Annotated in this window: 100 protein-coding genes, 1 other RNA gene and 1 pseudogene (2 of these 102 only partly in view); 48 read left to right on the top strand and 54 right to left on the bottom strand. The window is 64.7% G+C overall.

Annotated elements, in window-relative coordinates; all coding sequences use genetic code 11:
- From NMG10_RS03150 to NMG10_RS03105, 10 genes are all read left to right on the top strand, one after another.
- On the top strand, positions 1 to 115 hold the 3' portion of the coding sequence (locus NMG10_RS03150) for a chemotaxis response regulator CheY (protein WP_023630863.1). Its footprint begins 260 nt before the window's first position; 115 of the gene's 375 nt are visible here — the last part of the coding sequence; the start codon falls outside the window, past its left edge; it ends in the stop codon at positions 113 to 115.
- 19 nt (positions 116 to 134) lie between these two features.
- On the top strand, positions 135 to 923 hold the full coding sequence (locus NMG10_RS03145; protein WP_203651664.1) for a protein phosphatase CheZ: 789 nt from the start codon (positions 135 to 137) through the stop codon (positions 921 to 923).
- Positions 924 to 935: 12 nt separating this feature from the next.
- Complete coding sequence (locus tag NMG10_RS03140; protein WP_203651666.1) at positions 936 to 3,161, top strand: chemotaxis protein CheA; 2,226 nt, start codon at positions 936 to 938, stop codon at positions 3,159 to 3,161.
- Positions 3,162 to 3,206: 45 nt separating this feature from the next.
- Complete coding sequence (locus NMG10_RS03135; RefSeq protein ID WP_203651668.1) at positions 3,207 to 4,331, top strand: chemotaxis response regulator protein-glutamate methylesterase; 1,125 nt, start codon at positions 3,207 to 3,209, stop codon at positions 4,329 to 4,331.
- Positions 4,331 to 5,071, top strand: coding sequence for a flagellar motor protein (locus tag NMG10_RS03130; protein ID WP_186735477.1), 741 nt, complete (start codon positions 4,331 to 4,333; stop codon positions 5,069 to 5,071). Before NMG10_RS03135 ends, NMG10_RS03130 begins: the two co-directional genes overlap by 1 nt.
- 3 nt (positions 5,072 to 5,074) lie before the next feature.
- Positions 5,075 to 5,932, top strand: a complete 858-nt coding sequence (motD, locus tag NMG10_RS03125; protein ID WP_203651670.1) for a flagellar motor protein MotD — start codon at positions 5,075 to 5,077, stop codon at positions 5,930 to 5,932.
- A 78-nt stretch (positions 5,933 to 6,010) separates the two neighbouring features.
- A complete protein-coding gene (locus NMG10_RS03120) occupies positions 6,011 to 6,799 on the top strand; it encodes a ParA family protein (protein ID WP_203651672.1) in 789 nt (262 codons plus the stop codon).
- Positions 6,799 to 7,719: a CheW domain-containing protein gene (locus NMG10_RS03115; RefSeq protein WP_232856540.1), complete on the top strand. Its 921-nt coding sequence runs from the start codon at positions 6,799 to 6,801 to the stop codon at positions 7,717 to 7,719. Before NMG10_RS03120 ends, NMG10_RS03115 begins: the two co-directional genes overlap by 1 nt.
- Before the next feature lie 67 nt (positions 7,720 to 7,786).
- Entirely contained in the window at positions 7,787 to 8,266 is a 480-nt protein-coding gene (locus tag NMG10_RS03110; RefSeq protein ID WP_003254393.1) for a chemotaxis protein CheW, read from the top strand.
- A gap of 1 nt (position 8,267) precedes the next feature.
- Positions 8,268 to 8,663 carry a DUF2802 domain-containing protein gene (locus NMG10_RS03105; protein WP_023630608.1) on the top strand — a complete coding sequence of 132 codons (396 nt, stop codon included), beginning with the start codon at positions 8,268 to 8,270 and terminating at the stop codon, positions 8,661 to 8,663.
- Positions 8,664 to 8,695: 32 nt separating this feature from the next.
- Here the strand turns inward: NMG10_RS03105 and NMG10_RS03100 are convergent, their stop codons facing one another.
- A complete protein-coding gene (locus NMG10_RS03100) occupies positions 8,696 to 11,401 on the bottom strand; it encodes a DUF6543 domain-containing protein (protein ID WP_254463826.1) in 2,706 nt (901 codons plus the stop codon).
- 115 nt (positions 11,402 to 11,516) lie between these two features.
- The gene (locus NMG10_RS26010; protein WP_368044560.1) at positions 11,517 to 12,452 is read right to left on the bottom strand and encodes a glycosyltransferase; all 936 of its coding nucleotides are present in this window, start codon (positions 12,450 to 12,452) and stop codon (positions 11,517 to 11,519) included.
- 516 nt (positions 12,453 to 12,968) lie between these two features.
- Between NMG10_RS26010 and NMG10_RS26005 the strand changes: the two genes are divergently transcribed.
- A complete protein-coding gene (locus NMG10_RS26005; RefSeq protein ID WP_368044559.1) occupies positions 12,969 to 13,241 on the top strand; it encodes a PE domain-containing protein in 273 nt (90 codons plus the stop codon).
- 135 nt (positions 13,242 to 13,376) lie between these two features.
- On the opposite strand, the pseudogene NMG10_RS26000 reads toward NMG10_RS26005, so the two are convergent.
- The 3 genes and pseudogenes from NMG10_RS26000 to NMG10_RS03085 all read right to left on the bottom strand — a co-directional run.
- A pseudogene (locus NMG10_RS26000) lies at positions 13,377 to 14,225 on the bottom strand (DUF6543 domain-containing protein); the annotation flags it as partial.
- Positions 14,226 to 14,348: 123 nt separating this feature from the next.
- A complete protein-coding gene (locus NMG10_RS03090; RefSeq protein WP_203651676.1) occupies positions 14,349 to 14,693 on the bottom strand; it encodes an EscU/YscU/HrcU family type III secretion system export apparatus switch protein in 345 nt (114 codons plus the stop codon).
- A complete protein-coding gene (locus tag NMG10_RS03085; protein WP_234560325.1) occupies positions 14,690 to 16,252 on the bottom strand; it encodes a flagellar hook-length control protein FliK in 1,563 nt (520 codons plus the stop codon). The genes NMG10_RS03090 and NMG10_RS03085 overlap by 4 nt, the downstream gene beginning before the upstream one ends.
- A 204-nt stretch (positions 16,253 to 16,456) precedes the next feature.
- On the opposite strand from NMG10_RS03085, the gene ccmA reads away from it, so the two are divergent.
- The 12 genes from ccmA (at position 16,457) to NMG10_RS03025 (ending at position 25,705) form a co-directional block, all read left to right on the top strand.
- A complete protein-coding gene (gene ccmA, locus NMG10_RS03080) occupies positions 16,457 to 17,089 on the top strand; it encodes a cytochrome c biogenesis heme-transporting ATPase CcmA (protein ID WP_254463825.1) in 633 nt (210 codons plus the stop codon).
- Positions 17,086 to 17,754 (top strand): heme exporter protein CcmB, encoded by a 669-nt coding sequence (gene ccmB / locus NMG10_RS03075; RefSeq protein WP_028691018.1) that lies wholly within the window; start codon positions 17,086 to 17,088, stop codon positions 17,752 to 17,754. The genes ccmA and ccmB overlap by 4 nt, the downstream gene beginning before the upstream one ends.
- A 46-nt stretch (positions 17,755 to 17,800) precedes the next feature.
- On the top strand, positions 17,801 to 18,568 hold the full coding sequence (locus tag NMG10_RS03070; RefSeq protein WP_232856545.1) for a heme ABC transporter permease: 768 nt from the start codon (positions 17,801 to 17,803) through the stop codon (positions 18,566 to 18,568).
- A complete protein-coding gene (ccmD, locus tag NMG10_RS03065; RefSeq protein WP_011534872.1) occupies positions 18,565 to 18,741 on the top strand; it encodes a heme exporter protein CcmD in 177 nt (58 codons plus the stop codon). Before NMG10_RS03070 ends, ccmD begins: the two co-directional genes overlap by 4 nt.
- Positions 18,738 to 19,193, top strand: coding sequence for a cytochrome c maturation protein CcmE (gene ccmE, locus NMG10_RS03060; RefSeq protein ID WP_028691020.1), 456 nt, complete (start codon positions 18,738 to 18,740; stop codon positions 19,191 to 19,193). The genes ccmD and ccmE overlap by 4 nt, the downstream gene beginning before the upstream one ends.
- Positions 19,190 to 21,178: a heme lyase CcmF/NrfE family subunit gene (locus NMG10_RS03055; protein WP_254463824.1), complete on the top strand. Its 1,989-nt coding sequence runs from the start codon at positions 19,190 to 19,192 to the stop codon at positions 21,176 to 21,178. The genes ccmE and NMG10_RS03055 overlap by 4 nt, the downstream gene beginning before the upstream one ends.
- On the top strand, positions 21,175 to 21,711 hold the full coding sequence (locus NMG10_RS03050) for a DsbE family thiol:disulfide interchange protein (RefSeq protein WP_232856546.1): 537 nt from the start codon (positions 21,175 to 21,177) through the stop codon (positions 21,709 to 21,711). The genes NMG10_RS03055 and NMG10_RS03050 overlap by 4 nt, the downstream gene beginning before the upstream one ends.
- Entirely contained in the window at positions 21,708 to 22,184 is a 477-nt protein-coding gene (locus NMG10_RS03045; RefSeq protein WP_232856547.1) for a cytochrome c-type biogenesis protein, read from the top strand. The genes NMG10_RS03050 and NMG10_RS03045 overlap by 4 nt, the downstream gene beginning before the upstream one ends.
- Positions 22,177 to 23,364 (top strand): c-type cytochrome biogenesis protein CcmI, encoded by a 1,188-nt coding sequence (gene ccmI / locus NMG10_RS03040; RefSeq protein ID WP_254463823.1) that lies wholly within the window; start codon positions 22,177 to 22,179, stop codon positions 23,362 to 23,364. Before NMG10_RS03045 ends, ccmI begins: the two co-directional genes overlap by 8 nt.
- Before the next feature lie 12 nt (positions 23,365 to 23,376).
- Positions 23,377 to 23,799: a hypothetical protein gene (locus NMG10_RS03035; protein WP_203651691.1), complete on the top strand. Its 423-nt coding sequence runs from the start codon at positions 23,377 to 23,379 to the stop codon at positions 23,797 to 23,799.
- Positions 23,800 to 23,946: 147 nt separating this feature from the next.
- Positions 23,947 to 24,885 carry an NAD(P)-dependent oxidoreductase gene (locus NMG10_RS03030; protein ID WP_254463822.1) on the top strand — a complete coding sequence of 313 codons (939 nt, stop codon included), beginning with the start codon at positions 23,947 to 23,949 and terminating at the stop codon, positions 24,883 to 24,885.
- A gap of 31 nt (positions 24,886 to 24,916) precedes the next feature.
- Positions 24,917 to 25,705, top strand: coding sequence for a PhzF family phenazine biosynthesis protein (locus tag NMG10_RS03025; RefSeq protein ID WP_232856550.1), 789 nt, complete (start codon positions 24,917 to 24,919; stop codon positions 25,703 to 25,705).
- A 62-nt stretch (positions 25,706 to 25,767) separates the two neighbouring features.
- On the opposite strand, the gene NMG10_RS03020 is transcribed toward NMG10_RS03025, so the two are convergent.
- The 4 genes from NMG10_RS03020 to NMG10_RS03005 all read right to left on the bottom strand — a co-directional run bounded on the left by NMG10_RS03020 (position 25,768) and on the right by NMG10_RS03005 (position 34,644).
- Entirely contained in the window at positions 25,768 to 27,819 is a 2,052-nt protein-coding gene (locus NMG10_RS03020; RefSeq protein ID WP_254463821.1) for a hypothetical protein, read from the bottom strand.
- Between the two features lie 298 nt (positions 27,820 to 28,117).
- Positions 28,118 to 30,148, bottom strand: coding sequence for a hypothetical protein (locus NMG10_RS03015; protein ID WP_254463820.1), 2,031 nt, complete (start codon positions 30,146 to 30,148; stop codon positions 28,118 to 28,120).
- 209 nt (positions 30,149 to 30,357) lie between these two features.
- On the bottom strand, positions 30,358 to 32,580 hold the full coding sequence (locus NMG10_RS03010) for an autotransporter outer membrane beta-barrel domain-containing protein (protein WP_254463819.1): 2,223 nt from the start codon (positions 32,578 to 32,580) through the stop codon (positions 30,358 to 30,360).
- A gap of 258 nt (positions 32,581 to 32,838) precedes the next feature.
- Positions 32,839 to 34,644 carry a hypothetical protein gene (locus NMG10_RS03005; RefSeq protein ID WP_232856554.1) on the bottom strand — a complete coding sequence of 602 codons (1,806 nt, stop codon included), beginning with the start codon at positions 34,642 to 34,644 and terminating at the stop codon, positions 32,839 to 32,841.
- Positions 34,645 to 34,899: 255 nt separating this feature from the next.
- Here NMG10_RS03005 and NMG10_RS03000 point away from each other — a divergent pair, with 255 nt between their 5' ends.
- The 5 genes from NMG10_RS03000 (at position 34,900) to NMG10_RS02980 (ending at position 38,353) form a co-directional block, all read left to right on the top strand.
- Positions 34,900 to 35,313 (top strand): GFA family protein, encoded by a 414-nt coding sequence (locus NMG10_RS03000; RefSeq protein WP_232856555.1) that lies wholly within the window; start codon positions 34,900 to 34,902, stop codon positions 35,311 to 35,313.
- Positions 35,314 to 35,386: 73 nt separating this feature from the next.
- Positions 35,387 to 35,725 carry an FKBP-type peptidyl-prolyl cis-trans isomerase gene (locus tag NMG10_RS02995; protein WP_203651705.1) on the top strand — a complete coding sequence of 113 codons (339 nt, stop codon included), beginning with the start codon at positions 35,387 to 35,389 and terminating at the stop codon, positions 35,723 to 35,725.
- Between the two features lie 180 nt (positions 35,726 to 35,905).
- A complete protein-coding gene (locus NMG10_RS02990; protein WP_203651706.1) occupies positions 35,906 to 36,151 on the top strand; it encodes a hypothetical protein in 246 nt (81 codons plus the stop codon).
- 300 nt (positions 36,152 to 36,451) lie between these two features.
- Positions 36,452 to 37,114, top strand: coding sequence for a histidine phosphatase family protein (locus NMG10_RS02985; protein WP_254463818.1), 663 nt, complete (start codon positions 36,452 to 36,454; stop codon positions 37,112 to 37,114).
- 45 nt (positions 37,115 to 37,159) lie between these two features.
- Positions 37,160 to 38,353 carry a D-amino acid dehydrogenase gene (locus NMG10_RS02980; protein ID WP_254463817.1) on the top strand — a complete coding sequence of 398 codons (1,194 nt, stop codon included), beginning with the start codon at positions 37,160 to 37,162 and terminating at the stop codon, positions 38,351 to 38,353.
- Between the two features lie 109 nt (positions 38,354 to 38,462).
- On the opposite strand, the gene NMG10_RS02975 is transcribed toward NMG10_RS02980, so the two are convergent.
- The 3 genes from NMG10_RS02975 to NMG10_RS02965 form a co-directional block, all read right to left on the bottom strand.
- Positions 38,463 to 39,191: an aspartate/glutamate racemase family protein gene (locus tag NMG10_RS02975; RefSeq protein WP_254463816.1), complete on the bottom strand. Its 729-nt coding sequence runs from the start codon at positions 39,189 to 39,191 to the stop codon at positions 38,463 to 38,465.
- Positions 39,192 to 39,208: 17 nt separating this feature from the next.
- Positions 39,209 to 40,744: an NCS1 family nucleobase:cation symporter-1 gene (locus tag NMG10_RS02970; protein ID WP_254463815.1), complete on the bottom strand. Its 1,536-nt coding sequence runs from the start codon at positions 40,742 to 40,744 to the stop codon at positions 39,209 to 39,211.
- Positions 40,745 to 41,241: 497 nt separating this feature from the next.
- Positions 41,242 to 41,679 carry an Lrp/AsnC family transcriptional regulator gene (locus NMG10_RS02965; protein ID WP_050706624.1) on the bottom strand — a complete coding sequence of 146 codons (438 nt, stop codon included), beginning with the start codon at positions 41,677 to 41,679 and terminating at the stop codon, positions 41,242 to 41,244.
- Positions 41,680 to 41,812: 133 nt separating this feature from the next.
- Between NMG10_RS02965 and NMG10_RS02960 the strand changes: the two genes are divergently transcribed.
- Positions 41,813 to 42,718, top strand: a complete 906-nt coding sequence (locus tag NMG10_RS02960) for a DMT family transporter (RefSeq protein WP_254463814.1) — start codon at positions 41,813 to 41,815, stop codon at positions 42,716 to 42,718.
- A 194-nt stretch (positions 42,719 to 42,912) separates the two neighbouring features.
- On the opposite strand, the gene NMG10_RS02955 is transcribed toward NMG10_RS02960, so the two are convergent.
- From NMG10_RS02955 to NMG10_RS02920, 8 genes are all read right to left on the bottom strand, one after another.
- The gene (locus tag NMG10_RS02955; protein WP_051555768.1) at positions 42,913 to 43,773 is read right to left on the bottom strand and encodes a glutathione S-transferase C-terminal domain-containing protein; all 861 of its coding nucleotides are present in this window, start codon (positions 43,771 to 43,773) and stop codon (positions 42,913 to 42,915) included.
- A 1-nt stretch (position 43,774) separates the two neighbouring features.
- Positions 43,775 to 44,422 carry an FMN-dependent NADH-azoreductase gene (locus tag NMG10_RS02950; protein ID WP_023629104.1) on the bottom strand — a complete coding sequence of 216 codons (648 nt, stop codon included), beginning with the start codon at positions 44,420 to 44,422 and terminating at the stop codon, positions 43,775 to 43,777.
- A gap of 206 nt (positions 44,423 to 44,628) precedes the next feature.
- Positions 44,629 to 45,066 carry a PaaI family thioesterase gene (locus tag NMG10_RS02945; RefSeq protein ID WP_254463813.1) on the bottom strand — a complete coding sequence of 146 codons (438 nt, stop codon included), beginning with the start codon at positions 45,064 to 45,066 and terminating at the stop codon, positions 44,629 to 44,631.
- Between the two features lie 11 nt (positions 45,067 to 45,077).
- Positions 45,078 to 46,154, bottom strand: a complete 1,077-nt coding sequence (locus tag NMG10_RS02940; protein WP_050706620.1) for an acyl-CoA dehydrogenase family protein — start codon at positions 46,152 to 46,154, stop codon at positions 45,078 to 45,080.
- A gap of 10 nt (positions 46,155 to 46,164) precedes the next feature.
- Positions 46,165 to 47,289, bottom strand: a complete 1,125-nt coding sequence (locus tag NMG10_RS02935; RefSeq protein ID WP_254463812.1) for an NAD(P)/FAD-dependent oxidoreductase — start codon at positions 47,287 to 47,289, stop codon at positions 46,165 to 46,167.
- Positions 47,286 to 49,229: an asparagine synthase (glutamine-hydrolyzing) gene (gene asnB / locus NMG10_RS02930; protein ID WP_232856562.1), complete on the bottom strand. Its 1,944-nt coding sequence runs from the start codon at positions 49,227 to 49,229 to the stop codon at positions 47,286 to 47,288. Before asnB ends, NMG10_RS02935 begins: the two co-directional genes overlap by 4 nt.
- A gap of 80 nt (positions 49,230 to 49,309) precedes the next feature.
- Positions 49,310 to 50,092 (bottom strand): enoyl-CoA hydratase-related protein, encoded by a 783-nt coding sequence (locus NMG10_RS02925; protein ID WP_110739294.1) that lies wholly within the window; start codon positions 50,090 to 50,092, stop codon positions 49,310 to 49,312.
- A gap of 5 nt (positions 50,093 to 50,097) precedes the next feature.
- The gene (locus tag NMG10_RS02920) at positions 50,098 to 51,285 is read right to left on the bottom strand and encodes a hydroxymethylglutaryl-CoA synthase (RefSeq protein ID WP_232856563.1); all 1,188 of its coding nucleotides are present in this window, start codon (positions 51,283 to 51,285) and stop codon (positions 50,098 to 50,100) included.
- Here NMG10_RS02920 and NMG10_RS02915 point away from each other — a divergent pair.
- The gene (locus tag NMG10_RS02915; RefSeq protein ID WP_232856572.1) at positions 51,208 to 51,414 is read left to right on the top strand and encodes a hypothetical protein; all 207 of its coding nucleotides are present in this window, start codon (positions 51,208 to 51,210) and stop codon (positions 51,412 to 51,414) included. The genes NMG10_RS02920 and NMG10_RS02915 overlap by 78 nt on opposite strands.
- A gap of 453 nt (positions 51,415 to 51,867) precedes the next feature.
- Positions 51,868 to 52,764 carry a LysR family transcriptional regulator gene (locus tag NMG10_RS02910; RefSeq protein WP_203651719.1) on the top strand — a complete coding sequence of 299 codons (897 nt, stop codon included), beginning with the start codon at positions 51,868 to 51,870 and terminating at the stop codon, positions 52,762 to 52,764.
- A 675-nt stretch (positions 52,765 to 53,439) separates the two neighbouring features.
- Here the strand turns inward: NMG10_RS02910 and NMG10_RS02905 are convergent.
- The 4 genes from NMG10_RS02905 to NMG10_RS02890 form a co-directional block, all read right to left on the bottom strand.
- A complete protein-coding gene (locus NMG10_RS02905; protein WP_254463811.1) occupies positions 53,440 to 54,807 on the bottom strand; it encodes a TolC family outer membrane protein in 1,368 nt (455 codons plus the stop codon).
- A gap of 78 nt (positions 54,808 to 54,885) precedes the next feature.
- The gene (locus NMG10_RS02900) at positions 54,886 to 57,963 is read right to left on the bottom strand and encodes a MexW/MexI family multidrug efflux RND transporter permease subunit (protein ID WP_203651721.1); all 3,078 of its coding nucleotides are present in this window, start codon (positions 57,961 to 57,963) and stop codon (positions 54,886 to 54,888) included.
- Between the two features lie 36 nt (positions 57,964 to 57,999).
- Positions 58,000 to 59,103, bottom strand: a complete 1,104-nt coding sequence (locus NMG10_RS02895) for an efflux RND transporter periplasmic adaptor subunit (protein ID WP_232856566.1) — start codon at positions 59,101 to 59,103, stop codon at positions 58,000 to 58,002.
- Entirely contained in the window at positions 59,100 to 59,753 is a 654-nt protein-coding gene (locus tag NMG10_RS02890; RefSeq protein ID WP_203651723.1) for a DsbA family protein, read from the bottom strand. The genes NMG10_RS02895 and NMG10_RS02890 overlap by 4 nt, the downstream gene beginning before the upstream one ends.
- A 161-nt stretch (positions 59,754 to 59,914) precedes the next feature.
- On the opposite strand from NMG10_RS02890, the gene NMG10_RS02885 reads away from it, so the two are divergent.
- A complete protein-coding gene (locus tag NMG10_RS02885) occupies positions 59,915 to 60,844 on the top strand; it encodes a class I SAM-dependent methyltransferase (RefSeq protein WP_254463810.1) in 930 nt (309 codons plus the stop codon).
- A 111-nt stretch (positions 60,845 to 60,955) separates the two neighbouring features.
- Here NMG10_RS02885 and NMG10_RS02880 read toward each other — a convergent pair whose 3' ends face one another.
- The 8 genes from NMG10_RS02880 to gcl all read right to left on the bottom strand — a co-directional run bounded on the left by NMG10_RS02880 (position 60,956) and on the right by gcl (position 70,691).
- Positions 60,956 to 61,954, bottom strand: coding sequence for a sulfate ABC transporter substrate-binding protein (locus NMG10_RS02880; protein WP_028692830.1), 999 nt, complete (start codon positions 61,952 to 61,954; stop codon positions 60,956 to 60,958).
- A 220-nt stretch (positions 61,955 to 62,174) separates the two neighbouring features.
- On the bottom strand, positions 62,175 to 62,996 hold the full coding sequence (locus tag NMG10_RS02875; RefSeq protein WP_203651729.1) for an ion transporter: 822 nt from the start codon (positions 62,994 to 62,996) through the stop codon (positions 62,175 to 62,177).
- Positions 62,997 to 63,041: 45 nt separating this feature from the next.
- The gene (locus NMG10_RS02870) at positions 63,042 to 63,917 is read right to left on the bottom strand and encodes an urea transporter (RefSeq protein WP_254463809.1); all 876 of its coding nucleotides are present in this window, start codon (positions 63,915 to 63,917) and stop codon (positions 63,042 to 63,044) included.
- Positions 63,918 to 64,100: 183 nt separating this feature from the next.
- Complete coding sequence (gene pyk, locus NMG10_RS02865; RefSeq protein WP_232856782.1) at positions 64,101 to 65,516, bottom strand: pyruvate kinase; 1,416 nt, start codon at positions 65,514 to 65,516, stop codon at positions 64,101 to 64,103.
- Positions 65,513 to 66,787, bottom strand: coding sequence for a glycerate kinase (locus tag NMG10_RS02860; RefSeq protein ID WP_254463808.1), 1,275 nt, complete (start codon positions 66,785 to 66,787; stop codon positions 65,513 to 65,515). The genes pyk and NMG10_RS02860 overlap by 4 nt, the downstream gene beginning before the upstream one ends.
- Positions 66,788 to 67,005: 218 nt before the next feature.
- On the bottom strand, positions 67,006 to 67,899 hold the full coding sequence (locus NMG10_RS02855; protein WP_232856780.1) for a 2-hydroxy-3-oxopropionate reductase: 894 nt from the start codon (positions 67,897 to 67,899) through the stop codon (positions 67,006 to 67,008).
- 179 nt (positions 67,900 to 68,078) lie between these two features.
- Positions 68,079 to 68,861: a hydroxypyruvate isomerase gene (hyi, locus tag NMG10_RS02850; protein ID WP_186715579.1), complete on the bottom strand. Its 783-nt coding sequence runs from the start codon at positions 68,859 to 68,861 to the stop codon at positions 68,079 to 68,081.
- A gap of 54 nt (positions 68,862 to 68,915) precedes the next feature.
- A complete protein-coding gene (gcl, locus tag NMG10_RS02845; RefSeq protein ID WP_254463807.1) occupies positions 68,916 to 70,691 on the bottom strand; it encodes a glyoxylate carboligase in 1,776 nt (591 codons plus the stop codon).
- A 257-nt stretch (positions 70,692 to 70,948) separates the two neighbouring features.
- On the opposite strand from gcl, the gene NMG10_RS02840 reads away from it, so the two are divergent.
- Positions 70,949 to 71,389 (top strand): heme-binding protein, encoded by a 441-nt coding sequence (locus NMG10_RS02840; RefSeq protein WP_028692837.1) that lies wholly within the window; start codon positions 70,949 to 70,951, stop codon positions 71,387 to 71,389.
- Between the two features lie 126 nt (positions 71,390 to 71,515).
- On the opposite strand, the gene NMG10_RS02835 is transcribed toward NMG10_RS02840, so the two are convergent.
- Positions 71,516 to 72,127, bottom strand: coding sequence for a TetR/AcrR family transcriptional regulator (locus NMG10_RS02835; RefSeq protein ID WP_102684647.1), 612 nt, complete (start codon positions 72,125 to 72,127; stop codon positions 71,516 to 71,518).
- Positions 72,128 to 72,257: 130 nt separating this feature from the next.
- Between NMG10_RS02835 and NMG10_RS02830 the strand changes: the two genes are divergently transcribed.
- Positions 72,258 to 73,172, top strand: a complete 915-nt coding sequence (locus tag NMG10_RS02830; protein WP_254463806.1) for a DUF808 domain-containing protein — start codon at positions 72,258 to 72,260, stop codon at positions 73,170 to 73,172.
- Positions 73,173 to 73,317: 145 nt separating this feature from the next.
- Here NMG10_RS02830 and NMG10_RS02825 read toward each other — a convergent pair whose 3' ends face one another.
- From NMG10_RS02825 to puuE, 7 genes are all read right to left on the bottom strand, one after another.
- Positions 73,318 to 74,100 (bottom strand): outer membrane protein OmpK, encoded by a 783-nt coding sequence (locus tag NMG10_RS02825; protein WP_254463805.1) that lies wholly within the window; start codon positions 74,098 to 74,100, stop codon positions 73,318 to 73,320.
- A gap of 350 nt (positions 74,101 to 74,450) precedes the next feature.
- Entirely contained in the window at positions 74,451 to 75,236 is a 786-nt protein-coding gene (locus tag NMG10_RS02820; protein WP_186715585.1) for an outer membrane protein OmpK, read from the bottom strand.
- A gap of 118 nt (positions 75,237 to 75,354) precedes the next feature.
- Positions 75,355 to 76,710 (bottom strand): nucleobase:cation symporter-2 family protein, encoded by a 1,356-nt coding sequence (locus tag NMG10_RS02815; protein WP_028692843.1) that lies wholly within the window; start codon positions 76,708 to 76,710, stop codon positions 75,355 to 75,357.
- Positions 76,711 to 76,889: 179 nt separating this feature from the next.
- Positions 76,890 to 78,209 carry a urate hydroxylase PuuD gene (locus tag NMG10_RS02810; protein ID WP_186715589.1) on the bottom strand — a complete coding sequence of 440 codons (1,320 nt, stop codon included), beginning with the start codon at positions 78,207 to 78,209 and terminating at the stop codon, positions 76,890 to 76,892.
- Positions 78,210 to 78,254: 45 nt separating this feature from the next.
- Positions 78,255 to 78,758, bottom strand: a complete 504-nt coding sequence (locus NMG10_RS02805) for an ureidoglycolate lyase (RefSeq protein WP_050706598.1) — start codon at positions 78,756 to 78,758, stop codon at positions 78,255 to 78,257.
- Positions 78,759 to 78,805: 47 nt separating this feature from the next.
- Positions 78,806 to 79,321 carry a 2-oxo-4-hydroxy-4-carboxy-5-ureidoimidazoline decarboxylase gene (uraD, locus tag NMG10_RS02800; RefSeq protein ID WP_028692845.1) on the bottom strand — a complete coding sequence of 172 codons (516 nt, stop codon included), beginning with the start codon at positions 79,319 to 79,321 and terminating at the stop codon, positions 78,806 to 78,808.
- Positions 79,321 to 80,247, bottom strand: coding sequence for an allantoinase PuuE (gene puuE / locus NMG10_RS02795; protein WP_232856778.1), 927 nt, complete (start codon positions 80,245 to 80,247; stop codon positions 79,321 to 79,323). Before puuE ends, uraD begins: the two co-directional genes overlap by 1 nt.
- Positions 80,248 to 80,624: 377 nt before the next feature.
- Here puuE and uraH point away from each other — a divergent pair, with 377 nt between their 5' ends.
- Complete coding sequence (uraH, locus tag NMG10_RS02790; protein ID WP_028692847.1) at positions 80,625 to 80,978, top strand: hydroxyisourate hydrolase; 354 nt, start codon at positions 80,625 to 80,627, stop codon at positions 80,976 to 80,978.
- 278 nt (positions 80,979 to 81,256) lie between these two features.
- Here uraH and NMG10_RS02785 read toward each other — a convergent pair whose 3' ends face one another.
- Complete coding sequence (locus NMG10_RS02785; RefSeq protein ID WP_203651739.1) at positions 81,257 to 82,606, bottom strand: NCS2 family permease; 1,350 nt, start codon at positions 82,604 to 82,606, stop codon at positions 81,257 to 81,259.
- A gap of 359 nt (positions 82,607 to 82,965) precedes the next feature.
- Here NMG10_RS02785 and NMG10_RS02780 point away from each other — a divergent pair, with 359 nt between their 5' ends.
- Positions 82,966 to 83,721, top strand: coding sequence for a GntR family transcriptional regulator (locus NMG10_RS02780; protein ID WP_203651740.1), 756 nt, complete (start codon positions 82,966 to 82,968; stop codon positions 83,719 to 83,721).
- 227 nt (positions 83,722 to 83,948) lie between these two features.
- Positions 83,949 to 84,647 carry an aquaporin Z gene (aqpZ, locus tag NMG10_RS02775; protein ID WP_203651742.1) on the top strand — a complete coding sequence of 233 codons (699 nt, stop codon included), beginning with the start codon at positions 83,949 to 83,951 and terminating at the stop codon, positions 84,645 to 84,647.
- Between the two features lie 47 nt (positions 84,648 to 84,694).
- Here the strand turns inward: aqpZ and guaD are convergent, their stop codons facing one another.
- The 4 genes from guaD to xdhA all read right to left on the bottom strand — a co-directional run bounded on the left by guaD (position 84,695) and on the right by xdhA (position 90,854).
- Positions 84,695 to 85,999, bottom strand: a complete 1,305-nt coding sequence (gene guaD, locus NMG10_RS02770) for a guanine deaminase (RefSeq protein ID WP_203651744.1) — start codon at positions 85,997 to 85,999, stop codon at positions 84,695 to 84,697.
- Between the two features lie 10 nt (positions 86,000 to 86,009).
- Complete coding sequence (gene xdhC / locus NMG10_RS02765) at positions 86,010 to 86,855, bottom strand: xanthine dehydrogenase accessory protein XdhC (protein ID WP_254463804.1); 846 nt, start codon at positions 86,853 to 86,855, stop codon at positions 86,010 to 86,012.
- Between the two features lie 152 nt (positions 86,856 to 87,007).
- Positions 87,008 to 89,407 carry a xanthine dehydrogenase molybdopterin binding subunit gene (gene xdhB, locus NMG10_RS02760; protein WP_254463803.1) on the bottom strand — a complete coding sequence of 800 codons (2,400 nt, stop codon included), beginning with the start codon at positions 89,405 to 89,407 and terminating at the stop codon, positions 87,008 to 87,010.
- A complete protein-coding gene (gene xdhA / locus NMG10_RS02755; protein ID WP_254463802.1) occupies positions 89,400 to 90,854 on the bottom strand; it encodes a xanthine dehydrogenase small subunit in 1,455 nt (484 codons plus the stop codon). Before xdhA ends, xdhB begins: the two co-directional genes overlap by 8 nt.
- 272 nt (positions 90,855 to 91,126) lie before the next feature.
- Between xdhA and NMG10_RS02750 the strand changes: the two genes are divergently transcribed.
- The 7 genes from NMG10_RS02750 (at position 91,127) to NMG10_RS02720 (ending at position 101,620) form a co-directional block, all read left to right on the top strand.
- The gene (locus tag NMG10_RS02750) at positions 91,127 to 91,786 is read left to right on the top strand and encodes a GntR family transcriptional regulator (protein ID WP_254463801.1); all 660 of its coding nucleotides are present in this window, start codon (positions 91,127 to 91,129) and stop codon (positions 91,784 to 91,786) included.
- A gap of 3 nt (positions 91,787 to 91,789) precedes the next feature.
- Complete coding sequence (gene smc / locus NMG10_RS02745; protein ID WP_254463800.1) at positions 91,790 to 95,278, top strand: chromosome segregation protein SMC; 3,489 nt, start codon at positions 91,790 to 91,792, stop codon at positions 95,276 to 95,278.
- Between the two features lie 205 nt (positions 95,279 to 95,483).
- Positions 95,484 to 96,374 carry a cell division protein ZipA gene (gene zipA, locus NMG10_RS02740; RefSeq protein WP_203651753.1) on the top strand — a complete coding sequence of 297 codons (891 nt, stop codon included), beginning with the start codon at positions 95,484 to 95,486 and terminating at the stop codon, positions 96,372 to 96,374.
- Between the two features lie 100 nt (positions 96,375 to 96,474).
- Positions 96,475 to 98,817, top strand: coding sequence for an NAD-dependent DNA ligase LigA (gene ligA / locus NMG10_RS02735; protein WP_254463799.1), 2,343 nt, complete (start codon positions 96,475 to 96,477; stop codon positions 98,815 to 98,817).
- Between the two features lie 188 nt (positions 98,818 to 99,005).
- Positions 99,006 to 99,102: signal recognition particle sRNA small type (ffs, locus tag NMG10_RS02730), an RNA gene on the top strand.
- A gap of 163 nt (positions 99,103 to 99,265) precedes the next feature.
- Complete coding sequence (locus NMG10_RS02725) at positions 99,266 to 99,661, top strand: hypothetical protein (RefSeq protein ID WP_254463798.1); 396 nt, start codon at positions 99,266 to 99,268, stop codon at positions 99,659 to 99,661.
- A gap of 9 nt (positions 99,662 to 99,670) precedes the next feature.
- Positions 99,671 to 101,620 carry a hypothetical protein gene (locus NMG10_RS02720; protein WP_232856786.1) on the top strand — a complete coding sequence of 650 codons (1,950 nt, stop codon included), beginning with the start codon at positions 99,671 to 99,673 and terminating at the stop codon, positions 101,618 to 101,620.
- Between the two features lie 30 nt (positions 101,621 to 101,650).
- On the opposite strand, the gene NMG10_RS02715 is transcribed toward NMG10_RS02720, so the two are convergent.
- Positions 101,651 to 102,055, bottom strand: coding sequence for a helix-turn-helix domain-containing protein (locus tag NMG10_RS02715; RefSeq protein WP_254463797.1), 405 nt, complete (start codon positions 102,053 to 102,055; stop codon positions 101,651 to 101,653).
- Positions 102,056 to 102,139: 84 nt separating this feature from the next.
- On the opposite strand from NMG10_RS02715, the gene NMG10_RS02710 reads away from it, so the two are divergent.
- Positions 102,140 to 102,646, top strand: coding sequence for a DUF2938 domain-containing protein (locus NMG10_RS02710; RefSeq protein ID WP_232856784.1), 507 nt, complete (start codon positions 102,140 to 102,142; stop codon positions 102,644 to 102,646).
- A gap of 358 nt (positions 102,647 to 103,004) precedes the next feature.
- On the opposite strand, the gene NMG10_RS02705 is transcribed toward NMG10_RS02710, so the two are convergent.
- Entirely contained in the window at positions 103,005 to 103,763 is a 759-nt protein-coding gene (locus NMG10_RS02705; protein WP_203651759.1) for an ABC transporter substrate-binding protein, read from the bottom strand.
- A 131-nt stretch (positions 103,764 to 103,894) separates the two neighbouring features.
- On the opposite strand from NMG10_RS02705, the gene dnaX reads away from it, so the two are divergent.
- From dnaX to recR, 3 genes are all read left to right on the top strand, one after another.
- A complete protein-coding gene (dnaX, locus tag NMG10_RS02700) occupies positions 103,895 to 105,949 on the top strand; it encodes a DNA polymerase III subunit gamma/tau (RefSeq protein WP_254463796.1) in 2,055 nt (684 codons plus the stop codon).
- Positions 105,950 to 106,012: 63 nt separating this feature from the next.
- On the top strand, positions 106,013 to 106,348 hold the full coding sequence (locus tag NMG10_RS02695; protein WP_023632783.1) for a YbaB/EbfC family nucleoid-associated protein: 336 nt from the start codon (positions 106,013 to 106,015) through the stop codon (positions 106,346 to 106,348).
- A gap of 87 nt (positions 106,349 to 106,435) precedes the next feature.
- Entirely contained in the window at positions 106,436 to 107,038 is a 603-nt protein-coding gene (gene recR, locus NMG10_RS02690; RefSeq protein WP_028692866.1) for a recombination mediator RecR, read from the top strand.
- Between the two features lie 91 nt (positions 107,039 to 107,129).
- On the opposite strand, the gene NMG10_RS02685 is transcribed toward recR, so the two are convergent.
- The 7 genes from NMG10_RS02685 to NMG10_RS02655 all read right to left on the bottom strand — a co-directional run.
- Positions 107,130 to 107,678, bottom strand: coding sequence for an adenine phosphoribosyltransferase (locus NMG10_RS02685; RefSeq protein WP_232856763.1), 549 nt, complete (start codon positions 107,676 to 107,678; stop codon positions 107,130 to 107,132).
- Between the two features lie 52 nt (positions 107,679 to 107,730).
- Positions 107,731 to 108,465, bottom strand: a complete 735-nt coding sequence (fnrA, locus tag NMG10_RS02680; protein WP_110739928.1) for a Crp/Fnr family transcriptional regulator FnrA — start codon at positions 108,463 to 108,465, stop codon at positions 107,731 to 107,733.
- Between the two features lie 187 nt (positions 108,466 to 108,652).
- On the bottom strand, positions 108,653 to 110,035 hold the full coding sequence (gene hemN / locus NMG10_RS02675; RefSeq protein WP_050706579.1) for an oxygen-independent coproporphyrinogen III oxidase: 1,383 nt from the start codon (positions 110,033 to 110,035) through the stop codon (positions 108,653 to 108,655).
- Positions 110,036 to 110,163: 128 nt separating this feature from the next.
- The gene (locus tag NMG10_RS02670; protein ID WP_203651764.1) at positions 110,164 to 110,847 is read right to left on the bottom strand and encodes a sulfite exporter TauE/SafE family protein; all 684 of its coding nucleotides are present in this window, start codon (positions 110,845 to 110,847) and stop codon (positions 110,164 to 110,166) included.
- A complete protein-coding gene (gene ccoS / locus NMG10_RS02665) occupies positions 110,840 to 111,052 on the bottom strand; it encodes a cbb3-type cytochrome oxidase assembly protein CcoS (RefSeq protein ID WP_050706577.1) in 213 nt (70 codons plus the stop codon). Before ccoS ends, NMG10_RS02670 begins: the two co-directional genes overlap by 8 nt.
- Positions 111,034 to 113,505, bottom strand: a complete 2,472-nt coding sequence (locus NMG10_RS02660) for a heavy metal translocating P-type ATPase (RefSeq protein ID WP_254463795.1) — start codon at positions 113,503 to 113,505, stop codon at positions 111,034 to 111,036. Before NMG10_RS02660 ends, ccoS begins: the two co-directional genes overlap by 19 nt.
- Before the next feature lie 148 nt (positions 113,506 to 113,653).
- Positions 113,654 to 113,659: the final stretch of a FixH family protein gene (locus NMG10_RS02655; RefSeq protein ID WP_028692872.1), read on the bottom strand. The gene runs 525 nt beyond the window's last position; the window shows 6 of its 531 coding nt (coding positions 526-531); the start codon falls outside the window, past its right edge — the gene reads right to left on this strand; the stop codon is at positions 113,654 to 113,656.

Genomic DNA, 113,659 nt, shown 5'->3' with positions numbered 1-113,659 from the left:
CGAGCAGATCATCGAAGCTGCCCAGGCCGGCGTAAACGGCTATGTGGTCAAGCCTTTCACCGCCCTGGCGCTGAAAGAAAAGATCGAGAAGATCTTCGAACGCGTCAACGGCTGAGTCACGTCTGGGGGGCGCAATGGAGTCAACCAACAACTCTTTGGGTGAGTTTGAATCAACCCTGAAGAAGCATGCCCAGGAGCTGGTCGAGAGCCTCGAGCGCGGCCGGTTCGGTGATGCGGTGCAGCTGATCCACCAACTGAACCAGACCCGCGACCGCGGGCTGTACCAGGAGGTCGGCAAGCTCACCCGTGAACTGCACAGTGCAATCGTCAACTTCCAGATCGACCCGTCCATGCCGCAGGCCGAGGAAGTGTCGCAGATTACCGACGCCGCCGAACGCCTCTCCTACGTGGTTCGCCTCACCGAAGGTGCGGCCAACCGCACCATGGACCTGGCGGAGGCGTGCACCCCGGTGCTCAACGACCTCGCCGCCGAGGCCCAGAGCCTGTCCGCCGACTGGCAGCGCTTCATGCGCCGCGAGGTGGCAGCGCCGGAATTCCGTGAGCTGGTCAAGCGTGTGGACAGTTTCCTGGCGCACAGCGCCGAAGGTAACCAGAAGGTCGCCGGCCATCTCAACGATATCGTCCTGGCCCAGGATTATCAGGATCTCACCGGCCAGGTGATCAAACGGGTGACCGCGCTGGTCACCGAAGTCGAAAGCAATCTGCTCAAGCTCGTGCTGATGGCAAGCCAGGTCGACCGCTTTGCCGGGATCGAACATGACCACCAGCAGCTGCGCGCTGAAAAAGATCAAGAAAAACATCCGACTCGGGGTGAAGGTCCGCAGATTCATGCCGATAAGCGTGAAGACGTCGTGTCCAGCCAGGACGATGTCGACGATCTGTTGTCCAGCCTGGGTTTTTAAGGAGCACGTTTAATGAGCTTCGGCGCCGATGAAGAAATCCTTCAGGATTTCCTGGTAGAAGCCGGCGAAATCCTCGAGCAACTGTCCGAGCAATTGGTCGAGCTGGAAAGCCGGCCCGATGATGCGGACCTGCTCAACGCGATTTTCCGCGGTTTCCACACTGTAAAAGGGGGCGCCGGCTTCCTTCAGCTCAATGAGTTGGTGGAGTGCTGCCACATTGCCGAGAACGTGTTCGACATCCTGCGCAAAGGTGAGCGCCGGGTTGACGCGGAACTGATGGACGTGGTGCTCGAGGCCCTCGACACGGTCAACAGCATGTTCGGCCAGGTGCGCGAACGTACCGATGTCACGCCGGCCACGCCGGAGCTGCTGGCGGCGCTGTCGCGCCTGGCCGAGCCCGGTGGCGCCGAAGCGCCGGCCCCGGTGGTCGAAGCCGCGCCCGTGGTTGAAGCTGCGGCTGCCGAGCCCGACATCACCGATACCGAGTTCGAGCAGCTGCTCGACTCGCTCGATGCGGTCAAGGCCGAAGCTCAGGCTCATGAGCAACTGCAGGGTGAAGAAATCAGCGGCGGCGGTGACGAGATCACCGACGCCGAGTTCGAGTCGCTGCTCGACCAGCTGCACGGCAAGGGCCAGTTCTCGGCCGATGCCGCCGTCAGCGCGCCTGCGGCAGCCGCCCCGGCCAGCGATGAGATCACCGACGACGAGTTCGAATCGCTGCTCGACCAGTTGCACGGCAAAGGCACCTTCGCCGTCGACGCACTGCCAGGCGCCGCCGCGCCAGCGGCCAGCGCCGCATCCGCTGCGGGCGACGAGAGCATCAGCGAACACGAATTCGAGGCGCTGCTCGACCAGTTGCACGGCAAGGGCAAGTTCTCCGGTGACGCAGTCACCGCCGAAGCGCCTGCCGCTGCCGTTGCCGCACCTGTCGCGGCCAAGGCCGAGGTCAAACCAGTTGCCAAGCCGGCACCGGCCGCCGCGCCCGCCGCAGCTCCGGCTGCCGCCGCCAAGCCTGCCGCACCGGCCCGCGCTCCGGCGCCTGCCGCCGAGAAGCACGGCGCCAGCGAGGCGGAAACCACCGTGCGGGTCGATACCGCGCGCCTGGACGAGATCATGAACATGGTCGGCGAACTGGTGCTGGTGCGTAACCGACTGGTGCGCCTGGGGCTCAACAGCGGCGACGAGGCCATGTCCAAGGCCGTGTCCAACCTCGACGTGGTCACCGCCGACCTGCAGACCGCGGTCATGAAGACCCGCATGCAGCCGATCAAGAAAGTCTTCGGCCGCTTCCCGCGCCTGGTCCGCGACCTGGCCCGCCAGCTCAAGAAAGAGATCAACCTCGAGCTGGTCGGTGAAGAGACCGACCTCGACAAGAACCTGGTCGAGGCCCTGGCCGACCCGTTGGTGCACTTGGTGCGCAACGCCGTCGACCATGGCGTCGAGATGCCCGATGAGCGCGAGGCCTCTGGCAAGTCGCGCATGGGCCGGGTGGTGCTGTCCGCCGAGCAGGAGGGCGACCACATCCTGCTGTCGATCTCCGACGACGGCAAGGGCATGGACCCGAGCATCCTGCGCGCCAAGGCCGTGGAGAAGGGCCTGATGGACAAGGACGCGGCCGATCGCCTGAGCGAGTCGGACTGCTACAACCTGATCTTCGCCCCGGGCTTCTCGACCAAGACCGAGATCTCCGATGTATCCGGCCGTGGCGTCGGCATGGACGTGGTGAAGACCAAGATTTCCCAGCTCAACGGCTCGATCAACATCTTTTCGGCCAAGGGCCAGGGCTCGAAGATCGTCATCAAGGTGCCGCTGACCCTGGCGATCATGCCGACCCTGATGGTGATGCTGGGCAACCAGGCGTTCGCCTTCCCGCTGGTCAACGTCAACGAGATCTTCCACCTCGACCTGTCGCGCACCAACGTGGTCGACGGCCAGGAAGTGGTGATCGTGCGCGACAAGGCGCTGCCGCTGTTCTACCTCAAGCGCTGGCTGGTCCAGGACCACGAGCACGAGGAGCAGCACGAAGGCCATGTGGTGATCCTGTCGGTCGGCACCCAGCGCATCGGCTTCGTCGTCGACCAGCTGGTCGGCCAGGAAGAGGTGGTGATCAAGCCTCTGGGCAAGATGCTGCAGGGCACCCCGGGCATGTCCGGCGCGACCATCACCGGTGACGGCCGGATCGCGCTGATCCTCGACGTCCCGAGCATGCTCAAGCGTTACGCCGCCCGGCGTATTTGATTTCGGTGGCGCGCCCTGGCGGGTGCGCCGCCTAATGGAGTGTTTATGGCAGTCAAGGTCCTGGTGGTGGATGATTCCGGTTTCTTCCGCCGCCGTGTCTCGGAAATTCTCTCGGCGGACCCGACGATCCAGGTCGTGGGTACCGCGACCAACGGCAAGGAAGCGATCGACCAGGCGCTGGCGCTCAAGCCCGATGTCATTACCATGGACTATGAAATGCCCATGATGGACGGCATCACCGCGGTGCGGCACATCATGCAGCGCTGCCCGACGCCGGTGTTGATGTTCTCCTCGCTGACCCACGAAGGCGCCCGCGTCACCCTCGACGCCCTGGACGCCGGCGCGGTCGACTACCTGCCGAAGAACTTCGAGGACATCTCGCGCAACCCGGAAAAGGTCAAGCAGATGCTCTGCGAGAAGGTCCACACCATCTCGCGCAGCAATCGCCGTTTCAGCGCCTATTCCAGCCCGGCGCCGACTGCCGCGCCAGCTCCAGCCAGCAGTCATGCGCCGGCCAGCAGCTTCGCCAGCACCGCACCTGCGCGCACGACCGCCCCGGTGCGTACCGCGGCACCGGCCACCGCGCATTCGCCGGCGCCCAAGCGCAAGCCGTACAAGCTGGTCGCCATCGGCACCTCCACCGGTGGTCCGGTGGCGCTGCAGCGGGTGCTGACCCAGCTGCCCGCCGGATTCCCGGCGCCGATCGTGCTGATCCAGCACATGCCGGCGGCGTTCACCAAGGCCTTCGCCGAGCGCCTGGACAAGCTGTGCAAGATCAGCGTCAAGGAAGCCGAGGACGGTGACGTGCTGCGTCCGGGCCTGGCACTGCTGGCCCCGGGTGGCAAGCAGATGATGGTCGACGGTCGTGGCACGGTGAAGATCCTGCCGGGTGACGAGCGCCTGAACTACAAACCTTGCGTCGACATCACCTTCGGCTCCGCCGCCAAGTCCTATGGCGACAAGGTGCTCTCGGTGGTGCTCACCGGCATGGGCGCCGACGGTCGCGAAGGCGCGCGCCTGCTCAAGCAGGGCGGCAGCACCGTGTGGGCACAGGATGAAGCCAGCTGCGTGATCTATGGCATGCCCATGGCCATCGTCAAGGCCAATCTGGCCGATGCCGTGTACAGCCTGGACGAGATCGGCAAGCACCTGGTCGAGGCCTGCGTCTGATGGATGTGTTGAGCCTTATCGGCCTGATCCTCGCCTTTGTCGCCATTGTCGGCGGCAACTTCCTCGAGGGTGGCCACGTCGGTGCGCTGATCAACGGCCCGGCGGCATTGATCGTGCTGGGCGGTACCCTGGCAGCGGCGTTGCTGCAGTCGCCGCTGTCGTCGTTCAAGCGCGCGCTGCAGATCGTGCGCTGGATCTTCTTCCCGCCGCGGGTGGACCTGCCCGGTGGTATCGACCGGGTGGTGAACTGGAGCCTGACCGCACGCAAGGAAGGCCTGCTGGGGCTGGAGGGCGTGGCCGACGCCGAGCCCGATCCCTATGCACGCAAAGGCCTGCAGCTGTTGGTCGACGGCGCCGAGCCCGAGGCTATCCGCAGCATCCTTGAAGTCGACTTCCTGACCCAGGAGGCCCGCGACATACAGGCCGCCAAGGTGTTCGAGAGCATGGGCGGCTACGCGCCGACCATCGGCATCATCGGTGCGGTGATGGGCCTGATCCACGTGATGGGCAACCTGGCCGACCCGTCGCAGCTGGGCAACGGCATTGCCGTGGCCTTCGTCGCCACCATCTACGGCGTGGCCAGCGCCAACCTGATCCTGCTGCCGGTCGCCAACAAGCTCAAGGCCATCACCCTGCGCCAGTCGCGTTACCGCGAGATGCTGCTCGAGGGCCTGCTGTCGATCGCCGAAGGCGAGAACCCGCGCTCGATCGAGCTGAAGCTGCAAGGCTTCATGGAGTAAGCCATGGCCCGTCGTCGCAAGATCGAAGAGCACGAGAACCACGAACGCTGGCTGGTCTCGTATGCCGACTTCATCACCCTGCTGTTCGCCTTCTTCGTGGTCATGTACTCGATCTCGTCGATCAACGAGGGCAAGTACAAGCAGATTTCCCAGGCACTGATCGGGGTATTCAACGACCCCGAGCGCAGCATGAAGCCGATCCCCATCGGTGACGAGCGGCCGTTGAGCGTCAAGCCCGCCGAGCCGCTGATCAAGGACAGCGAGCAGACCGATGCGGGCCTGGCCCAGACCAGCGCCGACCCGCTCAAGACCATCACCGACGATGTCCGCGACGCCTTTGGCGACCTGATCAAGTCCAACCAGATGACCGTGCGCGGCAACGAACTGTGGGTGGAGATCGAGCTCAACTCCTCGCTGCTGTTCGCCAGCGCTGACGCCATGCCCAGCGATGTTGCCTTCGAGATCATCGAGAAGGTGGCGAAGATCCTCAGGCCGTTCGCCAACCCGGTGCACGTCGAGGGCTTCACCGACAACCTGCCGATCCGCACCGCCCAGTACCCGACCAACTGGGAGCTGTCGTCGGCGCGGGCGGCGAGCATTGTCCGGCTGCTGGCCATGGAAGGGGTCAGCCCGGGGCGCATGGCCTCGGTGGGGTATGGCGAGTACCAGCCGGTGGCTGGCAACGACACCGCCGAAGGCCGTGCGCGCAACCGCCGGGTGGTGCTGGTGATCTCGCGCAACCTGGAGGTGCGCCGCAGCCTGACTGGCAGCGGCAGCGCCAATGCCACCCCGGATGCGGCGATGCGTCGGGCTGGCACACAAAGTGCACCAGCCTCGCCAGCGCCGTCGACCGGGGGCTGATTTCGTCAAATCCCCGTCACTGAATTTCACACCGTTCCCGGCAGGGCAGGCGGCCATACCGGGAGGAAGCAACGCACGATGAGAGTCTGGGCAGTAGCCAATCAAAAAGGTGGTGTCGGCAAGACCACCACCACCATCGCCCTGGCCGGCCTGCTGGCCGAGGCGGGCAAGCGCGTGGTCGTGGTCGACCTCGACCCGCACGGCTCGATGACCAGCTACTTCGGGCACAACCCCGATGCGCTCGAGCACAGTTGCTACGACCTGTTCCTGCACAAGGGCACGGTGCCCGAGGGCCTGCCGGGCCAATTGCTGCTGCCGACCAGCGACGAACGTATTTCGCTTCTGCCGTCAAGCACCGCACTGGCGGTGCTGGAGCGCCAGTCGCCGGGGCAGAGTGGCCTGGGCCTGGTGATCGCCAAGAGTCTGGCGCAGCTGTGGCAGGATTTCGACTTCGCCCTGATCGACAGCCCGCCGTTGCTGGGCGTGCTGATGGTCAACGCCCTGGCCGCCAGCCAGCAGTTGGTGATCCCGGTGCAGACCGAGTTCCTTGCGGTCAAGGGCCTGGAACGCATGGTCAGCACCCTGGGCATGATCAACCGTTCGCGCAAGCAGGCGCTGCCCTACCAGATCGTGCCGACCCTGTTCGACCGCCGCACCCAGGCGTCGCTGGGCACCTTGAAGGTGCTGCGTGACACCTATGGCGACCAGGTCTGGCAGGGCTACATTCCGGTGGACACGCGCCTGCGTGACGCCAGCCGCAATGGCGTCACGCCTTCGCAGTTCGACGGCAAGAGCCGTGGCGTGGTGGCCTACCGGGCGCTGCTCAAGCATATGCTCACCTACCGTTCCGCATTGCAGGTGGCGTGATGAACCAGGCACGGCACATCACCACCAAGCCACAGATGGCCTTGCAGTCCTATCTCGATGGGCTGTTGCAGGAGGCCACCGAGTCGTTCGAGCTGCCGGCGGAGCTGGAGGCACCTGTCGAGGAGCCTGTCGAGCAGGCCCCCGGCGATGACTTCGAAGCCGCGGTCCGCGAGGAACAGGCTCGTGACGCCCAGCGTCAGGTGGCCCCGGCCCTGCCTGCGGCGCGGCCCTTTGCCGAGCCGCAGGCGAAGGTCCTGCCGACCGTGCTGCCGCCTGCCGCGCCGGTGGTGGAACCGGTGGTCGCCGTGGTCGAGACCGAGGTGGTGGCTGAAGCCAGCATCCCGGTCCTGAGTGAAACCCAGGCCATCGAGCCCGTGGCGCCGCTGGTGGAGCTCAATGTGACGGTGGCACCCGCCGCGCCTACACCGCCGGCCAGCGTCGATGGCCGTCCGGATTGGGCCGCCGAACCGTTCGAGTGCCTGCTGTTCGATGTCGCCGGGCTGACCCTGGCGGTACCGCTGGTGTGCTTGGGCTCGATCTACACCCTGGCCGGCCAGGAGCTGACACCATTGTTCGGCCAGCCGGACTGGTTCCTCGGCATCCTCAGCTGCCAGGCGGGCAACCTCAAGGTGCTCGACACGGCGCGCTGGGTGATGCCGGATCGCTACCGCGACGACTTCCGCCAGGGTCTGCAGTACGTGATTTCGGTCCAGGGCTACGAGTGGGGGTTGGCCGTGCACCAGGTCAGCCGCTCGCTGCGCCTGGACCCGAACGAGATCAAGTGGCGCAGCCAGCGTGGTCAACGCCCGTGGCTGGCCGGCACGGTGATCGAACACATGTGCGCGCTGCTCGATGTCGCCGAACTGGCCGAGCTGATCGCCAGTGGCGCGGTCAAGCAGATGAACACCAAACACAACTGAATCAACGCCGCTACTGCCGCGGCAACACAGAGCACACCGCCGATGGCGGATTTTGAGGGCTAGGGGAATGAAAAAGTCGTCTGCACAAGGTTCCGAAGATCCGATCCTGCAGTGGGTAACCTTCCGTCTGGACAACGAGTCCTACGGCATCAACGTCATGCAGGTGCAGGAAGTCCTGCGCTACACCGAGATCGCTCCGGTTCCGGGCGCACCCAGCTACGTGCTGGGCATCATCAACCTGCGCGGCAACGTGGTGACGGTGATCGACACCCGCCAGCGCTTCGGCCTGATGCCGACCGAAGTCACCGACAACACCCGCATCGTCATCATCGAGGCGGACAAGCAGGTGGTCGGTATCCTGGTCGATAGCGTCGCCGAAGTGGTCTACCTGCGTCAGTCGGAGATCGAGACCGCACCGAACGTCGGCAACGAAGAGTCGGCCAAGTTCATCCAGGGCGTCTGCAACAAGAACGGCGAACTGTTGATCCTGGTCGAGCTGGACAAGATGATGACCGAGGAAGAGTGGTCCGAGCTGGAGAACATCTGAGTTGATCTTCGAGGTTGCTGTCATCTTCCTGGCGCTGCTCTGGGCGCTGAGCCTGTGGTTCTTCCTCAACTACAGCAAACGCCAGCGCGAGCTGGCCGCCCAGCAGGCCCAGGGCGATGCGCTGCGTGACCAGCGCATCAAGGACCTGGCCAAGCGCCTGGACGACTACCAGAACGGCACCGTGCGCATGGGCGAGGCGATCCATGAACTGCGCGCGGTGGTCGCGCCGTTGCCCGAGAAGCTCCAGCAACTGGAGCAGCGCGACCCCAACAGCGTCACCTTCGCCCAGGCCGCCAAGCTGGTGGGGATGGGCGCGAGCGTCGAGGAGCTGACCCAGACCTGCGGGTTGACCCAGGCCGAGGCGCAGTTGATGAGCAAGCTGCACCGCGGCGAGTGATGATCCGGGCGACGCAAGTCGCCCGGCTTGTATCAGGGTTTCGCCCACGAATTGTTGTTGCCTACCGTCACAAGGTCTCTCAGCGCCTGGTCGCCACGCTGCGCCTCGGAAATGCCGGCGTGGGCTGGACTTGTGAGGAAGGTGAAGTCTTTCTGAGGGACTGACTCCAGCTTGGTGATTTGTCGCAAGATACGCAGCCTGGACAGATCCTCGTAGTCCTCATCGTCAATCACATCGTTGAGGACGCCAGGACCGGTCATCTCGTTCAGTTTCTTGGCGTAGGTCTCATGATCGGGGGCGCCATACAACGGTCTGCTGTCATAAAAGTTCGGGTTGTCCTCGAAGCGTTTGAGTATCTCATCGGAGATAGCGTCCAGCGTATCGTTCCCTGCATGACTGCCAATCAAGCTGTTCGAGTAGGCGCAATGCATGCCCAGGCGTGCATTGTCCATCGGGGCGCCCAGCACAAGACCATTTTGCGTCGCTTTCAAGGGCGTCGAAGCGATCATTGCATCGGTGTCAGGATGATCGCCAAGGGTGCGCAGGGTGTCGTCGATGTCTATATAAACGCCGCCTTCGCTGTTGAGTAGTTGGTAGCGAAGCACGTCGCAGGCCGAAGCATAATTTCCACCTTTGATGGCCTTCTCGTATTGCCCAAAGTAAGGACTGTCCTGGAAGTCATCGTAGAAGGCTTGCTCTTCCAGCGGCAGTATCTGCAGATTCTCAGCATGCTTGAGCAGCGCGGCATGGTTGATGCTGTATACATTCGAATCGGCAGTGGACAGGTATATCCGGTAGGAGGTTCTGGAATGCAGCAACCCCCTGGCGTTGGCTTCCACGGTCTTCAGCAGATTGTCGGGGATGATTTTGTCACCGACCCAGATATTCAGGATCTGCTTGGGAAGTTCGAACATTTCGCTGGTGGGCGTTGGGATTTTGATGGGCAGTTGCAGGTCGACGCCCAGTGCGCGCATTGTCCTCATGCGCATGGCGTCAGTGACTGGGCGGTTTGTGACATCGATGACTTCCAGGCCGTTGCTCTGCTCGGAAACCTGATAATAGGTTGGCGATTCATTCTTGCTATTCGGCCTGCGGACGAATGCATCGTGTTCACTGTCGTAGCGTACTTCGAACCTCGCTTCTTCCAGGGTTGCCTCCATATGCTTTACGCCATTGCCATCAATGAATCGGGTGATCCAGTTGCCTAGATGGCTATCTTGTGGAAGTGCTATTGGCTCTGGAGGTGGGGCGAAGAATTGCGCGGCCCCCTCTTCGGGTAGCCTGGGCGGATCCATGGGGCTAAGAGGGTAACCCAACTGATCGTTCACTCGCGTTGGCATGACGAATCGTGGGCTTTTGCCAGGGAACAGGATTTTCACGCGAGTCGCTTCTCGCAAGACCAGCGGGACGGCATTGAGCAGGCCGAACTCGATGTTGCTTACGCCGTCGGCCTTGTCCTCCAGCGTCTTGCCGTTGATTGCCTGGTCGATCCCCAGGCCAAATTGCGCGATGCCACCGACGGCCAGCAGTGGTATGAGTTCGGGCACCACCAGCGCCAGGGGCGCCAGCAGATTGATCGAGGTCACCAGGTAGTCACGCCAGCGGGCCTTGGTCACTTGCGTCCTGCTGGTGATGAGAAAGTCGGCGTCGGCATAGCTGCGTTTGCGCTGGCGCAGCGTGAGGGCTTCGAACAAGTCGCCTTCTATCAATGGGCTGTACTTGTGGGGCTTGTAGTTGACGTAGTCCCTGGGAGGCCATGGACCATCGACGGTGAAGCCTGGCCGGTTGGGCGATCGCGTGTGGAAGCGCGGGAAGGTGCCAAGGCCATCCAGCGCGGTATCCAGGCCGCTGAAGTCCAGGCCGTCGGGGGTGTCTGCCACTTTGAAATACTGACGCAGGCGCTGGCGTTTTTCGCTGGTGCGGCACTGTTCAGCGAACCAGTCCTTCAGGGCATTCATGCCGTCGAACTCATGGAAGGGTGATGAATTTCCCGGCAGGTACAGCAGTACTGGCTGATGTGCTGGGTCAGCAATCTGGATGATGTCGGTGGCGGCGTAGCCATAGACATTCAGAGGCCTGATTTCCAGGCCGGAAGCTCTCGGCATGAGTCCCGCCGCTTGCCAGGCCAACTGACGGCCAGCGTCACTCAAGGAACCTTCCTGGACCTGTTTGTTGCAGGCTGCGATAAAGCTTATTTGCAGAGACTGTGGATGGGTTTTGCTGGTCTTTTGCCAATACTCGTCCAGCATCGAGACGAAGCGGGTGTGAACGTCCAGATCCCAGATGAACCGCTGCATGGCCTCGACATCCACTGGCAGGTGCGTGGTGCTGTCGTAGCGGGCCGGGGTGGACCTGCGGAAGACACCGTCGAAGACCGAGAAACGTGCGCTGTTGTCGAGCGGTCCGAGCGCTGGTAGATGTTCGACAATGGTCAGCGGGCCGTCTGGCAAGGTACCTGCCCAGTTACCCGGGAATAGCTGGCCAACCAGGTCCTTGTTGTTTTCACCTTGCCAGTTCGAGAGCACCGCCTGGGTGAGTGAAAGGCGCTGGGCAATCATGACCTGATTGCCACGGTAGTGCAGGGTGACGACGTCGGTCTGGTCGGGGTCGAGTTGATGTTGCTCTTGCCCAGCCCATTCACGGATTGCCTTGGCGGCAAACAGGCTAGGCCTGGGAATATGCTGCAGGTGGCGGCGGATGAACTGTTTGCCCGCGTTATTTACGAAAGTGGAAGCCATTGGAATCGATCCGTGTGGATAAATGAGGCTCCACGGTAGCGACGGCGAGGCCCCAAGCTTGCGTATATGTTTACCACCTGATGACAAGGGCGGCCGTCAGGCCGCCCTTGTTACATCAGGGCTTGGCCCACGAGTGGTAGTTTCCGACTTCGGCTACCTGGTTGAGCGGAATGTCGCCGGTCGCGGCTTCCCGCAAGGCCTGTTCGATCGGGGTCACCAGGTACATCGGATTGTGTTGCGGCAAGGCGTGCAGGTTGATGATCCGCCGTAGTGCCCGCAGCCTTGGCAGGCGCTGGTCGATGACATCATTCAGCAGGCCGGGCCCGGTCATGTGGCTCAGGCGCAAGGCATAGGCATCGAATTCGGGGCCCTTCACTACTGGCCTGTTGCCGTAGAAGTCACGGTTGGCCAGGTAGCGTTCGTGCATGGTGTCCGAGATCGCCTGCAGCGTCGGGTTGCCAGCATGGCTGGCGATCATGTTGGTGTTGTACTGGCAGTGCATCCCCAGGGCGTCGTTGTTCATCGGGCCACCTAAAATGAGGCTGTCCGGTGTGGTGGCCAGGGTCACCGAGTCGATCGCGGCGCGGTTGGGATTGTCCGGATAAACCGGGTCGGCAAGCAAGGTATCGTCGACGTCCAGGTACAATCCGCCTTCCTCGGCGAGCAGGGGATAACGCAGGATGTCGGATGCCGAAGAGAAATTTGCACCTGCGCCGCCAACGGCATCTTGATACTGCTCGAAGTATTTGGTTTCGCGCAACCTTGCGAAGAACGGCTGCTCCTCCAGGGTCAGCACATCGAGATGCGGTGCGTGTGCGGCCAGTAGCCTCAGGTTCGCGCCGAAGGCCTGGGCATTGGCGTTGGACAGGAACAGTCGGTAGGCATACTGGCTGTTCGTCAGGCGTTGCTGATTGCGGACCAGCGTGGTCAACAGTTTGGGTGCGATCACCTTGTCGCCTACCCAGAGGCTCGAGATCTTCCGTGGGATCGGCTGGCGCAGGTGTGCCTCGAAGGGCGGGATTTCCAAAGGCAGTTGCACATCCACGCCCATGGCTCGCAGGCTGCTTATGCGCATCGGGTCGGTGACTGTGCGTGCGTTCAGGGGCATCTCGACAAGCCCATGGCCTTCTGGCGATACCTGGTAGTAGCTTGGCCTTATCTCGTTGGCCTCGGACTCAAGGATGAAAGCATCATGTTCACTGTCGTAGAGGACCAGTGTGTTGTAGCCATTCAACAGGGATTGAAGCTGCGCTTGCGAGTCCGCAGAGACCGGCACGTGCGCCAGCCATTGGGCAATGGCGGTGTCGCCGCCGGGCAAGGGGGGGACTGTCGAGCCGAACAGACCGGCCAGCTGGCGTTCGGGCAGTGCCGGGGGCGTGATCGGGCTCAATGGGTAGCCCAGTTGGTCGTTCACCCGACTGGGGAAGATAAAACACCTGCCTTTGGCAGGGTACAGCACTCGCGCTCGCGCCAATGGGCGCAAGGCAAGTGGTGCAGCGTTCATTAGCCCGAACTCGATGTTCGTCACGCCCTCGGCCTTGTCATTGAGTGACTTGCCGTTGACTGCTTGGTCGATTCCCGCCGCGAACTGCGCAATGCCGCCGATGGCGAGCAGTGGTGCCAGTTCCGGCAGTACCACGACCAAGGGGGCCAGCAGATTGATGGTATTGACCACATAGCCGCGCCAGCGCGCCTTGTTCACCTCCTGATTGCTGGTAACGATGAAGTCAGCGTTGGCATAGCTGCGCTTGCGCTGACGCAGGCTCAGGGCTTCGAACAGATCGCCGTCGAGCTTCGGGCTGTATTTGTCCGGACGGTAGTTGACGTAGTCCCTGGGTGACCAGCGGCCGTCGGTGGTGAATCCCGGTCGGTTTGGCGAGCGATAGTGGATGCCCGGGTAGGCGCCCAGGCCTTCGAGGGCGGTGTCCAGGCCGCTGAAGTCCAGTCCATCTGGCGTGTCGGCCAAGTTGAAATGCTGGCGCAGGCGCTGACGTTTATCGGGGTTCTGGCACTGTCTGGCGAACCAGTCCTGAAGCGCCGCCATGTTGGCGAACTCGTGAAGGGGGGAGGCGTTGCCTGGCAGGTAGAGCAGGGTGAGCGGTTGGGATTTGTCGGTGATGCACAGCAGATCGGTGGCACTGTAGCCGTAGACGTTCAGTGGCCTGATTCGCAGGCCAACCGCCCGAGGGGCCAAGCCGACAGCCTGCCAGGCCAGCTGGCGTGCTCCATCGCTCAATGAGCCTTCGCTTACCTGCTTGTTGCAGGCGGTGATGAAGCTGATCCGCATGGACAGCTGGTGGCCATGCAGGGCGCGCTGCCAGTAGTTGTCCAGCATGGCGGTGAAGCGGGCGTGAAAATCCAGGTTCCAGATGAAGCGCTGCAGGGCTTCGACATCCACGGCAAGATGCGTTGTGCTGTCGTATTGGCCGTTACCGGTCCGGCGGAACAGACCATTGAATACTGAATGATCGGCACCGTTCGCCCATGGCTCGCGAGCAGGCAATCGATCGACGATCTGCAACGGGCCGGATGGCAGGGTACCGGACCAATGACCCGGGAGCAGTTGGCCGATCAGGTTCTTGTCGGTCTCGCCTTGCCAGTTCGAGAGCACCGCTTCGGTCAGTGACAGGCGCTGGACGATGACGGCCTGGTGGCCTCGGTAGTGCAGGGTGACGACGTCGGTCTGATCCGGATCCAGGTCCGATCCCTGGCGTTTGGCCCAGTCACGGATGGCTTGTGCGGCGTGCTTGTCGGGGCGGGGGATGGTCTGCAGGTGATCGCGAACGAGCTGTACGCCCAGGTTGGTGATGAAGGTTGGAGGCATGATTGAGTCGACCTGTGTGGAGAAACCAGGCACAACGGTGACTCAACCCTTATGTCGGGGAGCGGTAATGAATTATCGCGCAAGCATGGCATTGCCCCTTTGGGAGTGGTGCCACACGCAGGGTCAGCGTGTATCCACGCCTGCCGGCAGGAACAGCTGCTCGGGCGTGATATCCCGTGGCGGCGCAGGCTGGTCGTCGAAGCCCACCGGCACTTTGCCGCGCAATTGCCAGGCGAAGGCGATGATCTCGGCGATGGTCAGGTACAGCGCCTCGGGGATCTGCTCGCCCAGTTCCAGCCTGGCCAGCAGGCGTACCAGCTCGGCGTTCTCGTAGATCGGCACTTCATGTTCACGGGCCAGGGCGAGGATGGCCTCGGCCAGTTCGTCGTCGCCCTTGGCGCTCAGGGTCGGGGCCTGCTGGCCGTCGTAGCTCAGGGCAATGGCCTGGCGTGGCTGCTTGTGCTTCATGCGGTCTCATCCACCCAGCGTTGTTCGAGGCGTGTGCGGGGGCCTTGCGGTGGCGTGCCGGGGTGGCACTCCAGGTCGCCGACATCCAGGCCGCGGGCCAGCAGGCGCTCGCGCAGCGTGCCGAGCTGACTGTCGATCAGGCGGGCGGTCTGTTCCTGCTCTGCCCACAGCTGTCCCGACAGACGTCCTTGCAGCAGTTGCGCCTGGACCTGCAGCGGACCGAGTGGTGACAGGTCGAAGGCCAGTTCGATCCGCCATATGGCCTCCAGCGGATCACGCCCTTCACGTTCGCGATCGGCTTGCTGCTCCGGCGTTTCCTCGCGCTGCAGCTTGACCTGCAGGGGAATGAACTCCTGGCCATGGCGGATGGGGATCTCGGTCTGCCAGGTGGTCTGTTGGTTGCCGTTCTCCAGTGGTCCGGATTGCTGCAGGCTGGACAGCGCATGGCTCTGCAGGCGCGAGATGGCGGCGGCGGCCAGGCGCAGCAATTGCTGCAGGTCGCCTTCGTTTTCCAGGCTCTGCAACAGCCGCGAGGGCAGGGGGAAGGCTCCAGGTTGCGGGCGCGGGCTGACCTGGCCGAGCATGCCCAGGGCGCTGCGGGCGAAACCGGGCAGGGCATGGGCCAACGTACTGGTCTGTGCGGGCGTGAGCATCTGTCCCGTGGGGGGATTGGGCAACTGTGCGATCAGCCTGACCAGTTGCGTCTTCAGGTCGGGCGCCACGCCGCTGGCCAGGCCACCCAATAGCTTGGCTTCAAGGAAGGCGCCACTGTTGTTCAGGGCCTGGGCCAGATTTTTCGCATCACCCAGTTGGCGGGCATCGGGCAGGCTGGCCAGCAGGCGTTCGGCGCTGGCGCGCAGTTGCGTGCCAGCGTCGCCGGAGGTGGCGACCTGCTGCAGGGCATTGAGCAAGCCAGGCAGCGAGGCCTGTCGGCCTTGCTGGGTCACCAGCTGCTGGGCAATGGCCAGTTGATCCTGGCGGCCGCTCAAGGGAACGAAGCGCAGCGACTGGTCACCTTGTACCAGCGCGCTGAGCAGGCTGCCGATCGGCAGTGGCCGCGGGCTGTCGATGGCCAGGGTGGCGCCGGCCTGGCTGCTGTTGAGCAGGCTTACCAGCGAGCGGAAACTGGCGATCTCGCCGGCGTTCTGAACCAGGGGCTGGCTGGTCAGGACCTTGCCTTGCAGCAGTGTGCCGACTGGAACCTGGCTGGTGTCCAGGCGGGTGAGGGTAGTGATGTTGTTGGCGTTGACCTGCTGCACCATGACCGCCAGGCGGTTGCTTTCAGTCTGCGTGACCGTGATCTGGCTGCCCTGGGGCAGGGGTTGGCTGGCATTGGCCTGCAACTGGGTCTGGTTGCCGTTGCCCTGGGTCAGGCGTAGCAACAGCTGGAAATCCACGCCGACCTGGCGCATCGACATGACCTCGGCACGTGCCGTCTCGCCCGGGGCCAGCAGGCCGGGTTGCGCTTGCAGCAGGCGCAGCAGCTCGCCGGTCATGGCCGCCTTGGCCGCCTGGGGGCCTGGCACGGTTTGTGCGCCGAGACTATTGATTTCAGTCATGATTGTATACAACCTGTCGAACTCGGCCTCTTGGCAGCGCGGTGACGCGTGTAATAATGCCGACCGCCCATTGTTGCCAGTATAACGGCAGCGCGGCGGGCGACTTGAGACATAGGGGCTTTGGAGCGGCGTTGCCTGCTTCGCGGGTGACACCCGCGAAGCAGGCGACACCGCCCCGAAGCTCTACAAAGATAAGGCGAAACCGTGACCCTTCACCTCCAAGCCGCAGGCCTGGCCTGCGAGCGCGACTGGCGCTTGCTGTTCGAGCAGCTCGATTTCGAGCTGGGCGCTGGCGACATGCTGCAGATCAGCGGCCCCAACGGCAGCGGCAAGACCAGCCTGCTGCGCCTGCTGGCCGGGCTCATGCAACCCACCGCCGGGCAGATCCTGCTCGGCGGCCAGCCATTGGCCGAACAACGCCATGCCCTGGCCAGCATCCTGCTGTGGATCGGCCATGCCGCCGGGATCAAGGACCTGCTTACCGCCGAAGAGAACCTCGCCTGGCTCTGCGCCCTGCACCGACCGGCTGGTAGCGAGGCGATCTGGCAGGCACTGGAGGCTGTCGGCTTGCGCGGTTTCGAGGACGTGCCCTGTCACACCCTGTCCGCCGGCCAGCAGCGCCGGGTCGCCCTGGCACGGCTGTACCTGGACAGCCCGCCGCTGTGGATCCTCGACGAACCCTTCACCGCCCTCGACAAGCAGGGCGTGGCCCAGCTGGAAGCTCACCTCGCGGCCCACTGCGAGCGGGGCGGCACCGTGGTGCTGACCACCCACCATACGCTCGAGCGCAAGCCATCCGGCTACCGTGAGCTGAACCTGGGGCAATGGGCGGCATGAGCGTATTCCTTCTGCTGTTGCGCCGCGAGGCGCGCCTGTTGTTCCGCCGCCCGGCGGAGCTGGCCAATCCGCTGGTGTTCTTCGCCATTGTCGTCGCCCTGTTTCCGCTGGCGGTCGGTCCTGAGACACAATTGTTGCAAACCTTGTCGCCGGGACTGGTCTGGGTCGCGGCCCTGCTGGCGGTGTTGCTGTCGCTGGACGGGCTGTTCCGCAGCGATTTCGAGGACGGTTCGCTCGAACAGTGGGTGCTTTCGCCGCACCCGCTGGCGCTGCTGGTATTGGCCAAGGTGCTGGCGCACTGGATCTTTTCCGGGCTGGCGCTGGTATTGTTGGCGCCACTGCTGGCGCTGATGCTGGGCCTGCCGAGCGCCTGCCTGCCGGTGCTGCTCGCCTCACTGCTGCTGGGCACGCCGGTGCTGAGCCTGCTGGGCGCGGTGGGCGCGGCGCTGACGGTCGGTCTGAAGCGCGGCGGCCTGCTGCTGGCGTTGCTGATTCTGCCGTTGTATATCCCTGTATTGATCCTGGGCAGTGGTGCGTTGCAGGCGGCGTTGCAGAATATGCCGGCCACCGGCCATCTGCTCTGGCTCGCCAGCCTGACGGCCCTGGCGGTGACACTGGCACCCTTTGCGATCGCGGCCGGCCTGAAGATCAGCGTCGGCGAATAACGAGTCTCGGGCACCGCAGCCCGGCCAATACCCTGGATGTACCCTGATGAAAATGAGTTGGACGTGGTTCCACAAGCTGGGTTCCCCCAAATGGTTCTATGCCATCAGCGGCCGCATGCTGCCGTGGCTGACCGTTTCCTCTGTCGTGCTGCTGCTGGTCGGCATCACCTGGGGCCTGGCCTTCGCCCCCCAGGACTACCAGCAGGGCAACAGTTTCCGCATCATCTATATCCACGTGCCGACGGCCATGCTCGCCCAGTCGTGCTACGTGATGCTCGCGGTGGCGGGGGTGGTGGGGCTGGTGTGGAAGATGAAACTGGCCGACGTCGCGCTGCAGTGCGCGGCGCCCATCGGCGCCTGGATGACCGCGGTAGCCTTGGTTACCGGGGCGATCTGGGGCAAGCCCACCTGGGGTAGCTGGTGGGTCTGGGATGCGCGCCTGACGTCCATGCTCATCCTGCTGTTCCTGTACTTCGGCATCATCGCCCTGGGCCAGGCCATCAGCAATCGCGACAGCGCGGCCAAGGCCTGTGCGGTGCTGGCGATCGTCGGCGTGGTCAACATCCCGATCATCAAGTACTCGGTGGAGTGGTGGAACACCCTGCACCAGGGCGCCACCTTCACGCTGACCGAAAAGCCGGCCATGCCGGTGGAAATGTGGCTGCCGCTGCTGCTCACCGCGCTGGGTTTCTACTGCTTCTTCGGCGCCGTGCTGCTGCTGCGCATGCGCCTCGAAGTGCTCAAACGCGAAGCCCGCGCCAGTTGGGTCAAGGATGAGGTGCTGGGGCAACTCGGACGGGAGGCGGTACGATGAGCTTTGCGTCCTTCAGTGATTTTCTCGCCATGGGCCACCATGGCCTGTACGTCTGGTCGGCCTATGGCATCTGCCTGGCGGTGCTGGCGCTGAATGTCGCCGCGCCCCTGCTGGCCCGTCGCCGCTACCTGCAAGAAGAGGCGCGTCGTCTGCGCCGGGAGAGCAAACCGTGAATCCGCAGCGCAAGAAACGCCTGTTCATCATCCTCGGCCTGCTGGCCGGCGTCGGCGTCGCCGTGGGCTTTGCCCTGAGCGCGCTGCAGCAGAACATCAACCTGTTCTACACTCCGACGCAGATCGCCAACGGCGAGGCGCCGCTGGACACCCGCATCCGCGCCGGCGGCATGGTCGAGAAAGGCTCGGTGCAGCGCTCGGCCGATTCGCTCGACGTGCGCTTCGTGGTCACCGACTACACCAAGTCGGTGCCGATCACCTACCGCGGCATCCTCCCCGATCTGTTCCGTGAAGGGCAGGGCATCGTCGCCCTCGGCAAGCTCAACGCCGATGGCGTGGTGGTGGCCGACGAGGTGCTGGCCAAGCACGACGAGAAATACATGCCGCCGGAAGTCACCAAGGCCCTGAAGGAAAGCGGCCAGGCCGCCAGCGACGCGGGAGCCAAGCCATGAATGCGGCCCTGGTAATCCCCGAACTCGGCCAGCTGGCGATGATCCTGGCGATCTGCTTCGCCGCCGTGCAGGCCACTGTACCGCTGCTCGGCGCCTGGCGCGGCGACAGCCTGTGGATGGGCCTGGCGCGGCCGGCGGCCTGGGGGCAGTTTGCCTTCCTGGCCTTCGCCTTCGCCTGCCTGACCCACGCCTTCATGACCGACAACTTCTCGGTCGCCTACGTCGCCAGCAACTCCAACAGCGCCTTGCCCTGGTATTACAAGTTCAGCGCCGTGTGGGGCGCCCACGAAGGCTCGCTGCTGCTGTGGGCGTTGATCCTCGGTGGCTGGACCTTCGCCGTGTCGATCTTCTCGCGTCAGTTGCCGCAGGTGATGCTGGCGCGCGTGCTGGCGGTGATGGGCATGATCAGCGTGGGCTTCCTGAGCTTCCTGATCATCACCTCCAACCCGTTCTCGCGCCTGCTGCCGCAGGTGCCGGGCGATGGTCGCGACCTCAACCCGCTGTTGCAGGACTTCGGCCTGATCGTCCACCCGCCGATGCTGTACATGGGCTACGTGGGCTTCTCGGTGGCCTTCGCCTTCGCCATCGCCGCCTTGCTCGGCGGGCGCCTCGATGCCGCCTGGGCGCGCTGGTCGCGGCCCTGGACCATCGTCGCCTGGGCCTTCCTCGGCGTGGGCATCACCCTTGGCTCGTGGTGGGCCTATTACGAGCTGGGCTGGGGTGGCTGGTGGTTCTGGGACCCGGTCGAGAACGCCTCGTTCATGCCTTGGCTGGTGGGCACGGCACTGATCCACTCGCTGGCGGTCACCGAAAAGCGCGGGGTGTTCAAGAGCTGGACCGTGCTGCTGGCCATCGCCGCGTTCTCCCTGAGCCTGCTGGGTACCTTCCTGGTGCGCTCCGGCGTGTTGACCTCGGTGCACGCGTTCGCCGCCGACCCGTCGCGCGGTATCTTCATCCTGATCTTCCTGCTGTTCGTGGTCGGTGGCTCGCTGACCCTGTTCGCCCTGCGCGCGCCGGTGGTCAAGAGCCAGGTGGGCTTTGCCCTGTGGTCCCGTGAAACCCTGCTGCTGGCCAACAACCTGGTGCTGGTGGTGGCGGCCTCGATGATCCTGCTGGGCACCCTCTACCCGCTGGTGCTCGACGCCCTGACCGGGGCCAAGCTGTCGGTCGGCCCGCCTTACTTCGACGCCCTTTTCCTGCCGTTGATGGCGCTGCTGATGGTGGTGCTCGGCGTGGGCGTGGTGGTGCGCTGGAAGGACACTCCCGGCAAATGGCTGGCCGGCATGCTGACCCCGGTGCTGGTCGGCAGTGCAGTGCTGGCGCCGGTCGCCGGGCTGATCGTCGACGACTTCGACTGGCCGGCCCTGAGCGTGTTCGCCCTGGCCGCCTGGGTGGTCCTGAGCGGCGTGCGCGACATCCTCGACAAGACCCGTCACAAAGGCCTGGCCAAGGGGCTGGCGGGTCTGAGCCGCAGCTACTGGGGCATGCACCTGGCGCACCTGGGCCTGGTGGTGTGCGCCCTGGGCGTGGTGCTGTCGAGCAACAACAGCGCCGAGCGCGACCTGCGCATGGCGCCGGGCGAGACCGTCGAGCTGGGGGGCTATCACTTCCTGTTCGAGGGCGCCAAGCACTTCGAAGGCCCGAACTTCATTTCCGACAAGGGCACCGTGCGGGTTTCGCGCGATGGCCGCGAAGTGTCCGTGCTGCACCCGGAGAAACGCCTGTACACCGTGCAGCAGTCGATGATGACCGAGGCCGGCATCGACGCCGGTTTCACCCGCGACCTGTATGTCGCCCTGGGCGAGCCGTTGGAAAACGGCGCCTGGGCGGTGCGGGTGCATATCAAACCCTATGTCCGCTGGATCTGGCTGGGCGGTCTGCTGACCGGCCTGGGCGGCTTGCTGGCGGCCTTCGACCGACGCTACCGCGTCAAGGTCAAGACCCGGGTGCGTGAGGCCCTGGGCGTGTCTGGAGCAACTGCATGAAGCGTTGGATCATGGTGGTACCGCTGGCGGTGTTCCTGCTGGTGGCGGTCTTTCTCTACAAGGGGTTGTTCTTGAAACCCGACGAACTGCCTTCGGCGATGATCGGCAAGCCGTTCCCGACGTTCGCGCTGGCGAGCGTGCAGGGCGATCGCAGCCTCACCCAGGCCGACCTGATCGGCCGCCCGGCGCTGGTCAACGTGTGGGGCACCTGGTGCCCGTCGTGCAAGGTCGAGCACCCGTACCTGAACCAGCTGGCCGAGCAGGGCGTGGTGATCCACGGGGTCAACTACAAGGACGACAACGCCGCCGCGCTGAAGTGGCTGGCTGAGTTCCACAACCCATACCAGCTGAACATCGCCGACCAGCAAGGCTCGCTGGGCCTGGACCTGGGCGTGTACGGCGCGCCGGAAACCTTCCTGATCGACGCCAAGGGCATCATCCGCTACAAGCACGTGGGCGTGGTCGATGCCACGGTGTGGCGCGAGCAGCTGGCGCCGCTGTACCAGGGCCTGGTCGACGAGGCCCGGCCATGAGGCGCTGGCTGGCGGCCGCCGTGCTCGGCCTGAGCCTGGCCGGCGTGGCCAAGGCGGCCATCGACACCTACCAGTTCCGCGACGACGCCGAGCGCGAGCGCTATCAGCAACTGACCAAGGAACTGCGCTGCCCCAAGTGCCAGAACCAGGACATCGCCGATTCCAACGCGCCCATCGCCGCCGACTTGCGCCGCGAGATCTTCCGCATGCTGGGCGAGGGCAAGGACAACCAGCAGATCGTCGATTTCATGGTCGATCGCTATGGCGACTTCGTGCGCTACAAGCCAGCGCTCAGCGGGCGCACCTGGCTGCTCTGGTTCGGCCCGGGGATCCTCCTGGTCGCAGGCTTCGTGGTGCTGGCGCTGATCGTGCGCCGTCGCCGTGGCCAGGCCGTGGCCGGCAATACCGAACTGTCCGCCGACGAACGCGAGCGTCTGGCCAAACTGCTGGATAAAGAACGTACCCATGACTGAATTCTGGCTTAGCGCGGGCCTGCTGCTGCTCGCCGCCCTGGCTTTCCTGCTGTTGCCGATCCTGCGCGGTCACCGCCGCCAGCAGGCCGAGCAGGATCGTACCGCCCTCAACGTGGCGCTCTATGAAGAGCGCGTTGCCGAACTGGTTGCCCAGCAGGCGGCCGGCGTTCTTGATGAACAACAACTGGCCAATGGTCGTGACGAGGCCGCCCGTGAGCTGCTGGCCGACACCGAGCGCGGCGAGGTGACGCGTCAGGGCCACCTGGGCAAGGCCGTGCCGCTGCTGGCGGCGGTGCTGGTGCCGGCCATGGCCCTGGGGCTGTACCTGCACTTCGGCGCCGCAGACAAGGTCGAGCTGACCCAGGAGTTCGCCAGCGCGCCGCAGTCGATGGCGGAAATGACCACGCGCCTGGAGCGTGCGGTGCAGGCCCAGCCCGACTCGGCCGAAGGCCTTTACTTCCTCGGTCGTGCCTATATGGCCGAGCAACGGCCGGCCGATGCGGCCAAGGCCTTCGAGCGCACCGTGGCCCTGGCCGGGCGTCAGCCCGAGCTGCTCGGGCAGTGGGCGCAGTCGCTGTACTTCGCCGCCGACAAACAGTGGTCGGCGCAATTGCAGGCACTCACCGATGAGGCGCTCAAGGCCGACCCGCAAGAGGTCACCAGCCTCGGCCTGCGTGGTATCGCCGCCTTCGAGGGCGAGCGCTACCAGGAGGCCATCGACTACTGGCAGCGTCTGCTGGCGCAGTTGCCGCAGGGCGACGCGTCCCGCGACGCGCTGCAGGGCGGCATCGACCGCGCCGCCGACAAACTCAAGGCCGGTGGCGGCAAGGTGGCCGAAACAGCGCGCCTGAAGGTGCGGGTGGAGCTGGCCGCGGCGCTCAAGGACAAGGTGCGTCCCGACGACACCGTGTTCATCTTCGCCCGCGCCAGCAATGGCCCGCCCATGCCGCTGGCGGCCAAGCGGGTGACGGTGGCGCAGCTGCCGATCGAGGTGGAGCTGTCCGATGCCGACGCGATGATACCGCAGATGAAACTGTCGGACTTTGCCGAAGTCCAACTGGTTGCCCGAGTCTCGCGCGCCGGGCAGCCCACCCACGGTGAATGGAAGGGCCAGAGCGCCCCGCTGGCCACCGGCACCCGGGGCATCCAGCATGTGACCATCGACAGCCCCGACTCATAAGAGAGCACCCCCATGAACAGCACCGTCCGCCTGACCCTGATCACCCTGGCCCTGGGTCTTTCCGCGTGTACGGTGCATCAGCCCGGGGAGCGTGAGCCGCTGCCGCCGATCGAGACCACGCCGCCGCACAAAGGACCGGTGGTCAAGCCCTTGCCGGGTGGCCAGCCCGGCACCCAGCCGAGCAAGCCGGCGGCGATTCCCAAGCCGATGCCACGCACCTCCGCCAGCTTCGCGCCACCGCCGGGGGGCGCCAGCCACTGGGACCCGAAGCTGGGAGTCTATGTGCTGGAGAAGCAGCCCAATACCTTCTACCGCCAGCGTACCTATTACCGTTGGAACAACGGCTGGAGCTGGTCGCTGAGCCCTAACGGGCCGTGGCAGGACACCGACAGCAGTGGCGTGCCGGGCGGGTTGGGCAGGGCGTTTGGGCAATAATTGCCGTTGAGGCCTTATCGCGGGGCAAGCCCGCTCCCACGCCAGTAATGCTCATCGTCAATTGCGTGGGAGCGGGCTTGCCCCGCGATAGGGCCGGCCGCGCCAACAGCTGGCATAATCCCCCTTCGCATTCAACCGGAGGGTGGCATGAGCAAGACAGTCCTGGTGCTGGTGGAAACCATCGATGACTACCTGCCGCTATTGGAACGGGCCGGCTACCGCCTGATCCGCGCACCGTCGCCGCAACTGCGCGCCGACGCCATCGCCCGTCATGCCGGGGAGATCGACGCCGTGCTCACTCGTGGTCCGCTTGGCCTGACAGCCGGCGAAATCGCCACATTGGTCAACCTGCGGATCATCTGCGTGATCGGTGCCGGCTACGAGCAGGTCGACCTGGCCGCCGCCGCTGCCCGTGGCATCACCGTCACCAATGGCGCCGGTGCCAATGCCGCCGCCGTGGCCGACCACGCCCTGGCCCTGCTGCTGGCCCTGTTGCGCGACATTCCCCGTGCCGACGCCAGCACCCGCCGTGGCGAATGGCAGCGGGTGATCAGCCCGTCGGTGAGCGGCAAACGCCTGGGCATCCTGGGGCTGGGCGCGGTGGGGTTGGCAATCGCCAAGCGTGCCAGCCTCGGCTTCGACATGCCCGTCAGCTATCACAGCCGTACCCCGCGCAACGATGCGCCCTACACCTGGTACGACAGCCCGCTGCACCTGGCCGATGCCGTCGATATCCTGGTCGTCGCCACCCCGGGCGGGGCCGGCACCCAGCACCTGGTCGACGCGCAGGTGCTTGACGCGCTGGGCGCCGAGGGCTACCTGGTGAATATCGCCCGCGCCAGCGTGGTCGATACCCAGGCGCTGGTCGCCGCCCTGGCTCAGGGACGGATTGCCGGCGCCGCGCTCGATGTGTTCGATGGCGAACCCGGCGTGCCCGATGCCCTCAAGGCCCTCGGCAATACCGTGCTCACCCCTCATGTCGCCGGCCAGTCCCCCGAGGCCGCCCGCGACACGGTCAGCCTGGTGCTGCGCAACCTGCAGGCGTTCTTTGCCGGTGAGCCGGTGCTCACGCCAGTACACGAATAGCCTTTGCTTTCACTTATCCAAGGAGTGCTGCATGCAACTCGAGATCTTCCAGGTCGATGCTTTTTCCGCCAAGCCGTTCGGCGGCAATCCAGCGGCGGTGATCCCTTTGGACAGCTGGCTACCCGATGCGCTGCTGCAGCGTATCGCCGAAGAAAACAATCTGTCCGAAACTGCCTATTTCGTTCGCAACGGTGAAAGCTACGACCTGCGCTGGTTCACCCCGACAGTCGAAGTTGATTTGTGCGGCCACGCCACCTTGGCGTCGGCCTGGGTGCTGTACGAGCAGTTGGGCGAGCAGCGCGAAGAGCTGCGCTTCAACACCCGCAGCGGTGAACTGCGGGTCAGCCGCGGCACCGAGGGCCTGCTGGCGATGGACTTCCCGGCCAAGCAGCCGCTGGCAGTGGAGATGCCAGCGGGGTTGCTGGAGGCCTTGGGCTTGGCCAGTGCGCGAGGCTTGTATCGTACCGACGACTACATCGTGGTGATCGATGACCCAGCGGAGCTTGCGGCCTTGCAGCCCGATTTCGTCGCTTTGTCTCGCTTCGACGTGCGTGGCATCGCGGTGACGGCGCCGGGGGGAGGGTTCGATTTCGTTACACGTTGGTTCGGGCCTCGGGTCGGGGTCAATGAAGATCCGGTCACCGGCTCGGCGCATACCTCGTTGGTCCCTTACTGGGCCGAGCGGCTCGGGCAGGCACGGCTTCATTGCCAGCAGGGTGGTGCGCGCAAGGGGCAGTTGGTCTGTGAGTCACCTGGCAATGGCCGGGTAATCATCAGTGGTTATGCGGCGTTGTATTTGCGCGGCCTAGTGAATCTGTAACGAGGAGGGCGTACCCCCGAAGGGGTACGCTGATGGTGCAAGCTTGCCATTGTCTACTGTAGTCAGGACTTGTTTTCAGACTCAGCGTTATCGCCGCGGGTGTCGACAATTACCAGGGGAGTCGTGGTATTTGATACAGGCCCAAATTCATTTGTCGCAGTCCATGTGGCATGCATATGGCAAAAGTCATTTGGGAACAACAGGTGATGTGCCGGGATTTCAAACTCTGTTTCTTTGTCTTTATCGTCTTCACCAACGGTTTTCAAGAAGGAGTATCTGCTCCCGTCGATTGGCGTTTCGCCAGCGTCGTGTGAACGGCCAGCAGCCTGGTACAGCTCGATCGAAATAGTGTCACCCGGCTTCTTGTTCGCATAGTGCGGTGTAATGAATTTGACGCCCAGGGCAATCTGCTCTTTCGTGATCCAGCCGTCACTCGCTCTGACAGGGAAGTATCGGCCATCATCGAGGCTTCCTTCACCCGGAAGCTCATCGTTTCCGTGCACTGTGATCGGTTGTTCATAGGACCGCGAAGTATTCTCCTTCCCGCCTGTGATCGCTCGGGTTACCAAGAAGTGGAGCGGTTTTGTACCAGAGCCTTCTTGCGCGATCTGGTCGGCAGTCAGCGGAAACCGCAGATCGTCCGTGCCGTTCGCTTCCTGTTCGGTGACAGTACGTACAGGAAACTTTATCTCACCATAGAAGACCAAGACCTTGTCGTCCTTCTCCAAGACCTTCCTGGGTGGGAATTTTCGATCGTACAACGGTATGTAGATCGTGGCGTCCTGGTCGAATTCCTCACTGGGGATTTCATTGTATTGTTTGCTTGCGGTCTCCAGGTAAGGGGGGCGCAGGTTCGGATGCACCGGATCTTCCGGATCTGGATTTGGATCGCCGCCAACCTGGAACAAGTTAACCGCCACTGTGGTGATCTGCGAGGTGCCGGCAACAATACCGTTTCGAATAATGCGGTAGAACACATCGATACTGGCGACCAGGTTGGCACCTGCCGTTTCTTTCTTCCACGTATCGTAGAGGGCTGCATAGGAGGGATACAAAGTCTGCGGGTTGCCTTCTTCGCCACCAGGGATAGGTACCAGTTCATGCACGGCGTCACCCCACACCAGTTCGATCTTGTCACCCGGCTGGATAGCCGGCGTGCCAGTATGGGCGGGTACGACCAGTTCCAGAGGCTCGCGTGCCTCCGCATCGATGATGAGACCGTCAGTGTGTGCAGCAATCAGCGGCGCGAGTAGGCCTTTCAGTTCCCCCTTGAGGAGTACCTTCAGCGTCAGTGGGAGGGACATATCCGAAACATTGCCCGCCCGATCCGTGATTTTGTAGGTGAAAACGAGGGTGCCATCCCCCAGGGCCTCGATATCTGCCCGTAGGAAGCGCAGCGTCAATCCGTCCTTGGGACGACGACGCATGCTCCCCCGGGCTATGCGTCGAGAACGTAACGTGCTGCTGATCGCTCCCTCGATGATGTCGCCGGGCGCTAGGCCGCCATAGCCGGCAACGGTGCATTCCAGGTATTGCTCGCCGTCCTCTTCCTTGAGCTTGTCCGAGGTCAGCCCGTTCGTTTTGATTAGCTCATCAACAATCAACTCGGCCAGCAAGGGTTCGCCAGGTTTGGTCAGGTCGACAATGAAGGATTGTGCTGGGCCACTCTCGTTACCACTGCCGGAGTATATGACTCGGTAGATGATCGTGTGGGTGCCTTCCGTGCGAACAGACGCAGGAAGGTCGATTTCAAAAGTGTCCCCAGGTTTTTTACCTTTGAACGTGACGGCCGGATCCAATGGAGCACCATCTACTATCAGTTGCACGCTATCGCCGTCCGGGTCCTTGATCGAGTCCGGCACTGGAAATGTGAGCTTGAGCGGGTCGGAGCTGACGCTTGCCAACAGTAAATTGTCTGCAATGCCGGACGGCGGCAATTCCGCCAGGGCGCCTGCCGGAAACACCAAGGGATCAGTAAAACCCAGTATGCCTGGCGACCGTTTGCGTGTTGGCTTGTAGAACATAGGGCACTTGCAACGCCCGGAGTGGGTAATGGATTGGCTTGGCACCTTGCCGGGTGTGTGCACGTCGATGCGAGAAGATTGGTCAGACATGGTTGCATTCCAGTGGCTAGGGGATTCACAGGGTTGCTGCTGGGCGAGGTGCCCCGTCAGGCACTGCCACAGCAGTCCTACTGGCTGTCCCGGTACCTGGCGCAGCCGATGCGATCGCAGAGTCATGGTCGGAAAAAAGCGCGCGCTTGTAACCTGACAGAATTGCCAGGTCGCCGCTGGCAGGCGGTGGCCGTCGGCGGGATGGGCGCAAGGGGACGAGTTGTCATCGCGCGCTTCGAGGAGCCCCTCGATATCAATCGACGGGCGCCTGTGGGTTAGGGCTGCAGTGCTGCCTTCCTCATCGCATGCCGCGCAGATCCACGATGAGCAGGGCGGTGGTGTCGTTCGCTACCGTTTTCCCATTCCTAGTGACTTGCCATGTGGAATGAATATGGCAACGTTTACTGGGGGCGATTAGTTGGGCGCGCGGAAGGGGAAACCGGTACTCCTCGGTCTCCTCACTGGCATCGGCGACCGTGTACGAGTCCTTGATTCTTGATACCTCGATAGGCTCCTCATTTTCGGTGTGTCTATCAGTCTCCACCTGGACCAGATTGATTTCAATCAGGTCGCCAGGTCGCTTGTGCTTGTACGGCGGCGTCACGAAATACACGATCTTGCCATCTTCGAGATCAGCCGGGATGATGCAGCAGGCGGACTTGAGGGGCGCGTACTCACCTTCTCCCAGGTCGCCATCGCCAGGCAGTTGCTCATCCGCGTCAACGAGCACAGGTTGGACCGGCCCCTGTGACGTGTTGTGGGTCGGGCCTTGGACAGGGCGCTCCACCTCATAGACCAGGGCTTGTGTGCCACCCGCTTGCTCTGCGATCAGGTCGGCCGTGAGGGCAAATTCGAGGTCAGCCTTCTTGCCGACGTCAGCGTCGCTGACGGTCCGTGGGGGAAACGCATAGGTACCGTATCTGAGCCGGACCACATCGCCCTCGATCAGCACCGGTGCCGTCGGTGAGTGCCGGTCGAACCATGGCACGAAGAGCCTGGCGTCCTTGGCATAGTCATCTTTGGGGATGTAGTTGAGCTGCCCTGACCAGGACATCAGCACGGCTGGACGCAGGTTCGGGTGGGTCGGTACCTCTGGCTCTGGATCGCCACCCACCTGGTGCAGGTTGATGACCACGTCCAACCCTGCGGAGGTTCCGGCCACCATGCCTTCGCGAATGATCCGGTAGCTTACGGTGATGCGGGCGGTTTCATCGTGCCCCTGCGATTGCGCCTTCCAGGTGTCGTAAAGGGCTGCATAGTCCGGGTAGATCGGCAGGCGAGCACCTTCCTCGCCATCGGGGATGGGTAGTGGTTCGTGGTGGGCATCGCCCCAGATCAGCTCGATCGCGTCGCCTGGCAGAATGGGTTTGTCCGAATAGGCGGGGATGATCACTTCCAGCGGTTTGCGCGCCTCTTCATCGTTGATGATGCCATCGGCGCTGTCTGCCACTTCTGGTGCCGGAAGATTGGTCAGCTCGCCGTCGAGCAGTACCTTGAGAGTCACGGGGCGCGAAGGGAGCGAAATATTGCCGGCGCGGTCGGTGACGGTATAGGCGAATGTTTTAAGGCCATCCCCTGCACGTTCGATGTCCTCCCTCAGGAACCGCAAGATGATCTCGTCTCCAGGCCCGTATTCTTGTTCGACATCCGTTGTGCTACCGAACCCGTCGAGGTCGGCGATCACGCCACGGATCCTGTCGCCTATTCCAAGGCCGTTGTAGCCATTGAGGGTCGTTTTGAGATAGTGCTTGCCATTGTGGATTTCGAGGGTGGCCGAGGTGACCCCGCCTTTGATGATGTCGCTATCGACGTTCAATTCGGCCAGTGACGGCAGGCCAGGTGCAGTCAGATCGACCTTGAAGGATTGGAGGGGACCGTCCTCCGATCGATTGTTCGAGTAATGTATGCGGTACTGGATCGTATGGATGCCTTCTTGGCGAGCGCTGGCGGGCAGTTCGATGGAAAAGATGTCCCCCGCCTTGTAGCCCTCGAAGGTGATGGGGATGCTGAACGCGCTCCCGTCCACGAGAAGCAGTACGGCATCCCGGGTTGGGTCGACAACCTTAGTCGGGATCCTGAACCGTAGCGTGATAGGGTAGTTCCTGAAGTCTGCCAGCAACAGGTTGTCTGCCTCGACACCCGGGAGGGTCGGAGCGAGCGCATCCTTGGGAAACACCAGTTCCTCATCAAAGCCCCACGTGGCGTTAATGCGAGCAGGTTTTCGAACCGCCTTGTAGGCGTGCCGGCTATGGCAACCACATTGCGAGGCAATGGATTTGGCCGGCAGGGTGGCAGGCCGATACTCGGCGATGAAATAACGTTCAGACATGGTTGTTTTCCTGTGCTGTCAGGGCTTCAGGTTTGGGGCTGGCGGTGACGGGCCTCGGCAGTGTTCCAAGTCGTTCCGATACCGAGTACGGTGCAAACGAACGCAGGTTCATAGTCGGGAAAAAGCGCGAACTTGTAAGCTGACAGAATTACTAGGTCGGGCTGGCGGGAGGGGGCATGCGTCGGTTTGGCCGACGCATGCCCAGGCGATCAGAAGGACAGGCGCACGGCCAGTGAAGCCGCGGTGTCGGAGAAGTCGTTGCTGCCCACTTGCTGGGCCAGCGACGCGGTGATCGTGAGGTCGCGGTTGATGCGGCCTTCCGCGCCGACCTTGAATTCGGCGATGTTGCGGGTGCCGGCCTGGGCCACGCTAACGCCGTCGAGGTTGACGCCGGCCTGGCGATTGTTGTGAATCCAGTTGGTTTCGACGAAGGGCTTGAAGCTGTCGGCCAGGGTGTCATCGCCGGTGTAGTTCAGCTTGAGCGAGGCGCGGGCGCCGACACTGACGCTCAGGGTATCGCTGCCTTGGGTGGAGACGACGGTGCCGTTGTCTTCGCGGTGATCGTCGGGGGTCACACCCGACCAGACCACCTTGGCCTTGGGTTGCAGGTACCAGGCATCGCCGTCTTCGAAGCGGTCGCTGAACACATAGCCGGCTTCCAGTGACGTGGAGACGCCCTTGGCACTGTAGCGCTCGGTGGCCACGTCGTCGCCGGAGACCTGGGCGTCGAACCAGCTGTATTGCAGCACAGCGTCGGTGTACAGGCCCTGTTCGCTGTTACCGTTGGCAAACCAGGTGCCATAGACACCGGTGGTATAGCCCTTGACCTGACTGCTGGCGGAGTGATTGGTCAGCTGCGAGGTGCTGTTGCCATGGCTGTTGCCGTAGCCGGCAAAGACCCCGGTGCGCCAGGCGCCGCCGGCACGGGTCGAGCCGCCGGCCAGGTCGGCGCCGAACAGCGTGGCGTTGCGGCTGACGTGGGTGTTGAGTTGCCCGCTGCTGTCGGTGCTGCGCTGGTGCCCGTCGCTGTGCTTCATCCACAGGTTGGTCGAACGGCCGTCGGCCGCCAGGGTGTCGGCACGTTCGGTGTCGCCGCCGCGCTGGCCGACACTGGCGTCGAACAAGGTGCTCATCGCGTACAGGTTGGCCGCGTAGGCGCCGCCTTCGGGACGGACGATCAGGATCGGCGCGTCAGGGTTGCCCGGATCGATCAATTCATTTCGCAGGTACCAGTTGCCGCTGTTGTCGCCTTCACCCCGTACCAGTTGATAGTCGTAGGCTCCGGCAACGATACGACCTGCCTGGGTGAATTCCCCGTTGGAGGCGCCGCCGACGGTGATCAGTTCGATACCATTCAAGGTCTTGGCACCGGACCCGCCGAGGTTGTTGACGCTGACTGACGTGGTGCCGCTGGTATCGCCTTCGATGATCAACCTGTCGGTTACCGAGGCATCGCCCTCCAGCTTGGTGTTGAATTCTATGCTGCCGCCATCGCCGACATAGTCGCCATGCACGGTCAGAATCCGGCCGGCTTCGTCGCCTTCCCTATCGCTTTGAAAGGTGATCCTGCCACTGTTGGTGAGAAGCTCGTCGATGGAGGAGTCAGCGGTGACGATCCATTGCGCGGAGGCACCGACATCGAGCTGGTCCACACCCTGCATTGCGCCACGCAAGATGGCTTTTTCACCGAGTGCCACATGGGTCGTGGCGGTGTCGGCAGAGATGATATCGCCTTCGATTTCACTGGTCTTGATGGTCAGGAATACGCTGGCGTCGTCCTCCACCTCGAGCAGGGTGCCATTGTTCGCATGCACCACGGTGCCATCGCGCAGGGTGATATGGGCTGTTGGGGCAATCGGCTCCGCGTCGAAGGCCTTGCCGACATGGATGGCGCTGCCGGTGGTCGAAATCAGCTGGCTGCCGGCGATATCCAGGGTGGCCACTTGATCACCGGCGTTGTCGCCCCGGCTGTCCGAGCTGATGGCAATTGCGTGACGGGCGCCATCGAGCACCGAGCCCACGACGGTGCTGGTGCCGCCGTACATCTGCAGTGCGACGCCGGACAAGGCACTGGTGCCATCATCGGTGGCGGTCACACGGCTGCCGACCAGGGTGACGTTGCTGTCGTTGTTGAGAATCGCACGCCCGGCGGCACTGATGGTGGCGCCCGTGGCGTTGAGGTTGCCGCCTTGGGTCAGTGAGATCGCCACACCCGAAGACGAATCCGAGGCATCGGCCTGGCTGCCGGCGTTCATGTTCAGGGTAGCGCCATTGCTCACCTGCCAGGACTCCGCAGGGCTGCCGGCCTCGACAGTAGCCTGTTCACTGCGACCCTCAAGGACGCCCGCTGTGGCAAGGGGCGTGCAGCCGAGCAGCAGGACACAGGCGAATCGATACGGCCTGCGGACACGCAGGCGCAGTTCTTTTTTCATCGTGGACTCCGACGCGAATAAGTAAGTGGGACAGGCATTCGGGGAGCGCTGAAGAGTGCGGGAAGAAGTGAACTGAGGCTGTAGGAATAGTCTGAGCGTGGTGCGGGAAAAGGTGAACATGGGCGTCACTTCCTGGCTCATGCGTGCGGGTAGCTTGAGCCAAGGGTGATGGGAAGTAACCTGACAAAAATGCTAGTTTTCAGGTGCCAGGACTGCAGCATGGATGGCCAGGGCCCGGCTTGGGCCCTGGTCGCTGGTTCAAAGTTGAATGAACTCGGGAGGTGAGAATAAGTAGGTTCTCTCCTCGCGATGCCAGATACTGTAGTTGAACAGGACGGCACCGCCTCGGTTCTCTGTAATCCAGGAATCCGAGACCTGGATTGTTGCCTGGCCTGTATCCTCAAGTGGGTGGTAGGGAGAAATTTGTTTTCTCACGCGGCCATTGATAATGATGTTGACATGGTCACCATCCTTTCTGTACGGAAAGTCCACATCGGCGGTGTATTTGTCGCCGTTCGAGGTGATCTTGATGGCCGGTGTACCCACAGCCTGGGGCTCGATAGTCACCTTGCGGGGCGTCGAGGCTATGCCATTGACGAAACTGGTCACCAAGACCTCAGTTGAGTAGCCCCCCATCGCCAGCGAGTCCGGCAACAAGAAATTCAGGGTCTCCCGCGAACGGACTGTTTTCTCCTCGCTGCGCCATTCAACAACGCCCGTTGCCTTCCACACTACAGTGACCTTTTGTCCAGCTCGCATACCGGGGTAAGGCTCCACATCGACCTTGAGATGCTGATCGGGTTGCACATCACGTAGGTAATCCAGCTTGTCGTTCTTGGCTTGGGGAAGTTTTGGGGCTGCAATGACGGTGTGGGTGACCGGCCGGGAAGTACTTTTCGAGAGATGTTGACCGTCCACGTGGTAGGCGACACGGATCGAACCTTTTACCAATGCTTTTACGAAGCCATTGGGAATCTTGAACAACATGTCTTCAACCGGAGAGCCGACGTTCTGGGGTTCACTTGTAAAAGGCATGTCTTCGCCGTCGGCGTTCCGACCGTATGCCTCGACGACGACAGCTTGTCCCGGCTGCAGATTCTCATTCGCAGGCACCACCACCGCCAGGTCGGCGGTCAACAGGTACCTCATGTCGATCTCTTCGTCTTCATGCCCATCGACAAGAAGGCGCGGCGCGGCGGGCTGTTCGGGATAGTCGAAGTCTACATCCACCGTCGTGGACGGGGCCAGGAGGGAGTAATTGCCTGCATCGTCGGTAATACTGTAGCGCAGCGAAGTTCTACCGCCAGGGATCTTGGATTGCAAGTCGTCGAGGACGATCACCGTGTCATTATCGATATCATCAATTCGGATACTGTGTTCGAAACCGGACCAATCTATCGTCAAGGTGTCGTAGCCGGATTGATAAGTCCATTTGGGGACCGTTATGGTGACCTTCTCGGTGTCTCCTGCCAGCCATTCAGGGACGATTGAGGCTTTTTCCAGCTTGTAGTTTTCCTCCGGGAGCGGCAGGTCTTTATCAGGGTCCCCGGGGATCGTGGACTTGATGAAGAGCTCGGTTTTATCCGAGGGGAATTCTATTCCGCCTGGGAAGCTTATGAACTTGTACCAGAGCCCATGCAAGCCTTCTTTTTTATTTATAAAGTGTTCTGCAGTAGGTTCTAACACTATGACGCCGGTCTCGTCTTTTTTGACGAATCGACTGTATATCATGGTGTCGTCCAGAAATAACTGGATGTCATCGCCATCCGCTACGTCGAGGTACGGGCCCACACGCGTTTCAAGAATCTTCCTCGGATTGTGCAGCAAATCATAATAACCGAGTCCACCATTCCCCTGGCCATCGTCGTCGGCATCCACCATTTTCGGAGGCATCAAGTTGGCGTAGGGAGTGGGGTTGGTGCTGGTGTAATTTGTGGTGCTTGTAGTTGTAGTTGTAGTTGTAGTTGTGGTTGTGGTTGGTGTTGACGTCGTTGTCGTTGTCGTTGTGATATGAGTGGCGGATGTTGTAGTGTTTTTCGCGGGTGTATTGGACGTGCTGCTCATAGGTGCTTCTCCTGGCCGGCGCGGGGGACAGGCATTGCCGGAGCTTCCAAGTTAGGAATTGTGCTGCTATGTAACAACTGGCAAAAATGCTAGGTCGAATGGGCACGAGCGGGCCTGAATTATCCGGGGTACGGCCACGCACACTTGCCTACGAGCGCCTGGCCAGGATGCTGGGCTGAGGCAGGGTGATGCCGGACATGCCTGGAGCCTGCGCCTATACTGCAACTCCCCGGAACAACCGCAAGGAGCCCCAAGATGTCCGTGGAAAAACAAGGCAGTTGCCTGTGTGGTGCAATTCACCTGAGTGCAACAATCGACAACACCCATGTCAGCGCCTGTCATTGCAGCATGTGCCGAAAATGGACCGGTGGCCCGCTGCTGGCGGTCCATTGCACCGAGCCCCCGAAATTCGAGGGCCCAACCCCGAGCGTCTATGATTCCTCCCCCTGGGCCCAGCGCGGCTTCTGCGGCCGGTGCGGTACGCACCTGTTCTACCGCTTGAAAGAGGGCAACCTCTATGTCGTGCCGGTCGGCCTGCTGGACGGCACGGAAAACTGGACCTTCACCGAGCAGATCTTCATCGACGAAAAACCCGCCTGGTATTGCTTCGAGAACGAGACCAAGAACCTCACCGGCCAACAGATCTTCGAACAGTTCGCCCCGTCCTGAGCCGACCCGCCTTGCCAAACTCAAGCATTCCTGAGAAAAGGGCGCCCACCAAAACCGTCTCGAGGAACCTGCCATGAGCAGTGAGCTGCAAGTCATCGATCTACACGAAGGCGACGGCAAGTCCGTGGTCAAGGGCGCGCTGATCACCACCCAGTACCGCGGCACCCTGGCCGACGGCAGCGAGTTCGATTCGTCCTGGTCGCGCGGCAAGCCGTTCCAGTGCGTGATCGGCACCGGCCGGGTGATCAAGGGCTGGGACCAGGGCCTGATGGGCATGCGCGTGGGCGGCAAACGCAAGTTGCTGGTGCCGGCGCACCTGGGCTATGGCGAGCGCTCGGTCGGTTCTATTCCACCGAATTCGGACCTCACCTTCGAGATCGAGTTGCTGGAAGTACTGACCCGCGACGATTGAGGCGCGCGATGGCAGGGAACCGGGTGATGGAGACCTTGCGCTGTAGTATTAGCTGCTTGATCTGGGAAATTTCCTACCTGTTTGTCAGGTGTTGGCTGGCATATGGAGCGGTATTTCCACAGGTATCGTCCCAGGTTCTCCTGGCTCTTTGTCCAGAGCCTTACTGCCCGAGAGCCACTGATGTACGAGGATCCTGTTCAGATCGCCCTGTCGCTGTTCATAGGCTTTGCCATTGATCGCTGGTTGAGGTCACCCCGGCTGCGTACCTGGCTTGGCGTGAGTCTTCTCACTATTGGGGGGCTCGGTATGCTGTTCTTGCACCGTGAAACGCTCAATGGTGCTGATGTGGTGCTGTGGAAGTCTTTCGCTATCGTGCTGGGTGTATGCCTGATTGTATTCAGAGATCGCTACGAGGATGCGACGTGACGTTGCTCTCTCAACGCTTTGACTCAAGCCTTTGGGGCTCACCGGTCTTGCGATAGACCGGAACTGTGCTGACCCGCGACGATTGAGCCGCGAGCAATAATTCAGCAACACACATGCGTTAACGTGGCCTTTGTCCATGGAACGGCATGTGCGCCCAGGGAGGAACCAAACGGGTCGAAGGCACTCTGAGCCTCACTCGCTGCCACGGATGGCATTCACGACAGGGACGACCAGCAGCCAAGGCTGCCGGACCATGTGGCGGGGCAACCCAGTACCCCTTGCCACAAGAGTCCGTCCCAGATGAAGCTGCCCACCTTCCTTCGCCGTCGTCGTCACCTGTTGTTGAGCCTGACGCTCGCCGCTGCGGCTGTGCCGCTGGCCCTGGATGTGGTCGAAAGCCGCGCGCAACCCGTGGATGGCACCCAGACCCTGGTCTTCCTGCGCCACGCCGAGAAGCCCGGCGAGGGGCTGGGGCAGTTGAACTGCCAGGGGCTCAACCGCGCCCTGGACCTGGCCACCTTGCTGCCCGAGCGTTTCGGCAAGGCTGACTACGTATTCGCCGCCAACCCTTCGCGGGGTGTCGAGGAAGGTAGCCAGGATGAGCGCTACAGCTATATCCGCCCGCTGATGACCATCAGCCCCAGCGCCATCCGCCTCGGCTTGCCGGTGAACATCGACTATGGCGCCAACGACACCGAGGATCTGGCGGACGAGCTGCTTAGTAGCAAGTACCGCAATGCGACGGTCTACACCGCCTGGTCCCGCGGTTATCTCCCGGAACTGATCAACACCGTGGCCGGCAAGGCCCTGGGTGAGGAGCGGGTGCTCACCGAAGACTGGCATCGCGACGACTTCGATACCTTGTACGTGCTCACGCTGACCTGGCGCGATGGCAAGGCGACCCTGCTCAGCCGTAACGTGCGCCAGGGGCTCGATCACGGCGAGTCTGGCTGCCCGACCTGACCTGCTGTTACTGTCTGGCCATCAGGCCTGGACGGGAACGGATGCATGAACCAGCGGGTGACAGTGATCGGCGGCGGGGTGGTCGGCCTGGCGACGGCTTATGCGCTGGTGCGCGACGGCTGGCAGGTCGACCTGGTCGAGGCCCGCGACAGCCTGGCCAGCGCCACAAGTTTTGCCAACGGCGGGCAGCTTTCGTATCGCTATGTGGCGCCACTGGCCGATGCCGGTGTGCCGTGGCAGGCGCTTGGCTGGTTGTTGCAGGGGGACTCGCCGTTGCGCCTTCGGTTGCGTCTGGACCCAGCGCAGTGGCGTTGGCTGGCGGCTTTCGTCATGGCCTGCCGTACCTCCGTCAATCGCCGTAATGCCGCTCGGCTGCTGAGTCTGGCGCTCGAAAGCCAGGCGGCTTTGCAGCGCTGGCGCGAGCAGGACGGCCTCGATGATTTCGCCTGGCGGCGCAATGGCAAGCTGGTCGCATTCCGTACCCAGCGTGCATTCGACCACGGGCGCCAAAACTTGCTTGATCCCCACAGCCAGCGAACACTGGATGCCGCCGAACTGCGCGAACTCGACCCGGCGCTTTTCGATGCACCGTTCGTTGGCGGCGTGTTCACCCCGGACGAAGAGGTCGCCGATTGCCACCGTTTTTGCCTGCGTCTGGCCGAGCGCCTGGAGGCGTCGGGACAATGCAGGTTGCTGTTGGGGCGACCGGTGACACGGCTGATAGCGCACGATGATCAGGTGCTGGCCCTTGAGCTGGGCAACGAACGGCTGGAAGTGCAGCACCTGGTGCTCTGCGCCGGGCACCGTAGCGCCGGCCTGGCATTGCCGGGCTTGAATTTGCCGGTCTATCCCTTGAAAGGCTACAGCCTGACCGCGCCGATTGGCGCCGCGCATCGGGCGCCCGATGTGAGTATCACCGACTACGAGCGCAAGATCGTCTATGCCCGGCTGGAGGATCAGCTGCGTGTGGCGGCGATGGTGGACATCGTCGGTTACGACGAGTCGGTGGATGCCGGCAGGCTCGCGAGCATGCGACGGCTGGCGCGCGCGACCCTGCCGGAGGCCGCTGATTACAAGCAGGCGGTGGAGTGGGCTGGGATGCGGCCGGCGACGCCGACCGGAGTGCCGATCATCGAGGCCACACGGTATCGCAACCTGTGGCTGAACCTGGGGCATGGTGCGCTGGGGTTCACCTTGGCGTGTGGCAGTGGCGAGCGGCTGGCGAGGCTGTTGCGCTGACCTTGTTGGCCTCATCGCGGGGCAAGTCGGGTCGCCGCATCGCCGCTCCCACGGATTGCTTTTGACGCCAGGGGAGTGGGCTTGCCCTGCGACAGGCTCTACTGGTAGATCAGCGACCGAAGCGCATCGGCCAGCCCACCACCTTCTTCGCCCGCGGCGTGGCGTAGGTGCGCACCTTGGAGGTGCTCAACCCCAGCCTCACCAGTGATTCGGCAATGGTCACCGCCGCGCTCACACCGTCCACCACCGGCACCCCGGTGCGCTGGCGGATCTGCTCGTCGAGTCCGGCCATGCCGCCGCAACCCAGGCAGATCACTTCGGCCTTGTCCTCGAGCACAGCGCGCTCGGCCTGCTCGACGATGGCTTCCACCGCGCGCCGAGGGTCGCTTTCCAGCTCCAGCACCGCCAGGCCGCTGGCGCGCACCGAGGCGCAGCGCTCATACAGTCCGGAGAGCTTGAGGCGGTCCTCGATCAGCGGCACGGTGCGGTCCAGCGTGGTCACCACCGAGTAGGCGTGGCCCAGGTACATGGCAGTGCTGGCGGCGGCATCGGTGATGTCCACCACCGGCACGTCCAACAGCTCCTGCAGGCCTTCGCGGCCATGCTCGCCGTAGCCGGCCTGGATCACGGCATCGAAGGGTTGGTCGTAGGCCAGCACCCGGTCCATCACCGCGATGGCGGCCAGGTAGCTCTCGAAGTTGCCCTCCACCGACTCGGCGCCGAACCAAGGGGTCAGGCCGACGATCTCGGTACCGGGCGCGGCCACGCTGCGCGCCTGCTCGGCAATGGCTTCGGTGATGGCTTCAGTGGTGTTGACGTTGGCGATCAGAATACGCATGACGGATCTCCCTGAAATCAGTGGCTGCTGTGGTCGACGGCGATGCATTCGCCGCTGACATCGAGGTATTGGCGGTTGCGTGGCGCGATCAGCAGGTAGACGGCGGCGGCGATACCGGCACCGATCAGCCAGGAGAACGGCGCGATGCCGTGGAAGTTGGGCACCAGGGCCAGGACGATGGCCAGCAGCGCGGCCGGGATGAACGCGGCCAGGGCGCGCAGGTTGATGCCGCGGGTGTAGTGGTAGGCGCCGGCGGGGTTCTCGCTGTACAGCTCGGGCACGTTGATGCGGCCCTTACGCAGCAGCCAGTAGTCGGCCATGATCACGCCGTACAGCGGGCCGAGCAGGGCGCCCAGGCCCGAGAGGAAGTACACGATCACCAGCGGGCTGTTGTACAGGTTCCAGGGCAGGATCAGCACCGCCAGGGTGGCGCTGATCAGCCCGGCGCGGCGGAAGTTCAGGTGGCGCGGCGCCAGGTTGCTGAGCACGAAGGCCGGGGCGACGAAGTTGGCCATGATGTTCACCGCCACGGTGACGATCAGGAAGGCCAGGCAGCCCAGCACCAGGAACGTGGTGTTGGGGATGCTGGCGACGATCTGCGTCGGGCTGTCGATGACCTGGCCGTTGATCTGGAACTGCGCGCCGCACAGCACCACGGTGATCGCCGCGAACACCAGGATGTTCACCGGCAGGCCCCAGAAGTTGCCGACGCGTATGGTCCTGCGGCACGGCGAGGAACGGGCGAAGTCGCAGAAGTTGAGCACCAGGGTGCCGTAGATCGCCAGCCACAGCGCGCCGCCAGCGAAGATGTTGCGCCACATCTCGTAGCCGCTCAGGGGCTCGGCGACCGACCAGGCGATGCGCGCATCGGCCTTGAAGTACATGAACACTGCCAGGCTGGCCACGGTCAGCAGGATTACCGGCCCGGCGAAGGCCTCGTAGCGGCGCACCATCTCCATGCCGTAGGCGAGGATCACCAGCTGCACCAGCCAGATCGCCACGAAGCACACCCAGCCCAGGCTCGACAGACCGAGGATGCTGTCGTGGTCATAGGCGGCCACCTGCGGCCACACGGCGGTCAACAGCACCCGCAGCACCACCGAGGCCAGGTAGGTCTGGATACCGAACCAGGCGATGGCGATCACCGCGCGGATCAGCGCCGGGATCTGCGCGCCATGGATGCCGAAGGCGATGCGGCTGATCACCGGGAACGGCACGCCGGTCTTCTGCCCCATGTAGCCGGACAGGTTCATGAAGAAGTACACCAGCGCCGCGCCGATCGCCAGCGACAGCAGGATTTGCCAGCCGCCCAGGCCGAGGGCGAACAGCCCCATGGCGAAGGAGTAGTTGGCGATGTTGTGCACGTCGTTGGTCCACAACGCGAAGATGCTGTAGCCGCCCCAGCGGCGGCCTGCCAGTTTGGTCGGGGCGAGGTCGCGGTTATGCAGGCGCGGGCTCAGTTCGAGATCGGCCGGAAGGCCTTCGAGGGCGGTGGTCGAGGGATGGGTGCTGGCAACGGAAAGTTCAGGGGCAAGGGGGAGGCTGCTACTCATTCCGGCGGCTCCTGATGCGTGTGACTGCGATGAGCGGGCGCTGGCGCACGGGCTCGCCATCTCGTCGGTGCAGGCGTTGGCATCACTGGGTTCTGGGCGCAACGGTCGCCGGTGGGGCGACGCTGCGGGTTCTTGTGTATTTATGTTTCGTCAAACTTGTATACAAAACGCAAACACATAAAAGCCAGTTCCATGCCAGAGATCAACTCGCTTTCAGGTTGCTACTATTTTGAATCTATCTATTTGAAAGATAAGTGGATGAAATAAAGGAAATATAAGCTGACCAAATGAACAGGTAATATTTTTTGCTCGACATTTTAGTTGATCAAATGGTCAGATTTAGTTGATTGGAGTATGTAACTTAATGGGGCGTTACCGGTCAAAAGTGCACACAAAAATGGCACTTATGGTGACATTCATGTGTACAAGTTTTGGCCGGGCCGACTGCGTGGGAGCGGGCTTGCCCCGCGATAAGGCCTGCAACTGCAAAACCTCCCTCACGCCATCGGCGGCAACCGCCGCTTCACCGGCGTCTTCTTGATGATCGCCGTATTGGTCTCGGCCAGCACGTTGAGGCGGTCGAGCAGCGTGTCCAGCTGCTCCATCGAGCGCACATGCAGGCGGGCGATGAAACAATCCTCGCCGGTAACCTTGTCGCACTCGGTGAACTCGGGAATGGCGATGATCTGCCGCTCCACCTCCTGCAACTGCCCCGGCAGCGGGCGAATGCGCACGATGGCCTGCAACTGGTAGCCGAAACAGCGCGGGTCCACCTCCACCGTATAGCCGCGCAGTACGCCGCGCTCTTCCAGGCGGCGCAGGCGCTCGCTGACGCTGGGCGCCGACAATCCGCTGATCTGCGCCAGGGCCTTGAGCGAGCGGCGCGAGTCTTCCATCAGGGCGTTGATCAGCAACTGGTCGATGGCATCGGTCATGGCAGCCTCGTTAGGTGATTTTCAAGATGTGCCTTGATAGTAAAGGCGAGAGCACCGATATGCCTTGCTTATCCGCTGGAAGGTCCCCCTCGACCCTCCGCATACTGTGCCCATCGTCGACAGGAGGTGTGAGATGGACAATTCGCTGCGCCGTGGCTCGCTGGAAATGATCGCCGCCATGCTGATATCCGGGACCATCGGCTGGTTCGTGCTGATATCCGGGCAGCCGGTGCTGGAAGTGGTGTTCTGGCGCTGCGTGTTCGGCGCCGGCACCTTGTTGCTGATCTGCGCGGCCATGGGCTTTCTCAAGCCGGGCGTGCTGACCCGCGCCACCTTCCTGCTGGCGGTGGCCAGCGGGGTGGCGATCGTCGGCAACTGGGTGCTGCTGTTCGCCTCCTATTCGCGGGCTTCGATTGCCATCGGCACGGCGGTGTACAACGTTCAGCCGTTCATGCTGGTGGGCTTGGCCGCGCTGTTCCTCGGCGAGAAGATCACCCCGGCCAAGCTGACCTGGTTGAGCGTGGCGTTCCTCGGCATGCTGGCCATCGTCAGTGCCCATGGCGCGGGGCAGGCCAGTGGCGACGAGTACCTGCTGGGCATTGTCCTGGCATTGGGCGCGGCGTTCCTGTACGCCGTGGCGGCGTTGATCATCAAGCGCCTGACCGGCACGCCACCGCACTTGATCGCGCTGATCCAGGTGAGCACCGGCGTATTGCTGCTGGCGCCCTGGGTTAAGCTCGGTGGACTGCCGGGTGAACTGCCGGCGCTCGGCAGCCTGGTGACGCTGGGGATCGTGCATACCGGTTTGATGTACGTGCTGCTGTACAGCGCCATCCAGCGCCTGCCCACGGCGTTGACCGGGGCGCTGTCGTTCATCTACCCGATCGCGGCGATCCTGGTCGACTGGGTGGCCTTCGACCATCGCCTGGCGGCGGTGCAGTGGCTGGGGGTGGGGCTGATCCTGCTGGCGGCGGCGGGCATGCAGCAGGGCTGGTGGTTCCGGCCGGCCAGCGGCCGCGGCGTGGCAAGGCCTGAATGAGGTTCAGTTTGTAAGATCGGCGTGGTCTTGGCGTGTAACAGCCTCAAGGTGTTGAAGTCGTCCGGAGTCGGTATTCGGCTTCAACCGCCGGGGCTGCGAGGCAGCCCTTTCGCGGCACAAGGCCGCTCCTACAGGGGGATGCGCTTCCTGTAGGAGCGGCCTTGTGCCGCGAAAAGACCGCAAACGCCGACTGCTCAGTTCAACCAGCTCAACGCCGGCCCCTGGGGCACGATCCGGGTCGGGTTGATGTGGTTGTGCGAGTAGTAGTAATGCAGCTTGATATGCGCCATGTCGATGGTGCGATAGATCGCCGGGATCTGCGTCAGGCGCACCAGGTACTGGTACAGCGCCGGGTACTCGGCCAGGGTCTTGTGGTTGGTCTTGAAGTGCACGTAGTACACCGCCTCGTAGCGGATCAGCGTGGGCAGCAGGAACAGGTCCGACAGGCTCAGCTTGCCGCCCACCAGGTACGGCTGCTTGCGCAGCCGGTGCTCGAGGGTGTCCATGGCCGCGAAGAACTGCTGGAAGGCCTGGTCGTAGCTCTCCTGGTCCGGGGCGAAGCCCATGTGGTAGACCATGCGGTTGATGTTGGTGTGCAGCCACTGGTTGAGCTCGACGATGTCGCAGCTGGAGCGGTCGGGCACCAGGTCGATCGGGGTCTTGGCCAGGGGCAGCAGGCGGGTGGCCATCTGCAGCGCCAGCTCCGCCGAGTCGTTGTGCACGATACGGTTCTGCTGGCGGTCCCAGAGGACCGGCACCGACTGGTTGCCGGTGAAGCCCGGGCGCGAACGCTCGTACAGGCTCGACAGCAGGGTGACGTCCTTGTGCAGCGGGTCCTGGTCGTGCTCGTCGAACTCCCAGCCCTGGTCGTGGCGGCGGGCCGCCACCGAGGTGACGTCCAGCGCGTCTTCCAGGCCCAGCAGGCTCTGCACCAGGTGCACCCGGTGCGAGAACGGGCAGGCGTGGGAGATGTACAGGTGGTAGCGATTGGGCTCGGCCACCAGTTCGCTGAGGAACAGTTCCTGGACCGACGGGTTGTCTTGGCTGCGGGTCATCTTACCTCCCTACGGCGGTGGCCAGGCTTGGGCATGGACGCTCGCCGAGGGCGGCGATGCTGTGCTGGATCTTCAGGTTGGCGGCGGCCAGGCCCGCGGCCAGGCTTTCTTCGCCCATGCCCAGGCCTTCGGCGTAGATGAATTCGACGCTGTTCAGGCCGACGAAGCCCAGGGTCTGCGACAGCCAGCCGGCCAGGGTATCGGTGCCCTGGCTGTAGACGCCGCCGCTGGCGTTGAGCACGTGCACCGGCTTGTCATCCAGCAGCCCGACCGGGGCGCCGTCGACATAGGTGAAGGTAACGCCGCCGCGCACGATGTAGTCGACCCAGGTGTGCAGGATCGACGGTGCGCCGAAGTTGTAGCGTGGCAGGCCGATCACCACGCGGTCGGCTTCCTGGATCTCTTCGATCAGCTCGTTGGACAGCTTCAGTGCCGCGGCCGCCTCGATGCTGCTGGCGTCACCGCCGAACAGGGCGTCCATGGTCACCGCATTGAGGTGCGGGATGGGCTGGGCGTGCAGGTCGCGTACCGCCACCGAAGCTTCGGGGTTGACCTCTTTGAGCTGCTTGAGGAAGTTGTCCACCAGTTGGCCGGAGAAGCCGCCATCGGACTTGATCGAGGAGCGGATGACCAGGACCTTGTGATTCATTGCGAGAATCCTTTCAGTGATGTGTGTGACAGCCAGTCTTGAGCAATCGGGCGGGAGTGAAAAGCGCAGATAATCAGGGTATTACCCTTAAGGTTGTCATGTATCGCCAGGGGCTCTGTGCTGAAACGATCGCGGGGCAAGTCCGCCCCCACATATCACGTGGGAGCGGGCTTGCCCCGCGAAGAAGGTGATGGGTGATTACGCCGTCACCACTCCCGCTTGAGCCTGAACTTGCTCAGCTGCGCGCTGGCGATGCGCGTCTGGCTGCCGTCGGCGTTGACCCGCCAGGCCTCGGCCTGGGTGAACATCAGGTTGCGTCCATCACGGATCACCTTGGCGTGGAACAGCACCTCGGCGTCCCGCGGTGTGGCCGACAGCAGCAGGGTGTTGAAACTGTTGGTCAGGGCGTACTCGTCCGGCCCCAGCAAGGGCAGGGTGGCGAGCATGCTGGTGACGTCGAGCATCGAGTAGATCACCCCGCCGTGCAGGGTCTGGCTGAGGTTGTCGATGGCATCGGTAACGGTCAGCCGGCAGGTGCACTGGCCGGGGGACTGTTCCAGCATCTCCAGCCCGCAGTAGCGCTGGTAGGCGTGTTCGAGCAGCGCGCGCGAGTGCGCGGCGGCGTGGTCGCTGATGGTGCTCATGGTGTGATCCTTCACAGGTGCCGGGCAATGATTTCCAGCATGATTTCGTGGGTGCCGCCGCCGATGGCCAGCAGGCGGGCGTCGCGGTGGATGCGTTCGACCAGCGAGGGCTCGACGCAGCCGTGGGCGCCATGCAGCTGCACGGCGTCGCGGGCCAGGGTTTCCAGGGTCTGTACGGCGCTGTTCTTGGCGATGGCCACCTGGTGTGGGTCCAGGGTGCCTTCGGCCTGGCGGGCCACGCAGGTGTCGACGAACTGGCGGCTGACCGTCAGCTGCGCGTAGTGCTCGGCCAGGCGCTGGCGGATCACCGACTTGTCGAACAGCGCCTTGCCGCCGACCTGGCGGCTCTTGCACCAGTCGATGGCGGCCTGCAGGGCCATGTCGGCGCTGGTGATGGCCATCACCGCCAGGTTCAGCCGCTCCTGCTGCAGGCTGGCCTGCAGCAGACGGCCGACACCGCCCTTGCCGGTCAGGCGCAGCGCTGGCACGTCCACAAGCTCTAGGTCGGCCAGCGGCAGGCAGCGCCAGCCCAGGGCCTGGCGCGGGGTGTGGCGGATGCCGGCGGCGGAACCCTCGACCAGGAACAGCGCCAGGCCGTCCTCGCAGTGGCCGACCATCAGCAGCCAGTCGGCACGGGTGGCGTTGCAGATGAACGCCTTGTGTCCGTTCAGCCGGTAGCCGTCGGCCTGACGCGTGGCCCGGCACTCCAGGGCGCGCAGGTCGGAACCGGCCTGGCGCTCGGTGATCGCCAGGGCGATGCTCTGGCGGCCATCGAGCACTGCCGGCACCAGGTCGTGGACGATCGGGTGGCCGGTGGCTTGCACCGCCTTGAGGCTGACGAAGTGCGAGCCCAGGCCCATGGTGATGCCCTGGGCGCCGCTGCGGGTCAGTTCCTCGATCAGCACCGCCACGGCCCGCGGGTCGTCCGGCAACTGGCGGTGGTCGTGGCCCAGGCCGAGCAGGCCGGCGGCGCCGGCCTCGCGGTTGAGCGTGGCCGGGTAGGCGCCGAGCTGCTCCCAGGCCGCCACGTTCGGCGTGATGCGCTCGCTGACGAAGGCCTGCAGGCGCTGGCGGTATGCGTCACTCATGGCGATCTCCTCAGAACACCGTGGTCAGGGCCAGGTCGTGGAAGCGCTCGACGATCGGCCGGATCCGCGAGGAGGTCATGGCGCTGTCCTCCTCGAAGTAGTACAGGTCGGTCATGTCGCGCATCACTTCCAGCATCACCCGCGAACGCTCGGCGGCGCGGATCTCGTAGCGCTGCAGGGCGCTGTCGAGGCGCTCGTCGCAGCAGCCGACCAGGGCCTGGGCGAGCATGAAGGCGTTCTCCAGGCCCAGGGTCAGGCCGTAGCCGAGGGTCGGCAGCATGGCGTGGATGCTGTCGCCGAGCATCACCACGCTGCCGTTCTGCCAGCAGCCGGCGCCGGTCAGCGCCATCATCTTGTGGGTGAGGATCTGCTCGTGCTCGGTGGCTTGCATCATCCGCACCACGTCAGGCGGCAGGTCGGCGAACAGCCGCACCAGGCCGTCGCGGTCGAGCAGCGGCTGGTTGCGGTGCTGGTAGGCGGCGAACCAGTAGCGGTACGGGCGGTCGGCCGCCAGCGGGTAGGTGACCACCCGCGAGAACTCCGAGGCGAAGATCTGGCAACGGTCGGGCAGCAGCAGCGGCGAGTCGAACTCGACCATGCCGCGGCTGGCCACCAGGCCCGTGTCGTAGGGCGTCAGGCCCGGCTCCAGGCACTGGCGCACGGTGGAGCCGACGCCGTCGCTGCCGATCACCAGATCGAAGTCTTCCTGCTCGCCGTTGCTGAAGGTCACCCGCGCCTGTTCGCCGACCTTCTCCACCTTCTCGCAACCCATCTGGTAGCGGATCTGCCCGGGGGCCAGGCGTTCGCGCAGCAGGCCGAACAGCTCGGGACGCGGGAACATCACCGCCGGCGCCGGGATCCCCAGGCCGTCCGGGCGCACCGGCTGGCTGTGGATCAGGCGACCGTCGCGGCCATGGGTGTCGAGGAACTCGATGGCCTTGCCGCGGCCGATGAAGCCGGTGTCGTTGAACAGGAAGCGCAGCACCTGCACGCCCTGGGGCCAGACGTAGATGCCGGTGCCCGAGTCGCGCGGGCCATGGGCCCGCTCGTACACCGTGGCCTCGAGGCCGAAGCGCTTGAGAATCAGGGCGCAGGCCAGACCATTGAGGCCGGCGCCGATGATCGCGATCTTCATGCGGCCACCTCGCTCAAGGTGTTCCAGCTCTGGCCGCTCATGCGGTAGCGGCGCTGCAGCAGGCACAGGCTGGTCAGCTCCATCAGCATCGGGTCGAGCAGGCCCTGTTCCTGGGCGCTGAGGGTCGGCAGCTGCTTGAGCAGGGTGCGGACCTTGGCCGCGTCGAAGAACGGCAGCGCGTCCAGGTCACGGCTGTGCAGGGTGTCCTGCACCAGCTGCCACAGGCGGCCTTGCTGCTGCAGGGTGGCCGGCGGGGCGCGGAAATAGTGCTTCTTGCGCTCGTACAGGGCCTTGGGCAGGTAAGGGCGCATGGCTTCGCGGAACACGTACTTCTCGGTGGCGCCGCGCACCTTCATCCACACCGGCAGCTGGCAGGCCAGTTCGACCACGTGGTGGTCGAGCAGCGGCACGCGGCCTTCGATGCTGTTGGCCATCTCCATGCGGTCGCCCAGGGTGGTGAGGACGAAGTTCGGCAGGTACGACTTGGCCCACAGGTACATGGAGTTGTGCACCGGGTCGCGGTCGGCGAGCTTGCCGTGGTCGAGGCGGTCGAAGAACTGGCGGTACGGGTCGACACCGCTGAAGTGATCGCGGAAGTCGCCGCGGTACAGGCTCTCCAGGGCCTTGAACCAGCCGGCCTGGTTGTCCAGCCACGACACGCCGTGCTTGAGCTGCTCGACCATCCAGTGGATGTCGTGGGGCATGTGCGCGTTGGTGTAGCCCTGCTCGTTGGCCTGGATGCGCTGGCGCAGCAGGTCGATGACTTTCGGGTCTTGTTGTTCGTTGTTGTACAGCAGCATGTCGCGGCGGAAGTGCGGGTAGCCGGCGAACACTTCGTCGGCGCCTTCGCCGGTCAGCACCACTTTCAGGCCGGCCTTGCGCACTTCCTTGCTGAGGATGTACTTGGCCACGCCGTGGGCGTTGAAGAATGGCGTCTCGTTGTGCCACACCGCCTGCTCGAAGTTGTCCGCCAGGTCGTCCTGGGTGATCTCGATGGTGTGGAAGCGCGCGCCGTTGTGCTCGGCGGCCATGCGCGCGAAACGGTTCTCGTCGTAGTCGTCCATGTCGGTGAACGACAGGTTGAAGGCGTCCAGCGGCTCGCCCTTGAGGGCGGTGGCCATGCCCAGCATCGCCGAGGAGTCGATGCCGCCGCTCAGGTACACGCCCATCGGCACGTCGGCGCGCAGGCGCAGGCGCACGGCTTCCTCGATGGCGGCGCGCACGGATTCGATCATGCCGGCCTCGTCGCTCGGCGCCGGGGTGTCGCGGCGGGCGAATTCCATGTCCCAGTAGCGGCCGCTGTGCAGGCCGCCGTGGTCGACCATCACCCAGCAGCCCGGCTGCACGCTGCGCACGCCTTCGAACAGGGTGTGGTCGCGCAGGTAGAAGGCGCGGCTGGCGTAGGCGTTCTCGTCCCAGGTCGGGTTGACGCCGGCGGCCAGCAGGGCCTTGATCTCGGAGGCGAAGTACCAGTTGCCTTCGTGCTGGGTGTAGAACAGCGGCTTGATGCCCAGGCGGTCGCGTACCGCCAGCATCAGGCGGCGACGGCGGTCGAACAGGACCATGGCGAACTCGCCGCGCAGCTCCTTGAGCCCGGCCATGCCGGAGCGGCGGTACAGGTGCAGGGCGATCTCGCTGTCCGAGGCGGTCTTGAAGATCGCGCCTTCGGCCTGCAGTTCGGTACGGATGCGTTCGTGGTCGTAGAACTCGCCGTTGACGATCACCGCCAGGTCGCCTTCATCGGCGACGATCGGCTGCATGCCGTTGTCCAGGCCGATGATGCTCAGGCGGGTGTGGCCGAGCACGGCGCGCTCGCCCGGGTCACGCCACAGGCTGTGCTCGTCGGGGCCGCGGTGATTGATGGCGGCCAGGGCGTCGAGGATCGACTGGTCGCTGATGCTGTTGCGTTTGGACTGGTAGACACCGATGAAACCACACATGGCAAAATCCTTTTCTCATAGGTCGGGCGTCGTCGGCGACGCCGGAACGGCGCGGGCTTCGTGGTCCGCGCACCCAGGGTTCATTGCGCCCAGTCGGGGCGGCTGCGTTCGAAGAAGGCGGCAAGACCGTGCTGGCCCTCGCTGGAGGTGCGCAGGCGGGCGATCAGCTGCAGGTTGCAACCCTGCTCGTCGAGCAGGTGGTCGCGGCCTGCCAGGCGCGCCAGCATCTGCTTGATCTCGCGACTGGCCTGGGGGCCGGTCTGCAGCAGGGTGGCCAGCCAGCGGTCGCGGGCCTGCTCCAGCTCGGCGGCGGGCACCAGGCGGTGGACCAGCTGCAGGCGCAGCGCATCCTCGGTGCCGAACACCTCGGCCGAGAGCATGTAGCGCCGTGCCTGGCGCACGCCCATGGCGCGCACCACGTAGGGGCTGATCAAGGCCGGGGCCAGGCCCAGGCGCGCCTCGCTGAAGCAGAAGCGCGCATCCTCGGCGGCCAGCACGTGGTCGGCGCAGCACAGCAGGCCCAGGGCCCCGCCGAACACCGCGCCGCGGGCCAGCATCAACACCGGCACCGGGAAGTCGTCCAGGCGCTGCAGGACGTTGGCCAGCAGGCTGGCGTCCTCCAGGTTGCGCGCATGGTCGAAGTCGCGGCTGCGGCGCATCCACTCCAGGTCCGCCCCGGTGCACAGGTGCTCGCCGGCGCCGTCGAGCACCAGGGCGCGCAGCCCCGGGTGCTCGGCGAGGGCCTGCAGCTGCTCGTGCAAGGCCCCGAGCAGGGCCTCGTCGAGGGCGTTGCCGGCATGCGGACGGTTCAGGGTCAGGCAGGCGACCGCGGGTTGCGGCCAGCTCAGCAGCACGTCGCTCATGGTCGTCAGCTCGCCATCTTCAGGGACAGGGCGGTGCTCTCGTACTGACGGCGATAGCCCTCGCAACCGCCGTAGCGGAACGCGCCGCCGGTGACGTACGGGGTGCTGTAGTCGGCCACGGCCGGGTGGTTGTCGCCGTAGAACCAGCTGCTGTACTGCTCATGGCCCAGGCGGGTGCGGCTGGCCAGCATGCGCGCATGCGCCTTGCGCCGCGAATGGGCCTGGTAGCCCGGCACCACGGTGGCGCTGAAGAACTCGCCGACGCTGCCCGAGCCGTAGCTGAACAGGCCGATGTTGCGCCCGGTCAGGTCCTCGTCGCTGTTGTCCAGCAGCGACAGCAGGGCGATGTACAGCGAGGCGGTGTAGCAGTTGCCGATGGCCTTGCCGTACAGCTGGCTGGTGGAATAGGCCTTCTCACCCAGGGCCTTGGCCGCTTCGGGTTCGATCGCCTCGAACACCGAGAAGGCTTTCTTCGCCATCTTGGTGAACGGTTGGTGGAAGCACAGGAAGCTCATGTCTTCCAGGCCCAGGCCGCCGTCGGCGCGGTAGCTCTGCCAGGCGTTGCGCAGCGACTCCAGGTAGACCTCGATCGACAGCTTGCCGTCGACCAGCGCGGTGCTGCGCAGGTTCGGCCGCCAGAAGTCCGAGACGTCCAGGCTGTAGCGGCCCTGGTGCGGGTGCAGCTCCAGCAGGCGCGGGTTCTCGGCCACGATCATGGCCACGGCGCCGGCGCCCTGGGTGCATTCGCCTTCGGAGTTCTGCTCGTAGCGGGCGATGTCGGTGGCGATCACCAGCACCTTCTCGTGAGGGCGTTGGGCGACCAGCGCACGGGCCATCTGCAAGCCGGCGGTGGCGCCGTAGCAGGCCTGCTTGAACTCCACCACGCGGCAGTCGGCACGCAGGCCGAGCAGGCTGTGGACGAACAGGCCGGCGGCCTTGGACTGGTCGATGCCGCTCTCGGTGGCGAGGATCACCGTGGCGATCGAGGCGCGGGTGGCGTCATCGAGCAGCGGCAGGGTGGCGTTGGCCGCCAGGGTCACGATGTCTTCGTCCGGGGCCGGCACGGCCATGAACTCCTGGCCGATGCCGACCAGGTATTTCTGCGGATCGATACCATGCCGTTCGGCAAGTTCTTCCAGTGCGAAAAAGTGTTGCGGTACAGACAGCCCAATATCATCAATGCCGATTTTCATGTGTATGCCCAATTATTTTTCACTGTTGAAAAAATCCCAAAATACACAACCGGTCTTGTTGTTCCGGTGCCAGGCCCTGCTGGCCATTTAATTATTGCGGCTGAAGCTTTTGGCAAAAAAAGCGAATAATTCCGATGGGATTGATGACGCCAGTTCATGGTTTTTTGAGGGTGGAAAGTTCGGCGTTTATTTATCGCGCACAGGCGTGCGCCCCGTGATACCACGCGGCTTGTGCAAAGGGGGATGAGCGGATTGTCGAACAATTGGGCAATTAAAATTTTCAATTGTTTTAATATGAAAATTTTATGGCGGTGTTATCGCCTGATTGACCTGTTGTTTTGGCTATATATTTATGCCGTATCGCTTGTGCATATCTGCATGGTCGGGACTTCCTTGTCCATTATTCATCCATTAGTGCCGGGCACCGTGAGGGAGGTTGTTGTCGCACGAACCGCGCCGGGCGAATAGTGACAAAAAGTGCGTGCATCGCGGCATGGTCTTCATGTGTCGTACGCAGCTGTGGTACAACGCCGCAGGACAAAGGATTCGTCGCCCGGCTTTCGGGTACACAAGGAGGTAGTGGTGTTTTCCAAGATCAGTCTCGATCAGTGGCGCGCGTTCGTCTGCACGGTCGAGTGCGGCGGTTTCCAGCAGGCCGGCGAGCACATGTACAAGTCGCAGTCGGCCATCAGTCACTCGGTCAACCGCATGGAAATGCTCCTGGGCCAGGAGCTGTTCATCATCGAAGGCCGCAAGGCCGTGCTCACCTCCCTGGGTAAGGCCCTGCTGCCCCAGGCCAAGCACCTGCTGGGGGCGGCGCAGAAGCTCGAGCACCTGGCCAACCAGTACCAGCCCGGGCTGTTCACCGAGCAGGCGCTGGCGGTGGATGTGCTGTTCCCCATCGAATTGCTGCAGCAGGCGTTGCAGGAGTTTGCCCTGGAGTACAAGGATCACCGTATCCGCCTGTACGAAACGGCGTTGTCCGGGGCCCGCGAGCTGCTCGAAGACGGCAAGGTCGAGCTGGGTATCGCCAGCAGCCTGCCTTCCGGCTACCTGCAGGAGTTCCTGCTCAATGTCTCGCTGGTCTGCGTGGTGGGGGCCAGCCACCCGCTGAGCGAGGCGCAGGGGGAGTTGAGCCTGGACGACATGAAGAACCACCGGCAGGTGGTGATCCGCGATTCCGGCACGCGCAATTCGCAGAACAGTGGCTGGCTGGGGACCTCGCAGCGCTGGACGGTGAGCAGCCTGGCGGCGGCCGAGAGCTTCGTCGAACGGGGGATGGGCTTTGCCTGGTTGCCGGAGCATCGGGTGCAGCAGGGGTTGGCGCAAGGGCGGCTGGTGCGGGTCAACCTGCAGCATCAGCGTGAGCGGGAGGTGCCGATGTACATGGGTTATCCCGAGGAGTACCGGCACAGTCCCGAGGTGCGGTTGCTGGCGCAGATACTGCGGGAGCGGTGTCGGGAGTATCGGCCGGGGTGATTGTTGGGGCGTTAGCCGGGGCTGCTGCGCAGCCCTTTCGCGGCACAAGGCCGCTTTCATGAAGCAAAATACAATTCTTTGATTTAACTGGGGCAGCGTGGGAGCGGGCTTGCCCCGCGATGCGGTGTTTGGCACCGGCTTCGCCGGTGATCGCGGGGCAAGCCCGCTCCCACGCTGGTACTTTGCGCCCTAAGCGGCAGCCCCCCAGCCATCTCGAAGACTGTCAGATCTTTCCGAACCTGAAACCAAATGCTTCAGCCAGCAAAGCTTGGGATCTACCCTACGCGCTTGCCGGAAGCCGCCGCGTTGTCGGGGAAATACCCCACGGATAACTTCACTGGGTCGCCACACCAGGTGACCGGGCGTGAGAACCCGAGGCGTAAAGTATCGGCAATCCAGTTATGGCAGCCGTGCCCGGGCAGACTTCGGTCTGGCCGAGTTTTTCTTGCGCCTCGGTTTCTCACCCCGTGCACGGCTGCCACCATTTGTTTCTCGCTCCAAAGTGCTGTCGTGGGAGCGGGCTTGCCCCGCGATTCGGGCGCTGCCAGGTCAATGTTTCATGGTTGCCGTACGCGGGCAGACTTTGGTCTGGCCGGCTTCAGTGCGTCGGTTTCTCACCCCGCGTACGGCGGCCACCTACTTCGTGTGAAAGATCGAACTGGGCAGTGCTCCCAGTCAACCCCGCAGATCACTCGGCAGGAAGTCCCGCTCCGGCTCGTAATCCAGCTTCAGATACCCCGCCAGCTCGCGCAGGTCATCCGGGCTCAGGCTGCCGGCCTGCTGCTTGAGCCGCAGGCTGTCGACGATGTACGCATAGCGCGAGACGTTGTAGTCGCGCACCGCGTTGTACAGGTCGCGCTGCGCATCGAGGATATCGACGATGTTGCGGCTGCCCACCTCATACCCCGCCTCGGTGGCCCGCAACGAGCCCTGGCTGGAGACAATGCTCTGGCGTCGCGCCCGCACCTGCTCGACATCGCTGACCACCGCGCGGAAGGCGTTGCGCGAACCTTCCAGCACCTCGCGCTCGAGGCTGGTGCGGCCGTACTCGGTGCGCGCCAGCTCATGGGTGGCCTGGCGCACCCGCGCGCTGGTGCCACCGCCGCTGAACAGCGGCAGCTTCATCTGCACCATCACCGAGCTGTCGCGCTGGTTGCCGGGGCGCTGGCCGAAGTGCGCGCTGGAGTCCATCAGGTCGCTGTCGCCCTCGGCGTAGCCCATGGCCAGGTTGAAGGTCGGCAGGTGATCGGCCTTGCTGCTGCGCAGGGTCTGGCCGGCCTGGCTGACGGCGGCCTGGCTGGCGCGCAGGCGCAGGTTCTGCGCCATGGCCTGCTCGACCCAGGCGTCGGCGCGCTCGGGCACCGGCGCCTGCACCGGCAGGCTGTGGCGGATCCCGGCCAATGCCGGTTGCGCCTGGCCGGTCAGGCGCATCAGCGCCTGGTAGGCGTCTTCGCTGCGGCGCTGGCTGTCGATCAGGTTGGCGCTGGCGCGGTCGAAGCTGGCCTGGGCCGAGAGCATGTCGTTCTGGTCGGACAGGCCGGCGTCATAGCTCAGCCGGGTCTGCTGCAACTGGCGGTCGAAGGCGCGCAGCTCGGCCTTGGCGGTGGCCAGGTTGTCCTCGGCCAGCAGGGTGTCGAAGTAGCTGCTGGCGGTGTCGAGGATCAGCTGTTGCTGGAACGCCGAGAAGTCCAGTTCGGCCTGTTCGTTCTCGGACTGCGCGGCCTTGAAGTCGAACCAGCGGCTGAGGTCGAACAACGGCTGGTCGAGGCTCAGGCGGTACAGGCTGCCGCTGCGCTGCTCGACCTGGCGGCGGTCGCTGCGCACGTCGCCGGCCTCGGCATCCAGGGCCACCTGCGGCAGCAGGCGGGCGCGGGCCAGGGGCACGGCCTCGCGGCGGGCCAGGTAGTTCTCGCGGGCGGCGGCCATGTCGCTGTTGTGCTCGACCACCTGGGCGTACACCGACATCAGCGTCGCACGCTCGGCGGCAACGGCCTGGGCCAGGGGCGCCAGGAGCAGCAGGGGCAGAAGGGTCTTACGTAGCATGTCGTTTCTCTTAATTCGGGCCGGCCGCTCCCAGGGGCAGCCGATCACGGCTGCCACAGGGGAGGGCGGGCGAAGGGGTCAGGCCGGCTGGGTGTAGGCGGCCAGTTCCTGCAGGCGTGGGTCTTCGCTGGCGCGGTGGTCCTTGGCCAGCAGCGAGTACACGGTGGGCAGGATGAACAGGGTGAACAGCGTGCCGACCAGCATGCCGATGACGATCACCAGGCCCAGGCTGAAGCGGCTGTGGGCACCGGCGCCGCTGGCCAGCAACAGTGGGACCAGGCCCACCACCATGGCCGCGGTGGTCATCAGGATCGGCCGCAGGCGAATCTGCGCGGCGCGTTCGATGGCCGTGCGGCGGTCGAGCTGGTCGGCCTGCTGCAGCTCGTTGGCGAACTCGACCATGAGGATGCCGTGCTTGCTGATCAGGCCGACCAGGGTCACCAGGCCGATCTGCGTGTAGATGTTCACCGTGGCGTAGCCCAGGTACAGCGGGATCAGCGCGCCGCACACCGACATCGGCACGCTGACCAGGATCACCAGCGGGTCGCGCAGGCTTTCGAACTGCGCCGCCAGCACCAGGTAGATGACCAGGATGGCGAAGATGAACGTCACCACCAGGGCACTGCCTTCCTGGACGAACTGGCGGGCATCGGACAGCCAGTCATGGCTGAAGCCGGTGGGCAGGGCATTGGCTTGGGCGGCGAGGAACTGCACCGCGTCGCCGATGCTCACGCCCGGCGCCGGCACCGCTTGCAGGGTGGCGGAGTTGAGCTGGTTGAACTGGGTCAGCTTGTTGGGCTCGATCGACATGTCGAAGCTGACCAGGGTCGACAGCGGCACCTGGGCGCCGTTGGCGGCCTTGACGTACTGGCCGACCAGCATCTCCGCCGACAGGCGCTGGGCTCGCGCCACCTGCGGGATCACATCGTAGGAACGGCCGTCGAGGGCGAAGCGGTTGACGTAGTTCTCGCCCACCAGCACCGCCAGGGCGTCGCCGATGGCCTGCATGCTGATGCCCAGGTCGTTGGCCTTGCTGCGGTCGATGTTGATGTTGACCAGCGGGCTGTTGAAGTCCAGGTCGGAGTCGACCACGGCGAACAGGCCGCTGGCCATGGCCGCCTGCTTGATCTTGTCCATGGCGTCGAACACCACGCGGTGGTCCTGGGAGCTCTGGATCACCATCTGCACCGGCAGGCCGCCGGTGGAGCCGGGCAGCGGCGGCAGCTGGAAGGCGAAGATGGCCACGCCCTCGATCTCGCCGACGGCTTTCTGGATCTCGGCCTGCAGCTGGTCGGCGCTGCGCTGGCGTTTTTCCCAGGTGCTCAGGTTGGCGCCGCCGAACGCGGTGCGTGGGCCGTCGTTGCCGTTGACCACCCAGGTGATGTCGGTTTCCGGGAAGGTGGCGAACAGGCGGTCCATGCGGTGCGCGTACATCTCGGTGTAGTCGATGTTGGCGTACTGAGGGGCCTTGGCCACTGCCAGCACCTGGGCCTGGTCCTCGACCGGCGCCAGTTCGCGCTGGGCGCCGAGGTAGAGGATCGGCAGGCTGACGAACACCGCCGCGGCAATCGCCAGGGTCAGCCAGCGGTGGTGCAGGGACACGTCCAGCACACGCCCGTAACCCTTGCCCAGCCACTGGAAGAAGCGCTCGGCGCCACGGGCCATCGGCCCTTCGCTGGCCTGGCGGTTGAGCAGGAAGGCGCTCATCACCGGCGACAGGGTCAGCGCCACCACGCCGGACACCACCACGGCGCCGGCGAGGGTGAAGGCGAACTCCTTGAACAGCGCGCCGGTGAGCCCGCCCATCAGGCCGATGGGTGCGTACACCGCGGCCAGGGTCAGGGTCATGGCGATCACCGGGCCGGCGATCTCGCGGGCGCCGACCAGCGCCGCCTGCAAGGGCGACTTGCCTTCCTCGATATGGCGGTGGACGTTCTCCACCACGACGATGGCGTCGTCCACCACCAGGCCGATGGCCAGGACCATCGACAGCAAGGTCAGCAGGTTGATACTGAAACCGAACAGACTCATGATCGCCGCCGCGCCGATCAGCGACAGCGGGATGGTCACCAGCGGGATCAGCACGCTGCGCAGCGAGCCGAGGAACAGGAAGATCACCACGGCGACGATCACCACGGCCTCGACCAGGGTCTTGACCACCTCGTCGATGGACGCCTGGATGAAGCGCGCCACTTCGAACACGATGTTGGCGGTCATGCCCGGCGGCATGGTCTCGCGGATCTGCGGCATCATCTCCTGCACCGCGCCGACGATGGTCAGCGGATTGCCGGCGGGGGTGGCGTGCAGGCCGATGAACACCGCCGGCTCGCCGTCCATGATGCCGCTGGTGTCGTAGGAGGTGGCGCCGAGCTCGGCGGTGCCGATGTCGCTCAGGCGGATCAGCGTGTCGCCGTCGCGGCGCACCACCATCTGGCGGAACTGGTCGACGCTGGTCAGGTCGGTGTTGATGTTGATGTTGGCCGAGACGTACTGGCCCTTGGTCTGCCCGGGGGCGGCCTGGAAGTTGTTCTGGCGTATGGCCTCGGCCACGTCGCTGGCCGACAGGTTGCGCGCGGCCATGCGCGCCGGGTCCAGCCACAGGCGCATGGCCAGTTTCTGGCCGCCGAGGATCTGCGCCTCGGCGACGCCGTCGATGGCCGCCACGCGTGGCTGCACCACCCGCGAGATGTAGTCGGTGATCGCCGGCAGGCCGATGTCCTTGCTCGAGAAGCCGATGTAGATCACCGCCGTGCCTTCACCGGAGGACTTGGCCACCACCGAGTCGTAGGCGCCTTCGGGCAGGCGGTACTTGACCTGGTTGACGGCGGCCATGATCTCGGTGAGGGCCTTGTTGGAGTCGGCGTTGAGCTTCAGGCGCACGCTGATGACGCTCTTGCCCTGGGTCGAGGTCGAGCTCAGGTAGTCGACACCGTCGACCGAGGCCACGGCTTGCGAGATGGGCTGGGTGACGAAGCCCTGCATCAGCTGCGAGCGGGCGCCGGGGTATTCGGTGGTGATGGTGATGGTCGCGCTTTCCAGCTGCGGGTACTGGCGGATCGGCAGGTTCAGCAGCGCCAGCAGGCCAAGCATGACGATCATCGCGCAGACCACCAGGGTCAGTACCGGGCGGCGGATGAACAGGTCGGTGAATTTCATGGTGCTACAGGTCCTTTTCAGTGGCACGCAAACCCATTACTGCTGGGCCAGGTCCGGCTTGCGCGTGGTGCTGGCGGCCAGGGTGTCGTCGGTGACCCGCACCGGCATGCCATTGCTCAGGCGGATCTGCCCGGACACCACCACGCGGTCGCCCGGTGTCAGCGCGTCGAGCACCACTACACGGTCGTCGCGGCGGGCGCCGAGCTTGACGAACACCTGCTCCACGCGCAGCGCGCCGTCCTTCTCGCGCAGCACGTACAGCGAGTTGCCGTAGGCGCTGTAGCTGATCGCCGTTTCCGGCACGCTGAGCACGTCGGCGTGGCTCGGCAGCTCGATGCTGACGTTGGCGAACATGCCCGGCTTGAGTTGCTGGCCGGGGTTGTCGAGGGTCGCTTGCACCTGCATGGAGCGGGCACCCGGATCGATCTGCGGCTCCAGGGTGGTGACCGCGGCGACAAAGCGCTGCTGCGGCCAGGCGTCGACCTTGAGGGTGATGGCCTGGCCCGCTTGCAGGGCGGCGGCGGACTGCTCGGGCAGCGGGAAGTTGACATGCAGGCGCGACAGCTCGGTGAGGGTCACCAGGCTGTCGCCGGGGCTGACGTACTGGCCGAGGTTGACCTTGCGAATGCCCAGCACGCCGGCGAATGGGGCGCGGATGGTCTTCTGCGCGATCTGCGCCTGGACCTGGGCGATCTCGCCAAGCAACTGGTCGTAGTTGGCCTGGGCCTGGTCGAGCTGGGCCTGGGTGGAGGCCAGCGGCAGCACCTTGCGCGTGCGCTCCAGGGCCAGCTTGGCGTTCTTGGCCTGGGCCTGCAGCTTGGCCAGCTCGCCGCGCTCGGGCGCGTCGTTGAGCTTGACCAGCACTTGGCCGGCGGCCACGGCCTTGCCGGCGGTGAACTCCAGCGCGGTGATGCGCCCGCCGACTTCCGGCGAGACATTGACCTGGTGCACGGCCTCCAGGGTTCCGACGGCGCTGAGCACCTGCGGCATGGGGCCGGACTGCACCCGGGCGACCGCCACCGGGGTGGCGTTGGCCTGGGCGGCGGGGGCGTCGTTGGCCATCACCGCCGGGGCGGGCAGCAGGGCCATGGCCAGTAGCGACAGCGAGGTGCCGGCGGCGATCCAGTAGCGATTGTTCATTGTGCGGCTCCTTGTGCCTGGTTCTGGTTGGCACGGACCTGGATGAAGGTCTGGCGCAGTTGCTCGAGGCTCAGGGCGCCGGGGACCAGGTAGCGGCCATCGATCACCAGGCTGGGTACCGAGCTGATGCCCAGGCGGCGGCCCAGGGCCAGCTCTTCGTCGAGCATTTGCGGGGCCTGTTGGTCGAATGCCGTGGCGAAGGCCTGCGGGTCGAAGCCGGCCTCGGTGGCGACCGCCAGCACGGTGGCGCGGTCGCCAATGTTGCGGGCCTGCACCAGGTGGGCTTCCTGCAGGCGGTCGAACATACGCTCGTGGCCTTCGTTGCCGCCCAGCGCCTTGGCGGTCTGGCAGGCGAGGCCGGCGAGCAGGCCGGTGGGGTATTCGAAGTCCTGCTGGCGCATGGCTTCGATGTTGATGCGCTTGACGTCCTCGGCGCGCGAGCACGACAGCCAGTGGCTGAGGATGGTTTCCTTGGCCTTGGGCATCGAGCCGAAGCGCTCGACCATCGCCTCGCGGCTGGTCTGCAGGATGAAGCTGCGGTGCTGGATGTCCAGGTTGAGTTCGTCCTGCAGCTGCTTGAGGCGCGGGGCGAGGACGAAGCACCAGCCGCAGACGACATCGTGGAAGAATTCGACTTTCAGGGGTGACATGGCAGTGATCCGGTTTCAGGGAGGGATGGCCGCACTATCCACAGCGCCCCGGCAAGAAAAAAGCGACAAAAGTGCCGCAAACCCTCTCATCCCCTTCATCGATGGCCGCCCGGCCCGGCCGCGAGCAGGTAGAATGGCGCTTTTGCCTGACCGTAGCCGACATGAGCCCAGCCATCGCCACCCTTGAGCAGCACCTGCTCGCCGCCCTCGATCCCGCCCCCCAGGAGACCCGCCGCCTGTTCCATGGTCGTGGCCGCTGCTGGCCGGGGCTCGAGCAGATCACCGTCGACTGGCTCGATGGCGTGCTGCTGGTGGCGCTGTTCCGCGAGCCGCCCGAGGGCCAGCTGGCAGAGCTTGAAGCCATGCTGATGGCGCTGGCCGAACGCCCGCAGTGGACCGGCCAGGCCATCCTGCTGCAGCACCGCTACCTGCCGGACAGCCCCGGCCAGTGGTTGTGGGGCGCGCCGTGCCAGCAGCGCGAGGTGGTCGAGGATGGCCTGAAGTACCTGCTCGACCTGGGCGTGCGCCAGAACAACGGCCTGTTTCTCGACATGCGCTATGGCCGACGCTGGGTGCGCGAGCAGGCGGCCGGCAAGCGCGTGCTCAACCTGTTCGCCTACACCTGCGGTTTTTCGGTGGCGGCGATCGCTGGCGGCGCCGAGCAGGTGGTCAACCTGGACATGGCCAAGTCGGCGCTGTCCCGGGGCCGCGACAACCACCGGCTCAACGGCCATGACGCCTCGCGGGTGGCGTACCTGGGGCATGAGCTGTTCAAGTCGTGGGGCAAGGTGCGCAAGTACGGGCCGTACGACCTGATCATCATCGACCCGCCGACCTTCCAGCGCGGCAGCTTCGTGCTGACCCAGGACTACGCCAAGATCCTCCGGCGTTTGCCGGAGTTGTTGACTGAAGGCGGCACGGTGCTGGCCTGCGTCAACGACCCGGGGATCGGACCGCAGTTTCTCATCGAGGGGATGGCCGAGCAGGCGCCGGGGCTGGCGTTTGTCGAGCGGCTGGAGAATCCGCCGGAGTTTCCGGATGCGGATCCGGAGGGTGGCCTCAAAGCCCTGGTGTTCTGCCAGCAGGCCTGAGGCAGGACTCCTGTAGGAGCGGGCTTGTCCCGCGATGGCGTCAGACCAGGCAACATCATTGCTTGGGCTGACGCCATCGCGGGACAAGCCCGCTCCTACAGGGGGCGTTGGTTACTTGTTCGTATAGATCTGATCGAACACACCACCATCATTGAAGTGGGTCTTCTGCACGGTGCGCCAGTCGCCGAAGGTCTTCTCCACCGACAGGAAGTCGACTTTCGGGAAGCGGTCGGTGTACTTGGCCAGTACGGTGGCGTCACGCGGGCGCAGGTAGTTGTTCGCGGCGATCTCCTGAGCCTCTGGCGACCACAGGTACTTCAGGTATTCCTCGGCCACGGCCTGGGTGCCTTTCTTGGCTACCACCTTGTCCACCACGCTCACCGGCGGCTCGGCCTCGGCCGACACGCTTGGATAGATCACCTCGAACTGGTCGCGGCCGAACTCGCGGGCGATCATCTCGGCCTCGTTCTCGAAGGTCACCAGCACGTCGCCGATCTGGTTGGTCATGAAAGTGGTGGTGGCGGCGCGGCCACCGGTGTCCAGTACCGGCGCCTGCTTGAACAGCTTGCCGACGAAGTCGCGGGCCTTGGTTTCGTCACCGCCCTGCTTGAGCACGTAGCCCCAGGCCGAGAGGTAGGTGTAGCGGCCGTTACCCGAGGTCTTGGGGTTGGGCACGATCACCTGCACGCCGTCCTTGAGCAGGTCCGGCCAGTCCTTCAGCGCCTTGGGGTTGCCCTTGCGCACGATGAACACGGTGGCAGAGGTGAACGGCGCGCTGTTGTTCGGCAGGCGGCTCACCCAGTTGTCCGGCACCAGCTTGCCGTTGTCGGCCAGGGCGTTGATGTCGGTGGCCATGTTCATGGTGATCACATCGGCCGGCAGGCCATCGATCACCGCGCGCGCCTGCTTGCTCGAGCCGCCGAAGGACATCTGCACATTGACCTTCTCCTTGTGCTCGGCCTCCCAGTGCTTCTGGAACGCCGGGTTGTAGTCCTTGTAGAAGTCACGCATCACGTCGTAGGAGACGTTGAGCAGGGTCGGGGCGGCCTGGGCGAGGTTGCCCAGGGCCAGGCCCGCGGCGAGCAGCGAGGCGCTGAAGAGTTTTTTCACTGGGGCATTCCTTGTTCTGGTTCAAAGGGTTGGCGATTTGCCAGCGACTATAGCGGGTGGCTTTGCGTGGGTTAAAGAACAAAACGGTCTTTGGTTATGTCGTTGTCAGTGCCGGCCTCTTCGCGGGTAAACCCGCTCCCACAGGTACTCAGCAGCCCTTGAACACTGCGAAATCCCTGTGGGAGCGGGATTACCCGCGAAAGGGCCAGCACAGTCAGCCTCACTGCTTGGGAAACAACGCATTGCCACACCGCGAACAGAACGCCGCGCCATGCTCGTGGTGATGCTTGGCGCAGGTCGGGCAGTCATGCTGCAACTGCTCACCGCGCAGGGCATTGGCCAATTCGGCGGTGAAGATGCCGGTGGGCACGGCAATGATCGAGTAACCGGTGATCATCACCAGCGACGACAGCACCTGCCCCAGCGGCGTCTTCGGCACGATATCGCCGAAGCCTACCGTGGTCAGGGTGACGATGGCCCAGTAGATGCCCTTGGGAATGCTGGTAAAGCCGTGCTCCGGCCCTTCGATCACATACATCAGCGTGCCAAACACCGTGACCAGGGTCGACACGCTGACCAGGAACACGATGATCTTCTGCTTGCTGCCCTGCAGCGCCGCCAGCAGGTAGTGGGCCTGCTTCAGGTAGGGGCTGAGCTTGAGCACGCGGAAGATCCGCAGCATGCGGATCACCCGGATCATCAGCAGGTACTGGGCGTCGCTGTAGTACAGGGCGATGATCCCGGGCACGATCGCCAGCAGGTCGACCAGCCCGTAGAAGCTGAAGGCATAGCGCAGCGGCTTGGGCGAGCAGTACAGGCGGGTGATGTATTCGGCGAGGAAGATCGCCGTGAAGCCCCACTCGATACCGGCCAGCAGCCCGGCGTAGTTCTGGTGAACATCGTCGATGCTGTCGAGGATCACCGTGACCAGGCTGGCGAGGATGATCAGCAGGAGGATCTTGTCGAAGCGTCTTCCAGCGACCGTGTCGGTCTGGAAGACGATGACGTAGAGCCGCTCGCGCAGGCTCGAAGGGTTGTCCATGGGCGCGTTCCATTGTGCGAATGGGCAGAGCCTAGGGGCTGTGTTTCAGCTGTGCAAGCGAGGCGCGTTACGGCGCTGGTTGACCTGGGCCAGGTGGTTGCCCAGGTGCATCAGCCAGCAGGCGGTGACGAACGGCGCGGTCAGCCCGGCGATCGGCAGCAGGTTGAACAGAGGTTGCAGCACCAGGGCGCAGGCGATGGCGAGCAAGGTCACCCAAGGCTTCTCACCCTGGCGGCTGAAGGCCAGCGCGGCCAGTGCCGCATTGAAACCGTACAGCCCCAGCCAGGCCCCTTGTGCCTCGCCCGCCAGCAGCGCGACACCGCCACCGATGGCCGAGCCGATCAGCGCCCAGGTGGCGGCATAGGGGTTGGCGAAGTACATGCCGATGACGATCAGCAGGCCGGCCATGGGCTTGTCGAGCAGGAAGATCTGCCCCACGCCGCGCAGCAGGGCATATACAGGGTCTGCCTCGACAAAGCTGCTGATCGAGGGCTTGGCCAGCAGCAGGGTGGCCCAACCCAGCAGCACGAAGGGCGCGGTATAGGCGACCAGCAGCTTGCCGCCACGCTTGCGCCACTGGTGGGTGAGCATGCTCGACAGGCCGCCGGCGGCAATGATCAGTGGCGGCAGGATCGCCGACCAAGGCAGCACGGCGCTGATCAGGATGCCGATCAGCACGCCGTTGTAGCAGTACAGCCCGGCCTGGCGATCGGCGCGGTCGTAGCCGCGGCGCTGGGCGGTGAGCAGGCCGGCCAGGGCGCCGAGCAGGGCGCCGCCGACCAGGTTCGGCGCGGTCAGCAGGATGGCCAGCAGGCAGCACAGGCCACACAGGGGATTGCGCAGCAGCAGCACCTGGCTGAAGCCGTTGAGCAAGGCCGTGGCCCAGTCGGGGCACGGGTTGACGAAATTCTTGGTGTACATGGGCAGTCGGTAAGGTGGGTGGGGGAGCGGTGGGCCTCTTTGGGCCTCGGTTTTCCGCGGGTTCGGTGCATCGGGAGGGCTTTGCCCTCCTTTCGCGGCACAAGGCCGCTCCTACAAGGGATTGCGGTCTCCTGTAGGAGCGGCCTTGTGCCGCGAAAGGGGCGCAGGGCGCCCCAGGCGATCTCAAACCAAGGTCTCGATCCGCAAGGTGTTAGTCGAACCCGGCTTGCCGAAAGGCACACCGGCGGTGATCAGCAGCGTGTCGCCACGGCTGGCCATGCCTTGCGCCTGGGCGATTTCCAGCGCCGTGGAGACCACCTCGTCGACCTGGCGCAGGCGGTCGTTGACCACCGAATGCACGCCCCAGGCCACGCTCAGGCGGCGTGCGGTGTTGAGGTTCGGCGTCAGGTTGAGGATCGGCGCCCGTGGCCGCTCGCGGGCGGCGCGCAGGGTCGAGGCCCCCGACTCGCTGTAGTTGACCAGCACCGCCACCGGCAGGATGCCGCTGATGCGACGGATCGCGCAGCTGATGGCGTCCGACACCGTGGCCTCGGCCTTGGGCCGGCCGACGTCGAGCTGGGCCTGGTAGTCCGGGCCGTTTTCCACCTGGCGGATGATCTTGCTCATCATCTGCACCGCTTCCAGCGGGTAGTCGCCCGAGGCGGTCTCGGCCGACAGCATCACAGCATCCGCGCCTTCGGCCACGGCGTTGGCCACGTCGGTGACTTCGGCGCGGGTCGGGGCCGGGGAGAAGCGCATCGATTCGAGCATCTGGGTTGCCACCACCACTGGCTTGCCCAGCTGGCGGCAGGTGCCGATGATGCCTTTCTGGATCTGCGGCACGCTCTCGGCCGGCACTTCCACGCCCAGGTCGCCACGGGCGACCATGATCGCGTCGGACAGCTCGGCGATGGCCTGCAACTGCTCGACCGCTGAGGGCTTCTCGATCTTGGCCATCAGGTAGGCGCGGTCACCGATCAGCTGGCGCGCCTCGACGATGTCTTCGGGGCGCTGGACGAACGACAGCGCCACCCAGTCCACGCCAAGCTCCAGGCCGAAGGCCAGGTCGCGGCGGTCCTTCTCGGTCAGCGGGGAGAGGTCAAGCACCGCCTGGGGCACGTTGACGCCCTTGCGGTCGGACAGCTCGCCACCGGCCAGCACTTCGGTGTCGATGGCGTCGCCGTGCTTGGCGGTGACGCGCAGGCGCAGCTTGCCGTCGTCCAGCAGCAGGTCCATGCCCGGCTCCAGCGCGGCGATGATTTCCGGGTGCGGCAGGTTGACCCGGCGGCTGTCGCCCGGGGTTTTGTCCAGGTCCAGGCGCAGGGCCTGGCCGCGTTGCAGTTGGACCTTGCCGTCGGCGAAACGGCCGACGCGCAGCTTCGGCCCCTGCAGGTCCATGAGGATGCCCAGCGGATAGTTGAGCTGCTGCTCGACTTCGCGGATCCACTGGTAGCGCAGGGCGTGGTCGGCGTGTTCGCCGTGGCTGAAGTTGAGGCGGAAGATATTTACCCCGGCCTCGACCAGCTGGCGTATGTCATCGATGCCTTTGATCGCAGGCCCGAGGGTGGCGAGGATTTTGACTTTTTTATCAGGCGTCATGATTGCGGAGTCTCGAGGATCAGGATGGCACGGAAGTCGTTGACGTTGGTGCGGGTCGGCTCGGTGACGATCAGCGCGTCGAGGGCGGCGAAGTAGCCATAGCCGTTGTTGTTGTCCAGCTCATCGCTGGCCGACAGGCCCAGGGCCTCGGCGCGAGCGAAGCTGTCCGGGGTCATGAAGGCGCCGGCGTTGTCCTCGGAGCCATCGATGCCGTCGGTGTCGCCGGCCAGGGCGTACACGCCGGGCAGGCCCTTGAGGCTTTCGGTGAGGCTGAGCAGGAACTCGGCGTTGCGCCCGCCACGGCCGTTGCCGCGCACGGTGACGGTGGTCTCGCCGCCGGAGAGGATCACGCAGGGTGCCTTGAGCGGCTGGCCGTGCAGGACGATCTGCCGGGCGATGCCGGCATGCACCTTGGCCACTTCGCGCGACTCGCCCTCCAGGTCGCCGAGGATCAACGGGCTGAATCCGGCCTGGCGGGCTTTCACCGCGGCGGCCTCCAGCGACTGCTGGGGCCTGGCGATCAGCTGGAAGTGGCTGCGGGCCAGGGCCGGGTCATCGGCCTTGACGGTCTCGGAGGCCGGGTTGTTGAGCCAGTCGATGACGGCCTTGGGCGCGTCGATGTCGTAGCGCTTGATGATCGCCAGGGCGTCGGCCGAGGTGCTCGGATCGGCCACGGTGGGGCCGGAGGCGATGACCGTGGCGAGGTCGCCGGGCACATCGGAAATCGCGTAGGTGTAGACGGTGGCCGGCCAGCAGGCCTTGGCCAGGCGGCCGCCCTTGATCGCCGAGAGGTGCTTGCGCACGCAGTTCATCTCGCCGATGGTGGCGCCGGATTTCAGCAGGGCCTTGTTGATCTGCTGTTTGTCGGCCAGGGTCAGGCCTTCGGCGGGCAGGGCCAGCAGGGCCGAGCCGCCGCCGGACAGCAGGAAGATGACGCGGTCGTCTTCGCTCAGGTTGCTGACCAGGTCGAGCACCCGCTTGGCCACGGCCAGGCCGGCGGCATCGGGGACCGGGTGGGCGGCTTCGACCACCTCGATTTTCTGGCAGCTGGCGCCATGGCCATAGCGGGTGACCACCAGGCCGGAGACTTCGCCGTGCCAGCTTTTCTCGACCACTTCGGCCATGGCCGCGGCGGCCTTGCCGGCGCCGATGACGATGACCCGGCCGCTGCGGTCGGCGGGCAGGTGAGGTTCGAGGACCTGGCGGGGGTGGGCGGCGGCGATGGCTGTGTCGAACAGTTCGCGCAGGAGTTTTTGTGGATCGACCGACATGGCAGGCTCCCAGATTCTTGTTGTTCTGCAAAATCGAAAACGCCCCTGGAACTGCCTCCGTGCAGGCCGAACCAGGGGCGGGTGTTGCTCGGTTTCACCTGATGGGCCTGGGGTTGCAGGTTCATCGGTGTTGGCTTCTTCGCGGGGCAAGCCCGCTCCTACACGGACCACGCATTTCTGTAGGAGCGGGCTTGCCCCGCGAAGAGGCCGGTACAGGCTTACTTGTCGTCGCGGATCGAGAAGTTGGCCATGTGCTCCAGGCCCTTGATCAGCGCCGAGTGGTCCCAGTTGCCGCCGCCCAGCGCCACGCAGGTGCTGAACACTTGCTGGGCGTTGGAGGTGTTGGGCAGGTTGATGCCCAGCTCCTTGGCGCCTTGCAGGGCCAGGTTCAGGTCCTTCTGGTGCAGGTTGATGCGGAAGCCCGGATCGAAGGTGCCCTTGATCATGCGCTCGGCGTGTACTTCAAGGATCTTCGACGAGGCGAAGCCGCCCATCAGCGCTTCACGCACCTTGGCCGGGTCGGCGCCGTTCTTGGCGGCGAACAGCAGCGCTTCGCCAACGGCCTGGATGTTCAGGGCGACGATGATCTGGTTGGCCACCTTGGCGGTCTGGCCGTCGCCGTTGCCGCCGACGCGGGTGATGTTCTTGCCCATGGCTTCGAACAGCGGCAGGGCGCGCTCGAAGGCTTTCGGGCAGCCGCCGACCATGATGCTCAGGGTCGCGGCCTTGGCGCCGACTTCGCCGCCGGACACTGGGGCGTCCAGGTAGGCGGCGCCAGTGGCCTTGATCTTCTCGGCGAAGGCCTTGGTGGCGGTGGGGGAGATCGAGCTCATGTCGATCACCACCTTGTTCGGGCCGACGCCTTCGGCGACGCCGTTCTCACCGAACAGGACGCTTTCGACCTGCGGGGTGTCCGGGACCATGACGATGATGAACTCGGCTTCCTGGGCCACTTCCTTCGGGTTGGCCAGGGCCACGGCGCCGGCGGCGATCAGGTCGGCCGGTGCGGCGTCGTGGTGGGTGGAAACGAAGATGCTGTGACCTGCCTTTTGCAGGTTCTGGGCCATGGGCTTGCCCATGATGCCGGTGCCGAGGAAACCGATTTTAGCCATGAGAGTTCTGCCTCTTTGTATTTGTATGAACAGGCGGCCAGGCCCCTGTAGGAGCGGCCTTGTGCCGCGAAAGGGGCGCGTAGCGGCCCCACGATCTCAATCACGCCGGTAGATTGCCGGGGCTGCTGCGCAGCCCTTTCGCGGCACAAGGCCGCTCCTACAAGGGGCCGGCGTGTGTCTCAAATTGCGTTGTGGGTCTTGAGCCAGCCCAGGCCGGCCTCGGTGGTGGTCTTGGGCTTGTACTCCGCGCCCACCCAGCCCTGGTAGCCGATGCGGTCCAGGTGCTCGAACAGGAAGCGGTAGTTGATCTCGCCGGTGCCCGGCTCGTGGCGGCCCGGGTTGTCGGCCAGCTGCACGTGGTTGATCAGCTTCAGGTTGGTTTCCAGGGTGCGAGCCAGGTCACCTTCCATGATCTGCATGTGATAGATGTCGTACTGCAGGAACAGGTTGTCGCTGCCCACCTCGGCCTGGATTTCCAGGGCCTGCTTCGTGGTGTTCAGGTAGAAGCCCGGGATATCGCGGGTGTTGATCATTTCCATGACCAGGCGGATCCCGGCGCCCTTGAGCTTGTCGGCGGCGTAGCGCAGGTTGTCGACGAAGGTCTTGCGCACGGTGGCGCAGTCCAGGCCTTCGGGGCGAATGCCGGCCAAGGCATTGACCTGAGTGTTGCCCAGCACCTTGGCGTACTCGATGGCCTTGTCGACGCCAGCGCGGAATTCTTCGACGCGGTCGGGGTGGCAGGTGATGCCGCGCTCACCTTTCGACCAATCGCCCGCAGGAAGGTTGAACAGCACCTGGGTCAGGCCGTGGGCGTCAAGCTGCTGCTTGATCTCGGCGGCGCTGAAATCGTACGGGAAGAGGTATTCGACGCCGCTGAAACCAGCGTCGGCGGCGGCCTTGAAGCGGGCCAGGAAGTCCTGTTCGGTGAACAGCATGGACAGGTTGGCGGCGAAGCGAGGCATAAGTCGTCTCCTTGCGTTGAAGACCCCCGCGCAATGCGCGGGGGCGTCAGGCGATCAGTCCAGCAGCGAGATGGCGGTTGGCGCGTCGTTGCCGACCAGGGCGAGGTCTTCGAATTCGTTGACCGCGTTGATCTCGGTGCCCATGGAAATGTTGGTCACGCGCTCGAGAATCACTTCGACCACCACCGGCACGCGGAACTCTTCGGCCATCTTCTGCGCCTTGAGCAGGGCAGGGGCGATGTCGGCCGGTTCGAACACGCGCAGGGCCTTGCAGCCCAGGCCTTCGACCACGGCGACGTGATCGACACCATAGGTGGCGGCGTCGGTGGAATTGATGTTCTCGAAGGCCAGTTGTACACAGTAATCCATGTCGAAGCCACGCTGGGCCTGGCGGATTAGGCCGAGGTAGGCGTTGTTCACCAGCACGTGGACGTACGGCAGGTTGAACTGCGCGCCTACCGCCAGCTCTTCGATCATGAACTGGAAGTCGTAGTCACCGGACAGCGCGACGACCTTGCGCTTCGGGTCGGCCTTGACCACGCCGAGGGCGGCAGGGATGGTCCAGCCCAGCGGGCCGGCCTGGCCGCAGTTGATCCAGTGGCGTGGCTTGTACACGTGCAGGAACTGTGCGCCGGCGATCTGCGAAAGACCAATGGTGCTGACGTAGCAGGTGTCCTTGCCGAATACCTGGTTCATCTCTTCGTACACGCGCTGCGGCTTGACCGGCACATTGTCGAAGTGGGTCTTGCGCTGCAGGGTGGCCTTGCGCTGCTGGCAGTCTTCCAGCCAGGCTTTGCGGCACTTGAGTTTGCCGGCGGCTTTCCACTCGCGGGCCACTTCCAGGAACACATCCAGCGCCTTGCCGGCATCGGAAACGATACCCAGGTCAGGGGTGAACACGCGGCCGATCTGGGTTGGCTCGATGTCCACGTGCACGAACTTGCGGCCTTCGGTGTAGACGTCGACGGAGCCGGTGTGGCGGTTGGCCCAGCGGTTGCCGATACCGAACACCAGGTCGGACTTGAGCATGGTCGCGTTGCCGTAGCGGTGCGAGGTCTGCAGACCGACCATGCCGACCATCAGTTCGTGGTCGTCCGGAATGGTGCCCCAGCCCATCAGGGTTGGCACTACCGGCACGCCGGTCAGTTCGGCGAACTCGACCAGTTTGTCGCTGGCGTCGGCGTTGATGATGCCGCCGCCGGCTACCAGCAGCGGGCGCTCGGCGTCATTGAGCAGGGCGAGGGCTTTCTCGGCCTGGACGCGGGTGGCGGCTGGCTTGTTGATCGCCAGTGGCTCGTAGGCGTCGATGTCGAACTCGATCTCGGCCATCTGCACGTCGAACGGCAGGTCGATCAGCACCGGGCCTGGGCGGCCGGTACGCATTTCGTAGAAGGCCTTCTGGAAGGCGTAGGGCACCTGGCCCGGCTCCAGGACGGTGGTCGCCCACTTGGTCACCGGCTTGACGATACTGGTGATGTCGACGGCCTGGAAGTCTTCCTTGTGCAGGCGCGCGCGCGGGGCCTGCCCGGTGATGCAGAGGATCGGGATGGAGTCGGCCGAGGCGCTGTACAGGCCGGTGACCATGTCGGTGCCGGCAGGGCCGGAGGTGCCGATGCATACACCGATGTTGCCCGGGTTGGCGCGAGTGTAGCCCTCGGCCATGTGCGAGGCACCTTCGACGTGGCGAGCGAGGACGTGATCGATGCCACCGACTTTCTTCAGGGCCGAATACAGCGGGTTGATGGCAGCCCCCGGAATGCCGAACGCGGTATCTACACCTTCACGGCGCATGACCAGAACGGCTGCATCGATTGCTCTCATTTTGCTCATGGTTTGTGCCTCATCGATTTTGTAATTGTATACAACTTGTGTTGCGGCAGAGTGTATTCATGCTCGGCGCAAAAGGTCAATCCATTTTCGTCGGCGGCGTTGACTGAGCGGTCATTGGGCGATGAGGCGGCATTTCGTCGCACTTGGCAAGATTGATTCAAATAATTGTATACAAAGCGTGTCTTCGTTGTGTTCTATTCTGTCTACTGGTTTTCAACTGCCCTCAGGGCTTCTCACAACAAGAAGAGGACCTTTTCATGAACGCATTGACCCTCAAAGATGCTGTCGGCGTGGTGAACGCCGCGCTGGCCGCGGGCCGCAAGATCAACGCCGCGCCGCTGACCGTGGCGGTGTTGGACGCCGGCGGGCACCTGCTGGCGCTGCAGCGCGAGGATGGCGCCACCCTGCTGCGTCCGCAGGTGGCCATCGGCAAGGCCTGGGGTGCGGTGGCCCTGGGCAAGGGCTCGCGCCTGCTGGCGCTGGATTCGCAGCAGCGGCCGGCGTTCTATGCCGCGCTGAACGGGCTGGGCGAGCGGCCGGTGGTGCCGGTACCGGGCGGGGTGCTGATCCGTGATCGGGACGGCAAGGTGCTGGGGGCTGTCGGGATCAGCGGGGATACGTCGGATATCGACGAGCAGTGCGCGATCAGTGCGATCGAAGAGGTGGGGCTGACGGCCGATGCTGGAGTGGCAGCTTAAGGCTCAAGGTGTCGGGGCCGCCTTGCGGCCCATTCGCGGCACAAGGCCGCTCCTACAAGGGATAGCGGTCTCCTGTAGGAGCGGCCTTGTGCCGCGATGGGCTGCGTAGCAGCCCCGTTGGCTCGGTCAGGCCGCCTCGGGCTCGCAGCCCTTCAATACCAGGCGGATGATGGTCTCCGCCGCCGCGTCATAGTCGCTGTCGGCCAGCTTGGCCTTGCCGGTCACCACGGCGATCTGCCAGTCGAAATCCGCGTAGGTCTGCGTCGCCGCCCAGATGCTGAACATCAGGTGGTGCGGATCGACGTGGGCGATCTGGCCACGCTCGATCCAGCGCTGGATGCACTCGATGTTGTGCCGGGCCTGCTCGTTGAGCTGCTCGACCTGGCGCGGCGACAGGTGCGGCGCGCCATGCATGATCTCGCTGGCGAACACCTTGGAGGCGTGGGGCAGGTCGCGGGAGATGCGGATCTTCGAGCGGATGTACGAACTGAGCACCTCTTTCGGATCACCGTCGGCGTTGAACGGCGTCGAGGCCTGCATGATTGGCGCGATGATGCTCTCGAGCACCTCGCGGTAGAGGTTTTCCTTCGACTTGAAGTAGTAATACACGTTCGGCTTGGGCAGGCCGGCCTTGGCCGCGATATCGCTGGTCTTGGTGGCGGCGAAGCCCTTGTCGGCGAATTCTTCACTGGCCGCGCGCAGGATCAGTTCCTTGTTGCGCTCGCGAATGGTGCTCATTGTCGGGGATCGTCCTCGTGTCTGGCCGCCTCAAAGAGGGATCGGGCATGGTAGCACCGGCGCAGATGAGCGCTCAAGGCAGCCGCTTTCGGCTAGAATCGCAGCCTTTGAACCCCTCTGGATAAAGAACATGGCAGGAAGCAGTCTACTGGTACTGATCGACGACATCGCCACGGTGCTCGACGATGTCTCGGTGATGACCAAGGTCGCGGCAAAGAAGACTGCGGGGGTGCTGGGCGACGACCTGGCGCTCAACGCCCAGCAGGTCACCGGGGTACGCGCCGAGCGCGAGATCCCGGTGGTGTGGGCGGTGGCCAAGGGCTCGCTGGTGAACAAGGCGATCCTGGTGCCGGCGGCGCTGTTGATCAGTGCCTTCATTCCCTGGGCGGTGATTCCGCTGCTGATGGTCGGCGGCGCCTACCTGTGCTTCGAGGGCTTCGAGAAGCTGGCGCACAAGTTCCTGCACAGCAAGTCCGAGGACGACGCGCAGCACGAGGCGCGCAAGGCGGCCGTGGCCGACGAGCAGGTCGACCTGGTGTCGTTCGAGAAGAGCAAGATCAAGGGCGCGGTGCGCACCGATTTCATACTCTCTGCCGAGATCATCGCCATCACCCTGGGCACCGTGGCCGATGCGCCGCTGAGCCAGCAGATCATCGTGCTGTCGGGCATCGCGCTGGTCATGACCATTGGCGTCTATGGCCTGGTGGCAGGCATCGTCAAGCTCGATGACCTGGGGCTGTGGATGACCAAGAAAGCCTCGGCGCTGAGCCAGGCGGTGGGCAACGGCATCCTGCGCGCCGCGCCGTACATGATGAAGAGCCTGTCGGTGATCGGCACCGCGGCGATGTTCCTGGTCGGCGGCGGCATCCTGGTGCACGGCATCGCGCCGCTGCATCACGCCATCGAGGCGTTCAGCGAAGGGCGGGGCGGGGCGTTGACCGGGGCATTGCTCAATGGTGTGGCGGGGGTGATTGCGGGGGCGGTGGTGCTGCTGGTGGTGAGCGTCGTTGGCAAGCTGTGGCAGGCGGTAAAACCGGCAAACTGAGGCGCTTACCTGTAGGAGCGGCCTTGTGCCGCGAAAGGGCCGCGAAGCGGCCCCAGGTTCTCGGCATCATGCAAAATCGCCGGGGCCGCTGCGCAGCCCTTTCGCGGCACAAGGCCGCTCCTACAGGTTATGCACTGGCATCAGATCAGAAGTGAACCTTGACCAGGAAGCTCATGGTGTTCTGATCGGTGGTAAAGGCATCGCTGTCCTTGATGCCGTACTTGTTCTTCCAGTAGTCGTACTCGATACCCACGTACAACTGCTTCTCGCCCAGGTGCAGCGCCTTGCCCAGGTCGTACTTGACCTGCGGGTTGAAGTGCAGGTTCGCCTGATAGGTGCCGCGACGGTTCTCGTCGTTGTCGACCACCCAATCCATGAAACCGTCGATCAGGATGTCGGACGAGCCCACGGGGATGGTGTAGGACCAGACCGGGGTGATCTGCCAGACATTGTCGCCCGCACGGCTGCCGTCGGTGGTGCGCTGGTAGAAGTTCAGCTGGAAGTAGTCGAAGCCGGGGATGGCCAGGTCGAAGCCGGGGCCGATCAGGTAGGACTCGGTGTCACCCTCGCCGAACTCGTAGGTCATGGCCAGGAGCACGTCTTTCACCGGGCCGAACTCAATCTTCTGGTCGAAGATCTTGCCGAACGACAGGCGCGGGCTGAACTCGCCGTAGTAGGTGTTGGGGCCGTTGCTGGCGTCCTTCTTGCCCTGGTAGAAGATCTTGTCGAAGAAGAAGAAGTTGTCGCCGTACTTCCACGCATCGGCGTGCTCGAAGGTGACGGTCTGCTGGATCTCGGGGTTGACCTTGAAGTTCTTGCCCCACAGGTAGGTCAGGCTGTTGTTCTGCCATTGCAGCAGGTCGCCGGCTTGGCTGGCGCCGCAGGCCAGCAGGCCACCGGCGAGGATCAGGCTATTGATGGTACGCATTGCGAGTGTCGCTCCCTTGATTGGATCTGTTGTCAGCGCTCGGGCGCTGTTCTTGTCTTTTGGGTCAGCTTTTTTCAATTGGCCACAGCTGTTTGGCAAGAGCTGCGCCAACTTTTCCACGTTGGGCACAACCATCCTGCTCGACGTCTTTCTGAACGGATGAAATGGGTATTTCACGCTGGCAACACGTTGGCCAACCGCCCGGAAACATTGACTGAGCGGTCAGCAAACGCGGGCGGGATCCTTCCCGCCCCGATCGAGGGGGCGCGCAGATTACTCACTTGCGCGCCGGGCCTCAAGTGCTCCGTCCTGGAGCACAGTGGTGCAAATTTGGGCGTTCGGTCAGTTTTTCAGAAATGCACCTTCACCAGGGCGCTGGCCACGCTCTGGTTGCTGTCGACGTTGCCGCGGCTGTCGATGCCGTACTTGTCCTTCCAGTAGCTGTATTCGAAGCCGACATAGAGCTGCTTGGCGCCCAGGTTCAGGGCCTTGCCCAGGTCGTACTTGACCTGCGGGTTGAACTGCAGGTTGGCGTGGTAGGTGCCGCGACGGGTCTGGTCGTTGTCGACCACCCAGTCGATATAGCCGTCGATCAGGATGTCGGACTTACCCACCGGGATGGTGTACGACCAGGCCGGGGTGATCTGCCAGACGTTGTCGCCGGGGCGGCTGCCTTCGGTGTTGCGCAGGTAGAAGTTCAGGGTGAAGTAGTTGAAGCCGGGCACGTTCAGGTCGAAGCCGGGGCCGATCAGGTAGGCCTCGTTGTCGCCTTCGCCACGTTCGTAGGTCATGGCCAGCAGCACATCCTTGATCGGCCCGAAGGCCAGGTTGCGCTCGAAGATCTTGCCGAACGACAGGCGCGGGCTGAACTCGCCGTAGTAGGTGGTCACGCCTTTGCCGGGGTCGGCCTTGCCGTTGTAGAAGATCTTGTCGACGAACAGGAAGGTGTCGCCGTACTTCCACTTGTTGGCATGTTCGAAGGTGATGGTCTGCTGGATGTCGGGGTTGACCTTGAAGTCCTTGCCGTACAGGTAGGACAGGCTTTCGCCGTGCCATTGCAGCCATTCGCCGGCGTGGGCGGGGAGGGTGGCCAGCAGGCTGCTGCCCAGCAGGACGGACGTGGTGATGCGCTTCATGTTGTGATTCCCGGACTTATTGTTTTTATGTGGGTGTTGCCTTCTCGCGGGGCAAGCCCGCTCCCACGTGCGGGCGTGTATCCAGCGTGGGAGCGGGCTTGCCCCGCGATAGGGGACTTCAGTGCTGATGACAGGCGTCGTTATGCGCGGCGCGGTCGGCGCCGCCGAGGATGTTGAACAGCAGGTTCAGCACCAGGGCGCTGAGGGTGGCCATGGCGATGCCGCTGTGGGTGATGGGCTCCATCCACTGTGGCATCTGTGCGAAGAACTCCGGCCGCACCACCGGGATCAGGCCGAAGCCGACGCTGACCGCGACCAGCAGCTGGTTGCGCCGGTCGGCGATGTCCGCTTCCTGGAGGATCTTGATCCCGGTGGCGGTGACCATGCCGAACATGGCGATGGACGCGCCGCCCAGTACCGCGGGCGGGATCGAGGCGATCAGGAAGGCCGCCTTGGGCAGCAGGCTAAGTAGGATCAGCAGGGCGCCAGCCATCACCGTGACGTAGCGGCAGCGAACCCCGGTCATCTGCACCAGGCCGATGTTCTGGGCGAACGAGGAGTGGGTGAAGGTGTTGAAGAACCCGGCGATGAACGACGCGCCGGCATCGCACAGCAGGCCGCGACGCAGCATGCCGGGCGTGACTTCGCGGTCGGTCACCTTGCCCAGGGCGAGGAACATCCCCGTGGACTCGACGAAGATGATCACCACCACCAGGCACATCGACAGGATCGGCGCCAGGCTGAAGGTCGGCATGCCGAAGTGCAGGGGGGTGACCACCTGCAGCCACGGCGCCTCGCTCAGGCCCGACAGGTCGACCATGCCGATGGAGCCGGCGAGCACGTAGCCCAGGCCCATGCCCACCAGTACCGACACATTGACCCAGAAACCGCGCATGAAGCGGTTGATCAGCAGGATCACCGCCAGCACCAGGCCGGCGACCATCAGGTAGATCGGCGCGCCGAAGGCTTGCGCCTCATGGCCGCCGCCGGCCCAGTTGACCGCCACCGGGAACAGCGACAGGCCGATGGAGGTGATGACCGTGCCGGTCACCAGCGGCGGGAAGAAACGCACGACCTTGGACATGAACGGCGCGATCAGCATGCCGAAGAAGCCGGCGGCGATGGTCGCGCCGAAGATCCCCTGCAGGCCGACGCCAGGCATGCCGGCCATGGCCACCATGCTGCCGACCGCGGCGAAGCTGGCGCCCATCATGACAGGCATGCGGATGCCCACGGGGCCGATACCGAAGGATTGGATGATGGTGGCAACGCCGGCGACCAGCAGGTCGGCGTTGATCAGGAAGGCGACTTCTTCGCGGGACAGGCCCGCCGCCTGGCCGATGATCAGCGGCACCGCGATGGCGCCCCCGTACATCAGCAGAACGTGTTGCAGACCCACCAGGATCAGCTGGAACAAGGGCAGGGGCTGTCGTGGCGGCGCAACAGGGATGTACGCCTTGGGTGACTCGGACATGCAGCACCTCGAGTTTTGTTTTTATTCTCGGATCCAAGCGGGCGGCTTCAGGCGGAAGATTCCCGCCTGAAGTCGAACGCTCGATGCTTGCTTGTTGCGTAAACCTTGAAACAGAGGCCGGGTCTGCCGGCCTCTTCGCGGCGCAAGGCCGCTCCTACAGTCTTTGCACGCCGTGTCGGTCAGTTGACCTGCGCGCCTTTGGCGATCCAGTCGCCGACCAGCTTGCGTTCTTCAACGGTCATCTGGGTGATGTTGCCCAGCGGCATGATCTGGCTGGCGACGGCCTGCGCCTGGATGCGCGCGGCCTGGGCCTGGATCTGCTGCGGGGTGTCGAACATCACGCCGCCAGGGGCGGCGCTGAACAGCGGGCTGGTCGGCTTGGCCGAGTGGCACACAGTGCAGCGTTCCTGGATGACGGTGTGGATCTTGTCGAAGCTGCCGGTGGCCGCCTGGGCCGTGGCCTGGGCAGGCTCTGCGGCCGGTGCCTGGGCAGGCTTGGCGGCCTCCTCGGCGCGCAGCTCGGCGGCGGTCTTGCCACCCACGGCAGTGGCCGGCAACGGCTGGTACTCGACCTTGGCGGCGGCTTGTTCCGGGGCGGTCGGCAGCGGCTTGGGACCGGTCACGTAGGCCAGGCAGATCATCGCCAGGGCGCCGACGGGCAGGGTCCAGGCGTACTTGTTGCTGTCGTGGCGGGTGTTGAAGTAGTGACGGATCAGTACCGCGGCCACCGCGATCCCGGCCAGGATCAGCCAGTTGTACTGGCTGCCGTAGGTGCTCGGGAAGTGGTTGCTGATCATGATGAACAGCACCGGCAGGGTGAAGTAGTTGTTGTGACGCGAGCGCAGCAGGCCCTTGGCCGGCAGTACCGGGTCGGGGGTCTGGTTGTTCTCGATCGCCGCCACCAGCTGGCGCTGGGCCGGCATGATGATGCGGAACACGTTGCCGACCATGATGGTGCCGATGATCGCACCGGTGTGCAGGTAGGCGCCACGGCCGCTGAACACCAGGCTGAAGCCCCAGCAGGCGGCGATGATCAGCACGAACAGCACGCCGCCCAGCAGGGCCGGTTGCTTGCCCAGGGGCGAGTCGCACAGGAAGTCGTAGATGAACCAGCCGGCAACCAGCGAACCGATCCCGATGGCCACGCCTTCGGCACCGCTCAGGGTGCTGCCGGGCGCCAGCAGGTAGAGGCTCGGGTTCCAGTAGAACACCACGCACAGCAAGGCGATCCCGGACATCCAGGTGAAGTAGGCTTCCCATTTGAACCAGTGCAGGTTCTCGGGCATTTTCGGCGGCGCGAGCTTGTATTTCTCCAGGTGGTAGATACCACCACCGTGAATGGCCCAGAGGTCACCCGACAACCCATCGCGCGGGTTGCTTCGATTCAGGTGGTTCTCCAGCCAGACAAAGTAGAACGATGCACCGATCCAGGCCACGCCGGTGATCATGTGAACCCAGCGAATGCTCAGGTTCAGCCATTCGTGAAGGTGTGCTTCCACAGTATGTACCTCTCGCCAGTCACCCTATCGATGACCGACCCTTTCTTATTGGTGGGGATTGAGGATCAACATCTGTTCCTCGGGGAAGTAATGCTCATCGCAGTTGTTGCCGGAACCACTGCGATCAACCACCAGGAAGTCATCCCGCTTTTCGATCGTCAGCACCGGGTGGTGCCAGACGCCGCGATGGTAATTGACGCCCTGCCTGCCATTACTGCGGAAGGCACGGACCAAGCCTGATACAGGTGCATCGCCAACCGGCGCGACCACGATCAGAAAGGGGTTGCCGAGCAGCGGGATGAAAGCCTGGCTGCCCAGCGGATGGCGCTCCAGCATGCGGACGGTCAGCGGCATGTCCAGCGCGTCGGCGCGGAAGATGCTGATGATCGCCTTGTCCTCGGGCTCGGCGGTCTCGACCGTGGCGAGCTTGTGGAAGCGCATGGTCGAGCCATTGTTGATCATGAAGTGGTCGCTGCCGTCGGTTTCGATCACGTCACCGAAGGGGGCGAAGGCTTCTTTGCTCAGGGGCTCGATCATCAGGGTGCGCATGCGGGTCTCTCTTATATGTTCGTTGTACTGAAAAGTTCGGCTGTCGCTTACAGCTGCAGCAGGCGGAACAGGGCAATCAGGTTGATCTGCGCCAGGGCTTCCTTGAACTCGGCATCCTGGTCGTTGTGGATGCGTTTTTCGAAGGCGGCGAGGATCTGGTGCCGGTTGCTGCCCTTGACCGCCATGATGAACGGGAACTGGAACTTGGCCTTGTAGGCGTCGTTCAGCTCGGTGAACCGGGCGAACTCCTCGGCGGTGCACTGGTGGATGCCGGCGCCGGCCTGTTCATTGGTGCTCGATTCGGTCAGCTCGCCCTGGATGGCGGCCTTGCCGGCCAAGTCCGGGTGAGCGTTGATCAGGGCCAGTTGCTCTGCGTGGCTGGCGCTGAGCAGGATGTCGCTCATGCGCTGATGCAGCGCCTCGATCTCGTCCAGCTCGGCCAGCTGGCCCAGGTCGTAGGCTTTCTCGGCGACCCACGGCGAGTGCTCGTAGATGTCGGCGAAGGCGGCGACGAAAGCGGCGCGCTCGAGGGTGGAAGGCTTGAGGGTCTTGAAGGCGGTCATCAGGCGTTCTCTTTCTTGTACGGGTGGGTGGCGTGCCAGTGGCGGGCGATGTCCACGCGACGGGCGAACCAGACCTGCTCGTGGCTCTTGGCGTAGTCGACGAAGCGCTTGAGCGCGGCCAGGCGTGCCGGGCGGCCGACCAGGCGGCAGTGCAGGCCGATCGAGAGCATCTTCGGTGCCTCGGCGCCCTCGGCGTAGAGCACGTCGAAGGCGTCCTTCAGGTACTGGAAGAACTGCTCGCCGCAGTTGAAGCCCTGCACCTGGGTGAAGCGCATGTCGTTGGTGTCCAGGGTGTAGGGGATCACCAGGTGCGGCTTGTCGGTGGGGTTGTTCGGCTCCCAGTAGGGCAGGTCGTCGTCGTAGGTGTCGCTGTCGTAGAGGAAACCGCCTTCCTCCATCACCAGGCGCCGGGTGTTCGGGCCGGTGCGGCCGGTGTACCAGCCCACGGGGCGCTCGCCGGTAATCTCGGTGAGGATGCGGATGGCCTCGAGCATGTGCTCGCGCTCTTGCGCTTCATCCATGTACTGGTAGTCGATCCAGCGGTAGCCGTGGCTGCAGATCTCGTGGCCGGCCTCGGCCATGGCACGGATCACGTCGGGGTGGCGCTGGGCGGCCATGGCCACGGCGAAGATGGTCAGCGGCACGCCGCTGTCCTTGAACAGCTTGAGCAGGCGCCAGACGCCGGCGCGGCTGCCGTATTCGTAGAGCGACTCCATGCTCATGTTGCGCACGCCCTGCAACGGCTGGGCGGCGACCATTTCGGAAAGGAACGCTTCGGACTCCTTGTCACCGTGCAGGATGTTGCGCTCGCCACCTTCTTCGTAGTTGAGCACGAAGGACAGCGCAATGCGGGCATTCCCCGGCCATTGCGGATGAGGTGGGTTGTTGCCGTAACCGATCAGGTCGCGTGGGTAGTCAGCGCTCACTGCAGTCTTCCTTCTTGTACGTTAATGCGGGTGGTGGGCGCGCCGCGTCGGGATGTCGCACCACCGGATGGGCTGATTGTATACAACTTCTTAAATCTTTTGTAAGCCTGTTTTTCCGCATTTCTTCCCATTTGTCGCGTGAGAATGACTTGCAAGAAACCTGCCTGATTGGTCAGGTAATGCCAAGGATGGCGGCATGGCGCGTGTCTTTGCGACTGGCGGCCTGTTCTGTTGAGGTTGCGCGGGAGGGGATAAAAAATTGTGTACAATTTATCGGTAAACTGTCTTAATGGCTTCATTCCCGCACGCCGCAGGCCTCGTGCCCGGTGATTGCCGTGTATTTTTTGCCCACGCATACGACAAGAGGCGACAAGCAAATGGGACGTTTGACCACACATGTACTGGACGCCGCGCATGGCTGCCCGGGGAGCTCGATCAAGGTCGAGCTGTACCGCGTCGAAGGCCAGCAGCTGGAACTGGTGAACACCGCCCTGACCAACAGCGATGGCCGCGTCGATGCGCCGCTGCTGCAGGGTGACGATTACCGCACCGGCGTCTATCAACTGCAGTTCAGCGCCGGTGACTACTACCGCGCCAAGGGCGTGAAGCTGCCGGACACCGCGTTCCTCGACGTGGTCGTGCTGCGCTTCGGTATCGACGAGCAGCAGGAGCACTACCACGTGCCGCTGCTGATCTCGCCGTACAGCTATTCGACCTATCGTGGAAGCTAGTTGGTCGCTAGAAGAATCTTCGTAGGTCCTTGGCCCGCTCTCACACTGGCGGGCTTTTTTTCGTCTGTTGTTTTTACACTTCGGGCGCGACCTGCCCTGTAGGAGCGGCCTTGCGCCGCGAATGGGCTGCGTAGCAGCCCCTGGATCTCAGCGTCTACGCATGGATTGCCGGGGCCGCTGCGCGGCCCATTCGCGGCGCAAGGCCGCTCCTACAGGGGGATCGTCATGAGCAGGCAAAAAGAAAGGGCGCCGAGGCGCCCTTGGTTGTTGCAGCCGGGTCAGAGGAATACAAACTTGGCAATGAAGATCAGGCACAGCACCCACAGGCTCGCCGAGATCTCCTTGTACTTGCCAGTCCCGGCCTTGAGTGCCACATAGCTGATGAAGCCCAGGGCAATGCCGTCCGCCACCGAGAAGGTCAGCGGCATCATGATCACCGTGACGATCGCCGGAATGCTGTCGGTGGCTTCGTCCCACTCGATATGCGCCATGCTGCCCATCATCAGCATCGCCACATAGATGAGTGCACCGGCGGTGGCATAGGCCGGGATCATCCCGGCCAGCGGGGCGAAGAACATCGCGGCAATGAACAGCACGCCCACCACCACGGCCGTCAGGCCGGTACGCCCACCCGCCGCCACACCCGCGGCACTTTCCACATAGCTGGTCACTGGCGGCACGCCGACCACCGCGCCGAACACGCTGGAGGTACTGTCGGCCTTCAGCGCCCGCGACAGGTTCTCGATGCGTCCGTCAGGCGCCACCAGGTTGGCGCGCTGGGCCACGCCCATCAGCGTGCCGGCGGTGTCGAACATGTGCACGAACAGGAACGCCAGCACCACGCTGATCATGCTGACGTTGAACACCCCGGCCACGTCCATGGCCATCCAGGTCGGCGCCAGGCTCGGCGGCATCGACATCACCCCGCCGAACTTGACCAGGCCCAGGCCCCAGCCGGCCAGGGTGACGCCGATGATGCTGATCAGGATCGCGCCGAACACCCGCTTGTAGCTGAGGATAGCGATCGACAGGAAGCACACGGCCGCCAGCAGTGGGCCGGGCTCATGCAGCGAGCCCAGCTTGACCAGGGTGGCCGGGCTGTCGACGATGATGCCGGCGGTCTTCAGGCCGATCAGCCCGAGAAACAATCCGACGCCGGCCCCCATGGCATGGCGCAGGCTTACCGGGATGCTGTTGAGCAGCCACTCGCGCACCCGCGAAACGGTCAGGAACATGAACAGCACGCCCGAGACGAATACCGCCCCCAGCGCCGTTTCCCAGTTGTAGCCCATGGTGCCGACCACGGTGTAGGTGAAGAAGGCATTGAGGCCCATGCCCGGCGCCAGGCCCACCGGCCAGTTGGCGTACAGGCCCATCAGCAGGCAGCCGAGGGCGGCGGCGATGCAGGTGGCGACGAATGCCGCACCGTGGTCGATGCCGGCGTCGGCCATGATGTTGGGGTTGACGAAGATGATGTAGGCCATGGTGATAAAGGTGGTCACCCCGGCGATCAGTTCGGTCCTGACGGTAGTGCCATGTCGCTTGAGTTTGAAAATCCGCTCCAGCCAGCCCGTTTCGAGCGGTGGGGCGAGATCCAGCGTAGGTGCTTCGGATTTGCGGCTTTCCACAGCGAGTACTCCTCAAGTCTTTCTTGTTGTTCGAAGCCTGGTCCTGAGCTGATGCACTTGGGGGCTTCGCGAGGGAGGGTGTGGCAGACGTCCGACCATTTTGTTGACTTCTGGGTCAGGAAGTTGCTCGCAGGATTATGCTTTTGTGTACAAATAAAGCAAATAATGTTTTATCTTTTGTGCGTACAAACGGTCGTACAACGGCTATATAGGTAAAAGGCCACCTGCAGAATCGGGTCAGCCTGTGTACAATGGCGCCATACCTTGGCCCTTCATCTTCATTTCCGGACTTGCCATCCCCCCGTCGACAGGCAGTACAGTCACGGTCCGACTGGCAGATCCCCTGTGCTCGAGCGCCCATGAACGAACAGCTGCAACCTCTGAAAAAACCTGTGCGCACTGGCAAGGCCGGCCGCAGCGGTACCCAGGACGACATCGTCTACGCGCACATCTTCGAGGCGATCCTCGAGCAGCGCCTGGCTCCGGGGACCAAGTTGAGCGAGGAAGCACTGGGCGAGATCTTCGGCGTCAGCCGCACCATCATCCGCCGCGCGCTGTCGCGCCTGGCCCACGAAAGCGTGGTGCTGCTGCGGCCCAACCGCGGCGCAGTGGTGGCCAGCCCGACGGTGGAAGAGGCGCGCCAGGTGTTCTTCTCCCGGCGCATGGTCGAGCGCGCCATCACCGAACTGGCCGTGCAGCACGCTACCGTCGAGCAGCTCAACGAACTGCGCCAGATGGTCCGCGAGGAGCGCGACAGCTTCTCCCGTGGTGACCGTGGCGCCGGCATCCGCCTGTCCGGTGAGTTCCACCTCAAGCTGGCCGAGGCGGCGGGCAACGCGCCGCTGGTGAGCTTCCAGCGCAGCCTGGTGTCGCAGACCTCGCTGATCATTGCCCAGTACGAGAGCGGCAACCGCTCGCACTGCTCGTACGACGAGCACATGCAACTGATCGACGCCATCGAGGCGCGTGACGCCGAACAGGCGGTGAGCCTGATGATGCACCACATGGACCATATCGACAGCAAGCTCAACCTCGATGAGGAGAGCGCCTCGGACGATCTGCACGCGGTGTTCTCGCACCTGCTGAAAAAGCCCAAGGCCACCGCCAAGGGTTGAACGTTTGCCTGCCTGACTCAGGGCCCTTTCGCGGGCAAACCCGCTCCCACAGGAAATGCGTTGCCATCAAGCAGGGCATTGTCCCTGTGGGAGCGGGTCTACCCGCGAAAAGGGCCTTGGTCGTTTCTGGCCACTTGTCAAAGCTCTGCTAGATTTCTCCTCAGCAAACCTTCATCAAGCAGTTGGGCTTGCGCAGTCGTTGCGTCCAATTACTTGAGGAATGCTCCATGAGTTCGTCCCTGGGTGTACGCATGGGTGCCGAGTTGGTCGGCACGTTCTGGTTGGTCCTTGGCGGGTGTGGCAGCGCGGTGCTGGCGGCCAGCTCCCCGGTCGGCATCGGGGTCCTCGGTGTCGCCTTCGCCTTTGGCCTGACGGTCCTGACCATGGCCTTCGCCATCGGTCATATCTCCGGTTGTCACCTCAACCCCGCCGTGTCGTTCGGCTTGGTGGTGGGCGGGCGCTTCCCGGCCAAGGAATTGCTGCCCTATGTGATCGCCCAGGTGATCGGCGCGATCCTCGCCGCAGCGGTGATCTACTTCATCGCCAGCGGCAAGGCCGGTTTCGAGCTGGCCAACGGCTTGGCCTCGAACGGCTACGGCGAGCACTCGCCCGGTGGCTACAGCTTGGCGGCAGGCTTCACCAGCGAAGTGGTGATGACCGCGATGTTCCTGGTGATCATCATGGGCGCCACGGATGCCCGGGCGCCGGCGGGGTTCGCGCCGATCGCCATCGGCCTGGCGCTGACCCTGATCCACCTGATCTCGATCCCGGTGACCAACACCTCGGTGAACCCGGCGCGCAGCACGGGGCCGGCGTTGTTCGTCGGTGGCTGGGCCGTGCAGCAGCTGTGGCTGTTCTGGCTGGCACCGCTGATCGGCGCGGCGATCGGCGGGGCTTTGTACCGCGGGTTGGCGAAGCAGCCCTAGCTGCCTATCGCGGGGCAAGCCCGCTCCCACGGAGCCCCGCGATCTTGTCAGCGCTGGTGTACGCAGCGCCCGGCGGCGTAGGTTTCGCGCACGGTGCGGTCGTCGCCCAGGGTGGTGAGCACGAACAGGGTCTCCTCGATGTTCTTCGACTGCTGCAGGCGGTAATCCAGCAGCGGGGTGGCCTTGTAGTCGAGCACCACGAAGTCGGCGTCATTGCCCGGGCGCAGGCTGCCGATGCGGTCGTCCAGGCGCAGGGCGCGGGCGCCGCCGAGGGTGGCCAGGTACAGCGACTTGTAAGGGTGCAGGCGTGCGCCTTGCAGCTGCATCACCTTGTACGCCTCGTTCAGGGTGTTGAGCAGCGAGAAGCTGGTGCCCGCGCCGACGTCGGTGCCCAGGCCCACATTGACCTTGAAGCGCTCGGCCTGAGGCAGGTTGAACAGGCCGCTGCCGAGGAACAGGTTGGAGGTCGGGCAGAAGGCGATGGCCGAGCCGGTCTCGGCCAGGCGCTGGCATTCGTCGTCGCACAGGTGCACGCCGTGGGCGAACACCGAGCGCTCGCCGAGCAGCTCGAAGTGGTCGTAGACGTCCAGGTAGCCTTTCTGCTCGGGGAACAGCGACTTGACCCAGTCGATTTCCTTGAGGTTCTCCGACAGGTGGGTATGCATGTACACGCCCGGGTGCTCCTTGAGCAACTGGCCGGCCACGCTCAATTGCTCCGGCGTGCTGGTCGGCGCGAAGCGCGGGGTGACCGCGTAGTGCAGGCGGCCCTTGCCGTGCCAGCGCTCGATCAGCGCCTTGCTGTCGCGGTAGCTGGATTCGGCGGTGTCGGTCAGGTAGTCGGGGGCGTTGCGGTCCATCATCACCTTGCCGGCGATCATGCGCAGGTCGAGGCGCTCGGCCTCCTCGAACAGGGCGTTGACCGACTCGGGGTGCACGCTGCCGAACACCAGGGCAGTGGTGGTGCCGTTGCGCAGCAGTTCCTTGAGGAAGATCTTCGCCACCTGGTCGGCGTGGCCCTTGTCGGCAAACTGCTTCTCACAGGGGAAGGTGTAGGTGTTCAGCCAGTCCAGCAGTTGCTCGCCGTAGGAGCCGATCATGCCGGTCTGCGGGAAGTGGATGTGGGTGTCGATGAAGCCCGGGGTGATCAGGGCGTCCTGGTAATGCTGCACCGGGATGTCGGCGTCAAGGGTCGGCAGCAGCTCGCTGGCATGGCCCAGGGCGCTGATGCGGCCGTTGTCGACCACCAGCAGGCCGTCTTCATAGTATTCGCAGGACGCCTCAAGGCCGACCTCGGCGGGGTCGGCGATGCTGTGCAGGATGGCGGCTCGGTAGGCTTTGCGGGTTGCGCTCATGGGGCTCTCGTCAAAGGGTCTGGCTGCGTCGCGAGGACGGCAGCAACTGGGCGATGGGGCCTGAATTGGCGGCAGCGTCGTGCTGGCCGAAGCAGGCGTTGTAGGTGGCAATGATCTCGGCGGCGATGGACACGGCGATCTCGATCGGCAGCTTGCCCTTGACCTCGGCCAGGCCCATCGGGCAGCGCATCCGCGCCATTAGCGTGTCGTCGAAACCGCGCTCGCGCAGGCGGTGCTCGAACTTGACCCGCTTGGTCTTCGAGCCGATCAGGCCGAACCAGGTGAAATCGTTGCGCTTGAGGATCGCGGCGGTCAGTTCCAGATCCAGCTGGTGGTTGTGGGTCATGACGATGCAGTAGCTGCCGGCGGGCAGGTCGGCGACTTCGTCGACCGGCTCTTCGCTGACGATCCGGCTCACCCCGTTGGGGATGGCGTCGGGGAACTCCTGCTCGCGCGAGTCGATCCAGCGCACCCGACAGGGCAGCGCGGCGAGCAAGGGTACCAGAGCGCGCCCGACATGGCCCGCGCCGAACACGGCGATCTCGGCCTGCACGCCGGTCATCGGCTCGAACAGCAGCACGGTGGCGCCGCCGCAGCACTGACCGAGGCTGGCGCCGAGGCTGAAGCGCTCCAGGTGTGGGGTGCTGCGGTGTTCCTCGAGCATCTGCCGGGCAATGTGCAGGGCCTTGAATTCCAGGTGGCCGCCGCCGATGGTGTCGTACAACGCGCTGGCGCTGACCACCATTTTCGAGCCGGCGTTGCGCGGCGTGGAGCCGCGTTCCTCGATGATGGTCACCAGGACGCAGGGTTCGCCGCGGGCTTGATGGTCGGCGAGGGCGTTGATCCATTGGTGCATGGTGTGAATCCTCCTCGATCCCCTGTGTAGGAGCGGCCTTGTGCCGCGAAAGGGCTGCGCAGCAGCCCACAAATCTTCATTGCGGCACAGATCCAGGGGCCGCTGCGCGACCCTTTCGCGGCGCAAGGCCGCTCCTACAGAGGGGCGCGCTGTCAGTGCGTCACCGGTTCCAGTTCCTGTTCCACAGGCTGCTGCGCCGCCACCGCCTTGCGCATCTGCTCACATCCCCACAACACCCGCTCCGGCGTCGACGGCGCGTCGATCTCGGGCTGCACACGGTAGTCGGCGATGCTCGCCACCGCGTCCTTGATCGCGCACCAGGCGGCGATACCGAGCATGAACGGCGGCTCGCCCACGGCCTTGGAATGGAACACCGTGTCCTCGGGGTTCTTGCGGTTTTCGACCAGCTTCACACGCATGTCGATCGGCATGTCGGCCACCGCCGGGATCTTGTAGCTGGCCGGGCCGTTGGTCATCAGCTTGCCCTTGGCATTCCACACCAGCTCCTCGGTGGTCAGCCAGCCCATGCCCTGGACGAAGCCGCCCTCGACCTGGCCAATGTCGATGGCCGGGTTCAGCGAGTCGCCGACGTCGTGCAGGATGTCGGCGCGCAGCATCTTGTACTCGCCGGTCAGGGTGTCGACGATCACCTCCACGCACGCCGCGCCGAAGGCGAAGTAGTAGAACGGCCGGCCACGGGCCTGGGAGCGGTCGTAGAAGATCTTCGGCGTGCGGTAGAAACCGGTGGTCGACAGCGACACCTGGGCGAAGTAGGCCTGCTGCACCAGTTGCTCGAAGCTGACGATCTGGTCGCGCACGCGCACATGGCCGTTGCGGAACTCGACGTCCTCCTCGGTGACGTTGTAGTGCCGGGCGGCGAACTCGGTCAGGCGCTTCTTGAGGATCTCGGCGGCGTTCTGCGCTGCCTTGCCATTCAGGTCGGCGCCGCTGGAGGCCGCGGTCGGCGAAGTGTTGGGCACCTTGTCGGTGTTGGTGGCGGTGATCTGGATGCGGTCGAAGTCGACCTGAAACACCTGGGCCACCACCTGCGCAACCTTGGTGTTCAGGCCCTGGCCCATCTCGGTGCCGCCGTGGTTGAGGTGGATGCTGCCGTCGGTGTAGATGTGGATCAAGGCACCTGCCTGGTTGAGGAAGGTGGCGGTGAACGAGATACCGAACTTCACCGGGGTCAGCGCCAGGCCCTTTTTCAGTACCGGACTGTTGGCGTTGAAGCGGCGGATTGATTCGCGGCGCTCATGGTAATCGCTGCTCGCCTCGATCTCGGCGGTCATCTCCTCGAGCATGTTGTGCTCGACGGTCTGGTAGTAGTGGGTGACGTTGCGCTCGGTCTTGCCGTAGTAGTTGGCCTTGCGCACCGCCAGCGGGTCCAGCGCCAGGTGGCGGGCGATATGGTCCATCACCTGCTCGATGGCGACCATGCCTTGCGGGCCACCGAAGCCGCGGTAGGCGGTGTTGGAGGCGGTGTTGGTCTTGCAGCGGTGGCCGTGCACCGTGGCGTCGCCCAGGTAGTAGGCGTTGTCGGAGTGGAACATGGCGCGGTCGACGATCGAGCCGGAAAGGTCGGGCGAGTAGCCGCAGTTGCCGGCCAGGTCGAAGTTGATGCCGTGCAGGCGGCCGCTGTCGTCGAAGCCGACGTCGTACTCGACGTAGAACGGATGGCGCTTGCCGGTCATCATCATGTCTTCGACGCGGGGCAGGCGCATCTTGGTCGGCTGGCCGGTCAGGCGCGCGATCACCGCGCACAGGCAGGCGGGGCTGGCGGCCTGGGTTTCCTTGCCGCCGAAGCCACCACCCATGCGGCGCATGTCGACGACGATCTTGTGCATCGGCACGTCGAGCACCTCGGCGACCAGCTTCTGCACCTCGGTGGGGTTCTGCGTGGAGCAGTAGACGATCATGCCGCCGTCTTCGCTGGGCATCACCGAGCTGATCTGGGTCTCCAGGTAGAAATGCTCCTGGCCGCCGATGTGCAGGCTGCCCTGGATGCGGTGCGGGGCGCTGGCCAGGGCCGTGTCCGAATCACCGCGCTTGTGGGTGTGGCTGTCGAGCACGAAGTGCTTCTTGCGCAGCGCCTCGACCACGTCGAGCACCGGTTCCAGGTCTTCGTACTCGACGATCGCCGCCATCGCCGCGCGGCGCGCGGTGTCCAGGTCGCGGGCGGCCACGGCGAGCACCGGCTGGCCGAAGAACTCGACCTTGTCGATGGCCAGCAGCGGGTCGCCGGCCACCACCGGACCGATATCCTTGAGCCCCGGGATGTCCTCGTGGGTGATGGCGATGCGCACGCCTTCGAACTGATAGCAGGGCGTGGTGTCGATGCGCAGGATGCGCGCATGGGCGCGGTCCGCGGTGCGCGCATAGACGTGCAGCTGGTTGGGGAATTCCAGGCGGTCGTCGATGTACACCGCCTCGCCCGCCACGTGCTTGTCGGCGCTGTCGTGCTTGAGGCTGCGGCCGACCCCGGTGGTCAGGTCCTGGCTGAACAATGCGGCCATCTCGGCCTGGCTCTTGACGGCGTGATGATTAGACATAGGCGGTCACCCGGGTTTCGATGTGCGGCGTTTGCAGTTCGATGAAGTACTTGCGCAGCAGGTTCTGCGCGGTCAGCAGGCGGTACTCGCGGCTGGCGCGGAAGTCGCTGAGCGGGGTGAAGTCCTCGGCCAGGGCCTGGCAGGCACGCTCGATGTTGGCCTGGTTCCACGGCTTGCCGCGCAACGCGGCTTCGCAGGCGCGGGCGCGTTTCGGAATCGCCGCCATGCCGCCGAAGGCGATGCGCACGCCGCTGACCACGCCGTTCTCGATGCTCAGGTTGAACGCCGCGCACACGGCGGAGATGTCGTCGTCCAGGCGCTTGGACACCTTGTAGGCGCGGAACGCCCAGTCATTGCTGGCGCGCGGCACGATGATTTTCTCGATGAACTCGCTGTCCTGGCGCGCGGTGATGCGGTAGTCGATGAAGTAGTCTTCCAGGGCCAGGGTGCGCTGGCGCTCGCCCTGACGCAGGACGATCTGCGCGTCGAGGGCGATCAGCAGGGGCGGCGAGTCGCCGATCGGCGAGGCGTTGCCGATGTTGCCGCCCAGGGTGCCCTGGTTGCGGATCTGCAGCGAGGCGAAGCGGTGCAGCAGGTCGCCGAAGTCGGGGTATTCCTCATTGAGCGTGGTGTAGCAGTCGGTCAGCGGGGTGGCGGCGCCGATCTCCAGGTGGGTGGCGGTCTTGTCGATGCGCTTGAGCTCGGCGACATGGCCGACGTAGATCATCACCGGCAGGGTGCGGTGGAACTGGGTGACCTCCAGCGCCAGGTCGGTGCCGCCGGCCAGCAGGCGCGCCTCGGGGTGCGAGCTGTACAGGTCGGCCAGGTCGGCCACGGTCAGCGGCACCAGGCAGCGCTTGTCGCCGCTGTTGAGCTCGCCGGTCTGTTGCGGAGCGATGGCCTTGAGGCGGGCGATGGTCTGCGCCTGCTGGGCGTCGAACTGGTCGCGGCAGGGGCGGGCGCAGCTCTGCTCGGCGGCTTCGAGGATCGGCCGGTAGCCGGTGCAGCGGCACAGGTTGCCGGCCAGGGCCTCCTGGGCCTGGTGCAGGTCGTGGCCCTCGCTGTTCTTCTGCAGGGCGAACAGCGACATGACGAAACCGGGGGTGCAGAAGCCGCACTGCGAACCATGGCAGTCGGCCATGGCTTTCTGCACGCTGTGCAGTTCGCCCTGGTGCTTGAGGCCCTCGACGCTGATCAGCTGCTTACCGTGCAGGGAGGACACGAACGTCAGGCACGAGTTGAGGCTGCGGTAGCGGATGGCGTCGCCGCCCTGGTCGTTCTGGACGAGTTCGCCGACGACCACGGTGCAGGCGCCGCAGTCGCCGCTGGCGCAACCTTCCTTGGTGCCGGGTTTGCCCAGGTGCTCGCGCAGGTATTGCAGCACCGTCATGTTCGGGTCCAGGGCGTGCTCGTTGCGCAGCTCCTGGTTGACGAGAAACTGGATCACGGGGGAGGGCCTCGCAATGGTTTTATTGTTGTTCGGGCGGACTCTAAGCAACGCTTGACCCTGAGGTCAATAATTTTCTGACTCAAAGGTCAAGATTTCGTCCAGAGGCCTTCCGAACCGCTTCATCGAGCCTTTCTCCAAGCATAGTTCGCGCCGAGTGGGAAAGTTGACCCGCCAGTCGCACAAAGCGCGTCGCGCCGCTGCGCGGGCACGGGACAAGTGCGCTACAATCGCGCCCTTGTGCACAGCTACCCAGATCGCGAAGGAAAACCATGACGTTCAAGGCGCCGGACAGCCTCTCCGAGCAAATTGCCCACTACCTGGCCGAGCGGATCATCCGCGGCGAACTCGCACCCGGCGAGCGCATCCAGGAGCAGAAGGTCACCCAGGCCCTCAACGTCAGTCGCGGCTCGGTGCGCGAGGCGCTGCTCATTCTCGAACGCCGTCACCTGGTGGCGATCCTGCCGCGCCGTGGCGCCCATGTGACCGAGCTGGACGAGAACAGTGTGCGCAGCCTGTGCACACTGATGGGCGAGTTCTACATCCTGCTGGGCAACGCCGTTGCCCAGCATTGGCGCAGCGACAGCGACCTGCGCCCATTCCTGGACATCCAGCAGCGCCTCAAGCAGGCCCATGCCGCCAAGGACATCAAATCCTTCGTTGGCGACAGCTTCGCGGTGATGCGCGCCGCCTATCCGTTCGCCAACAACCCGTACCTGCAGGAAACCGTCGAGAACCTGCAGCCGGCCATGAGCCGCGCCTACTACCTGGCCCTGGACCAGCGCCAGGCCAACATGGTCGATTACCTCGAGCTGTTCGCCCGCCTGCTCGAAGCCGTGGTCGCCCGCGACCTGCCGCGCATCCGCGAGGTGCTCACCGCCTATTGCCAGCGCAGTTGCGAACTGGTGCTGGCGGCGCTGGCGCGGGTCTGACCGATGCGCCTGAAGTGCATCCGCCTGGCCGGATTCAAGTCCTTCGTCGACCCGACCACGGTCAATTTTCCCAGCAACATGGCGGCCGTGGTCGGTCCCAATGGCTGCGGCAAGTCCAACATCATCGACGCGGTGCGCTGGGTGATGGGCGAAAGCTCGGCCAAAAACCTGCGCGGCGAGTCGATGACCGATGTCATCTTCAACGGCTCCACCAGCCGCAAACCGGTCAGCCAGGCCAGCATCGAACTGGTGTTCGACAACAGCGACAACACCCTGGTCGGCGAGTATGCCGCCTACGCCGAGATCTCGATCCGCCGCAAGGTCACCCGCGACGGGCAGAACACCTATTACCTCAACGGCACCAAGTGTCGGCGCCGTGATATCACCGATATCTTCCTCGGCACGGGCCTGGGGCCGCGTAGCTACTCGATCATCGAGCAGGGCATGATCTCCAAGCTGATCGAGGCCAAGCCCGAGGAGCTGCGCAATTTCATCGAGGAGGCGGCCGGCATCTCCAAGTACAAGGAGCGCCGCCGCGAGACCGAGAACCGTATCCGCCGCACCCAGGAGAACCTGGCGCGCCTGACCGACCTGCGCGAAGAGCTGGAGCGCCAGCTCGAGCGCCTGCACCGACAGGCCCAGGCCGCCGAGAAGTACCGCGAGTACAAGGCCGAGGAACGCCAGCTCAAGGCGCGCCTGGCGGCCCTGCGCTGGCGCGACCTGGACCAGCGGGTGCGCCAGCGCGAGACGGTCATTGGCGACCAGGAGATCGCCTTCGAGGCGCTGGTGGCCGAGCAGCGCAATGCCGATGCCAGCATCGAGCGCCTGCGCGACGGCCATCATGAGCTGTCCGAACGCTTCAACCAGGTGCAGGGCCGCTTCTATTCAGTGGCCGGCGATATTGCCCGGGTCGAGCAGAGCATTCAGCATGGCCAGCAACGCCTGCGCCAGTTGCAGGACGACCTCAAGGAAGCCGAGCGCAGCCGCCTGGAAACCGAATCGCACCTGGGGCACGACCGCACCTTGCTGGCGACCCTCGGTGAAGAGCTGGCGATGCTCGAGCCCGAGCAGGAGCTGACCCTGGCCGCGGCCGAGGAGGCCGCCGCGACCCTGGAAGAGGCCGAGCTGGGCATGCACGGCTGGCAGGAGCAGTGGGACAGCTTCAACACCCGCTCCGCCGAGCCGCGCCGCCAGGCCGAAGTACAGCAGGCGCGCCTGGCGCAGCTGGAGGCCAGCCTGGAGCGTCTGGCCGAGCGCCAGCGCAAGCTGGGCGAAGAGCGTGACCAGCTCGGCGAGGATACTCAGGATACCGAGACCAGCGACCTGGGCGAGCAGGTGGCCGGCAGTGAGTTGCTGCTCGAGGAACTCCAGCTGCAGGAGCGGCAGGTGGTCGAGCAGCTGGATGCGTTGCGCGAGCAGATGCAGCAGGCCAGCCAGGCGCAGCAGCAACAGCAGGGTGACCTGCAGCGCCTGGGCGGGCGCCTGGCGTCCCTCGAAGCCTTGCAGCAGGCCGCGCTGGAACCGGGTGTCGGGGCCGCCGACTGGCTGCGCGCCCAGGGCCTGGAACAGCGCCCACGGCTGGCCGAGGGGCTGCGGGTCGAGCCCGGCTGGGAGCTGGCGGTGGAAACGGTGCTGGGCGCCGATCTGCAGGCAGTGCTGCTGGATGATTTCGCCGGCCTGGAGTTCGCCGCGCTGGAGCAGGGCGAACTGCGCCTGCTGATGGCGGGGGGAGGGGGCGCGACCGTCCCCGGCAGCCTGCTCGACAAGGTCGAAGGGCGCGTCGACCTGTCGCCCTGGCTGGGCCAGGTCATGCCGGTGGACACCCTGGAGCAGGCCCTGGCCCGGCGGGCGTCGCTGAACGATGGGCAGAGCCTGGTCAGCCGTGACGGCTATTGGGTCGGGCGACACTTCCTGCGGGTCAGCCGAGGAAGCGAGGCCCAGGGTGGCGTGCTGGCCCGTGGCCAGGAGATCGAGCGCCTGGGGCAGGAACAGTTGGATCAGGAGGCCTTGCTCGAACAGCTCGACGAACAGTTGCAACGCCTGCGCGAGCAGCAGCTCGACCTGGAGGAGCAACGCGAGCAGCTGCGTCGTCGCAGTCAGGACGAAGGCCGTCAGCACGGCGAGCTCAAGGCGCGCCTGTCCGCCGGCCGTGCCCGTGCCGAGCAGCTGGAGCTGCGCCGCCGGCGCCTGCAGGAAGAACTGACCGAGCTGCAGGAGCAGCGCGCCCTGGAGCACGAGCAACTGGGCGAGGCGCGCCTGTTGCTGCAGGAAGCCCTGGAACTGATGGCCCAGGACACCGAGCAGCGCGAGCTGTTGATGGCGCGCCGCGACACCCTGCGCGAAGGTCTCGACCGCATCCGCCAGGAGGCCCGCCAGCACAAGGACCACGGTCACCAGCTGGCCGTGCGCCTGGGCTCGCTGCGCGCCCAGCATGACTCGACCCGTCAGGCCCTCGAACGCCTGGAACAGCAGGCCGCACGCCTGGGCGAGCGCCAGGAGCAGTTGAACCTGAACCTGGAGGAGGGCGAGGCGCCGCTGGAAGAATTGCGCCTCAAGCTCGAAGAGCTGCTGGAGCGACGCATGAGCGTCGACGAGGAAATGCGCCAGGCGCGCCTGCACATGGACGAGGCCGACCGTGAGCTGCGCGATGCCGAACGGCGCCGCACCCAGGCCGAGCAGCAGTCGCAACTGTTGCGCGGCCAGCTGGAGCAGCAGCGCCTGGAGTCCCAGGGCCTGGACGTGCGACGCAAGACCTTGCAGGAACAACTGCTCGCCGACGGCTACGATCTTCAGGGCGTGCTCGCCACGCTCGAGGCCGATGCCAGCGAGCAGGGTACCGAACAGGCATTGGAGCAGATCGAGGCGCGCATCCAGCGCCTGGGCGCGATCAACCTGGCGGCCATCGAGGAATACGAACAGCAGTCCGAACGCAAGCGTTACCTGGACGCCCAGGACGCCGACCTGGTTGAGGCGCTGGAGACCCTGGAAAACGTCATCCGCAAGATCGACAAGGAAACCCGCAACCGCTTCAAGGATACCTTTGATCAGATAAATGCCGGATTACAGGCACTTTTCCCAAAAGTTTTCGGTGGCGGCAGCGCTTATCTGGAACTGACGGGCGAAGATCTACTCGATACAGGGGTGACGATCATGGCGCGTCCACCGGGCAAGAAGAACAGCACCATCCATCTGTTGTCCGGCGGCGAGAAGGCACTGACGGCCCTGGCCCTGGTGTTCGCCATCTTCAAGCTGAACCCGGCGCCGTTCTGCATGCTCGACGAGGTCGACGCGCCGCTGGACGACGCCAACGTCGGGCGCTATGCCCGCCTGGTCAAGGAAATGAGCGAGACCGTGCAGTTCATCTACATCACCCACAACAAGATCGCCATGGAAATGGCCGACCAGCTGATGGGGGTGACCATGCACGAGCCGGGTTGTTCACGTCTTGTTGCAGTTGATGTGGAAGAGGCAATGGCCATGGTCGATGCGTAAGGGGTAAAGAATGGGTGTGAACATGTAGGCAAAAGCCTCAGCAGATGCGACAGACGGTGTAAAGTTGCCTTTGGTCGTGCTAGCTTAATGTCACTTGTTTTTTGCGTGGGTAAAACGCCTGTCAGAACATAGAGTTGGCGCCACGTGTTAAAGGCCTTTGAAGCCTTTGTTTTCAAGCATATTTTTTATAGAGGCACGGGATTACATGGAAATCGGTCTGCGCGAGTGGCTGATCGTCATCGGCATCATTGTCATCGCCGGTATTCTTTTCGACGGCTGGCGCCGCATGCGCGGCGGCAAGGGCAAGTTGAAGTTCCGTCTGGACCGTAGCTACGCCAACGCCCCGGACGACGACAGCGGCAGCGCCGAGGTGCTCGGCCCTGCGCGTGTGCTGGATACCCATAAAGAGCCCGAGCTGGACGAGTCCGACCTGCCGTCGGTCAGCGTCCCTGCGCGTGAACGGGAGCGCGAGCGCGAACCCAAGCCGGCCAAGGCCAAGCGCGGCAAGCGCAACCACAGCGAGCCGCAGCAGGGTGACCTGAACCTGGCCGCCGAGCCCCGCGAGCCCGACCTGTTCGAGGGTGGCGACGACGATTTCGCCGCCGACAACACCCGCGCCAACGGATTCACCGCGCCGAGCACGCCGGCCAAGGAGCTGCCGCCGGCCGAGGAAGTGCTGGTGATCAGCGTCATTTCCCGTGACGAAGGTGGCTTCAAGGGCCCGGCGCTGCTGCAGAACATCCTCGAAAGCGGCCTGCGCTTCGGCGAAATGGACATCTTCCACCGCCACGAGAGCATGGCCGGCCACGGCGAAGTGCTGTTCTCCATGGCCAACGCGGTCAAGCCCGGCGTGTTCGACCTGGACGACATCGACCATTTCAGCACCCGTGCGGTGAGCTTCTTCCTCGGTCTGCCTGGCCCGCGTCATCCCAAGCAGGCCTTCGACGTGATGGTGGCCGCCGCCCGCAAGTTGGCCCACGAGCTCAACGGTGAGCTCAAGGACGACCAGCGCAGCGTGCTGACCGCCCAGACCATCGAGCACTACCGCCAGCGCATCGTCGAGTTCGAGCGCCGCGCCCTGACCCAGAAACGCTGATGTTTACGAGCGGGCGGATCCTGCCTCGATCCGCGCCGCGATGATTCAAGCAAAAGAGCAGCCAGGGGCTGCTCTTTTGCTTTGCAAGAGAAGACAAGCCATGAACGCCGAATCCCGAATCCATGCCCTGCGCGCCGAACTCGACCAGCACAACTACCGCTACTACGTGCTCGACGAACCCAGCGTGCCCGATGCCGAATACGACCGCCTGTTCAACGAACTCAAGGCGCTGGAGGCGGAGCATCCGCACCTGGTGACCCCGGACTCGCCGACCCAGCGCGTCGGTGGTGCGGCGCTGGCGGCTTTCAGCCAGGTCCGCCACGAGGTGCCGATGCTCAGCCTGGGCAACGCCTTCGAGGAGGATGACCTGCGCGATTTCGGTCGCCGCGTCGTGGAGGGTCTGGACCTGCCGGGCGGTGATCAGGCCGCGGTGGACTACAGCTGTGAGCCGAAACTCGACGGCCTGGCGGTGAGCCTGCTGTACCGCGATGGCCAGCTGGTGCAGGGCGCCACCCGCGGCGACGGCACCACCGGCGAGGACATCAGCACCAACGTGCGCACCGTGCGCAACATCCCGCTCAAGCTGCAGGGCGAGGGCTGGCCGGCGGTGCTGGAGGTGCGCGGCGAGGTGTACATGAGCAAGGCCGGTTTCGACCGGCTTAACGCCGCCCAGGCCGACGCCGGCGGCAAGACCTTCGCCAACCCGCGCAACGCCGCGGCCGGCAGCCTGCGCCAGCTGGACTCGAAGATCACCGCCAGCCGCCCGCTGGAATTCTGCTGCTATGGCGTCGGCCAGGTATCCGAGCCTTTTGGCGACAGCCATATCGGCATCCTCGAAAAGCTCAAGACCTGGGGGTTGCCGATCAGCCGCGAGCTGCGCCATGCCGCCGGCATCGAGGAGTGCCTGGCCTACTACCGCGATATCGGTGCCCGTCGCAATGGCCTGCCCTACGAGATCGACGGTGTGGTGTTCAAGGTCAACAGCCTGGCCTCCCAGCGTGAGCTGGGCTTCCGCGCCCGCGAGCCACGCTGGGCGATCGCCCACAAGTTCCCGGCCATGGAAGAGCTCACCGAGGTACTCGACGTCGAGTTCCAGGTTGGCCGCACCGGCGCGGTGACCCCGGTGGCGCGGCTCAAGCCGGTCAAGGTGGCCGGCGTGACCGTGTCCAACGCCACCTTGCACAACATGGACGAGATCGCCCGCCTGGGCCTGCGCATCGGCGACACGGTGATTATCCGCCGCGCCGGCGATGTGATCCCGCAGGTGATGCAGGTGGTGCTCGACCGCCGTCCGCAGGACGCCCGGCCGGTCGAGGTGCCCACGCAGTGCCCGGTGTGCGGCTCGCAGGTCGAGCGCACCCAGCTGGTCAAGCGCAGCAAGGGCAAGGAAACCACCAGCGAAGGCGCGGTGTACCGTTGCGTGGGGCGCCTGAGCTGCGCTGCCCAGCTCAAGCAGGCGATCATCCACTACGTATCGCGCCGGGCCATGGACATCGACGGCCTGGGCGAGAAGAGCGTCGAGCAGCTGGTCGACGAGAACCTGATCCGCTCACCGGCCGATCTCTATCACCTGACCTTCGACCAGGTGGTGGCGCTGGAAGGCTTTGCCGAGGTATCGAGCAACAAGCTGCTGGCCGCCATCGAGGCGAGCAAGCGCCCGAGCCTGGCGCGCTTCATCTATGCGCTGGGCATCCCCGATGTCGGCGAGGAGACCGCCAAGGTCCTGGCCCGCTCCCTGGGCAGCCTGGCGCGGGTGCAGGTGGCGTTGCCGCAGGTGCTGACCTATCTGCCGGACATCGGCCTAGAGGTTGCCCACGAGATCCACAACTTCTTCGAGGACGCGCACAATCGCGAGGTCATCGCGCAGTTGCTGGCCAGCGGCATGCAGTTGCAGGACGAGGGCGAGCTTGCCGCCGAGTTCGCCGCCAGCACCACGCTGGCCGGGATGCTTGCCAAGCTCGACATCCCCTCGGTCGGCCCGACCGGCGCCGAGAAGCTGGTGGACAAGCTGGGTACGCTGGACAAGATCATCGCCGCCGATGGCATCGACTTGCGCCAGGCCCTGAATACCAAGGCCGCCGACGGGGTGCGCGAGTTCTTCAAGGTCGAGGCCAACCAGCAGCTGGCCCACGCCATCGAGGCCCAGTTGCTGGAATTCGGCATGCACTGGTCGTGTGAGAAGAAGTCCGCCGAGGGCTTGCCGCTGGCCGGACAGACCTGGGTGCTGACCGGCACCCTGGAACGCATGAGCCGCGATATCGCCAAGGAGAAGCTGGAAAGCCTGGGGGCCAAGGTGGCGGGTTCCGTGTCGGGCAAGACCCACTGTGTGGTCGCCGGCCCCGGCGCCGGCTCCAAGCTGGCCAAGGCCGGCGAGCTGGGCGTGGCGGTGATGGACGAGGAGGCGTTCGTGGGCTTCCTGGCGGAGCGTGGTATCAGCGTCTGAACCCGCAGGCCTTATCGCGGGGCAAGCCCGCTCCCACGGGTGATGATGCGTGGGAGCGGGCTTGCCCCGCGATAGATTTGCCACAAGTCCTTGAGAAATGATGGTTTTTTCACGATCAAAGGTTGTAACTTCGCCCCGGCGCTGTACAATGGCGCGGCTCGTCAGCTGACGAGCCGTCGTGGTGGCCCCATCGGTCCCCCCGCATTGATTACCCGTTAACCTGGTCAGGCCCGGAAGGGAGCAGCCATAGCGGGAACATCGAGTGCCGGGGTGTGGCTGGTGGGGCCGCCTCCATTTTGGGCGCAGGGGTTTTCCGGCGTACCTGTCAGGCGTCGCCCATCAGACGCTTTTCTTTACACCCTCGCACCGTTTTCCGCCTGCACGATCCCGCGCAGCGCCTTATCATGCATCCCATCGTGTCAGCCCATTCGGCCAGGAGATAGCGACCGTGGAACATGTCGACGACCTCACCCGCCAGAAAATCCGTGAGTGGCAGATGCGCCGCCTGGAAATCAAGGACCAGATGGCCGCCAGCCCCGAGCGTGTGCTGGAGCTGTCGCAGGTGCTCGACCAGATGGAAGAAGAGCATGGGCGCATCCTCGAGGAAGCGGCTGCCCCTGTGGCAGTGACGGCTGACGCGGCGGCCTTCGCGTTGCAGGTGCAGGTGTCGGCGCACTCGGTGCGTGACTTGCGCAAGTTGCTGGAACTGGCCCTGCATGAGCTCGATGGCGTACTTGATGCGCCGCAGGCGGGTATCAGCTATCCCGGCGACATGGCGGGGTCGTTGGGAGCCTACCGCTTCGAACTGGTGGTGGGGCAGGCCGCTGAATCCGACAACCCTTGAGTGATCGATATGCAGCCCGAGCACTTCGACTTTTCCCATCCGGTGTACCTGCCGGTCAGCGCAGAGGTATGCCAGGCCTTGCTGCAGGCCGAGGGCGCGCCTGCGCTCGACGCCTTGGGCGAGCCGGAGCTGGCAGCAATACTGGTGATCCAGAACCTGGCCCAGACACCGGGCCAGGTCGATGCGCGGGCGGCGGAAAAGGTCCTGGGCAAGCTGCTGGCGTGGGCGGTCGATGGCGCGCACTCGCCTGGCGTGGGCTTGCTGTCCGAGGCCCGTCGGCTGTTCGATGCGCGCAAGCTCTATTTCGGCCTCGAGGTGATCAAGGGCTCGAAACTGCGCCTGCTCGATGCCGAACAGGTGCAGGCGCGGGAGTACCTGCTGGCGGATGGCAAATGGGATTTTGACTACCGCATCCGCCTGCATCACAGTGACAACCCGTTCAGCCAGCGGGTGACCACCGGCTTCGACAGCGAGCGCTGGCTGACCGTCGAGCAGGACAAGCTGCTCAAGGTCATCCAGGCCAACCTCGACGAGGATATCCACGTGCAGGGCTATGCCGGGATCGGCAAGAGCTACCTGCTCGGCGCGCTGATGGAATGCCTGCCGCGTGGCCGGGTGCTGGCCCTGGCGCGCACACCGGCCAAGCTCGGTACCCTGCGTCGGCGCATGGGGCTGGATGCCCAGGCCAAGGTCGGCATGACCTTCGGCCAGTTCGCCCGGGCCCTGCTCAAGGATAACCGGCCGGTTTCCGCCCGGACGGCGCCGCGCGGCCCCGGCAAGCGCCGGCTGGCCGAAGAGCTGGGGATCGTCGGGCTGCGCCAATACGACGCCGAGCACGCCCTGGATATCTGCCTGGAAGTGCTGCGCAACTATTGCGAGTCGCGGGACTACAGCCTGTCCAACCGCCACCTGCCGCACTTTCGCCAGGCGCTGTCCAGCCTCGATGCCCAGGTGCTGCTCGAGTACGCCAGCCGCCTGTGGCGTTACCTGGAGGCGCAGCCGAGCTGGGGTACGCAGACCGGGTTCGAGGCGTTGCTGCTGCTCAAGCGCGCCAGCCTGGGTGGCTGCAGCGTGCCCGGGCGCTTCAGCCATGTGATCATCGACGAGAGCCAGGATGTGCCGGCCTCGCTGCTGCAGGTCATCGAGCGTGGCCGCCAGGTGCTGATCACCCTGGGCGACGAATACCAGAAGGCCAGCGGCGAGGTGGTCAGGCGCGAGCGTCAGGTGCGCCAGAAGGACATGGCCTTCGCCGTGCGCTCCGGGCCCAAGGTGGAGCGCCTGATCAACCCGTTGATCGGTGTGCACTCGAAAAAATCCAAGGTCGCGTTCGAGGCGGCGCGGCATGTCGATGTCGGCATCGAGCACTTCCCCGAAGGTTTTGTCCCGCCCGAGGGCTGCGTGGTACTGACTGCCTCGCGCTGGGACACGATGCGCTGGGCCATGGAGATGGCCGAGTCCAACTGCCTGCTGAACTTCCCCGACTGGCCGGACATGCGCCGTTTCATGGTCACCGCGATTGGCCTGTTCAGGTCGGCGTTCTATGCGCCGGGGCAGGACGCCGAAGGGCCGCATGGGTACTTCGCGCACCTGCTCGACTGGCAGCAGGTGCGCGAGTCCGAGCGTTTCGATGCCGCGTTCCAATGGGTCGAGGCGCGGCTGGAGGCGGGTTTCAAGCTTGCCGACCTGACCGGTCTGGATGCGCGCGTCGCCGCGCAGCCTGCCAGCCTCACGCTGTTGATGGCCGAGGAGGCCGGTGGCCTGGAGTTCGATAAGGTGCTGTTGACGCCGGAGCTGATGACCACCCAGCGCTTCAAGGACGCCTACGCCTTCGATGCGCGGATCTGCGCGGTGTACATTGCCCTGTCGCGGGCGCGGCGGCAGTTGTACCTGCCCTATGACGTGGAAGAGTGGATCAATTACCACAAGGGCCAGCCGTTCCGCGAGTTGCACGGCTACTGAACCCGCCGCCGTGCTCTGGTCTGGTGGGCCTCATCGCGGGGCCAGGCGACTCCCACGCTTGCCCCTGCTGGCCGACACTTGCATCAATCGCTGGAAGGTCGGGCACTGCAGGTGGTTCTCCTCGGGGCACACCGCCGCATGCCGCAGCCCTTTGCTCATCGCCTGCAGGCGCTTGATCTTCTGCTCGATCTCATCGGCCTTGGCCAGCAGCAGCGCTCGGTCGACCCGTTGCTCGTCCAGCATCGCCGCCACTTCGTCCAGCGAAAATCCCGCCGCCTGGCCCAGGGCGATCAGGGCCAGGCGTTCGGGCGTATCCGCCGGGAATTGCCGGCGTTGGCCGCGGCCAGCGAGTGATGTGAGCAAGCCCTTGTTCGTGTAGTAACGCAATGTCGACGCCGGCACTCCGGTGCGCCTGGCGACATCGGCAATGTCCATCGCGGCTCCCTTGACTTGAAGTTGACTTCAACTTGCATGCTGCTCGGCATCGACCTTTCCGTCAATCTGCCAAGGGCTTTTGTCATGAGCGTTTCTTCTCTCGTATTTTCCATTCTGCTGATCGGCATCGGCGCCACCCTGGTCATGGACCTGTGGACCCTGCTGCTCAGGCGCCTGGGCATTACCACCCTGAACTACGCGATGGTCGGGCGCTGGGCGGGCCACCTGTTCGCGGGGTGCTGGCGGCATGCGGCGATCGGCAAGGCTGCGCCGGTCAGGGGGGAACTGGCGTGGGGCTGGTTGCTCCATTACGCCACGGGGCTGGTTTTTGCGGCGCTGCTGGTGGCTATTGCAGGGGAGGGGTGGTTGCAGGGGCCGCTCCTGTGGCCCGCGTTGCTGTTCGGGGTGGTCTCGGTGCTGGTGCCGTTGTGTGTGGTGCAGCCCGCGTTTGGGGCGGGGTATTTTGCCAGCCGTACCCCGACGCCGCTCAGGAGTTGCCTGCGTAGCTTGGCCACGCATGGCGTGTTCGGTTTTGGGTTGTTCCTGAGTGCGGTAGTGCTGGCCGGGGTTCGGGGAGGGCTGACAGGCTAAACAGGTGTGTTTGGATCAATGGAGCCTGCGTCATGCTTGCCTTGGGTGAGGGCCTCCAGGTGTCCGCCGCAACCCCTGCAGCGCCTATCAGATCGAGCGCCGCCCGCGCGGCGCATCGCGGGACAAGCCCGCTCCTACATTTTTTGCAACGTGCCGAACCTGTCAGGCCATGGTTGCCCGCCTTGGTGCATGTCTTGAGACAGATGAGGCGGCAGTGGTGCCCACGCTGAAACCGTGTCGGACCAACAAGGCGGACCAGGTAATGGCACAGGATTGACTGGCCCGAAACAGATGTAGGAGCGGCCTTGCGCCGCGATGCGCCGCGCGGGCGGCGCTCGATCTGATAGGCGCTGCAACACTATCGTCGAGCACCTTGAAAGACCTGGCCGTCGGTATACCGCTGGACAATCCGCTGCATCTCCCCGGACTCCTTGATCCGCACCAGCGCCCTGAGCACACCTTGGGTCGGTAGTTGGGGATCATTGCGCACCATGCAGCCCAGCGCTTGCTCTTCCAGCACGGCCAAGGCTTGCAGGCGTTGCCCCGGCGGCAGGGAGCGGTTGTACCATTGCAATGACAACTGGTTGCTGATCGCGTGGCGAAAGCGTCCGGCCTGGAGCTTCTGCAGGGCCAGCAACTGGTTGCGGCTGTCCTCGCGTTGCAGGCGGCCCTGGCTGAACAGGGGTTCGAGGGTGGGGTAGGTGTAGCCGAGTACAGTGCCGATGGCCTGCGGCGGCAGTGCTTCCGGGTGGGTGGGGCCGCTGTCGCCGGGGCGGCCGATCAGCAGGTCACGCTGTTCGATGACGGGGATGCTCCACAGGAAGTCGCCCGGCCGGTCGGTCAGCCACTGGGTGGAGACGTAGCAGCGCACGTCGATTTCGCCGGCCTGCATCGCCTCCTGCAGGCGCAGGCGGGCCATCACGTGGTATTGCGGGCGGGCGTCGACCTCCCGGGCAATGGCCTGCATCAGCTCGAAAAGGATGCCTTCCACCGGTTGCTGGTCCTCGGTGCGCATCAACGGCATGCTCCAGCTTTCGGCGACGGAAAAGCGCAGCACCGGCGGGTGCGCCAGGCTTTGGGTGGTCCACAGCAACAGGATAGCCAGGACTCGCCGCACGCCTCATCCTCCCTGATCCGCCGTCCGTGTGCCCGCTACTGAGCTTAGTCGAGATCGGCAGGGTGCAATTTCGGCCCCGCTCCGCTAGCATTAGCGCTCTTTCCGCCCGCTCCGGTCACGATGGTTTTTTGATGAGTTATCAGGTTCTTGCACGTAAATGGCGTCCGCGCTCGTTCCGCGAAATGGTCGGCCAGACCCATGTGCTCAAGGCTTTGATCAACGCCCTGGACAACCAGCGCCTGCACCACGCCTACCTGTTCACCGGTACCCGGGGCGTGGGCAAGACCACCATTGCGCGGATCATCGCCAAGTGCCTGAACTGCGAGACTGGCATCACCTCCACGCCGTGCGGCACCTGTTCGGTGTGCCGGGAGATCGACGAGGGCCGTTTCGTCGACCTGATCGAGATCGACGCCGCCAGCCGCACCAAGGTCGAGGACACCCGCGAACTGCTCGACAACGTGCAGTACGCGCCGAGCCGCGGACGCTTCAAGGTCTACCTGATCGACGAAGTGCACATGCTCTCCACCCACTCGTTCAACGCCCTGTTGAAGACGCTGGAAGAGCCGCCGCCCTACGTCAAGTTCATCCTCGCCACCACCGACCCGCAAAAGCTGCCGGCGACCATCCTGTCGCGCTGCCTGCAGTTCTCGCTGAAGAACATGAGCCCGGAACGGGTGGTCGAGCACCTGACCCATGTGCTGGGCGCCGAGAACGTGCCGTTCGAGGACGACGCCCTGTGGTTGCTCGGTCGCGCCGCCGATGGTTCGATGCGCGACGCCATGAGCCTGACCGACCAGGCTATCGCCTTCGGCGAGGGCAAGGTGCTGGCCGCCGATGTGCGGGCGATGCTCGGCACTCTCGACCATGGCCAGGTGTACGGTGTGCTGCAGGCGTTGCTCGAGGGCGATGCCCGGGCATTGCTGGAGGCGGTGCGCGATCTGGCCGAACAAGGTCCGGACTGGAACGGCGTACTGTCGGAAATGCTCAACGTGCTGCACCGGGTGGCGATTGCCCAGGCCCTGCCCGAGGCGGTCGACAACGGCCAGGGCGACCGTGAGCGCGTGCTGGCGCTGGCCCAGGCCCTGCCGGCCGAGGATGTGCAGTTCTACTACCAGATGGGCCTGATCGGCCGACGCGACCTGCCGCTGGCGCCGGACGCGCGTGGTGGCTTCGAAATGGTCCTGCTGCGCATGCTGGCCTTCCGCCCGGCCGACACCGACGATGCACCGAAGCCGGTACTAAAGCCGGTGGGGATCAGCCAAGCCACAGCTGATCCGGCCCAACCGGTGGCAGCGGCGCCTGCGGTCGTGGCGCCGCCCGTTGCCGCCAGCCCTGTCGCTGAAACGGTCGCGCCGGAGCCCGTGGCTGAGCCATCTGTACAGCCAGAGCCGCCAGTCGTCGAAGTGCCGGCCGTTGCCGAGGTTATCGAGGCACCGCAACCGCAATCGGAACCAGAGCCCGAGCCGCAGCCCGTCGAGGAGGTCATCGACCTGCCGTGGGAGGAGCCCGTTGCCGCGCCGGCGCCGGTTGCGCCCGAGCCTGCACCTGCGGTCGAGGCCGCCAACCCGCAGCCGGACTACGACGAGCCGCCGTTCGATCCGTCGGCCTACAGCCCGGCGGGCATGGACCGCGACGACGAGCCGCCGGCGGACGAGGACTACTACACGCCCGACAGCGACCCGGCCGGCTTCAGCTACCTGGACGAGTTGGCCGAGCACGTGCAGGAAGAGGCGCCCGCCCAGGCGCCGGAGCCGCTGCCGGCGGCCATGCCCGCGAGCGGCCTCGCCCTGCAATGGCTGGAATTATTCCCACAGTTGCCTGTCTCCGGTATGACAGGCAACATCGCCGCAAACTGTACGCTGATCGCCGCCGATGGCGATGACTGGCTGTTGCACCTGGACCCGGGGCAGGGCGCGCTGTTCAACTCGACGCAGCAGCGCCGCCTGAACGACGCGCTCAACCAGCAGTTGGGTCGCGAGATCCGCCTGAAGATCGAGTTGATCCGCCCCGAGCAGGAGACCCCGGCCCAGGCCGCCTCGCGCAAGCGTGCCGAGCGCCAGCATGATGCGGTGGTGTCGATCGAGCAGGATCCGCTCATCCAGCAGATGATCCGGCAGTTCGGCGCGACGGTCAGGCAGGATACTATTGAGCCTGTAGACGCCCTGGCCAGCCAGGGCCAATGAACGGATAACCATGCGGCCCGCCTGTGCCGGGCCGCATCACATGACCCAATCGAGGTATACCCCATGATGAAAGGTGGCATGGCCGGCCTGATGAAGCAGGCCCAGCAGATGCAGGAAAAGATGCAGAAGATGCAGGAAGAGCTGGCCAACGCGGAAGTCACCGGCCAGTCCGGCGGCGGCCTGGTCAGCGTGGTGATGACCGGTCGCCACGACGTCAAGCGCGTCAGCATCGACCAGAGCCTGATGTCGACCGACGCCGACGACAAGGAAGTGCTCGAGGACCTGATCGCCGCCGCGCTGAACGACGCCGTGCGCAAGATCGAGCAGAGCAGTCAGGAAAAGATGGGCGGCATGACCGCTGGCATGCAGCTGCCGCCTGGTTTCAAGATGCCGTTCTGATCGGCTTCTGCTTCAAATGGGGAGCAACGACCCGACGGTCGTTGCTCCCTTGTTCATTCTGTTTCCTGAATTGGCAGGCCTGCACACATGAGCTTCAGCCCCCTGATCCGCCAACTGATCGACGCCCTGCGCATCCTGCCCGGCGTCGGTCAGAAAACCGCCCAACGCATGGCCCTGCAACTGCTCGAACGCGACCGCAGCGGCGGCACGCGCCTGGCCCAGGCCCTGAGCCAGGCCATGGAGGGCGTTGGCCACTGTCGACAGTGCCGGACCCTGACCGAGCAGGAGCTGTGCCCGCAGTGCGCCGATCCGCGCCGCGACGACAGCCAGCTGTGTGTGGTGGAGGGGCCGATGGATGTGTACGCGGTGGAGCAGACCGGCTATCGCGGTCGCTACTTCGTGCTCAAGGGGCACCTGTCGCCGCTCGATGGCCTGGGGCCTGAGGCCATCGGTATTCCGCAGTTGATGGCGCGGATCGAGGAGCAGGGCACCTTCAGCGAGGTGATCCTGGCCACCAACCCTACGGTGGAAGGGGAGGCGACGGCGCATTACATCGCCCAGCTGCTGGCCGAGAAGGGCCTGGCTGCCACGCGTATTGCCCATGGCGTGCCGTTGGGCGGGGAGCTGGAGCTGGTGGATGGCGGGACGCTGGCCCATGCTTTCGCGGGGCGCAGGCCGATTTCGCTGTAAGTCCATGTAAAGCATCGCGGGGCAAGCCCGCTCCCACGCAGATCAACCTGCGTGGGAGCGGGCTTGCCCCGCGAACATTCTGAACGCGAACTCAGTATTCGCTCAGGGAAAACTCGGTCAGGCAGAAGGTCGGCACCCCGGCCGCCTGCAGGCGGCGCGAGCCTTCCAGCTCCGGCAGGTCGATGATCGCCGCCGCCTCGAACACCCGGGCGCCGGTGCGGCGCACCAGGTTGGCCGCGGCCAGCAAGGTGCCGCCGGTGGCGATCAGGTCATCGAAGATCAATACCGAGTCGCCATCGCACAGGCTGTCGGCGTGCACTTCCAGGAAGGCTTCGCCGTACTCGGTCTGGTAACCCTCCGACAGCACGTCGGCCGGCAGCTTGCCCTGCTTGCGGAACAGGATCAGCGGCTTGTTCAGCTGGTGGGCGATGATCGAGCCGATCAGGAAGCCCCGCGCGTCCATGGCGCCGATATGGCTGAACTCGGCTTCGACATAGCGCTCGATGAACTGGTCGGCGACATAGCGCAGCCCGCGCGGCGACTGGAACAGCGGGGTGATGTCGCGGAAGATCACGCCCGGCTTGGGGAAGTCCACTACCGGGCGGATCAGGGCTTTGAGGTCGAAGGTGTCGCTGTACATGGGCGGGTATCCTGGAAAAACTCGGCGCCAGTATACCCCGTCCGCAGGGCAATCAGGCGTCCAGCGCACCACCGGCCAGCGCACACAGCTGGATCGGATCGAGGATGTGCACTTCCTTGCCCTCGGCCTTGAGCAGGCCGTTCTGCTGGAAGCGGGTGAACACCCGCGACACGGTTTCCACCGCCAGGCCCAGGTAGTTGCCGATCTCGTTGCGCGACATGCTCAGGCGGAACTGGTTGGCCGAGTAGCCGCGGGCACGGAAGCGTGCCGACAGATTGACCAGGAAGGTGGCGATGCGCTCGTCTGCGGTCTTTTTCGACAGCAGCAGCATCATCTGCTGGTCGTCGCGGATCTCGCGGCTCATCACTCGCATCAGCTGGCGGCGCAGCTGCGGCAGCTGCACCGACAGCTCGTCGAGGCGCTCGAAGGGGATCTCGCACACCGAGGTGGTTTCCTGGGCCTGGGCCGACACCGGATAGGCCTCGGTGTCCATGCCGGACAGGCCGACCAGCTCGCTGGGCAGGTGGAAGCCGGTGATCTGCTCTTCGCCGGCATCGCTGAGGCTGAAGGTTTTCAGGGCGCCAGAGCGGACCGCGTAGACCGAGCCGAAATTGTCACCCTGGCGGAACAGGAACTCGCCTTTCTTCAACGGGCGGCCGCGTTTGACGATTTCATCCAGTGCATCCATGTCTTCCAGGTTCAGGGACAGGGGCAGGCACAGGGGGGCCAGGCTGCAATCCTTGCAGTGGGCCTGGTTGTGTGGGCGCAGTTTTACTGGCTCGGACATTTCTTTCGATCCTTGTGGGAAAGCACACATAAGCCGTAAGGATAACCTGCGGCATGGGCTGTAGGCCAGTGTGCGCATTTTTGGTGCACGCTAGCGGCGGTGCGGAAGGGGTGTTCCGCTACCGTTCAACTGTCCATAGTGTGCCCCGAAAGGCGGGCTGTCCATGCGGTGAAACGCCTCAATCGCCTCAGATCACCCGGGAGAAACGCTGGCGATTCTGCTGCGCGAGGTAGGCGTCGAACACCATGCATACCGAGCGCGCCAGCAGGCGACCGGCTGGCAGGATGCGGATGCCTTTGCTGTCCAGGCTGATCAGGCCGTCGCGCTGCATGGCTTGCAGCTGTGGCCACAGCTCCTTGAAGTAGCCACGAAAATCGATGGTGAAGGCCTGCTCGAACGCCTCGAAATCCAGTTCGAAGTGGCAGATCAGTTGCTGGATCACCGCCCGGCGCAGGCGGTCGTCCTGATTGCAAAGAAGGCCGCGCTGGGTCGCCAGCTGGGCGGTGGAGAGCGTGTCCTGGTAGGTATTGAGGTCGCTGCTGTTCTGGCAGTACAGGTCGCCGATCTGGCTGATCGCTGACACGCCCAGGCCGATCAGGTCGCAGTGGCCATGGGTGGTGTAGCCCTGGAAGTTGCGCTGCAGGGTCCCTTCTTCCTGGGCAATGGCCAGCTCGTCGTCGGGCAGGGCGAAGTGGTCCATGCCGATGTAGCGGTAGCCGGCGGCGGTCAGTTGGTCGATGGTAGCGTGGAGCATTTCCAGCTTGGCCGCCGGCGCCGGCAGGTCGGCGCTGTCGATACGCCGCTGGGGCATGAAGCGCTCGGGCAGGTGTGCGTAGTTGAATACCGACAGACGGTCGGGCTGCAGGCGGATCACTTCCTCGACGGTGCGGGCAAAACCTTCCGGGGTCTGCTTGGGCAGGCCGTAGATCAGGTCGAGGTTGATCGAGCGGAACTGCAGGGTACGTGCCGCCTCGATCAGGGTGCGGGTCTGCTCCAGGCTCTGCAGGCGGTTGACCGCGCGTTGCACGGCCGGATCGAGGTCCTGCACGCCGAGGCTGACGCGGTTGAAACCCAGCTCGCGCAGCAGGCCCATGGTCGACCAGTCGGCCTCGCGCGGGTCGATCTCGATGCCGTAGTCGCCGGAGTCGTCGTCCAGCAGGTGGAAGTGCTGGCGCAGGGTGGCCATCAGCTGGCGCAGTTCGACATGGCTGAGGAAGGTCGGCGTGCCGCCGCCGAAGTGCAGCTGCTCGACCACCTGTTTCGGGTCGAGGTGGCAGGCGATCAGCTGGATCTCCTGCTCCAGGCGCTGCAGGTAGGGCGCGGCGCGGCCACGGTCCTTGGTGATGACCTTGTTGCAGGCGCAGTAGTAGCAGATGTTGGCGCAGAACGGCACGTGCACGTACAGCGACAGCGGGCGCGTGGCGCGGCGGCTTTCGCGCAGGGCGTGAAGCAGGTCGAACGAGCCCACTTCGCCGTGCAGTTGCACGGCGGTCGGATAGGAGGTGTAGCGTGGCCCGGCCAGATCGTAGCGACGAATCAGGTCGGCGTCCCAGCGTAGGTCGTCGAGCATGTGGGTGGTCCCCGGATAGAGCTGCAGTGTCCGGAGTCTAGGGGCGGATGTAAGAAGTCGTGTTGATTTGTATCAAGGTGAGTTGGCGGCCGTCGCGGGGCTGGCGTGGGAGCGGGCTTGCCCCGCGATCAATGCCCCATCAACCAATGCTGGTGAGGTCCGGGCAGTGTCCACAGGCCAAAGAGGATCACCAGCACGCCGCCGGCCATGCGCACCCCGCGCTTGCGCAGCAGGCGACCCACGCGCTCGGCGGCAAGCCCGGTGGCCAGCAGCACCGGCCAGGTGCCGACGCCGAACGCCAGCATCAGCGCCGCGCTGTGCAGCGCATCGCCCTGGCTCGCCGCCCACAGCAGGGTGCTGTACACCAGCCCGCACGGCAGCCAGCCCCACAGGGCGCCCAGCAGCAGGGCGCGAGGCAGGCTGGACACCGGCAGCAGGCGGGTGGCGATCGGTTGCACATGGCGCCACAGGCCGCGGCCGAGCGCCTCGATTCGGGTCAGGCCGCTCCACCAGCCGGCCAGGTACAGGCCCATGGCGATCAGCAGCAGTGCCGCGACAACGCGCAAGCCGATGGCCAGCGGGCTACTGGCCAGCGCCACGCCGGCAAGGCCCAGCAACAGGCCGGCGGCGGCATAGCTGAGGATGCGCCCGAGGTTGTAGGCCAGCAGCAGGCGCAGGCGGCGGCCGCGCTGTTCAGCAGGGATGGCCAGGGTGAGGGCGCCCATCAGGCCGCCGCACATGCCCAGGCAGTGGCCGCCACCAAGCAGGCCCAGGACCAGCGCCGAGCCCAGCAGTGGAATCAGTTCAGGCACGTGGCGCGGGGTCCTTGTCGTCGGGCTGTTCGTCCCCGGGCTTCACGGCGGCCTGGTGGCGCGGGTCCTGGTCATCGAACAGGATGCTGTGGGCCGGGCCTTCGAGGTCGTCGTACTGGCCGCTGTCCACCGCCCAGAAGAAGATGTACACGGCGACGCCGACCAGCAGCAGGGCGGCGGGGATCATCACGTAGAGGGCGGGCATAGCGGTTTCCTTTCGAGCGACGTCGGCTCGCGCGCGCCCGGCGCCGCCTCGGCGGGCAGCCGGGTCAGGCGCAGGGCGTTGAGCACCACGATCAGCGAACTGACCGACATGCCGATCGCCGCCCACACCGGGGTGATCCAGCCGAGCGCGGCGAACGGCAGCATGAGGCCATTGTACAGCGTCGCCCAGAGCAGGTTCTCGACAATGTTGCGGCGGGTCCGGCGAGCCAGGTCGAAGGCCTGCACCAGCGCCTGCAGGCGGTTGGACAGCAGCACCGCGTCGGCGCTGGTCTTGGCAAGGTCGGTGGCGCTGCCCATGGCGATGCTGATGTCGGCGGCGGCCAGTACCGGCACGTCGTTGACGCCGTCGCCGAGCATCAGCACCTTGCGTCCTTCGCCTTGCAGGGCCTTGAGGCGGGTCAGCTTGTCGTCCGGGCGCAGGCCGCCGATCGCCTGGTCGATGCCCAGTTGCGTGGCCACTTCAGCAACCATTGGCGAGCTGTCGCCGGACAGCAGCAGCGTTTGCCAGCCCCGGGCCTTGCAGGCGGCCACCAGATCCTGGGCGTCGTCGCGCAGGCGGTCGTCCAGTCCGAACCAGGTCAGCGGCCCTTGCCGGTCGCCCAGCAGCAGCCATTGCCCGCGTGGCTCCGGCACGGCGGGGACCTCGGCGCCGCTGAGGGCGCAGACGAAGGCGGGCTGGCCGATGCGCAGGCGCTGGCCGGCCAACTCGCCTTCCAGGCCCAGCCCCGGCATGGTGCTGACGCTTTCGGCGGCCTCGGCGGCGCGGCCAAAGGCGCGGGCGATGGGGTGCTCGGAGCGGTTCTCCAGCGCGGCGGCCAGCGCCAGGCACTGGTCGCCGTCCAGCCGGCCCAGTGGGCGCACGCTGCGCAAGGCCAGGCGGCCCTCGGTGAGGGTGCCGGTCTTGTCGAAGATCACCGTGTCGATCTGGTTCAGCCCCTCCAGTACATGCCCGCGGGTGACCAGCAGGCCGAGCTTGTGCAGGCTGCCGGTGGCGGCGGTAAGGGCGGTCGGCGTGGCCAGCGACAGGGCGCAGGGGCAGGTGGCGACCAGCATGGCCAGGACGATCCAGAACGCCCGGGGCGCATCAAGCTGCCACCAGACCACACCGATCACGGCGGCCGCCACCAGGGTGAACAGCAGGAACCATTGCGAGGCGCGGTCGGCGATTTCCGCCAGGCGCGGCTTTTCCGACTGGGCACGCTCCAGCAGACGGACGATGGCCGACAGCCGCGAGTCCTGGCCCAGGGCCTGGACTTCGACCGTGAGGGTACTCTCGACGTTGAGGGTGCCGCCGGTCACCCGGTCGCCGGCGCGGCGGGCCAGGGGCAGGTATTCGCCGGTGAGCAGCGACTCGTCGACGCTGGAGCGCCCGTCGACGATCAGCCCGTCGGCCGGGATCACCGCGCCGGGCAGCACCTGCACCCGGTCGCCGCACTGCAGTTCGCCAAGCAGGATGCGCTCGCCCTGGCCGTTGGCGTCCAGGCGCAGGCACGAGGCCGGCAACAGGTTGACCAGTTGCGCGGTGGCCGCCGCAGTGCGCTCGCGGGCCCGGCGCTCCAGATAGCGGCCGGTGAGCAGGAACAGGGCGAACATGCCGACGGTGTCGAAGTACAGCTCGCCGCTGCCGGTGATCGCGGTCCAGATCCCGGCGCAGTAGGCCAGGGCGATGGCCAGCGACACCGAGACGTCCATGGTCAGGTGGCGGGTACGCAGGTCGCGGGCCGCGCCCTTGAAGAACGGCGCGCAGCTGTAGAACACGATAGGGGTGGTGAGGAACAGCGCGACCCAGCGCAGGATGGTGTGCAGCTCGGGCGACAGGTCGATGTTGAATTCCGGCCAGGTGGCCATGGTCGCCATCATCGCCTGGAACCACAGCAGCCCGGCCACGCCCAGGCGGCGCAAGGCGCTGCGGTTTTCCCGGGCCAGCTGTTCGGCGGCCTGGTCGGGTTGGTAGGGGTGGGCGGCGTAGCCGATCTGGCGCAGCTCGGCCAGCAGCCTGGACAGCGGCAGTTGCTGGTCGTCCCAGCTGACCAGCAGGCGGTGGTTGGACAGGTTCAGGCGGGCGTCGTCGACGCCGGGAAGGTTGCGCAGGTGCTTCTCGATCAGCCAGCCGCAGGCGGCGCAGCTGATGCCCTCGACCATCAGGATGGTTTCGGCCAGCTCGCCTTCATGGCGAACGAACGTCTGTTGCACGTCGCTGCGGTCGTACAGCGCCAGTTCATCCTGGAGCTGGCGGGGTAGGGCTTCGGGGTTGGCGCTGGTGTCGCTGCGGTGCTGGTAGTAGTGCTCCAGGCCGCCGGCGACGATGGACTCGGCCACTGCCTGGCAGCCGGGGCAGCAGAACTGTCGCGGCTCGCCGAGGACCACGGCGGTGAAGCGGTTGCCGGCGGGGACGGGCAGGGCGCAGTGGTAGCAGGGGGTGGGTTGGGTCATCTTGGGTCTGTCTTTTGGCTTGGAATGGCCGGGGGCGCTTTGCGCCCCTTTCGCGGCACAAGGCCGCTCCTACAGAAGCACGCGTTCCCCTGTAGGAGCGGCCTTGTGCCGCGAAAGGGCTGCAAGGCAGCCCCGGCGGTGCGGCGGTTCATTG

The sequence above is a fragment of the Pseudomonas sp. DVZ6 genome (assembly GCF_024259445.1).
GTDB lineage: Bacteria > Pseudomonadota > Gammaproteobacteria > Pseudomonadales > Pseudomonadaceae > Aquipseudomonas > Aquipseudomonas peradeniyensis.
The sequence above is the reverse complement of the archived record's forward strand: the minus strand, read 5'-3'. Positions and strand labels throughout refer to the sequence as shown.

Excerpts from the sequence above, each read along its gene's own strand:
- NMG10_RS03145 (WP_203651664.1), top strand. The coding sequence starts at position 135 with ATGGAGTCAACCAACAACTCTTTGGGTGAGTTTGAATCAACCCTGAAG.
- NMG10_RS03140 (WP_203651666.1), top strand. The coding sequence starts at position 936 with ATGAGCTTCGGCGCCGATGAAGAAATCCTTCAGGATTTCCTGGTAGAA.
- NMG10_RS03135 (WP_203651668.1), top strand. The coding sequence starts at position 3,207 with ATGGCAGTCAAGGTCCTGGTGGTGGATGATTCCGGTTTCTTCCGCCGC.
- NMG10_RS03130 (WP_186735477.1), top strand. The coding sequence starts at position 4,331 with ATGGATGTGTTGAGCCTTATCGGCCTGATCCTCGCCTTTGTCGCCATT.
- motD (WP_203651670.1), top strand. The coding sequence starts at position 5,075 with ATGGCCCGTCGTCGCAAGATCGAAGAGCACGAGAACCACGAACGCTGG.
- NMG10_RS03120 (WP_203651672.1), top strand. The coding sequence starts at position 6,011 with ATGAGAGTCTGGGCAGTAGCCAATCAAAAAGGTGGTGTCGGCAAGACC.
- NMG10_RS03115 (WP_232856540.1), top strand. The coding sequence starts at position 6,799 with ATGAACCAGGCACGGCACATCACCACCAAGCCACAGATGGCCTTGCAG.
- NMG10_RS03110 (WP_003254393.1), top strand. The coding sequence starts at position 7,787 with ATGAAAAAGTCGTCTGCACAAGGTTCCGAAGATCCGATCCTGCAGTGG.
- NMG10_RS03100 (WP_254463826.1), bottom strand. The coding sequence starts at position 11,401 with ATGGCTTCCACTTTCGTAAATAACGCGGGCAAACAGTTCATCCGCCGC.
- NMG10_RS26010 (WP_368044560.1), bottom strand. The coding sequence starts at position 12,452 with ATGGGCGTGGATGTGCAACTGCCTTTGGAAATCCCGCCCTTCGAGGCA.
- NMG10_RS03090 (WP_203651676.1), bottom strand. The coding sequence starts at position 14,693 with ATGAAGCACAAGCAGCCACGCCAGGCCATTGCCCTGAGCTACGACGGC.
- NMG10_RS03085 (WP_234560325.1), bottom strand. The coding sequence starts at position 16,252 with ATGACTGAAATCAATAGTCTCGGCGCACAAACCGTGCCAGGCCCCCAG.
- ccmB (WP_028691018.1), top strand. The coding sequence starts at position 17,086 with ATGAGCGTATTCCTTCTGCTGTTGCGCCGCGAGGCGCGCCTGTTGTTC.
- NMG10_RS03070 (WP_232856545.1), top strand. The coding sequence starts at position 17,801 with ATGAAAATGAGTTGGACGTGGTTCCACAAGCTGGGTTCCCCCAAATGG.
- ccmD (WP_011534872.1), top strand. The coding sequence starts at position 18,565 with ATGAGCTTTGCGTCCTTCAGTGATTTTCTCGCCATGGGCCACCATGGC.
- NMG10_RS03055 (WP_254463824.1), top strand. The coding sequence starts at position 19,190 with ATGAATGCGGCCCTGGTAATCCCCGAACTCGGCCAGCTGGCGATGATC.
- NMG10_RS03050 (WP_232856546.1), top strand. The coding sequence starts at position 21,175 with ATGAAGCGTTGGATCATGGTGGTACCGCTGGCGGTGTTCCTGCTGGTG.
- NMG10_RS03045 (WP_232856547.1), top strand. The coding sequence starts at position 21,708 with ATGAGGCGCTGGCTGGCGGCCGCCGTGCTCGGCCTGAGCCTGGCCGGC.
- ccmI (WP_254463823.1), top strand. The coding sequence starts at position 22,177 with ATGACTGAATTCTGGCTTAGCGCGGGCCTGCTGCTGCTCGCCGCCCTG.
- NMG10_RS03035 (WP_203651691.1), top strand. The coding sequence starts at position 23,377 with ATGAACAGCACCGTCCGCCTGACCCTGATCACCCTGGCCCTGGGTCTT.
- NMG10_RS03030 (WP_254463822.1), top strand. The coding sequence starts at position 23,947 with ATGAGCAAGACAGTCCTGGTGCTGGTGGAAACCATCGATGACTACCTG.
- NMG10_RS03025 (WP_232856550.1), top strand. The coding sequence starts at position 24,917 with ATGCAACTCGAGATCTTCCAGGTCGATGCTTTTTCCGCCAAGCCGTTC.
- NMG10_RS03020 (WP_254463821.1), bottom strand. The coding sequence starts at position 27,819 with ATGTCTGACCAATCTTCTCGCATCGACGTGCACACACCCGGCAAGGTG.
- NMG10_RS03015 (WP_254463820.1), bottom strand. The coding sequence starts at position 30,148 with ATGTCTGAACGTTATTTCATCGCCGAGTATCGGCCTGCCACCCTGCCG.
- NMG10_RS03010 (WP_254463819.1), bottom strand. The coding sequence starts at position 32,580 with ATGAAAAAAGAACTGCGCCTGCGTGTCCGCAGGCCGTATCGATTCGCC.
- NMG10_RS03005 (WP_232856554.1), bottom strand. The coding sequence starts at position 34,644 with ATGAGCAGCACGTCCAATACACCCGCGAAAAACACTACAACATCCGCC.
- NMG10_RS03000 (WP_232856555.1), top strand. The coding sequence starts at position 34,900 with ATGTCCGTGGAAAAACAAGGCAGTTGCCTGTGTGGTGCAATTCACCTG.
- NMG10_RS02995 (WP_203651705.1), top strand. The coding sequence starts at position 35,387 with ATGAGCAGTGAGCTGCAAGTCATCGATCTACACGAAGGCGACGGCAAG.
- NMG10_RS02990 (WP_203651706.1), top strand. The coding sequence starts at position 35,906 with ATGTACGAGGATCCTGTTCAGATCGCCCTGTCGCTGTTCATAGGCTTT.
- NMG10_RS02985 (WP_254463818.1), top strand. The coding sequence starts at position 36,452 with ATGAAGCTGCCCACCTTCCTTCGCCGTCGTCGTCACCTGTTGTTGAGC.
- NMG10_RS02980 (WP_254463817.1), top strand. The coding sequence starts at position 37,160 with ATGAACCAGCGGGTGACAGTGATCGGCGGCGGGGTGGTCGGCCTGGCG.
- NMG10_RS02975 (WP_254463816.1), bottom strand. The coding sequence starts at position 39,191 with ATGCGTATTCTGATCGCCAACGTCAACACCACTGAAGCCATCACCGAA.
- NMG10_RS02970 (WP_254463815.1), bottom strand. The coding sequence starts at position 40,744 with ATGAGTAGCAGCCTCCCCCTTGCCCCTGAACTTTCCGTTGCCAGCACC.
- NMG10_RS02965 (WP_050706624.1), bottom strand. The coding sequence starts at position 41,679 with ATGACCGATGCCATCGACCAGTTGCTGATCAACGCCCTGATGGAAGAC.
- NMG10_RS02960 (WP_254463814.1), top strand. The coding sequence starts at position 41,813 with ATGGACAATTCGCTGCGCCGTGGCTCGCTGGAAATGATCGCCGCCATG.
- NMG10_RS02955 (WP_051555768.1), bottom strand. The coding sequence starts at position 43,773 with ATGACCCGCAGCCAAGACAACCCGTCGGTCCAGGAACTGTTCCTCAGC.
- NMG10_RS02950 (WP_023629104.1), bottom strand. The coding sequence starts at position 44,422 with ATGAATCACAAGGTCCTGGTCATCCGCTCCTCGATCAAGTCCGATGGC.
- NMG10_RS02945 (WP_254463813.1), bottom strand. The coding sequence starts at position 45,066 with ATGAGCACCATCAGCGACCACGCCGCCGCGCACTCGCGCGCGCTGCTC.
- NMG10_RS02940 (WP_050706620.1), bottom strand. The coding sequence starts at position 46,154 with ATGAGTGACGCATACCGCCAGCGCCTGCAGGCCTTCGTCAGCGAGCGC.
- NMG10_RS02935 (WP_254463812.1), bottom strand. The coding sequence starts at position 47,289 with ATGAAGATCGCGATCATCGGCGCCGGCCTCAATGGTCTGGCCTGCGCC.
- asnB (WP_232856562.1), bottom strand. The coding sequence starts at position 49,229 with ATGTGTGGTTTCATCGGTGTCTACCAGTCCAAACGCAACAGCATCAGC.
- NMG10_RS02925 (WP_110739294.1), bottom strand. The coding sequence starts at position 50,092 with ATGAGCGACGTGCTGCTGAGCTGGCCGCAACCCGCGGTCGCCTGCCTG.
- NMG10_RS02915 (WP_232856572.1), top strand. The coding sequence starts at position 51,208 with ATGCCGTTCGGCAAGTTCTTCCAGTGCGAAAAAGTGTTGCGGTACAGA.
- NMG10_RS02920 (WP_232856563.1), bottom strand. The coding sequence starts at position 51,285 with ATGAAAATCGGCATTGATGATATTGGGCTGTCTGTACCGCAACACTTT.
- NMG10_RS02905 (WP_254463811.1), bottom strand. The coding sequence starts at position 54,807 with ATGCTACGTAAGACCCTTCTGCCCCTGCTGCTCCTGGCGCCCCTGGCC.
- NMG10_RS02900 (WP_203651721.1), bottom strand. The coding sequence starts at position 57,963 with ATGAAATTCACCGACCTGTTCATCCGCCGCCCGGTACTGACCCTGGTG.
- NMG10_RS02895 (WP_232856566.1), bottom strand. The coding sequence starts at position 59,103 with ATGAACAATCGCTACTGGATCGCCGCCGGCACCTCGCTGTCGCTACTG.
- NMG10_RS02890 (WP_203651723.1), bottom strand. The coding sequence starts at position 59,753 with ATGTCACCCCTGAAAGTCGAATTCTTCCACGATGTCGTCTGCGGCTGG.
- NMG10_RS02885 (WP_254463810.1), top strand. The coding sequence starts at position 59,915 with ATGAGCCCAGCCATCGCCACCCTTGAGCAGCACCTGCTCGCCGCCCTC.
- NMG10_RS02875 (WP_203651729.1), bottom strand. The coding sequence starts at position 62,996 with ATGGACAACCCTTCGAGCCTGCGCGAGCGGCTCTACGTCATCGTCTTC.
- NMG10_RS02870 (WP_254463809.1), bottom strand. The coding sequence starts at position 63,917 with ATGTACACCAAGAATTTCGTCAACCCGTGCCCCGACTGGGCCACGGCC.
- pyk (WP_232856782.1), bottom strand. The coding sequence starts at position 65,516 with ATGACGCCTGATAAAAAAGTCAAAATCCTCGCCACCCTCGGGCCTGCG.
- NMG10_RS02860 (WP_254463808.1), bottom strand. The coding sequence starts at position 66,787 with ATGTCGGTCGATCCACAAAAACTCCTGCGCGAACTGTTCGACACAGCC.
- NMG10_RS02855 (WP_232856780.1), bottom strand. The coding sequence starts at position 67,899 with ATGGCTAAAATCGGTTTCCTCGGCACCGGCATCATGGGCAAGCCCATG.
- hyi (WP_186715579.1), bottom strand. The coding sequence starts at position 68,861 with ATGCCTCGCTTCGCCGCCAACCTGTCCATGCTGTTCACCGAACAGGAC.
- gcl (WP_254463807.1), bottom strand. The coding sequence starts at position 70,691 with ATGAGCAAAATGAGAGCAATCGATGCAGCCGTTCTGGTCATGCGCCGT.
- NMG10_RS02840 (WP_028692837.1), top strand. The coding sequence starts at position 70,949 with ATGAACGCATTGACCCTCAAAGATGCTGTCGGCGTGGTGAACGCCGCG.
- NMG10_RS02835 (WP_102684647.1), bottom strand. The coding sequence starts at position 72,127 with ATGAGCACCATTCGCGAGCGCAACAAGGAACTGATCCTGCGCGCGGCC.
- NMG10_RS02830 (WP_254463806.1), top strand. The coding sequence starts at position 72,258 with ATGGCAGGAAGCAGTCTACTGGTACTGATCGACGACATCGCCACGGTG.
- NMG10_RS02825 (WP_254463805.1), bottom strand. The coding sequence starts at position 74,100 with ATGCGTACCATCAATAGCCTGATCCTCGCCGGTGGCCTGCTGGCCTGC.
- NMG10_RS02820 (WP_186715585.1), bottom strand. The coding sequence starts at position 75,236 with ATGAAGCGCATCACCACGTCCGTCCTGCTGGGCAGCAGCCTGCTGGCC.
- NMG10_RS02815 (WP_028692843.1), bottom strand. The coding sequence starts at position 76,710 with ATGTCCGAGTCACCCAAGGCGTACATCCCTGTTGCGCCGCCACGACAG.
- NMG10_RS02805 (WP_050706598.1), bottom strand. The coding sequence starts at position 78,758 with ATGCGCACCCTGATGATCGAGCCCCTGAGCAAAGAAGCCTTCGCCCCC.
- uraD (WP_028692845.1), bottom strand. The coding sequence starts at position 79,321 with ATGACCGCCTTCAAGACCCTCAAGCCTTCCACCCTCGAGCGCGCCGCT.
- uraH (WP_028692847.1), top strand. The coding sequence starts at position 80,625 with ATGGGACGTTTGACCACACATGTACTGGACGCCGCGCATGGCTGCCCG.
- NMG10_RS02780 (WP_203651740.1), top strand. The coding sequence starts at position 82,966 with ATGAACGAACAGCTGCAACCTCTGAAAAAACCTGTGCGCACTGGCAAG.
- aqpZ (WP_203651742.1), top strand. The coding sequence starts at position 83,949 with ATGAGTTCGTCCCTGGGTGTACGCATGGGTGCCGAGTTGGTCGGCACG.
- guaD (WP_203651744.1), bottom strand. The coding sequence starts at position 85,999 with ATGAGCGCAACCCGCAAAGCCTACCGAGCCGCCATCCTGCACAGCATC.
- xdhC (WP_254463804.1), bottom strand. The coding sequence starts at position 86,855 with ATGCACCAATGGATCAACGCCCTCGCCGACCATCAAGCCCGCGGCGAA.
- xdhB (WP_254463803.1), bottom strand. The coding sequence starts at position 89,407 with ATGTCTAATCATCACGCCGTCAAGAGCCAGGCCGAGATGGCCGCATTG.
- NMG10_RS02750 (WP_254463801.1), top strand. The coding sequence starts at position 91,127 with ATGACGTTCAAGGCGCCGGACAGCCTCTCCGAGCAAATTGCCCACTAC.
- smc (WP_254463800.1), top strand. The coding sequence starts at position 91,790 with ATGCGCCTGAAGTGCATCCGCCTGGCCGGATTCAAGTCCTTCGTCGAC.
- zipA (WP_203651753.1), top strand. The coding sequence starts at position 95,484 with ATGGAAATCGGTCTGCGCGAGTGGCTGATCGTCATCGGCATCATTGTC.
- ligA (WP_254463799.1), top strand. The coding sequence starts at position 96,475 with ATGAACGCCGAATCCCGAATCCATGCCCTGCGCGCCGAACTCGACCAG.
- NMG10_RS02720 (WP_232856786.1), top strand. The coding sequence starts at position 99,671 with ATGCAGCCCGAGCACTTCGACTTTTCCCATCCGGTGTACCTGCCGGTC.
- NMG10_RS02715 (WP_254463797.1), bottom strand. The coding sequence starts at position 102,055 with ATGGACATTGCCGATGTCGCCAGGCGCACCGGAGTGCCGGCGTCGACA.
- NMG10_RS02710 (WP_232856784.1), top strand. The coding sequence starts at position 102,140 with ATGAGCGTTTCTTCTCTCGTATTTTCCATTCTGCTGATCGGCATCGGC.
- dnaX (WP_254463796.1), top strand. The coding sequence starts at position 103,895 with ATGAGTTATCAGGTTCTTGCACGTAAATGGCGTCCGCGCTCGTTCCGC.
- NMG10_RS02695 (WP_023632783.1), top strand. The coding sequence starts at position 106,013 with ATGATGAAAGGTGGCATGGCCGGCCTGATGAAGCAGGCCCAGCAGATG.
- recR (WP_028692866.1), top strand. The coding sequence starts at position 106,436 with ATGAGCTTCAGCCCCCTGATCCGCCAACTGATCGACGCCCTGCGCATC.
- NMG10_RS02685 (WP_232856763.1), bottom strand. The coding sequence starts at position 107,678 with ATGTACAGCGACACCTTCGACCTCAAAGCCCTGATCCGCCCGGTAGTG.
- fnrA (WP_110739928.1), bottom strand. The coding sequence starts at position 108,465 with ATGTCCGAGCCAGTAAAACTGCGCCCACACAACCAGGCCCACTGCAAG.
- hemN (WP_050706579.1), bottom strand. The coding sequence starts at position 110,035 with ATGCTCGACGACCTACGCTGGGACGCCGACCTGATTCGTCGCTACGAT.
- ccoS (WP_050706577.1), bottom strand. The coding sequence starts at position 111,052 with ATGCCCGCCCTCTACGTGATGATCCCCGCCGCCCTGCTGCTGGTCGGC.
- NMG10_RS02660 (WP_254463795.1), bottom strand. The coding sequence starts at position 113,505 with ATGACCCAACCCACCCCCTGCTACCACTGCGCCCTGCCCGTCCCCGCC.